The sequence below is a fragment of the Asaia sp. A2 genome (assembly GCF_057319415.1).
On record NZ_JBXWTO010000003.1, the window covers coordinates 57,672 to 173,014 of the forward strand.

A 115,343-nucleotide genomic window follows, 5' to 3' on the forward strand; every position below is an offset into this window, starting at 1 on the left:
CACAGACGTTTAAGACCGCAGAGCAGACAGGAGAAAGCGAAGAATATCGTTGGAGCTAACAAATCCGTAATGACAGTTGAACGCTTTTTAAAAACGAAAGTCACACATAAAATGTGACACATCAATCACTCCTGTGTGATGCCTGACAAGAAAGCCACTGTCTTTCGACATCTGCAACTCAGGCACTCTCACGCAGCATCAGCTGTGGGGCGATCACCTGTTTCTCCTGGCGGCGACTGGTGCGTAACATACGCTTTTGAAGCAGCCGAGCAGCAGCGGCTCCCACCAGGTGTGGCATGGTGGCAATCGTTGTCAGGGCAGGGTAGGCAGCCGCAGCTGCCGCCAGGTCATCCATGCCGATTACGGCAAAGCCGCTTCCTGTGTGGCCACCAACAGAGATCCCACGCCGCCGCAGCTGATTCATGAGCGCCAGCGCTATGATGTCGTTGTAACAGATCGCCGCATCTGGCGGGTTCGGCGCGTCAAACAGGGCGTCCATGCCGCCCTCGTCGTAGCGACTGTCCCGCGTCCCATCGATGACGGCCACGTCACCCAAGCCCAGGCGCAATGCCGCGTTACGAAAGGCTTTCACGCGCGCCAAGGCGGCTGAGTGTGTCTCCATATGACCAACATAGACAATACGCCTTCGTCCGCTATGGACCAGATATGAAAGGGCATCATCGATCCCGGCAGCATAGTCCACCGTCACGTAGTCACGCTGTGCGCCCGGAACCTCACGGAGGACCTGCACAAAGGGAAGGCCAAGCCGGTCGAGTTCGGAAATCAGTCCCTCATCGCTACCGATCGCCGGACAGATGATAAGCCCATCGATGTTATGCTCGCGCAGACGTTGCACCTGACGCGCCTGGCGTTCCGGCGATTCACCGCTATTTGCGATGAATGACACAATCCCCTGCGCATCATTCACCTCCTCCACCCCTGCTGTCAGCGTACTGAAAAAAGGGTTTGCGATGTTGGATAGCACAAGACCGATCGTTCCGGTGCGGTTTTGCCTCAGATTGGCCGCGCCACGATTATAGATGTAGCCAAGGCTCTGCATGGCAGCCTGGACTTTTTCACGCGTTGCTGCTGCGACAAGTGGGCTATTGCGGAGGACCAGGGAGGCTGTTGCGCGCGACACGCCCGCCTCGCGCGCAACGTCGAGGAGACTTACAGTGCTTCCTCCGTTTTCAGCCTTCATGATCTGCAGCCCTCCGTCATTCAGGTATATAATAACGATTAAGACATGCGGCCGTGATAAAACATCAATCTAGCGCTAATACGGTCGAATGGCCGTGCGTGAACTGGACGGATTTAGGCACCATCACCGGTTAAAAGATCACGGGATCATTACACAATCTTTCACTAGGTCATATCAAGCTTATATGAGATACTTTGAAAAGTAACTGGTTTCATGCAGTTTGTCACTGGACCCCCCCGCTTGTGTATCATAGAACGCACTCGACGCTTATCTCGGCTCGGAGCGACATCGTTAACTATAGTTCATGCCTGTTCCAAGTCGTAACACAACTATTAACGATTACTGCGTTCGTCACTGATTTTCAGGCAGACGAGCATCAATGTAACGACCGAGTGACGGGAAATGCGCCTCCTGTCCTTCGGGGGTTATCAGAGCGCGTAGAATGATTTGGGGGATTCTCTCTTGGCAAAAGCAGCCCGGTCCCGGACGACCACAGCACGTAGAAAGCGCCAGCCAGACATGACGGCTCCAGCCCCGGCACCAGACACGGCAGCAATCCCCGTAGCTGTGGAGGCAGAGGGCTGGGACCCTGACCTCACAAAAGGTGTTGAGACTGCCGAGCCACCATCCGCGCCGGAGCCAGCGGTTGACACTGCGCCCATCCCCTCTGCCCCGACAGAGCAAGAGCCCCATTATCCAGTTGAGGCCCTTTATTTTGACGCCAACTGGTACCTCGCTGCGTATCCTGATGTCAGTGCATGCGGTATAGATGCGGTCGAGCATTTCATGACGCATGGTTATCTTGAAGGGCGCGACCCCAATGGCCATTTCAGCGTCGCCGAATATATTGCTGCGAACCCGGACATTCCCTTGACGATCAATCCATTCCTGCACTTCATCATGCATGGTGCTGCCGAGGGTCGAAAGCTTCATCCCTGAGCTGAACCGGGGGCGGCACCCTCTGGCAACAAACAGGCAAGGATGACACTGGTGCTTACCCGACGCTCTATACTGGCCGCGACAGCGGCCGCCCCCTGCCTGTACGGGACCAGCCTCGCCGGAACGCTTGGGCACAAAGGGAGTGCCCATGTTCATAAGCAGGCTACTTCCGGTGCATCGGGCGGTAGTTATGCCGCCTTTCTCGACACCCTGCGCAGCGAGGCCATCAGCAAGGGAATCGCCGCTTCGACTCTGTCGCGTGCCTTTGCCCTGACACGCGAACCCAATGCGCGCGTCATCAAGCTTGACCGGCATCAACCGGAATTTACCCTGACCTGGGCCCAGTATCGCGAACGTGTGATCAGCACGACACGCATCAGCCAGGGGCAGGCCGCTTATCAGCAGCGCGCGCAGATGCTTGAAGCCACAGGCAAGATGTACGGGGTCGATCCACGGGTCATCGTTGGCATCTGGGGGCTGGAATCAGGTTTCGGTCGCAAGATCGGCACATTCTCGGTTATCGATGCACTCGCGACTCTCGCTTATGACGGCAGGCGCGCCAGCTTCTTCCGTGGCGAGCTGTTCAAGGCGCTTCAGATTCTCGATCATGGCGACATTCAGCCAGAAGCGATGCTCGGCTCTTACGCAGGGGCAATGGGGCAGCCGCAATTCATGCCCAGCGCCTATCTGCACTACGCCGTTGATGCCGACCATGATGGCAGACGCAATATCTGGACCAGCGAGCAGGATGTATTCGCCTCTGTTGCCAATTATCTGCATGGCAGTGGCTGGGAACCCGACGCCCCCTGGGGACAGGCCGTGACGCTAACAAAGGACATCCCGCAGGGGCAGCTCGGACGAGGCAACAAGCAGACGCTTGCCTCATGGATGGCGCTTGGTGTGCGCCGCGAGGATGGGTCCGCCTTCTCGCGCAGTGATGTAACGGGCGCTGTCATTCGCCCCGATGGTCCTGGCACGGACGCCTTCATGGTCTATCGCAATTTCGATGTGATCCGGCGCTACAACCCGTCCGATTTCTATGCTCTCGGCGTTGGATTGCTCGGCTATGCGGTCGCTTAAGGGCCGCGCGGCGCTTCTGGGCGCAACAATCGGGCTCGCGGGATGCCACCATCATGAAACGCCAAGACAGGCGGCTCCGCATTACATGGTGGGCAGTGCCTGGCAGGGAAGTGACAGCTGGTTTTATCCTGCCGAGCATTTCGATCTGAACGAGACAGGCCTTGCGGTAATTGCCACTGCGCCCAAGGGGGGCGTTACGGCAGATGGCGAAATCTGGTCGCCCAATGCCATGACGGGCGCGCATCAGACGCTTCAGCTTCCGTCTGTGGTCACGGTGCGCAATCTTGCCAATGGCCGCATGGTCAGGATCAGGCTTAATGATCGCGGGCCATCAAGCGCGGCACGAGTACTCGCCGTCACGCCGCGCGTGGCGACCCTTCTTGGCATGGATACAACCCCGACACCGGTCGAGATTGTGCAGGATGAGGCCATGAGCCGCCAGATTGCCGAGTCCAATCCGAATGCGCCCAAACTTGAAATCAGCGCAGCCCCACGCGAGGCCATCACGGCGCAGTCGCTCGATGATGGCACAACGCAGACGCTTGGCATGAAACAGAACGACCGTGAGGCCGGACGCCAGACGCTATATGTGCCCGACATGCCGCAAACGGTCACGCAGGGTCAGGCCCAGATGCCCTATTACCGTGTGATTCTGGGTAGTTTCTCGGGACATGCAGCGGCTGCACGTGTGGCTGCACAATGTGGCGCTGACATCAGCCAGACGGCGGGTGTGGCGGGATCATTGCCGTGGACGGTTGCGCTCGGCCCCTTCACCGCTGTATCCGAGGCGGACAGGGCATTAGCCCAGGCGCGCCAATGCGGTGGCACGGGCGCGCATATTGTGGCCAGGTAAGGTGTTGACGTGCGGACAAGACGTTTTCTGCTCTCGGGTGCGGCTGGGTTAGCCGTTTCAAGTCAGTTTGCTTTCGCGCGCCCGCGACGTGGCAAGGGAGCGTCCAGCGCTGCGGCGGCAGCCACCCCCAATGCTGCCTCAGCCAGCACGGCCACACCGGCATCCACGCCGATCGGCCCGCTCGACACCGTAGCGCGCTGGGCCTGCATCATCGATTTCGATACGGGCGCAACCCTGCTGGAAAAAGCAGCGGACGAGCACATGCCGCCATCCTCTCTCACCAAGATGATGACCGCCTATATCACGTTCGGCATGATCCGGGCGGGCCATCTGAGCCTGACCCAGTCTCTGCCGGTCAGTGAGAAGGCATGGCGCACACAGGGCTCGAAGATGTTCGTTCCTCTGGGTCAGAGCGTGACCGTTTCGGATCTGATTGAAGGCATGGTCATTCAGTCCGGCAATGATGCCTGTATCGTATTGGCTGAAGGCATTGCCGGGTCGGAAGAGCAGTTCGTCAATCTGATGAATCAGACGGCCGCCAAGCTTGGCATGACTAACACTCACTTCATGAACTGCACCGGCCTGCCGGATGAGTCGCAGTATATGAGCGCACGTGATGTCAGCCGCGTCGCGATGCACCTGATCCGTGACTACCCCGAATATTACCATCTCTTCTCGGCCACGGAATTCACATACAACAATATCAAGCAGGGCAATCGTAACGTCCTGGTGGACAAGGGTCTGGCAGACGGTCTCAAGACCGGCCACACCGATGCTGGCGGCTATGGTCTGTGCGCCAGTTCCAAGCGTGATGGGCGCCGCATCATCATGACCATCAACGGCACGTCTTCCATGAATGAGCGCGCTCATGAGGGCGAGCGCCTTCTTGGCTGGGCCTTCGCCAATTTCGAGAACGTCACCCTGTTCCATCATGGTCAGGTGGTCGATCATATGCCGGTCTATATGGGCGAGGCCGCCGAGGTCGCGCTTGTCGGCACCCGTGATATCGTGCTGACCCTGCCGCATGGCTGGCAGCAGCGCAGCAGGATCAGCGTGGAATATCCGTCACCCGCCATTGCCCCTGTCATGGCCGGACAGACGATCGGTGCGCTTGTGCTCCAGAATCAGGGGATGCCGGATATCCGCCTCGATCTCGTCGCCGCCAATGCTGTGCCGCGCCTCGGGCTGGTGGGCCGGGCCCTTGCACGACTGGGCCATGGCCCCAAAGCCGCGCCCCATAGCTAAGGCGTGAGCGGGCTGTTCATCACCTTTGAGGGCGGCGAAGGGGCGGGAAAATCCACCCAGACCCGCCTCTTGCACGCGGCCCTGATCGCCGCAGGGCATAAAGTACTTCTCACCCGCGAGCCGGGTGGCTCGCCGGGGGCCGAGGCCCTGCGTGAACTGATCCTGTTCAACGAGGCGCCACTCTCACTGCGGGCGCAGGCTCTGGCGCATATGGCGGCGCGTGCCGATCATCTCGACAGCGTCATCCTTCCTGCCTTGTCGCGGGGTGAGATCGTGATCTGCGATCGCTTTCATGACTCAACCCTCGTCTATCAGGGCTATGGTCTCGCCAAGGGCGATAGCACCACGCTTGCGTTCATCCAGTCCCTGCGGGCCTTGCTGGCCTGCGAGCCTGATCTGACCCTGATGCTCGAAATTCCCCCGGCAATCGGGGCGGCTCGTGTGGCTGCAAGGGGCGGGCGGCTGGACCGCTACGAGCAGGAGCAGAAAGCCTTCCACACCCGTATTGCCGAGGGCTTTGCGCTGGTCGCCCAGCAGGATCCGGACCGGGTCAAACGGGTCGATGCCTCGCGAACCCCGGAAGAAGTCGCTGCCGAGATTATGGCCATTGTCACGTCTCGTTTGATCGGCTCACACATCGACACGCCACCCTGCGGTTCATGAGCGGCCCTGAGAACCCGGCTGCGACTGCCCTGATCGGGCATGAGGCGGAGAAAGCCCTTTTTCGACAAGCGCTGGAATCCGGTCGCCTGCATCATGGATGGATGATTCATGGCGATTCAGGCATCGGCAAGACAAGCTTTGCCTTCGACTGCGCCAGAGTGCTGCTGAATGGTACGGATCGGCAGAGCCGTGCCGGACGACAGATTACAGCAGGCACCCATCCCAATCTTCTGCTGATCACCCGACGCATGGATGAAAAGCGCAAGCGCATGCGTCAGGAAATTGTGGTGGATGACGTCCGCCCCGTGCAGGATTTTCTGCATCATACGGCTGCGGACGGTTCGTGGCGCGTCGTCATTGTCGATGCTGCCGAAACCCTCAACCGCAACGCGGCCAATGCGCTGCTCAAGCTGCTTGAAGAACCGCCCACCGATACGGTGTTTTTCCTGACCTGTCCGGCACCCTCGGCTTTGTTGCCCACCATCAGAAGCCGCTGCCGCCTGCTGGGGCTGGCCCCGCTAGCCACCGAGCAGACGGCCGCCGTGCTCAGGGCGCAGGGCAGGAGCGTTGCCGAACTCCAGACCCTTGTCGCGCAGGCGCATGGTGCGCCTGGCCGCATCCTTTCTGCCGATCAGGGCACAGACAGAGCGGCCCGCGATCTTGCCACGGCGCTGCTGGCAACCGGCGAAACACCCGACGCAGACAGTCTAGCTGCTTTTCTGCGTCACGATGACGGTTTTGCCGTGCTCTGTTCTTTGCTAGGAGAGGGGCTTGCAGACCGCGCCAGAACACTGGCGGGGCAGGGGAAGCTTGCCGAGGCCAGCCAGGCCGCCGAGGCTTTCTCCGCCCTTCAGGCGCTACAGCGCGAGACCGAGCGGTTCAATCTGGACAAGAATCAGGCTGTCAGACAGGCAGCCGCCATAGCGAGTGCTCCATGACCTCACGTTACTACGTCACCACCCCCATCTATTACGTGAATGGCGCACCCCATATCGGCCACGCCTACACCTCCATCGCTGCCGACGTGCTCGCGCGGTTCAACCGTCTGGATGGCAAGGACGTGTTTTTCCTGACCGGTACGGACGAGCACGGACAGAAGGTGGAACAGGCGGCCCAGACTGCCGGTATCGATACCCAGAGCTTTACGGATGGCATCGCAGCCGATTTCCGCAGCATGGCGGATGCAATGGGCATTTCCTATGACGATTTCATCCGCACCACCGAGCCGCGCCACAAGCAGGCCGCTCAGGCATTGTGGGAAAAAGTCGCCGCAAATGGTCATATCTATCTCGACGCCTATGAGGGCTGGTACGCGCTGCGCGACGAGTGCTTCTATTCTGAAGACGAGCTGACAACGCATGCGGATGGCCGCAAGACAGCCCCGACGGGTGCACCCGTCGAGTGGGTGCGCGAACCTTCCTATTTCTTCCGTCTCTCCGCGTTCGAAGATAAGCTGCTGGCGCTCTACGAACAGCACCCCGAATTTCTTGGCCCGATGGGACGACGCAACGAGATCGTCAGTTTCGTCCGTCAGGGGCTGAAAGATCTCTCCATCAGCCGCACCAGCTTCAAATGGGGTATCCCGGTCCCTGGTGATGCGGATCATGTCATGTATGTCTGGTTCGACGCCCTGACCAACTACCTCTCGGCGCTCGGCTATCCCGATTTCAGCGCTGAGCGCATGAAGTACTGGCCGGCCTCGGCACATATCGTTGGCAAGGATATCATCCGCTTCCACGCCGTGTTCTGGCCTGCCTTTCTCATGGCCGCCGAGATCGACCTACCGCATTCGGTTTTCGCCAATGGCTGGTGGACGATCGAGGGCGAGAAAATGAGCAAGTCGATTGGCAATGTCATCGACCCGCGTGATCTGGTGGCCAGCTATGGCCTCGACCCTGTGCGCTTCTTCCTGCTGCGCGAAGTCCCGTTTGGTGGTGACTCCGATCTCAGCAAGCGCTCCTTGGTCAATCGCCTTAATGTGGAGCTCGCCAATGATCTCGGCAATCTGGCCCAGCGCACTCTGAGCCTGATCGCGCGGAATTGCGACGCCTCATTGCCTGCCTTTGACGCGCTTAGCGAAGATGACAACGCGCTTCTGGCCAGTGCATCGCTGCTGCCCGAACTCCTGCGTGGCCAGATGGGGCGGTTTGCCCTGACTGACGGGCTGGAGGAGGTCTGGAAGGTTATCCGTGCCTGCAACAGCTATATCGACCGTCAGGCCCCCTGGGCGCTGAAGAAGACCGATCTCGTGCGCATGGCCACGGTTCTGCGTGTGCTGCATGAAGCCATGCGCCATATTGCCATCCTTCTGCAGCCCTATATGCCGGGGACCATGGACAAGCTGCTCACACAGCTTGGTGTTGCTGAGACCGCGCGCGATTTCGCCTCCCTTGCCACGCCGCTCGATGCCGGTATTGCGCTGCCCGCTCCACAGGGCCTGTTCCCCCGCTATGTCGAGCCAGAGACCGTAGCGTGACGGGCCAATCCATGACAGGCCTGATCGACTCTCATTGCCATCTGGACCGTCTGGATGACGTGCCTGCTGCGTTGGCTCTGGCCCGCGAGCACGGGCTCGCAGGCATGGTGACGATTGGCACGCGCCTTTCACGCGCGCAGACGCAAATCGACCTGACCCGTTTTGACACGCCCGAATTGCGGGTCTGGTGCGCGATCGGCACCCATCCAGACCATGTGGGTGAAGAAGCAACGCCAGAGGTCGGGACGATCATCCATCTCGCCGCGCCAGATCATGTCATCGGCATTGGAGAGTCAGGGCTGGATTACCTGCATGGCGCGCCGTCGGTGCGCGACGCGCAGGCCCATAGCTTCCGGGTTCATATCGATGCCGCCCGCCAGACCGGACTGCCGCTGGTGATCCATGCCCGCGAGGCCGATGATGACGTCGCGGCCATTCTGCGTGACGAGCATGAGAAAGGGGCTTTCCCTTTTCTGCTTCATTGCTTTGCCTCAGGAATGGAACTGGCCCGGACGGCCATTGATCTGGGGGGCTATATCAGCTTTTCAGGGCTGTTGACCTTTCCCAAATGCGAGACCATTCGCGAGGTCGCACGCGCCATACCCGAGGAGCGACTGCTGGTGGAGACCGACAGTCCGTTCCTTGCGCCTGTGCCAAAACGCGGCAAGCCCAACACACCGGGCTACGTGGCCCACACTGCTGCGCGTCTGGCGATGGAACGCGGCATGGAGAATACCGCTCTGGCCGAACTCACCACACGTAACTTTCACGCCTTGTTCAAGCGCGCCGCATGAAAATCACGATCCTCGGTTGTGGTGGTTCCGGCGGCGTCCCCATGGTTGGCGGCGCACAGGGTGAGGGGATCTGGGGCGCCTGCGACCCCACCAATCCCCGCAACGAGCGAACGCGCTCCTCCATCGTCATCGAGGCCGAGAGCGGCAAGCGTTTGCTGGTGGATTCAGGACCCGATCTGCGCGCCCAGCTCCTGCGCCAGAAAATCGGCGTGGTCCATTCCGTTCTCTACACCCACGAACATGCCGATCATGTGGCCGGGCTGGATGAACTCCGCGCCATCAATCGCATGCTCGATGCACCGCTTCCGCTCTATGCTACCGATACGGTCATGCACGAGCTTGAGGCGCGCTACAGCTATGCCTTCCGGCCCTGGAGCGGTACCGGGTTCTTCCGCCCTGTGCCGGAGCCGCATCTGATCACCCCCACCGACAGGCTGGCAATCTGCGATCTCGATTTGCAGCTCTTCGAGCAGCGCCATTACCGTATTCCGACGATCGGCCTGCGCTGCGGCGATTTCGCCTATTCGACCGATGTCGAATATCTCAGTGAGGAATCACTCGGGGTCCTTTCAGGTGTAAAGACCTGGATTGTCGGGTGTTTCCAGTATGAGCCCCACGTGGCTCATGCCTGGGTCGATCTGGTTATCGAATGGTGCGCACGCATAAAACCTGAGCGTACAATCCTGACCCATATGGGACCTGCGCTCGATTACGAGACACTCCGCCAGCGTCTGCCTGACGGCATAGAGCCCGGCTATGACGGCATGGTTCTCACGGTTTAAATATTTCTTCGATTAACTGTTTTTTTGTTGAAGCGCGGCTCTACATCGCGATAGCGTCAGGATATCGGGTGAGTCCGGTACCAATTTTCATAGCGAGAATTCCCCTCAAATCCGGATCATTCCGGCCAGTTCCTGACCATGTTGGAGCATTCCATGCTTCCGCACCCTTTGTCGTCTCTCACAGCCTGACTTCCCGACTTATCGCCTGATTTCCTACCGGTGGGTGTGACCGTTTCGCCCCCGGCTTAGTTACAGGCCTCATCGGAGCATACGAGTCATGAGTGCATTCTCGGACGTCTTTACGCTGGCCTCTTCTTATCGTGAGGAACGCCGGGAAACAGAGATGTCACTGGCTTCCTACCTGTCTCTCTGCCGTGAAGACCCCAGCTGCTATGCCAGCGCCGCCGAACGCATGCTGAAGGCGATTGGCGCACCGGTCATGCTCGACTCAGCACGCGACCCGCGTCTCAGCCGTATTTTCATGAACCGCACCGTGCGCACCTATCCGGCCTTCGCCGATTTCTATGGCATGGAGGACGCAGTCGAGCAGATTGTCGGGTTCTTCCGTCATGCCGCGCAGGGGCTGGAAGAGCGCAAACAGATTCTCTACCTCCTTGGCCCGGTAGGTGGCGGCAAATCTTCGCTTGGCGAACGCCTCAAGACTCTCATGGAACGTGAGCCCATTTATGTGCTCAAGGCAGGCAAGCAGATCAGCCCTGTGTTCGAAAGCCCGCTTGGTCTGTTCGACCCGGAGCGCTACGCGGACTCGCTCCAGGCACAGTACAATATTCCCCGCCGTGTCCTGACCGGCATCGCAAGCCCCTGGGCGCTGAAGCGACTGGAGGATTTCGACGGCGATATCTCACGCTTTACCGTGGTGCGCCTCAACCCATCGAAGCTGCGCCAGATCGCTGTTGCCAAGACCGAGCCCGGTGACGACAACAACCAGGATGTCTCGGCTCTGGTCGGCAAGGTGGATATCCGCCAGCTTGAAAATTTCAGCCAGAACGATCCCGACGCCTATAGTTTCTCCGGCGGGCTCAACCGCGCCAATCAGGGTATTCTCGAATTTGTCGAGATGTTCAAGGCACCTATCAAGATGCTGCATCCGTTGCTTACAGCAACGCAGGAGGGGAATTACGTCGGCACGGAGAATATCGGTTCGATACCCTTCACTGGCGTCATCCTTGCCCATTCCAACGAGGCTGAGTGGCAGTCCTTTCGCAATAACCGCACTAACGAGGCCTTTCTCGACCGCGTATGCGTCATCAAGGTGCCTTACTGCCTGCGGGTGACCGAAGAGTCGAAAATCTACGAAAAGCTGATCCAGTCTTCGGCTCTGGGCGACGCCCCCTGTGCGCCGCACACACTCGAAATGCTGGCACAGTTTGCGGTGCTTTCGCGGCTGAAATCCCATCCCAACTCGACGCAGTTCGCAAAGATGCGCGTCTATGACGGTGAGAACATCCGCGAGACCGATCCCAAAGCCCGCGCCATGCAGGAATACAAGGATAGTGCCGGCGTGGATGAAGGCATGGAGGGGATCTCCACGCGTTTCGCCTATAAGGTGCTGTCCGCCACATTCAACCACGACCCATCCGAGATTTCGGCTGATCCGGTGCATCTGATGTATGTGCTCGAACAGGCCGTGCGACGCGAGCAGTTCCCGGCGGAGGTCGAGGCGGCCTATCTGGCCTCGCTTAAATCCGATCTGTCACGGCGCTACGCAGAATTCCTCGGCAATGAAATCCAGAAAGCCTATCTGGAGAGCTACAATGATTACGGCCAGAACCTTTTTGACCGCTATCTCGACTACGCCGACGCCTGGATCGAGGATCAGGACTTCAAGGACCCTGACACAGGCCAGTTGATGAACCGCGATCTGCTCAATGCGGAGCTCAGCAAGACTGAAAAGGCAGCTGGCATCGCGAACCCGAAGGATTTCCGCAATGAGGTGGTCAAGTTCTCCCTGCGGTCGAGGGCGAGCAATGGCGGCCGCAATCCGTCCTGGACCAGCTACGAGAAAATTCGTGATGTGATCGAAAAACGCATGTTCAGTCAGGTCGAGGATCTGCTGCCGGTCATCAGCTTCGGCTCGAAGAAGGACAGCACGAGCGAGCGCAAACATGACGAGTTTGTCAGCCGCATGGTCGCACGCGGCTACACCGAACGTCAGGTGCGGCGACTGGTCGAGTGGTACATGCGCGTCAAGCAGTCTGCCTGATCTCTCTTCCACGGAGCGTTTCATGGAAATCATAGACAGGCGCCCGAACCCGCACGGCAAGAACAACGAAAACCGCCAGCGCGTCCTGACAAGGGCGCGCCAGGCGATACAGAGCGCCGTGCGCGATGCTGCGGCACAGGGCCGCATACGAGAAATAGGCCAGGACAGTGCGGTGTCGATCCCGGCCGATGTCCTGCACGAGCCAAGCTTTCACCGGCATTTCAGCGCTGGAGCCCGCCATATCGTGCTTTCAGGCAATAAGGAGTTCGTAAAGGGAGACAGGCTGCGCCGGCCACCGGGGGGTGAAGGCGAAGGCGCAGGTGAGGGAAGTGGTGCGGGCGACCAGGGTGGCGGCGAGGATTCCTATCGCTTCGTTCTCTCACGAGAGGAGTTTCTCGATCTGTTTTTCGATGATCTGGAACTCCCTGATCTCGTCAAGCGCGAGATTGCCTCGACAACAACGCTCGCAACCAGCCGGTCTGGCCTGACGAGCGACGGCTCGCCCTCACAGATCGATCTCGGTCGCACCATGCGCCGATCAATGGGGCGACGTATCGGCCTCAAACGTCCCAAGCCGCAGGAATTGCTCGACCTCGAGGCCGAAATCGCTGCCCTCGAGGAGGCGCGTCCTCTTTCCGACGATCAGTTCGTGCGGCTGCAAGGCCTGCGTGAAGAGCGCGACCTTTTGCGTCAACGTCTCGCACGTATTCCCTGGGTTGATCCGGTCGATCTGCGCTACCGGCGTTTTACCCCTGTTCCGAAACCCACCACGCAGGCCGTCATCTTCTGCGTCATGGATGTCTCCGGCTCCATGACCGAGAAGATGAAGGAGCTAGGCAAGCAGTTTTTCCTCCTGCTGCATGTCTTCCTCGAAAAGCGATACGAGAAGCTCGAGATCGTCTTCGTCCGTCACGCCGAGACTGCCGAAGAAGTGGATGAGGACGTGTTCTTTACCGATCCTCGGACAGGCGGCACGGTTGTCTCTACCGCGCTGGAATTGATGCATCAGATTCAGGCTGAGCGGTACCCGACCGATAAATGGAATGTCTATGTCGCCCAGGTTTCGGACGGCGATAACATTTCATCTGACATGAACAAGGTCAACCGCCTGATGACCGAGGCGATCCTGCCGGTCGTGCAGTACTTTGCCTATGTCGAAGTCAGTATGGGCGGTGCGTTACTGCGCAGCGAAACCGATTTGTGGCGTGGTTACAAGCATATCGCTGACAGCACGCCGCAACTCGCCATGCGTCAGGTCCAGGACAGGCGCGATATCTTTCCGGTTTTCAGAGATCTGTTCGCCCGTCGTGCGGCCGAACGGGCAGGGGGGTGATTATGCTCTATACCGGCACCGACTGGACATTTTCGACGCTCAGGGATTGCTACGGCGAGATTGACCGTATTGCGAGCGAGGAATTACGGCTCGACACGTATCCCAATCGTATCGAGATCATCACCTCGGAACAGATGCTCGATGTCTATACCTCGCATGGTATGCCAATCAGCTACCCGCACTGGTCGGCGGGTAAACGCTTCGTATCGCATGAAAACGCCTACAAGCGCGGCCTGATGGGTCTCGCCTACGAGGTCGTCATCAATTCGAGCCCATGCATCAGCTATCTGATGGAAGAGAATACGGCCACCATGCAAGCGCTCGTAATCGCCCATGCAGCATTCGGCCATAACCATTTCTTCAAGAACAACCGGCTTTTTCGCGAGTGGACCGACTCAACCCAGATCCTGGATTATCTGGAATTCGCGCGTGGCTATGTGGCGCGCTGCGAGGAGAAATACGGCATCAAGGCTGTCGAACGCATTCTGGATGCGGCCCATGCCCTGCAGGGGCAAGGGGTTGACCGTCATACAGGCAGCAAGCGCCTCGATTTGCGGCAGGAACAGGAGCGCGCTCGCGAAAGGCGCGCCTATGAAGATGAGCAGTTCAACGATCTGTGGCGCACGCTGCCGGAGACACAGGGCCAGAACACGGGGAGCGGTGCCACAGATGATCAGATGGCGAGCCTTGGCCTTCCCGAAGAAAACATTCTCTATTTTCTCGAAAAGCACGCACCGCGCCTGGCGAACTGGGAACGCGAGATTATCCGCATCGTGCGTCTGATCGCCCAGTACTTTTATCCGCAACCTCAGGCGAAGCTCATGAACGAAGGGTGCGCGACCTGGGTGCACAATTTCATCATGCATCGCCTGCATGACAAGAAACTGATCGATGACGCGGCAATATTGGAAGTCATCCATTCGACAAGCAATGTGATCACTCAACGTGGTTTCGATGAGGGGGGAGGGCCGAACTTCAACCCTTACGCTCTTGGCTTTGCCATGATGAGCGATATCGCACGCGTCTGCACTGAACCGACAGAAGAGGATCGACGCTGGTTTCCCGATCATGCAGGAAACAAGGACCCGGTGGGCACGCTTCATCACGCCTGGGCCGAGTATCGGGATGAAAGCTTCGTACAGCAATTTCTGTCGCCTAAGGTCATCCGTGACTTCCGGCTGTTCCGACTGGAGGACGATCTGAGCCAGCCTTATCTGCTGGTCGACGCGATTCATGATGATGGCGGATATCGAGACATACGTCGCTCAGTGGCCGCGTCCTACGATCCCGGTCTGCTTGCTGAGGAGATCGAGATCGTAGGGGCCGATCTCACTGGAGATCGTATCCTGCGGCTTGAGCATCGCACGCGACCGGGAAAGCTGTTGCAACCTACGGATGCAAGGCTGACGCTGGAGCATCTGGGCCAGCTCTGGGGTTATGGCGTGATCCTCAAGGAAGTTGATAGCCAGACCGGCGCTGAACTGGGCAGCTATGCCTTGGCATGAGAACACCCAGGCATCGCGTCGGCGGATGGAACGCCGGCGCGATGGGCTGTCGCACAAATGCTTTATGGATGAAATGCACGTGTGCGGCGTTGCGCCATCAGGCGTTTATCCACTGTGTTCATATACTAGTTGGCATAATATATCTTATCGAACTTTTGTATATCCGGAAAAAGGGCTCATCGGACAGGCTCATGAGCGCCGCCGTGTGTGGCCACTGATTGAGCCCACGAAATCCCACCCGATCTATCGTCAACCTTCCAGCCCGACTTTAGCGGGCTGCGCGGCGCCGTCTCTGAACCGGGATTGCAGATCATAGGCGAAGCCCATTCAGGAGCTCTTGGATGTATCCCTCTCCGCCTTGATGAGCTCTCTTGCCGGGATGAATGGCTCCTTGTCCGCGCCGAGGACGAGCGACAGGCGATGACCATCCGCTAGTCTGGCCTCAGCACGCTCGTCGATCGTCCGGCGTACGATTGGATAATCCTCGACCAGACGACGGAACAACGATGCCGGTATGGCGAGCAGATGACAGAACTGCAGAGTACGCACCGTACCCCTCGAGAACGTCTCGTTAATCAGTGGCGCAGCCCCGATCAGGTCCCCTGCCCCAAACTGCACATCCTGTTCGGCAATATGAACTTCTGCCAGTCCCGCCACCACGGCGTAAACCATTCTGATCTTGCCATTGCGTTTGAGCAGCACCTCACCCGGCGAGGCGAAACGCAGTGAAATGTTCATCGCAAGATCATGCAGAACGCCGTCTGGCACGCCACGAAAAGCCGGAAATGACCGCAATCTCTGCTCGATACCGCTCTTGAGATTGAAGCGCAGCGGCTTTTCGAGGCGTTCCTGCCGCTTCTCGACATCCTTCAGCAGTTCGCGATGGAGTTCCTCGCTGACAAGGTTGTCGGAAAGAAGCTCATCATACTCTTCTTCCTCAAGACGCAAGGCAATCTGGTGGAGGATGCGACTTTCAAGCGCTTCTGAATAACCCTGATAATGCAGACGCATCATCTCTAGCGCATCATCGAGCATGCGGCGCTGTCGGCCGAGCACTTCAGAGACGATCTCACTGATACGGGTCCCCAAGGTCGGCTCCAGGCGCTGATGCATGAAGCGCATGAGCGAAAGCGACACGAGATGCGCGATCACCAGCATCTCGAAGCGCTCGGACATGCAATGCATGAGCGGCTGGTCGAAATGGAAACGCCTGTGCAGCATCTGGGCGATCCGGAATCGCATGGTCGGGCGCAGACGACGACGCAAGGCCCTCACATAACCGTAGCGCCCCTCCAGACGCGCGCCATCGACCATCGCTTCCGATGAGCGCAGAAGGGTTTCCATGACCCGACGCGACAGACCTCTGATACGAAACAGGTCGAGCAGCAGCGATCTCTCACGATTGGCAATCGTGATCAGTGCCAGCGTCACGCGCTGACGGTCGCCCAGCGCTGTGTCAAAGGTGTTTGCCTCGCTTTCCTCCTGGGCCCGGCGCTCGATCTGCCCGATAATGGTCTTCTGGGTCCCTGCCCCGAAACCCAGTTCGTCGGCAAGACTATGCGTGCGCTCGGCGACTTGAGCGAGACCACTGCTGAGCACCTGATGGCGCATCGCCTGATCAATAGCTGGCAACTGGTCAAGTTTGAGGAATACCACCAGATATCGAAGCGTCGTGCCATTCACCAGAAGGGTAATCAGCACGAACCCTGTCGCGATGATACCGATAAAATGAGCGGTCGAGGTGGATACACGCTGGTTTTCAGTTACCGCCAGCGCCAGAGCGAGCGTGATGGCGCCCCTCAACCCGCCCCAGACCATCGTTGTCTTGAACGGTGCAGGTACGGGAGGCGACAGCTTGAAGGCTGCGAGGATTGGCAGCAGGCCAAACACGACAGCGCCACGCGCCAGCAACCCGGCAACGGTCGCGATAAGGATGAGCACGCAGTCCCAACGCGTCATCCCAATCAGCAGACGAGGCACGAGCATGGACGCCAGAACGAACACCAGAGAGCCCGCCCAGAATACAAGCTGGACCCACAATTCATTCAAGAAGCGCCAGACTTGAGGCCTGAAAGTCGAGGGCCCGTATACCGACATTGTGAGGCCGGAAGCCGCCGTGGCTACAACGCCCGAGAAACCGAGAAACTCATCGCAGAGGATATAGACGATATATGGCAAGGCCAGGGTCAGCGTGATCTCGGCCGCCACCGAACCACCGAGGCCCGCGATCATCAGTAGGGTCAGGCGCCCAACCGCCACACCCACAATTATGGCCCCACCGAACGAGGCGAGGAAGTCGATAACTGTCTCGCCAAGCTCGATATGGCGATGTGATGTAACCGAGGCGAGCAGGATCGAGAAGATCGCGATTGCCGCAGCATCATTGAGCAACGCCTCACCTTCGACCAATCTGGTCAGTCGCGAGGCCGCCCCGATTTCCCGAAATATTCCCGCCACAGCCGAAGGATCAGTCGTAGCGACGATCGACCCCAGCAACAGACAAACTACCATCGTCTGTCCGGCGAACGGATAGAGCGCCATGCCGATCGTCAGGGTTGAAACCAACACCGCGACAACAGCCAGAAGCAGGACGGTTGCCGTCTCATGCGCCAGGCGTCGTACGTCAATGGCAAGAGCTCCCTGAAAGACCAGGATTGGCAGGAAGATCAACAGGAATGCCTCACTGTTGACCGGGAAATAAAGCAGCGTTTCCGCTGCACCGTCGAAGATTTCGGTAAGTGACGAGCGCAGAAGCAGATCGGCAGCAGCACCGATGCCGATACCTGCCAGCGCCAGCAGGACTGTCTCCGATACTTCCCATCGACGGGCGAGAGGCTGCACAGCGCTGATGAGAACCATCAGAAGCGCCAGCGCCAGTATAATGGCAGCCAGTCCCGTCACCATCATGGGTGGGTATTCTCCCTCATTTTTGCAAAGACAGTCATCCTATACGCGAAACTTCACGACTCCGCGAGTGCACCCCCCGGATCATAAAGGAAAAATTAGCGCTCAACCGTCATGTACTGACGCTCGCACCGTTATCGATGACACGCCTTGAGCCAATCCCTCACCTGCGCTTCCGGATCGGCAGAGGCGATGAAATCCGATACAGCGGCGACGCTATCTGCACCGGCAGCGATGCAGGATGGTGCACGCTCACGTGTAATGCCACCAATCGCGACCAGCGGCATTTCAGGGCCAATGATGCCACGCCACTCGCGCAGTTTCTCGACACCCTGGGGGCCCCAGATCATTTTCTTGAGTTTCGTCTCCCATATTGGCCCCAAGGCGACATAATCGGGTGAGATCGACAGCGCACGATCCAGTTCCTCAAGCGAGTGCGTCGAGATACCGATGGCAATGCGCGCTGCTCTGATCTGATCGAGATCAGCTGTGTCGAGATCTTCCTGACCAATATGGATATAGTCGATGCCAAGCTCGATCGCGAGTTGCCAGTAGTCGTTGAGTACAAGCCGCACATTATGGCGCGTCGCGGCCTCCTGCCCTTCAATGACCTGCGCACGCAGCGTCTCGGAAGGCAGATTTTTAAGACGCAGCTGTATAAATCGCGCTCCGGCTGCACCGAGGCGTTCGACCCAGCGTGGATGATCCACAACCGGATAAATCGGGGATGGAAGTCGTGACGTCATGATCAGAAACTCGCCTTGCCCAGAGTCGGTGTCGAGGGAACAGCCATGTCGCGCTCCTCCATAGGATCCGCCATACTCGACAGGCTTCCGACTTCACAGGCCAGACGAAACGCTGTTGCCATGGCAACAGGGTCACCAGCCTTTGCAACCGCCGTATTGATCAGGATCGCATCATAGCCAAGTTCAAAAGCCATCACGGCATGAGAGGGCCGTCCAATGCCAGCATCGATGACCATAGGCGTATCCGGAAAATGTGAACGCAGAGCGCGGAGCCCGAAGGGATTGTTCAGCCCCTTGCCTGATCCAATCGGCGCACCCCAGGGCATGAGCAATTCGCAACCCGCGCGCAACAAACGCTCAGCTACCACCAGATCTTCGGTGGTGTAGGGAAAGACTTTGAAACCATCCTCGGCAAGAATGCGTGCGGCCTCAACCAGCGAAAACACGTCCGGCTGCAACAAGTCGCCCTGCCCGATCACTTCGAGCTTGATCCAGTCGGTATCGAACACCTCACGCGCCATATGGGCAGTCGTCACGGCTTCACGCACGGTATGACAACCTGCGGTGTTGGGCAGAACCGGCACGTCGAGACTACGAACGAGCTCCCAGAAGGCCTGCCCAGCCTGCAGCCCAGCGGCCTCACGACGCAGGGAAACCGTTATTGCTCCTGGGCGGGCGGCACGCACGGAGTCCGCCAGAACGGCAGGACTATCATAAAGGGCGGTCCCCAGCATAAGCGGTGACCTCAATTCGGTTCCGTAGGCAAGCATGACTCAGCCCCCCTGCATCGGTGCGAGGATCTCCAGCCGGCATCCTTCATCGAGTGCCCGGGATGCACGTGCGGAACGCGGCACAAACTCACCATCTATGGCCGTTGCAACCTTTGTCTCACCGTAGCCAAGTTCGATAAGTACATCCGCAAGGAGATGGCTTTTGATGGTTTTCGTCTCGTCATTCACCAGAATCATCATGGTGACTCTCCTGCACTGTCAGGCTGTCTGGTCCAGTCCGGTTCGCACAGCGGTTTCTCCGCGAACATCTCGGCTTTCATTGGCCCTCACAGGCCTCGAATACGCAGTTTAGTCCGCGCGGGTACGGGGCTCAACCCGGCGTCGGGAATACAATCCCCGCGACTTCGGCTGCTCGCGCCGGTGAAAGCAGAAATCCATGGCGATACATGCCGTTCACGGAAATACGGTTGCCGTCGTGGTGCACCCTCGGCACGTTATCAGCGTAAGACGGCCGTATCCCGGCATTGGCCTCAATGATCTCAGCCTCGGCAAAAGCCGGATGAAGCGTGTAAAGAGCATTGAGCAGCTCGCTCATGGCGCGCACCGTGATTTCACGCGGGTCGTCGCTCTCGACCATGGTTGCGCCCACCATGAAGACCTTGTTGTCACGCGGGACGATGTAGATGGGTATCCGTGGATGAAGCATGCGGACCGGGCGATGCAGGGTTACCTCGGGGCAGCGCACGAGAATCATCTCGCCCCGCACGCCGCGTAACGCCGTATCTGTCTCGCGCGCAGCCATGCCGGTGCAATCGATGACCCAGTCAAACGTCTCTTCCATGGGGTCGGCGTCGAACCGAAAATGCCCGCCCAGCGCAACAAGACGCGCTTCCAGCGCCTTGAGGGCAATCCGGGGATCGACATGCCCTTCACCCGCAAAATAGAGCGCCCGATCAAAGCGGCCCGCCAGATCGGGTTCAAGTGTCGCGAGACGCTCGCTGTTGATGGTCTCGAAATGACTGGTCCGCCGTCCGAACCGCGTCAGCTCTGCCTGATCACGCGGAGGAGCAACGACCAGACTGCCCTGATGAATGACGGACGGTACATGATCGGACCACCAGGAAAGGGAGGCCAACGAGTCCTGGGTGACCTCTTCCGGAGCAGATTCAGCCTCACACCAGGGTGCGAGCATGCCGCCAGCAAACCAGGATGCGCCTGAGCCGATGCGGGAGCCGGCTTCATGCAAGGTCACATGCGCCCCTCGCTCGGCCAGTGTGACGCCGGTGACCAGGCCCGCAACCCCAGCCCCCTTGATCAGTACCCTTGGCTCCGATCCCATCATAGCAAATGCTCCTCGCTGCTGCTCAGGCTCTTTTGCGGCCAAATTACTCCACAGTTACAGACTTGGCGAGGTTGCGCGGCTGATCAACATCTGTCCCGCGACGCAGGGCCACTTCGTAAGCCAACATCTGCACCGGGATAGTGTACAGAATTGGCGCCACAAAAGGATCAACCTCAGGCAGAATCACCATATGCTCCGCAATACCACTCAGACGCTGCGCTCCCTTTTCATCCGTAAAGGCCATGATGCGACCGCCGCGCGCTCTGGCTTCCTGAATGTTGGAGAGTGTCTTGTCAAAAAGGATCGTCGAGGGCGCAATCACGACAATCGGCACATCCTTGTCAATCAGGGAGATCGGCCCATGCTTCATCTCGCCTGCCGCGTAGGCTTCAGCGTGAATATATGAGATTTCCTTGAGCTTGAGGGCCCCTTCCAGTGCCACAGGGAAGCAGATGCCCCGCCCGAGATAAAGCACGTCACGCGCTTCGGCCACCGAGGCTGCCATAGCCTGAATGTCGCTGGTCCGGGAGAACACTTCCGACGCTCTGGAGGGAAGGTCGAGCAGATGGGCCAGCAGATCGCCCGCACGTTTTTCGGAGATGGTTTTGCGTGCGCGCGCAATAGCAATCGTGAGCACAGCCAGCACTGCGAGCTGCGCGGTAAAAGCCTTGGTGCTCGCAACCGAGATTTCCGGTCCCGCCACCATACCCAGTACAACATCACTCTCGCGGCCCATTGTGCTACCCTCGACGTTGAGGATCGAGACAATGTGCTGCTCGCGTTCACGAAGGCTGCGCAGAGCGGCAAGCGTATCGGCTGTCTCACCAGACTGGGAGATCATCAACGCCATGCCGCGCGGCGTCAGGGGTGGATTGCGGTAGCGCAGTTCTGAAGCGACATCGATATCAACCGGCAGCCGCGCTTCGGCCTCGAGCCAGTAGCGCGCCACCAGACCTGCATAGAAGGCCGAGCCGCATGCGGTAATGATGGCACGCGGCAACTCTGCCAGCTCAAACGGAAAAGCAGGCAGGTTGATCTCGCGCGTGACGGGATCAATGATGCGCTGGAGCGTCTGGCCGATCACGACCGGATGCTCGTGCAGCTCCTTCTCCATGTAATGGCGATAGCCATCCTTGCCGACCGTTCCTGCAATAAGCGCAATCGTCTGGACCGGACGCTGAACGCGCTGGTTTGCCGCGTCAAAAAACTCGACCTGATCAGGTCGAAGGACGCACCAGTCGCCATCATCCAGATAGGCGATCTTGCGCGCGAGAGGAGCCAGAGCAAGGCTGTCAGAGCCAAGAAACATCTCCCCCTCACCGAAACCCACTGCCAGTGGCGCCCCGTGGCGCGCCCCGATCATGAGTCCTTCATACCCGGCGAAGATCATCGCAAGCGCATAGGCCCCCTGAAGGCGCCCCAGGGTCTTGCTAGCTGCTTCACGAGGAGGAAGCCCCTGATCGAGATAGAAATCGACGAGCTGGGCAACGCACTCCGTATCTGTCTCCGAAGTGAAGTGGCGACCTACCGCCAGCATCTCGGCCTTCAGCTCCTCGTAATTCTCGATGATCCCGTTATGCACGATCGCGACGCGATCCGTGGCATGCGGATGGGCATTGGCCTCATTCGGCAGGCCGTGCGTGGCCCAGCGCGTATGACCAATCGCCGTTATTCCTTCGAGCGGCTGCGTATCGAGCACGGCTTGAAGATTATCAAGCTTGCCTGCCGCACGACGGCGCGAGATGCGCCCCTCTACCAGACTGGCAATGCCAGCCGAGTCATAACCGCGATATTCGAGGCGACGCAGTGCCTCTACAACGAGGGGTGTCGCGTTTTGATGACCGACTACGCCACAAATGCCGCACATCAGCCATTCTCCTTCTTTGCACGTAGAGCAAAGGCTATGGCCTGCCCGCGTGATGCTTTGTTGATCTGCCTCGACCGCCCGAGCGCCAAGGCGCCAGGCTCCACATTTTCAGTCAGCACACTGCCAGCCGCCAGCAACGCGCCATCGCCTACCGTGATCGGCGCCACGAGAATGGAGTCAGACCCCACGAACACATCGCTGCCGATCGTGGTTCGATGTTTGAATACGCCATCATAATTGCAGGTGATCGTCCCCGCACCGACATTGGTGCGCGCGCCGACGCTCGCATCACCGAGATAGGTGAGATGATTGGCCTTCGCGCCCTCTCCCAAATCCGTCGCCTTGAGCTCAACGAAGTTGCCCACATGGGAGGCCCTGCCACAGCTCGTGCCGGGACGGAGTCTGGCATAAGGACCGATCAGCGCTTCCTCGCCAACCACGCACCCTTCAAGATGACTGAATGCCCTTATCCTGGCGCCGCGATGTACCCTCACACCGGGTCCGAACACGACATTGGGCTCGATCACGACATCGGGCTCGATGATCGTATCTGCGCTCAGGAACACCGTATCAGGAGCAATCAGCGTTACACCGTGGTCAAGCGCAGCGCGACGCAGACGCTTTTGCAAAGTCGCTTCAGCCTCCGCTAGCTCGGCGCGGGAATTGATTCCGGCCAGCTCTTCAGCAGCGGCCTCGACATGGCGGACACGCCCTTCCTTTGCTGCGAGCGCAACAACGTCGGTAAGGTAATACTCCCCTTGCGCATTATCATTGCGCAAGCCGCCGAGCCAACGGCGCAGATCTGCGGCCGGAGCACTCAGAACGCCGGCATTGCACAGCGTGATCGCACGCTGTTCCTCGGTCGCATCCTTGAATTCAACAATCTGCCTGACCGCCCCATTCTCGACAACGACACGGCCATACCTGGCCGGATCCGCTGGCCGCATGGCCAGCAACGCGAGCGCAGTGCCCGTCTCGCCACGCGACGCCAGCAGCGCACGCATCGTCTCGCCCGTGATAAGAGGGTTATCAGCGTAGAGAATTGCCACATCGCCATCGCCGAACAGAGCCTCGGCCATGCGCGCTGCGTGCCCGGTTCCAAGTCGCTCGTCCTGCACGACGCATGGCCACGGTGCCACTGTCTTTTCAAGCGCCGTCATGCCAGGCCCCACAACGACCACAATCCGATCAAAAACTGTCTCAGCCGTCGCGATCAGGTGGGCAATCATTGGCCGGCCGCCCAGAGGGTGCAGAGCTTTAGGCAACTCTGAACGCATACGCGTTCCAAGTCCGGCAGCAAGAATGACGGCAGTCGTCGGTTTGTGATGGCTGACGGACTGGCCGTCAGAAAGGGAAAATGATGTCATATCAGCAGGAGGCGTAGCCAACGTAACGGGGCTCTGTCAAACACCCACCCTGTCACTTCGGATTGCTGTTTATTGCAGCTATTTGCATCACGAGGAAATTCGACCGTGAGTACCGAAATCAAGACCGCTGTTTTCGACCTGGACGGCACGTTGATTGACAGCCTTCCCGACCTCGCAGAGAGCGGTATTGCTCTTGTAAAATCCTATGATCTGCATCCCCCCACCGAGGAGGCCGTACGTGGTATGATCGGTGATGGGGCCCGTCGCCTTGTCGACCGTCTGCTGATCTATGGAGGGGACGAGAAACGTATCGACCGTGATGATGCGACAAAACGCTTTCTCGATATCTATGAGCCACGCGCAACAGAGAAGACGAAACTCTTTCCCGGCACACAGAACATGCTCACGACGTTGCATGAGCGTGGCATTGCATGCGTTATCTGCACAAACAAGCCAGTCAAGGCCGCACGGGCGATCATCGAAAAGCTTGGGATCGCTTCATCAATCGATGCCATTGGAGGTGGCGACAGCTTTGCCACCCGCAAACCTGATCCTGACCACATTCGCAATACAGTCAGGCTGATCCATGCCGAACCTGCCCGCGGGATCATGATTGGCGATCATCAAAACGATATCATGGCAGCGATGGGCGTTCCCATGCCGTCTCTCTTCGCGAGTTGGGGCTATGGTGACAGAAGCATGAGCGCCCATGCTACAGCGATTGCAGGAAGCATCGACGAGCTTCCACGGCTTATCTACGATCTATCCCGGCCCAACCAGGGCTGACGCGCGAGATGGCCCCCTGAAGCATGAGCGAGGTGGGAGACAATCATTGCCGTCTTCCACGCGCTTGGGAGCTTTCTGGACAATCAGGGCTGAATGGTCGGCGCGTGATCAAGCACGGCTGTCATCTCGCCCAGTTTCGGGTGCTCGAATTCAACACGTACGGCGGTCAACCCAACCCCTGGAAGGTCCTGAAACCAGGCGGCTCCGGGATGCGGGGCTTTCATTACAGCAAGATGGGATGAATCCCTGATGAATCCTGCCTCTTGCTGACCGACGAAATCGCAACGCAGGGCGGCCCCTCTGAAGCGCTGGCCAAAACTGTTGGGCACATCGGCCTTGTACGGCCCGTGCGATGTCATGGCGCTCAGCCGCAAGCCGTCAAACACCCGTGCATTGCCGTCGCATTTCCCGGTCTGACGGATGTTTTGCAGCAGAAGCGCCATGGCACTCAAAGTGTCCATGGCATGATTCAGCGCGGTGTCCGGCACAGCCTCGCGATCAGTTTCCCTGGGGTCCAGGGTCACCACACGAGGGGTGTCGTCAACATAGTGCAGAACTACGCTGCGGTGCTTGCCTCGGGAGAAACCACTACTTTCGTAATCGACCGGCTGAACCCAGTTGTGATCAAAATGTCCCTGTGCCTCGCTCTGTATATCCATGCGCAGGAACAGGCTCATGAATCCGCCAGCATGCAGCGTGGTCCGGATACCGTAGCCGAGCTGGGTCAATGTATAGTCAGCGGTGGCATCAACCACATGTAGTCCGTGATTGTAGACACGATAGACAGCTGTGATTTGACCGCTGTTGCTGGCGACTGCCTGATGGACTGCATCACCCGTGTCAGCGGCCTGGACATGACCAGCCAGGCCAAGGAACAGCCCGGCAAGTAAGAGGGTTTTACCGCATGCCTCAAATGTCAAGGTTGGCAACCTTCTGGGCATTGCCAACAATGAAGTCGCGTCGTGGCTCCACCACGTCGCCCATAAGCGTTGAGAACACCTGACCTGCATCTTCCACGTCTCCTACCCTGACCTGGAGGAGAATACGCGTGGCCGGGTCGAGCGTTGTATCCCAGAGCTGCTCATTGTTCATCTCGCCCAACCCCTTGAAACGGTTGATGGCAAGCCCCTTGCGCCCCTGTTGGAGAATGCGGTCAAACACCATCGCAGGCCCAGAGAGTTCGGTACCCTGACTGTCCAGCGACAGCCTGACCGGGCCTTCGAAATAAGCGGCCACGCGGCTGCCCTCACCGGCCAGCCAGCGCGCTTCTGCCGATTTCAGCAGAGCGGCATCAAGCGCATAGACCTCGCCTACACCACGTACGCTGCGGGCCAGACGCAATCCACCTTCCTCGGTCGGGCCAACCATCCAGCCGCGCTCATTGACCGGCGATGCCGCATCAAGGCGAGCCTGCAATACCGGCGCACACTCCTGGGCATGATCATGACCCAGAGACAGAGCCTTGGCTACATAGGCCTGTTCAAGCACCCAGACGGGAATCTTGCCGGCAAGGGCTGTCAGTGTCTTGGCCACCTGACCCATGGCCTTGACGCGTTCCATAAGCGCATCGCCGGCAACCACCTCGCCGCCGGCAAGGGTAAGCGTGGCGTTGCTCAGCGCCTTGTCAAGCAGATACTGCTCCAGTGCGGCGTCGTCCTTGAGGTAACGCTCTTCATTGCCGCGCTTGGCACGGTAAAGCGGCGGCTGGGCGATATAAAGATACCCCTTCTCGATCAGCTCCGGCATCTGGCGGAAGAAGAAGGTCAGCAGCAGCGTGCGAATATGCGAACCGTCCACGTCAGCGTCGGTCATGATGACGATCTTGTGGTAGCGCAGCTTGTCAATCGAGAAGCCACCCTGCTCCACATCGCCACGGCCAATGCCCGTCCCGAGCGCCGTGATCAGCGTGCCGACTTCGGCAGAGCCAAGCATACGGTCGAAACGCGCGCGCTCGACATTGAGGATCTTGCCCTTGAGCGGCAGGATCGCCTGGAAACGACGATCACGCCCCTGCTTGGCCGTTCCTCCTGCCGAGTCACCCTCGACGATGAATAATTCGGCCTTGCTGGCATCGCGCTCCTGACAGTCCGCCAGCTTGCCCGGCAGTGATGAGACATCCAGCACGCCTTTGCGTCGCGTCAGTTCACGGGCACGACGGGCGGCATCGCGCGCAGCGGCGGCCTCGTTCACCTTGGCAATGACCGCCTTGGCTTCGCGCGGGTGGGTCTCGAACCAGTGCCCGATGGAATCAGCGGCCGTGACGTGCACAACCGGCTGCACCTCGGAAGAGACCAGCTTGTCCTTGGTCTGGGACGAGAATTTTGGATCAGGCACCTTGACCGACAGCACAGCCGTCATGCCCTCGCGCATATCCTCACCCGTAAGCGATGCCGAATTCTTGGATGATCCCGTGTCAGCGTACTTGCCGACAACACGCGTCAGCGCCTGACGGAACCCTGCAAGATGGGTGCCCCCATCGCGCTGGGGGATGTTGTTGGTGAAACACAGCATGGTCTCATGGAAGCTGTCATTCCACGTCAGCGCGAACTCAACCTTGATGCCGCTCTCGACGTGATCGATCGACCCGACGATTGGCGGGGTGACAATCGAGGTCTTGCTGGCATCGAGATATTCGACGAACGCGCTCAGACCGCCTTCATAGCAAAAAACAACTTCCTTGTTTTCGGCATGCCGCTCGTCGCGCAGGACGATTTCAAGACCGGAATTGAGGAAAGCCAGCTCGCGCATACGACGCTCAAGAATGGCAAATTCGAATTCCACCTTCGTGAAAGTCTGCTTGCTCGGCTTGAATGTGACAAGCGTGCCACGCGGTTCGTCACTGGCGCCAATCACCGCCAGAGCGTCGTCACGCTCGCCATGCTGGAAGCGGATGAAATGCTCGGTGCCATTGCGCCAGATACGGACTTCCATCCACTCCGACAGCGCATTGACAACGGCCGCGCCAACGCCGTGCAGACCACCGGAAACCTTGTAGGAATTCTGATTGAACTTGCCGCCCGCATGAAGCTTTGTCAGCACGACTTCTGCCGCGCTGACGCCTTCTTCCTCATGCAGATCGGTCGGGATTCCACGCCCGTTGTCACGGACGCTGACTGAACCATCGCCGTTGAGCGTAAGGATACACCGCGTCGCGTGGCCAGCCTGAGCCTCATCCACGGCGTTATCGATGATCTCGAACACCATGTGGTGCAGGCCGGACCCGTCATCCGTATCGCCGATATACATACCGGGGCGCTTACGTACCGCATCGAGCCCCTTGAGAACCGAGATCGAGGAGGCGCCATAATCGGCTTCGTCATCGAGGTTTTCGGGCAACTCGGTCGGACGGATCTGTTCGGACATGCTGGCGTGACGCTCCTACTCGCAACAAGCCGCCAATATAGCCCCTATCCGGGATTACGGCTAGGGCGTTGGAACCGGACAAACGGACAGGTGGCCATGAACAATCCCGGGGCCGGCAATCCCCCAGCCACTCCCCCCGCATGACAAGCAGGTCAGGGCCTCCAGACAGCTTTGCATAGCAACCCAAACCCGTCTCGCGGCTTCTCATCCCGTGTCGGCTACCCGGCACAGTTCCCCCGACGCAAGCGAGACAAGCCGCCATGACCGATCCGACCGACAAGAAAACCCTCAAAACCACCATGCCTGAAGGGGCCAGCCCCGCCACAAACCGACGCAGCATGATGCAAGGGGCAACGCTTGGGCTTGCAGGCCTGGTTGCCGGGTCGAGCCGTGCGCAGGCTGCGCCAGATGCGCCCGCCGCCTCAGCACCGTTGGCCGACCCGCAGAAACTCTATTCCCACGCCCCGTTTGCGTCCCAGCCCCAGGAATGGCCGGGCCTGCAATCGCGCATGCATCCCAAACCGGATTGCGGAGAGACAAGCTACAAAGGCAGCGGCCGCATGGCTGGCCGCCGGGCCCTGATCACAGGCGGCGATTCAGGCCTTGGGCGCGCCATCGCCATTGCCTATGCACGGGAAGGCGCTGATATCGCGATCAGCTATCTCCCGCAGGAAGAAGAAGACGCGCGCGAGGTTTTGGCCCTCATCCGCAAGGCGGGACGCAAGGCCATTGCCCTGCCGGGCGATATTCGCGACGAAGCGTTCTGCCAGAAACTCGTGTCAGACGCTGCGTCACAACTTGGCGGGCTTGATACGCTGGTGAACTGCGCCGGTCGGCAGCACTACCATGAGAGTATCCTAGAACTCTCCACCGAGGAATTCGACTGGACACTCAAGACCAATCTCTATGCACTGTTCTGGATCATCAAGGCAGCTATTCCCCATATGCCTCCGGGCAGCGCCATCGTGAACACGGCTTCTTCCAACGCCTATAACCCGTCGGAAATCATCATCGATTACAGCCTGACAAAAGCTGGCATCGCCAACCTGACCAAATCTCTGGCCAAGCAGCTTCTACCAAAGGGCATACGCATCAATGCCGTGGCGCCCGGTCCTTTCTGGACGCCACTTCAGGTCTGCGGCGGCCAGCCCATGTCCGCCGTCGAGAAATACGGAACCACGGTGCCGATGGGACGTCCGGGCCAGCCAGTGGAGATCGCACCGGTCTATGTCACGCTGGCCTCCACGGAGGGCAGTTACATCACCGGGCAGATCTATGGCATCACCGGTGGCACAGGTATGCCCGGATAATGGTGGCGACCCTCTGAGGCGGCGTTCGTCGAACAAAAAGGGGGCGCACCAGGCAATAGGTGCGCCCCCTTTACTTGAGCTGCCTTTCTTCGCCATGCCGCTCGCCGGATCAACCAGCCTACGGCATGGCAATGGCCCTGCGGCCAATCAGTACAGCTCGGCCTCCTGACCATTGATCACCAGCCCCTTGTCGTTGGCCGAGACATGCACAGTCTGCCCATCGAAGATCGTCCCATCCAGCAGCAGCCCTGCCAGCGTGTTCTGCAGGCTGCGCTGTATGACACGCTTGAGCGGGCGCGCGCCGTAAACCGGATCATAACCGGACTCTGCCAGCCAGTTATCTGCTGCCTGATCCAGGTCGAGCGTGATCTTGCGATCAGCCAGCAACTCACGCAGGCGCTTGAGCTGAATAGCAACGATACGGTTCATATCCGCCCTCTGGAGACGAGAGAATAGAACGATCTCGTCCAGACGGTTCAGGAATTCCGGGCGGAAATGATTACGCACCACCGCCATCACCTGGGCCTGTACGAGGTCCGTGCTTTCGCCATCGGGCTGCTGCGCCAGTATGTCCGACCCGAGATTGGAGGTCAGAATGATAATCGTGTTGCGGAAATCCACCACACGTCCCTGCCCGTCCGTAAGACGGCCATCATCAAGCACTTGCAACAGGATGTTGAAAACATCCTCATGCGCCTTTTCGACCTCGTCGAACAGGATGACCTGATACGGCCTGCGACGCACTGCCTCGGTCAGCACGCCACCTTCTTCGTAGCCGACATAGCCAGGAGGCGCGCCCACAAGACGGGATACGGCGTGCTTCTCCATGAACTCGCTCATATCCACACGCAACATGGCGCGATCGTCGTCAAACAGGAACTGCGCCAGCGCCTTAGCCAATTCAGTCTTGCCAACGCCGGTCGGACCCAGGAAGAGGAACGAACCGATAGGCCGATTGGGATCCTGCAAGCCTGCACGGGCGCGACGCACGGCGTTGGATACCGCCTTGAGCGCAGGCTCCTGACCGACCACGCGCTCACGAAGCTCGTCCTCCATACGCACCAGCTTGGCGCGCTCGCCCTCCAGCATCCGATCTACCGGCACACCGGTCCAGCGTGACACCACAGAGGCAATCCCCTGATCGGTCACAGCCTCGCTGAACAATCCTGCCTGAGCGGCATCCTGCTGCTCGACCTGCTGTGCTTCTTCGATCTGACGCTCAAGGCCTGGGATCGTCGCGTACATGAGCTCGGACGCCTTGCCGAGATCGCCCTTGCGCTGGGCAATATCGACATCCGAACGCGCCTGATCAAGCTGTTCCTTGAGCTTTTGTACAGCGTTCACCCGGTCCTTTTCGGCATGCCATGCTGCGCTCATGGTGTCCGACTGTTCCTGCAGATCGGCCAGTTCGGCTTCGAGCTTCACCAGACGCTCGCGGCTTGCGCTGTCCTCTTCCTTGCGGATCGCCTCGCGCTCGATCTTGAGCTGGATGATACGGCGGTCGAGTTCATCAAGCGCCTCGGGCTTGCTGTCGATCTGCATGCGCAGACGGCTTGCCGCCTCATCCACGAGGTCGATGGCCTTGTCCGGCAGGAACCGATCCGTGATGTAGCGATTGGACAGCGTCGCGGCAGCCACGAGTGCGCCATCGGTGATACGCACACCGTGATGCAGCTCGTATTTTTCCTTGATGCCACGCAGGATCGAGATGGTATCGGCCACTGAGGGCTCACCCACAAAGACCGGCTGGAAACGACGAGCCAGCGCCGCGTCTTTCTCTATGTATTTGCGATACTCGTCGAGCGTGGTGGCACCGATGCAATGCAGCACGCCGCGTGCAAGCTCCGGCTTGATCAGGTTCGACGCATCCATCGCACCGTCAGAGCGTCCCGCGCCCACGAGCGTGTGCATCTCGTCGATGAACAGGATCACCTGCCCCTCGGCGCTTTCGATTTCCTTGAGAACGGCTTTCAGGCGCTCCTCGAATTCACCGCGATATTTCGCGCCGGCCACCAGGGCACCCATATCGAGCGAGAGCAGTTTCTTGTTGCGCAGCGCTTCCGGCACGTCGCCATTGACGATACGCAGCGCCAGACCTTCCACGATGGCGGTCTTGCCCACGCCGGGCTCACCAATCAGCACAGGGTTGTTCTTGGTGCGGCGTGCCAGAACCTGGATAGCGCGACGGATCTCCTCGTCACGTCCAATCACCGGATCGAGCTTGCCCGATTGGGCCACAGCCGTCACATCGCGTGCATATTTCTTGAGGGCGTCGAAGCCCGCCTCGGCATTGGCACTATCGACCACACGCCCCTTGCGCAATTCAGCCACTGCGCGCTCAAGGGCCTTCGCATCGGCCTTGCCTTCGCTCAGCGCCTGTCCAGCGCCAGTCTTGCTGGCAGCAAGCGCCACGAGCAGGCGATCCTGCGCAACAAAGCTGTCACCGGCACGCTGGGCATCCTGCTCAGCACTATCGAGTACGCGCACAAGGTCAGGCGTTGCCTGAGGCTGACCAGCCCCGCCGCCCTGCACCTTGGGGATTCGAGCCAGTGCGGCATCATTGGCTTTGCGGACTGATTCTGGTGTACCCCCGGCTGCCCGGATCAGGCCCGAGGCAGCGCCCTCAGGATCATCGAGCAGCGCTTTCAGAAGATGCTCGGGGGTCAGTTGCTGATGGAAGTCGCGTAGCGCAATCGTCGAAGCGGCCTGAAGAAAACCGCGGCTGCGCTCGGTAAATTTCTCAATATTCATGTTTTCGCAATGCTCCTATGCCCCATAAAGGCGGCTGGTTACGATAACGAGAACCCCTGTCAGGCAGTTCTCGGCTCGTCATAACTTGAAGATGGGAGCATAAACGAAAATTCCAAGGCCGTTTCGGCATGATTTATGCCCTCGGCCTTGGCTGTGGAGATACAGCAAACTACGTGTCGCTCAGCGATACCGGCTTATTACGCGAACTGCGCATCTTCCCCGGCAGGAAGTCTCGACGCCTCGAACTCATCCAGTGAGAACAGACGGCCATATATCTCGATCTGATCTGTTTGCAGATAGACCTGCACGCCAGGTATCGTGACACGAACAAAGCGCCCGATAACGCCATCCCGGTCTTCCCAGCTGAATGGCTTACCATCTAGACCGCCAAAAACAGGCCCATTTTTCCTGTCGACAATTTTGGTCCAGAAGAAGCGATCATGGGAAACTTCTATCGTGAAACTGGCCAGCCGCTCCATCACGCCGTCAAGACGGTTGAAAATCATGATCTGATGGATGTGACAAAGTGCTCCGAGGTCAACCATCCACCAGGGGTTGTCCTCCAGGGCTGTGTGATGCTGCGGATGCCCCGTCAGATGGCCAGAAACGGCGCGGCAGGCATCCTCATCGCGCGATCCCTCATGCAGTGTAGAACTTTGTGTCGCCCGCCGGCCCTGCGAGAGGAGTTCCCATCTTGAGCCGGGGATGACACTTGATTGCCACGCCTTATCGAGCAAGGACGACCAGTAATCGGCGAGATACGGATCGAACACGGCATTCGTATCTGCATGATACGCTGCGCGTTCCTGCCGGCTCTTATGCATCCAGTGTGTCTGGGCCGTGAAGTCCCCCTGACACCCGCGCATCACGCGCCGCGCAAAATCCTGCTCTGATCGTATATTAAAATGGGCGATATAGCCCGCCTCAACAAGGCGCTCACGGCGGTTTTCTGTGTTGAGAAAAGACCATGCATGCTCAGGAAAATTATCGTAATAGCCCGCCATTGATTCGCCGAGCATATTACATGCGCGCAAAGGCGCTCCCAAGGCATAGAGGTCATGGTGGATCGCCACATGCGGGTTCTCTGAAGACAGGCGATAGGACACTGCCCCTGTTTTTGCGAGGATTTTGGTGAAAGGCGATGCTCCACTTTCACGATAACGATAGTTTCGCAGGACGCTGCCCGCCGGTCGCTCGGCGTGACCGGCATGACCATAACCGCACCAGTTGAGGTAGATGGCGTCGTAGTCTCCCCCGAAACGCGCGCTGACACTGCGTATGTCGTTACTGCCAGGCAGGCAGACAAACTCATCGATATCCAGAAACATCAGCCACCGTGTCTCATGCACATAGTGACGCAGGAAATGGCGATACATCTGAAACTGCTCGCCGACATAACGAAAATGATGGAATGTGACGAATGGCTCGTCCGTCATGATGAATGGCAGGACGGCTTCGTAAAGCGCGGTGGGTTCATCGTCATTGCAGTAAAGATAGACGTGATCGAACCCGATGGAGCGGTGATAGGTCAGCCACTCGACCACACTCTCCACCTCCCATCGGGCGCAGGCCACCAGCACATGCTGATGGCGCGGCACAGGCCAGATTCCCTTGTTTCTGGCAACCGCCAATGGGAGCTTGCCAAATCCCGCAAAGTCATGGGAGGAGGAATTTGGTGACCGTGACGGCGCCATATGTTTACTCATCGTCCTGTTGCTGAAAGAATATAATGATAACGTGCTGATAAGGCACAATAAGACGCGATCTGCCGCATCCCTAGTGAATTCTTGTGACAGAGAAGGGTCAGAGGCGAACACCGTGCGGCTTTATTTGGCGCACGCTTGTTCACATTCAGATGACCTGTCGATCGGCTCTTGTCGGGGCGCGCAATCTTCTGTCGCGAAACTCATTCCCTCGCCGTGCGTGATCATTACTGTTCGTGCAATGCAAGGCCCTTGACGGCCAATTACGGGACAGTTTCGATGACCGACCTCCTCTCCCCCATGCTTCTCCCCGAAACCAGCTGGGTGCGCCGTTCCGCCCATCGCCTCTGGTTGGCAGCAGAGGGCCGCCGTCTGCTGCGTTTTGCAATGGCATCCCGCATGGAAGGCGGTTTTGGCGCCTTGGGGCGCGATGGCACCTTACCGAAAGATGCCCTGCCCGACGGTATTCTGACGGCCCGGATGGTTCACGCGTTTTCGATGGCAGCCCTGCAGGGCATTCCAGGCTGCCTCCCGTTGGTGCGCCATGGTGTCAAGGCATTGCTGGGTCCGCTTCACGACAAGGCACATGGGGGCTGGTATGAGTCCCCTGCGGCAAAAGACAGTCGCAAACAAGCCTACCTGCACGCCTTCGTTGCCTTGGCCGGGTCATCGGCTACCCTGCTGGGCGTGGAAGGTGGCGAAAGACTTCTGAGTCTTGCGACCGACATTCTCGAAACGCATTACTGGTCCGAAGACGAAAGCGTCATGCGTGAGAGTTTCGCCTTCGACTGGAGTGACGAGGAAAACTATCGCGGCGCGAATGCGAACATGCATTCTACGGAATCGTGTCTCGCCCTGGCCGATATTACAGGGGATGAGAAGTGGCTCGATCGTGCCCATCGTATCGTACACCGCTTTGTGCACGAGATCGCGGGAAACCACGATTACTGCATGCCCGAGCATTTCAACCGGGAATGGACACTCCTCAAGGAGTACAACCACGACAAGAAGACAGACCCCCTGCGTCCTTATGGCATGACACCGGGGCACTTTGCGGAATGGGCCCATCTGACGCTTAAAGTAGAGGCCGCCTTACTTCGACGCGAGGGCGTTGCTCCCGGCTGGATGCTGCATGACGCACGCGCCCTGCTGGATTCAGCCCTGCGTTACGGCTGGGCGCCTGATGGTGAGCCTGGCATGATCTACACGATTGATTGGGATCACAAGCCAGTCGTGACCGCACGGGCGCACTGGGTGCAGGCCGAAACCGTGACAGCCGCAGTGAACCTGCTCAAGCGCACGGGCAGCCCCGCCTATGAAACATGGTATCGCAAGGTCTGGGACTATATCGCCAGCACATTGATCGACCATGAATATGGTGGATGGCGTAATGAGGTGGACGCACAGGGCCGCTATTCAGACGCGGTCTACCCGGACAAGGCTGATCTGTATCACGCCTTCCAGGCAACGGTTGCCCCCATACTCCCCCTGTCGCCCTGCCTCACACTCGCGTTGCGTGAGTCAGACATCGTTTGAGGACGTCGCGCGATCGATAGCGCCTCGGCGGGTCGTACTAAAAATTCCGGATGGTACCGCCACCCGGCATTTCGCTTATCGAGACATAAGCTGAACCGCTGAGGGACCTTATTCAGTGCCTCCCGGCGCCTCGATCTGATCGTAACCTGCCGATCCCGGCGGCGCGCCGCGCGGGACGAGCGGTTCATCTGAAACATGAATGGCCTGCAGTCTGTCGGGCCCAAGACTCCTTGCCACGACCAGCTTGCCATAGGCGGTCTGATAGCCGTAACCCTCGGCATAGATCGGTGCCCCAAGACGCAGGAAAGACGTGCGGGCACCAGAGGCAGGCACACGCAGCACGGTACCATTATCGAGCAATGCCCCGTTCAGCGCCCCGTCACCATCATGCAGCAGCCGCGTGATCCGGCCCTGTGTGCTGGCGGGAGGCGCTGCTGTCACGAGTTCCGGCATGGGCGAGGCACAAAGTTCCTGCCCATTACTCAGCGCGAAGGCTCGAACAAGACGCAGCGATGGTGCGGCAAGCCCACGAACGGTGATGGTCGCCCCAGCACGCATGTGGTGATCCTGCGCGGCCAGACCGGGGGGCATTTCGATTTCGGTGCCATCCTTGAGCAAGGCACCTACAACATCACCCTGCGTCCCGGGCAGAAGGCGATCTATCTTGCCAGAGAAACGAGGGAGACTTGTCAGATCGAAAACACATCCCGCCGGGAGTGAGCCGGGCGCAGGCTGCGATATAGTCCCCTGAGGCTTCGTATCCCCTGAGATGGCAGGCTGAGCAGCGGCACGTTCGGCAGGCGCGACCACCAACGCAGCAACGAATCCTACCAGCAAACCGGTTCTGATCTTCATGTTCCCCCCTCGAGAGAGCTATCTCAGCCCTGTCCTTCACTACCGACTGATTGACGCCCCGTTACCCGGTGCGACTTAAGTCCAAGGCACCGGGCAATCGGAAAAGCGACAACGCAGACCAGTTTCAATGACGGAAATGGCGCATACCGGTGAATACCATGGCAATGCCAGCTGCATCGGCAGCGTCGATCACTTCCTGGTCGCGGATGGAACCGCCCGGCTGGATAACAGCAATGGCACCGGCCGCAATCACGCTCTCAAGGCCGTCAGCGAAGGGGAAGAACGCGTCAGACGCCGCGACTGATCCTTCTGTCAGTGCCACCGTCTCACCTGCGGCCTCGGCTGCGTCGAGGCTCTTGCGGGCCGCGATACGGGCTGAGTCGACGCGTGACATCTGCCCGGCCCCGATGCCGACCGTGGCGCGATCCTTGGCGTAGATCACGGCATTGGATTTCACGTGCTTGGCAACGCGGAAAGCAAAAAGCAGATCAGCCATTTCAGCGTCGGTCGGTGATCGCTTGGTCACGACACGCAGATCGGCTTCGGTCACCTGACCGGCATCACGGCTCTGCGCCAGGAAGCCGCCAGCAACTGATTTGAAGGTCATGCCCTCAGCCGTGGCAGAAGGCACGCCCCCCGTCAGGAGCAGGCGCAGGTTCTTCTTGCGGCTCAGCGCCGCGCGTGCGCCTTCGGTGGCGTCGGGGGCCACGATCACCTCGGTAAAGATCGTGGCAATCTGCTCGGCTGTCGCCTCATCAAGTGTGCGGTTCAGCGCGACAATGCCGCCAAACGCTGACACAGGGTCACATTTGAGCGCGGCTTTCCACGCCGCCTCGAGCGTCTCGGCGCTGGCTACACCGCAGGGATTGGCATGCTTGACGATCACCACGCTCGGCTTGTCGAACTCGGCAACAGCCTCAAAAGCCGCATCCGTGTCGTTCAGGTTGTTGTAGCTGAGCGCCTTGCCCTGAATCTGCGTTGCCGTGGCGATACCGAAACGCTTCTCACCGGTCACATAAAAAGCGGCCTGCTGATGAGGGTTCTCACCATAGCGCAGGGATTCACGACGCGTGCCACTCAGCGTCATGGTTTCTGGCAGGGCGTCGCCGCGCTGGCCGGCAAACCAGGTGGCAATCATCGCATCATAGGCACCCGTATGGGCATAGGCGGCACCTGCCCAGGCCTTGCGCTCAACCAGCGTGGAACCACCCGCCTCAAGCGATGCCTTGAGCGCATCATATTGTGCGGGCTCTGTCAGGATCACGACATGATCGTGATTCTTGGCTGCCGCGCGGATCATGGCGGGCCCACCGATATCGATATTCTCGATACAGTCTTCAGGGCCTGCTCCCGACGCGACGGTCGCGGCGAAGGGGTAGAGGTTGACGCAGACGAGATCGATAGGCGCAATATTGTGTTCAGCCATCTGGGCCTTGTGCGAGTCCAGATCACGACGGCCAAGAATACCGCCGTGGATCTGCGGCACCAGCGTCTTCACGCGACCATCGAGAATTTCGGGAAAGCCCGTGTGATCGGAAACATCCGTCACAGGCAGTCCGGCATCACGCAAGGCTTTGGCCGATCCACCCGTCGAGAGAAGTTGTGCGCCGTGCGCGACCAGCGCCTTGCCCAGATCGATCAGACCGGTCTTGTCTGAAACGGAGAGAAGCGCCCGGCGGACGGGCAGGCGATCGGGAGAGGTCATGACGGGCTCCGGAATGGCTGAATTTCAAGAGGTGCTCATAGGCGTCCAAGCCATTTTAAGCAATAAAAGCCATGCAACGGGCTTTACCGATGTGAGGCGCAACCGGTGTATGGTGGCCGGGCCGGCGCGCCTCATGGGTTAGAAGATGATACGTCACGCTGCCCAACAACCCGAGGCTGACAAGCAGGATCATATATTCGCGCAGGCTGCCCACCTTGGCATATGGCCAAAGAGAGATTCTGTTGCGCGATAGTGGATAAAGTGCCCAGCATCCGCCGGTAACGAGGTCGCCCGCGATATGGCTGGCATACCCGATCAGGAAACTGCCCAGCGCCGAATGGAGGACGCCTTCGCCGAAAAAATGGACTGCCGTCATTGCAAGCAATAATGGAACCGCCAGGGAATGGGTGACTGTTCTGTGGCCCACCCATCGGGAAAGCCGCCGTGACAGCCACGGCAGGCGACAACCGAGCATGGATCGTTCGGTGTCAGCATCAGGTGTCAGGCTCCCCAGGGCAGCCATTCCCAGGGAGGCGAATGTGAACGGCACATAGCCCGCCGCCGCGGCCGTTATTCCACAGGCCAAACCAAGAACGATATGGGAACGTCCATTCATGCCGCCTTATGGCATCACTTGATCATTTCCGTCTAGGTCGATGATTCTAAACAAGACTCCGAGTAGGATTTTTTCTTCAGATTGGCACCATGATCGCGCAAAGATCGCGATCTGTTGTCTCACACCTAAACGGAAAAAACTTTAACCTCTAAATAATGTAATATCAGGAAGTTGGTTGATATTGATAAACTGATATCTAAAGATACAACTTTTCGCATATCGGATAAACCGACGACCCTAACCTGCTGACTTTGATGCTTTATCGTCGGAAAACGCCGAGTACTCCCAACCTCCACCTAGTGCTCGGTAGAGCGCGACGAAAGCGGTCGCAATTTGAATCCTGTTGGCCGAGAAAGTCGCCTCCGCGGCCAATGCCACAGCTTCCGCCGTGTCGACCTGAAGGAAGTCCACAGCCCCTTCGCGGTAGCGTTGTTGCGCCACTTCGACGGCCTTGCGGCTCTCCTGCCACGCAATCCTCGTTTGCACGAGACGCTTCTGCGACTGGGCATAAGCCGTCAAGGCATTGTCGACCTCGTTCCAGGCCGTCGTCACGGTCTGATGATAGGCAAGCGCCGCGTCCTTCTGCTCAGCCCGTCTCAAGGCCAGCGTCCCGCGCAGGCGTCCGCCCTCGAAAAGTGGGACAGACAGGGTCGGCCCCGTCGCAAACTGACGAGATGGCAGTGAGAAGAAATTTGCCGCAGACAGCGTCTGCGTGCCCATCTGCCCCGTCAGGGTAATATCCGGGTAAAAGGCAGCGATGGCGACCCCGACGCCAGCCGTCGCCATATGCAGCCTGGCTTCCGCTTCACGAATATCAGGACGCCTGCGTGCCAGGGCTGAGGGCACGCCGATCGGTGCAGCCGCCACGATGATCGGCATCGTGCCCTCACGGCGTGCCAGTTCCTGCGCGAGGCTTCTCGGCGGTTCGTCCAGAAGCAGGCCGATGGCGTTGATCAGCGCACTTTCCGAATTGCGCAGGGTGGGAAGCGCCGAGGCCGTATTGGCCTGCTCCGTACGGGCCTGCGCCAGATCGAGCGTGGTTGCCGCGCCGTTGCCAAAACGTGACTGCACAAGGGCCAGATCATGATCGGAAATCGCCATGTGCCGCTCAGTAATTGCAATCTGGTCCTGAACACCGCGAAGCTGCATGTAGCTGTCAACCAGTGTCGCGACCGTACTCAGGGCAAGGCCGTGGCGTGCTTCGGCTGCAGCCTCCTGTGCTGCGTGCTGGGCTTCGACGGCGCGGCGTATCTGCCCGAAAAGGTCAAGATCCCATGATGCGCCAAGCGTATTCTGAAAGAAGTCATATTCGTTCGGCGCACCATTGCGTGGCTGCACAAGCGAAATGAACCCTGTCTCACTCTGATGGGTGCGGGTATAGGAGCCGGCCCAGTTCAGGCTAGGGAGTCCCTGCGCGGCGGCGATGCGCGTTTGCGACCGGGCCTCGGCAATACGTTGCATCCCGCGTTGCAGGTCAATGTTCTGCACCGCAAGGCGATCGATCAAATGATTGAGTTCAGGGTCGTTGAACTGCTTCCACCAGGCCACGTCGACCGGGCCGCCATAGGTTGCACCTGCCACATCCCGTGGCTCCGCCCCGAACTGCGCCGGCGAGATCACGTCCGGACGTTTGAAATCGGGGCCCATCGTACAGGCTGCAACCATGCTACCGAGGCAGCACAGCGCTATTCCGTCGCGCAGAATAGCCACCCGCCTGATCGTTCTCATCGTGCGGTAATCCCGTTCGTACTGTGCCGTTGCTTATTCACGATGTCTTCGAGACGGGTATCGACCGTTGCCTCGACCGAAAAGCCCATGCGCAGCAGCTTGGCGAGAGGCTGGTTCGGGGCCACGACGATCTTCACGGGAAGGCGCTGGACAATCTTGGTGAAATTCCCCGTGGCATTTTCCGGGGCGATCGGTGCGAAGGCAGCACCGGAAGCCGGGGGGATGCTGTCAACAATGCCGTCGAGATCCATATCATACGCATCGACATGGATACGGGCATGCTGTCCGGGGCGCATATGGCGCAGCGCAAGCTCACGATAATTCGCCATGACCCAGAGCTGATCCATCGGCACAAGCGCCATGAGGGCGGCACCCGGCGATACATAATTGCCCGATTGAACGGTCTTCTCGCCCACCATACCGTCAAACGGCGCGCGTATCTCGGTATAGGACAGGTTGAGCTCGTCCTGCCGCACCACGGCGTGGTCAATCTTGAGCGTTCTGAGAGCCGCCTCATGGCGTGCCCGCAGGATCGGAATTTCATCCTGTGCTGCCGTGATTCGCGCTTTCATGCTCCTCAGATTGGCCTCCATTTCTCGCATGGAGGCATCGGTAAGCTGACGCTCCTGCGCGGACCCTGCGCCGGTCTGAGCCAGGTTGTGATAACGCTCGGCATTCTGCCTGGCATAGACGAGTTGCGCCTCGATCCGCGCGGCCTCTGCCTTGCTTTCCTCGATCATGCTCGGCTGACGATCCACCGCCGCCTCGGCATCGAGCACAAGCGCCTCATCGTGCGCGAGCTGGGCACGACTGCGCGTAAGCGCCGTTTCGTAGTCGCGTGGATCAAGCCGTGCCATCACCTGCCCCGCCTTGACGCTCTGGTTGTCATCCACCAGCACCTCGACCACCTGCCCCGGTACACGCGGCGCAATGGTGGCGTAATGGGCTGTCACATAGGCATCATTGGTCCAGACCTTGCGGTTTGGTACGAAAATGATCGCAAGAATGATCCCGCAGAACACCACGAGGATGAAGCCTGTCACAAGGAAAGGCCATTTGGCGGGGCTGCTTTTCTGATCGTCTGAGGCCATGATTCAGGATTTTTTCTTCACGAACATGAGGCGGGGGGGATAGGTCCGCTGAGGCAGGAGAATGACCCATGCCATGAGGAAAACCGTGATCCCGGCGATGATGAGATAGGCGTCAGACAATTCCAGAACGGTTGTCTGATGGGCAACCTGATATTTGAAGGTAGGCAACGCATCCGGACTGCGCGGGGTACCGTCAGGCAGTAAAGGCGCCGGGCGCTGCAGGGGAATGGCATTCGCCTGAAAGGTGCGGTAGCGATCCAGCCCGATGCGGTCCGTAATGCGGTTGGAATGTAGCCCACCGCGCCAGCGATGGATGAGCTGAAGCATCCAGACGCCAATAGCCTGTGACACGGCACGCGGGGTGTTGACCATTGCGGAGGCAAACGGCCCCTCGGCGGGGACGAGCGAGTTGGTGGACATCATGAGCAAAGGCATGACAATCATCGCCTCACCTGCCCCCATAAAAATCTGCCACAGATAGAATTCGTTGCGGTTCCATCCGACCGTCAGAAAGCTGTCGCCAATACACGCCATGCAGATCAGGCACATGCCCAGCAGGCTGACCACGCGGCTATCAACCGCCTTGCTGTTCAGCACGACAGCCATAAGCGGCAGCATGACGAGCTGGATACAGGCAATCTCCAGCGTGACAGGATAGATCTGTTCCGGCCGGTAGCCAGCCACCTCCTGCAGGAATGTCGCGGGCAGGGTCGATGAGGCCAGAGACACCACAAGGAAGATAAGCAGCGTCGTTGCCCCGTAGGCAAAATTGCGTCGACCGAGCAACTGGATACGAAACAGCGGCGTATGCTGCTCCCATTCATTGATCACCAGAAGGGGAATACAGACGGCAGCCACCAGGGCCATGACGCAGATGGCCGGTGAATTGAACCAGTCCAGCCGGTCTCCCTGTTGCAGCATCGTGGAGAGCGCCCCGAAGCCGAATAGAATGAGGAGCGCACCCTTCCAGTCGAAATTGCGGAAGCGTTTGTAATTCGGCTCCTCCGGCGCGATGCCATACCAGATAAGCGAGATTGCCAGACTGCCAAAAGGCACGGCCTGCCAGAAGACAAAGCGCCAGTCGACCAGATCGGTCCACAATCCTGCCAGCGCCGTGCTGAGATTGGGAAAAAACGTGGCTGTCAGGGAGTAAGCCGCAAGGCCATAAAGCCGCACGGGCGGCGCGAGTACACGCAGGGCCACCAGCAGCAGCAGCGGTACGGCAAACCCACCAGCCAGCCCCTCGATGAGACGCAATCCATAGAGCAGGGTCAGATTGTGGTTGAACGGGATGCAGGCGGCGGAAAGGCTGGCAATCATCGCCACCACCACGGCAAAGCGACGAACACCGAAGGTCAGCGCCATCCAGGGCGCGAGTGACATTCCCATGACTTCAGCCGACAGATAGAGACTGTTGAACCAGGTCCCGGGATCGTGGCTGATGCCCAGCCCACCCAGGATGTCAGGGAGCGATTGTGACGAGACCTGCTCGTTGAGTTCGGTTGTCATCGCAAGCACGATGACACCAGCCAATCCGAAATAGGATCGCCCCTGCTTCGTCATGAAAGCGGCTGAAAGCCGAGCGGGTCCGGGTGACATTCTATGGAGGGCATGTCTGTGTCTATCCGTCGAAAGACTTCGACTTGGCAATGATCCCGATCATAAATTCTAAGTTATAATATCTGACCGACCGATCAAATCCATGAACAGCCAGAACCGCCAGATCTGGGGGATAATCTCTCATAATCCATGACGCGCAGGAAACATTCCGCGAGATAGGCAATGAGACAGTGCGCCAATTACATGCGTGCCCCTTACTTCCACCCCCTGCCTGACGCCTCAGCAGGCACCAGACGAAGGATACGAGACTGAGGGCCGCGCAAAACCAGTCCCCCTGCATGAAACCGGCATAGGGTTACTCGCCTGCGCGCCTTGCCTCAGCCTGCCATTTTTGCGGCGTTACGGGCACGGGCCTCGATCGCCGCCGCGTCGAACGGACCGGACGTCAGCCAGGAGCCACCAACACATGTGACAGCGGGTTCAGCAAGCCAGGCGCTGGCATTGTCTTCCGTGATCCCGCCCGTGGGGCAGAAACGGGCCTTGCCGAACACGGCGGCAAGTGCCTTGAGCGCGGGCAGACCCCCGTTAGCCATGGCGGGGAAAAATTTGAACCGGCTTAGTCCAAGGTCGAGCCCACGCATGATATCACCCGCATTGGCCACACCCGGCAGAAGCGGCACGTCATGACGCTGGGCTGCGGCGGCCACTTCTGGCGTCAGACCGGGGCTTACGATGAACTGTGAGCCCGCATCGACAGCGCGTGCCAGATCATCACCGTTCAGCACAGTGCCCGCACCGACATGAGCGCCCTCAACCTTGGACATTTCCCTGATGGCATCGAGTGCGCACTCGGTGCGCAGCGTCACCTCAAGCGTGGTCAACCCGCCCGCGACCAGCGCCTGCGCGATCGGCCGGGCCAGAGACAGGTCCGGTATGACCAGCACCGGAATGACCGGGCAACGCGTCATGACCGAGTCGAGCAGAGTCGTGTCGAGCATCAAAGAATTCCTTGTCGAGTTCTGTGGCATGCAGGTCCATCGTGTCTTCGAGAGCGGCAAGCATGGCTGAGCCCCCTTTCTCTGCCGTATCGGACCGGCTGCGCATCAGTGTGAAAAGCTCGCGTCCCGTACCCAGTCCGGGCAAGGGCGGCAAGGCCGGTTGACGCGCCTGCCAGGTGGCGGGCTCGACCAGCGCCTCGATCTGCCCACGGCGGGCACAGATGCGCAGCATGTCGCCATCCTCGATCCGGGCAATCGGGCCGCCGGATTGTGCCTCAGGGCAGATATGGATGGCAGCTGGCACCTTCCCGCTTGCGCCCGACATGCGACCATCCGTGAGCAACGCAACCCGATAGCCCTTGTCCTGAAGGACTGCCAGAGTGGGCGTCAGGCGATGCAGCTCGGGCATGCCGTTTGCATCCGGCCCCTGAAAACGGACCACCACAATGACATCACGGTTCAGCTTGCCTGCCTTGAAAGCGGCGATGACATCTTCCTGACGATGAAACACTGCAGCCGGTGCCTCAATGGTCTGGCGGTCATCATCGACGGCACTCGTCTTGTAAATGCCACGGCCGAGACTGCCCTGAACCAGACGCATTCCGCCATCCTGACGGAAGGGCTCGCGTGTATCGCGCAGCACGCTGCGATCAGATGACGCGCGCGCTGCACTGTAAAGCAGGGCCTCTCCCTCCAGTCGGGCACGACAGGCGTAATCCGCATAGCCCCCCTTCGAGACGGTCAGAATATCCTGGTGCAGCATCCCGGCCTCGCTCAGCGCAGCAATCAGCGTTGGCAGCCCACCGGCTTCCTGCATCGCGTTCACATCGGCCGAACCGTTAGGATAAGCCCGTGTCAGCAGTGGCACGGCCCCGGAAAGCGCATCGAGATCGCTCCAGTCGATACAGATCCCTGCCGCACGCGCAATGGCCGGCAGATGGATGGCATGATTAGTGGAACCACCCGTGGCCAAAAGCCCGACCGCCGCATTCACGATGGCCTTTTCATCCACCATTTGGGCAAGTGGGCGATGATCCACGCCGGGCCGTGAAATTTCAATAAGGCGATGCACAGCCTTGCGATTAAGCGCCTGACGGATGCGGGTACTCGGGTTCCAGAAGGCAGAATCGGGCAACATCAGGCCCATCATCTCCACCATCATCTGGTTGGTATTGGCCGTGCCATAAAAAGTGCAGGTTCCCGCACCGTGATATGACGCGGCCTCAGCCTCCATAAGGGCGCTCGAATCCACCTTTCCCTCGGCATAAAGCTGCCGTACGCGCTGCTTTTCCTTGTTCGGCAGCCCCGATGTCATGGGGCCGGCCGGAACGAGCAGCGCGGGCAGATGGCCAAAGCGCAACGCGCCCATGAGCAGCCCGGGCACGATCTTGTCGCATATGCCCAGCAGCGCCACGCCCTCGAACATCCCGTGGCTCAGGCCAATGGCCGTTCCCATGGCTATATTGTCTCGCGACAGCAAGGAGAGCTCCATACCTTCCTGCCCCTGCGTGACGCCGTCGCACATGGCCGGCACGCCGCCAGCCACCTGCAATGTGGCACCCATTTCGCGGGCGAAAAGACGCATCTGGTCGGGATAGCGTGCGTAAGGCTGATGCGCCGAGAGCATGTCGTTGTAGCTGGTGACCACACCCAGATTCACCCCGCCCCCACGCATGAGACGCGCCTTGTCTTCCCCTGATGCCGCAAGCGCGTGAGCCAGATTGCCGCAGGCAAGACGCGGGCGTGAGATGCCCTTCTGACGGTTTCTCTCCATAAGAGCGAGGTAACGACGCCGCGACACGGCGGAACGCTCGATGATGCGCTCGGTGACGGAAGCAACGACGGGATGAACGGTCATGGCGGCTCGCTGGAAGCTGTTTGGCGCTCGCGTTTTCGCGAGCAGCGCCGTTGTAAAGTTTCCGTGAACATCCCGTCAAGAGCGAGAGGGTAATAAGATTTCCTTTCTGCTCCAGGATTAGCAATTTCCTAACGCAACCCATGCAACAAGCTGTTGCATGGGGAACACATTGCAATGGGAATGTCACAATTGCACGGCGTGACACTATATTACGATATTGAAACTCTTGATCAGCATGTGCCATTTCCAACGTCAATTCGGAGTTCTTTCCGCCCTCAATTCCTTTCGCGAAAGTGACCAATGGCCATTTCCCGCACACGCATCTGCCGCGCCTCAATGCTGCTTGGCGCGACATTCCTGGCCAGCGCCAGCGCATCTGCCCATGCTGAAACCACCGTACCTGCCCATCACGCCGCGGCGCATAAAAACACGGCAAAGCACGCGGCCCAGTCACGCACTGTAACCAAAGATGCAGCGGTCGCCCCTGCGGCAACCACGCCCACCACAGGCGCGCGTCGCAAGACGCTGCGCAGCCTGTCGGGCGCAGCACCTGCAGGAAACGAGAGCATTACGGTCGTCGGCTCGGCGCTGAGCACGTCGAACAACACCAACGCGAACCCGGTGCAGATCATCACCGCCAAGCAGATCGCACAGACGGGCGTCAACAACCTGTCCGACTTCTTCTCGCGTCTGCCTTCCGTCGGCTCCAGCGCGACTACGAATGCTGTTACCAATGGCGGCGGCGGTGTGTCCTGTACCGATCTGCGCAACCTCGGAACGAACCGCGTTCTGGTGCTGATCGATGGCAAGCGTACGACCATCAACGGCAACTCGAACTGCGTCGACCTCAACTCGATCCCGCTTCAGCAGGTTGCAGGCGTTGAAATCCTGAAGGATGGCGGCTCCGAGCTGTACGGTGCCGATGCCGTGTCCGGTGTCATCAACATCAAGATGCGTCACGATGTGAACACCGGCAACATCACCATGCGCGGCAGCATCTCGCAGTATGGCGATGCACCCGAAGGCATGCTTTCCGCATTCAAGGGCTGGAATTTCGATCATGGCAGGGGCAACATCACCCTGTTCGGTCAGTACCTGACCTCAACCGGCGTGATGCAGCGTAACCGCGCCTGGGCAAACCCCGTGGCATTGACAAACCCGGTTTCAGGCCAGCCGACCTACGGCTCGTCGTACAGCACAAACGGTGTGTTCTACCCAAATAGCGGTGGCACCTACACCACGCATGATGGCGGCCAGACTGTTGTGCCGTTCACAAAGTCCGATCGCTATCCCTTCAACCGCGATTCCAGCCTGACCAACAACTATCAGGATTCCTCACTCTCGGGTGATGCACATTACGATGTGAACAAGCACCTGACAGTCTATGCAAACGTGCTTTACAGCCACCGCACGACAAACAGCTTCATGGCGCCCGAGCCCATGGCCGGCTCGATCCCGCCCAGCTCCCTGCCCAATGCGGTCATCGTGCCTGGCGACTATCCCGGCAACCCTTTTGGTGAGGACACGACCGTCTATCGCCGCATGGGCGAATGGGGTTCCCGCCGTTACGAGCGCGCCTCAGATACGGTGACCGGCATGTTCGGTGCAAAGGGCGAGATCACCCATGGATGGATGTATGATGCATCCTACACCTATGGTGTGAACCGTGAGAACGTTCGCAGCCTGAACATTGGCAACTACGCCAATCTGCTCAACACCTGGGGTCTGCGCGCTGAAGATCCGGGCAATCCGGATACCGCCCTCGTTTACGACCCCAGTGTCTGTCAGGCTTCCGCGGGCTGCGAACTCTCCTCGCCGTTCGGCAAGCTGACGCCGCAGGGCGCTGCCTATACCAACTACACCACGGCCGAAAACATCCAGTACCAGTTCCGCGACACTAACTTCCGTGTGCACAACAACCATGTTGTCAACATGCCCTGGAAGAATGGTGGCGATCTTGGCATCGCCCTTGGTATGGAACATCGCAGTGAGCAGATGAGCGACAGCCCTGACCCGCTGGTAGCTCAGGGTATCACGCTGACCAACACGCAGGCCTATACCGGTGGCGGCTTCAACGTTTCCGAAGGGTACCTTGAAGGCAAGCTGAACCTGCTGAAGAATGCCTTTTTGGCCAAGGATCTGACGATCGACGCCCAGGGTCGCTACTCGTCCTATAATACCTTCGGCGCGGCAAAGAACTGGAAGGTTGCCATCAACTGGGCACCGAACCGCGATATCCGCTTCCGTGGCACACTCGGCACGTCCTATCGTCAGCCGAATATCTTCGAGCTCTTCGGCGGCCAGCAGCTGAGCTACGAAACCGCTTATGACCCCTGCTCGCAGGTCGGCACCTACGGGGCCGCTTCTGCAACAGTTGCAGCAACCTGCGCACGTCAGGGGATTGGTCCGGGCTTCGAGATGCGTAACTCGGCTCAGGTCCCCACGCTTCAGGGTGGTAACTCTCAGGTCAAGCCAGAAACGGGTCGTACCTACACATTCGGTACGGTTCTGACCCCGCACTGGGTACCGGGTCTCTCGCTGTCGGTTGAATACTGGCATTACACGCTCAAGAACATGATCAGCGCGATCGGCACGCAGTATCTGCTCGACCAGTGCTATACGGGCGCGAACACCAGCTATTGCGGCAATATCGTGCGTAATGCGCAGACGCAGCAGATCCAGACGGCCTCTGCCCTTTACGAAAACCTCGGTGGCCTCCGCACGAGCGGTCTCGACTTCGACCTGGATTACAGCCTCCGCCTTACGCGTCATGACCGCCTGAATCTGAGCAACAACTTCCAGCAGCTGATCAGCTATCAGCAGCAGTATGTGCCCGGCGGACAGTGGTACAATTATGACGGCCGCCTGCTGTACAACAACAGCACGGGCCAGCCGCGCGTGCGCGACTATGCAACCGCAACATGGCGCCATGACGATTTCAGCTTCACTTATATGATGAGCTACACAGGTGGCATGGTCTGGAACGACCAGTCGGTCGATCTCGTCAAGGGAACTGTCGGTCGTTACAAGACGCCCGGTATCTTCAGCCACGACATCACGCTCGGCTATCAGCTGAACCGCTGGCAGTTCCAGGCAGGCGTACGCAACCTGTTCGACAAGAAGCCGCCTTACGTTGTCGATGGCGCCACAAACACCAACGTGTTTCAGTACGGCAATCTGATCATGGGGCGTAATGTCTTCGTTCAGGCTGGCGTGAACTTCTGATCGCTCTGTCCTTCGTAACACCATCAAAGCCCGGCATCTCAGGATGTCGGGTTTTTTTGTGCGATATCTCAAACATGTTGAGACAGATCACACGCATTGGTGAGTTGCATCCCAGAAGCTGAGTGGGAATATGACGAATTCGTAAGAGTTTGGATGGGTCACCATGGAAGTTGTTATTGGCGTTGATGTCGGCACGGGCAGTGCACGCGCCGGCGTGTTTTCCCTCACCGGAGAGAAGCTGGCTTCCTGTGTGACCGCGACCCGCACCTGGCGCCCTGAGACCGATTTCATCCAGCAATCCTCCACCGATATATGGGCTGCTGTTTGCAAGAGCGTCCGTACGGCGATGAGCGGGCTTGAGGGGAAAAACCCTGTGGTGCGCGGCATCGGGTTTGACGCCACGTGCTCGCTTGTCGTTCTCGATCGCGAGGGTAAACCCCTCTCTATCGACCCCAAGGGCGCTTCTGAGCAGGACATCATCCTCTGGGCCGATCACCGCGCGATGAAAGAAGCTGAGGAAATCAACGCCGGCCAGTATGAGGTGCTGCGTTACGTCGGGGGCACCATTTCTCCCGAGATGGAAACTCCGAAGCTGCTCTGGCTCAAACGTCACATGCCGGAGACCTTCGCCAAAGCCGGCTATTTCTTCGATCTTCCCGATTATCTGACATGGCGCGCAACCGGCGCAGATTCTCGCAGCTGCTGCTCGACGGTTTGCAAATGGACGTATCTTGCCCATTCCAGCGGCTGGGATGGCGCCTACTTCAAGGCAATCGGCTTGAGTGAACTGGTTGAAGAAAGCTACCAGCGCATCGGCAAGGATGTGCTTTCGCTGGGCGAGACCGTCGGGAACGGTTTGAGTGCCGATGCCGCGCAGGAACTCGGGCTCGAAGCCGGTATTCCGGTCGGTGTATCCGCAATTGACGCCCATGCCGGCGGTATCGGAGTGATCGGCTCCGCATCGGGTGAGACGGTTGATGATGCCGCACTCGACCGCAGTCTTGCGCTGATAGGCGGAACGTCAAGCTGCCACATGGCCGTGTCGAAAGAGGCACGTTATGTGGATGGGATCTGGGGCCCTTATTCTGAAGCCATGATCCCCGGCACGTGGCTGAACGAAGCCGGTCAGTCTGCCGTAGGCTCACTCGTGGATTTCGTCATTTCCAGCCATGCCTATGGGCCTGAGCTGGCCGAAAAGGCCAAATCAGAAGGTCGCACTGTTTACGAGCTGCTCAACGAGCGCCTGGCCGAGCTCGAAAAGGACACTCTGCCCGGCTCGCTGACGGCCGAATTTCATGTGCTGCCAGACTATCATGGCAACCGGTCGCCCTACGCCGACCCGACACTGCGCGGCATGGTGAGCGGGCTCAGTCTCTCGGCCGGGTTCGATGACCTTGTGATGCTCTATCTCGCGACCATTCAGGGCCTGGCCTATGGCACGCGCGATATCATCCGTGCGCTCAACGCCAAGGGCTACGCAATCGACACCATTTTTGCGACAGGGGGCGGCACCAAGAATCCCGTGTTCTTGCGTGAACATGCCAATGCAACGGGATGCCGTATCATGCTGCCCAAGGAGCCCGATGCTGTTCTCCTCGGCTCGGCCATTCTCGGCGCTGTTGCAGGCGGTGTTTACAGCGACATGCGCGTGGCCATGTCGCAGATGACCCGTGTTGGCGCGGAAGTCGCGCCTGATGCCCGCACGTCACGTTATCATAACGCCAAATTCGCCGTGTTTCAGGCGATGCATGACGAGCAGCTTCACCATCGTGCCCTGATGGCCGAAGCCCTCGCCCACTAGACCTCAAAGCCCCCACCCCACGTGGGGGATATTATCCGGACTGCCCACAAGACACGTTGAACTTTTCCCTTACAGCCAGGACGAGCGGCCTTACGCTCGTGGAGCTTGCCTATGGAAGCTGTCATCGCCACACCGGAGCGGGTGAAGCGCAAAGCGGGAGCAGGTGTATTCCTCTCCCCTGCGGTCATCATCCTGCTGATCTGGTCTCTGATCCCCCTCGTCCTGACTCTCTGGTATTCGTTCCAGAACTATAATCTGGTCGACCCGACCCTCAAGGGTTTCGCCGGGTTCAGCAATTACGTCTATCTGCTGACTGACCCGGATTTCCTCTATGCGCTGCTGAATACCGTTCTGCTCGTGCTCGGGGTTCTTGTCATAAGCGTTGGCGGCGGCGTGCTACTGGCCGTGCTGTATGACCAGGATTTCTTCGGGCGCGGCATCGCGCGTGTGCTGGTCATCTCGCCGTTCTTCGTCATGCCCACAGTGTCAGCCCTGTTGTGGAAAAACCTGATGCTGCATCCGATTTATGGCGTTTACAGCGCCATGATGCGGGCAGTCGGGCTGCAACCCATCGACTGGCTTGCCCATTATCCCATGCAGACGGTCATGATGATTGTTGCCTGGGAGTGGCTGCCTTTTGCCGTGCTTATCCTGCTTACGGCGGTCCAGTCGCTCGATCATGAGCAGAAAGAAGCGGCACGTATGGATGGTGCGGGGCCGATCGCCCGGTTTCGCTACATCATCCTGCCGCATCTGAGCCGCGCCATCACGGTCGTGATCATGATCGAGACCATCTATCTGCTGACCGTGTTCGCCGAGATTTCGGTCACGACCTCAGGTGGACCGGGCGTTGCCTCCACCAATCTGGCCTTCCTGATCTATTCACGCGCCCTGCTGCAATTCGATATCGGGGGTGCCTCGGCCGGTGGCGTGGTTGCAATCATCATCGCCAATATCATCGCCGCATTCCTCGTTCGTGCGGTCGCCCGCAATCTGGAGGCATGAGACCATGGCCCGGAAAACGCAACTCCTCCCCAAAATCGCGCTCGGTGTCGTCGGCTGGGCCGTCGCGCTGTGGATCTTCTTCCCGATCCTCTGGATGGTCCTTACCGGCTTCAAGAGCGAGATGGATGCAATCTCGACACCGCCCCATCTGATCTTCAAGCCGACACTGCAAAGCTATCACGACGTCTTTGCCCAGGAGAATTACTGGCACTTCACCTTCAACACTGTGTTCATGTCGGTGCTTGCTACGGGCGGCGCGCTGCTTCTGGGCGTTCCCGCAGCCTATTCGATGGCGTTTTTTCCCACCAGACGCACACGTGGCACCCTGCTCTGGATGCTCTCCACGCGCATGTTGCCACCTGTCGGCGTGCTGGTGCCGGTCTATCTCATCGCCCGCTCGACGCACATGCTCGACACGGTGATCGGTCTCGCGATCATCAATCTGCTGACCAACCTGCCGATCATCGTCTGGATGCTTTACACCTTCTTCAAGGAAGTGCCTGTGCCAATCCTTGAGGCCGGGCGTATGGACGGGGCCAATCGCTGGCAGGAGATCAGCGTCGTGCTGCTTCCGCTCGCCCTGCCCGGCATTGCCTCTACCGCGCTGCTCTCCCTCATCCTGTGCTGGAACGAGGCCTTCTGGTCGCTCAACCTCACCTCGTCGCGCGCTGCCCCTCTGGCGAGCTTCATTGCCTCGTTCTCATCGCCCGAGGGACTGTTTTTCGCCAAGCTTTCTGCCGCCTCCACGCTTGCCGTCGCACCGATCCTTGTCTTTGGCTGGTTCAGCCAGAAGCAGCTCGTACGTGGCCTTACGTTTGGCGCCGTGAAATGACCCTCTCTGAAATGACCTTCCCTTTCGGCTTCTCACGCTCTTTCGGAGTGAACAATGGCTAAAGTTGAACTGCACGATATCCGCAAGACCTATCACGCCGAAGAAATCATCAAGGGTGTTTCCCTTGAGATCAACGATGAGGAATTCGTGGTTTTCGTTGGCCCCTCAGGCTGCGGAAAATCCACCCTGCTACGTATGATCGCTGGACTGGAAGAGATCTCGGGCGGTGACCTGCTGATTGACGGCAAGCGCGTCAATGATGTCGAGCCCGCCAAGCGGGGCCTCGCGATGGTCTTTCAGTCCTATGCGCTCTACCCGCATATGAACGTCTACCAGAACATGGAATTCGGCCTGAAGCTGGCCGGCATGCCGGAAGCCGAGCGTCGCCAGAAAATCACCGACGTGGCCAGAACCCTGCAGCTCGATACCTATCTAAAGCACAAGCCAGGCCAGCTCTCGGGCGGCCAGAGGCAGCGTGTCGCAATCGGCCGGGCGATCGTCCGCAACCCCAAGGTGTTCCTGTTCGACGAACCCCTTTCCAACCTCGATGCGGCCCTGCGTGGCCAGATGCGTGTCGAGCTTGCCACCTTGCACCGTCGCCTCAAGGCAACGACGATCTACGTCACCCATGATCAGGTTGAAGCCATGACAATGGCTGACAAGATCGTTGTCCTGCAAAAGGGTGTCGTGGAGCAGGTTGGCTCACCGCTCGAACTTTACCATCATCCCCGCAACCTGTTCGTGGCGCGCTTCATCGGCTCACCGCCAATGAATTTCCTACCCGTGACCGTGCGCAGCATCAGTGAAGAGGGCATGACCGTTGCCCTCGATCACGGAACGCCCATCACAGTGCCCGTGCTGCCGGGTGAGTCCGCTTCTGCGGAAGCCATGACGCTGGGTGTTCGACCGGAGCATATCGTGCTCGACCCGAATGGCGAGATCTCAGGTGTGATCCGCATGGTCGAGCGGCTTGGCGCGCTCACGCTCTTGCACGTCGCGCTTCCGGATGGCGCGCTGATTATCGTGCAGACAGATGGCGATCACGGTGGCGAAGTGGATGCCACGGTCGGTCTGCGCCTGCTCTCGGAAAATTGTCACCTCTTCGACGCAAGAGGGATGGCGCTGACAAAGCTCGTGCGCCACCGTCTCGCCGGTTAACAAGAAAGTCACTCCCCATGTATATGGAAAAACTTCGCCTTGATGGTCGTGTAGCAGTTGTCACCGGTGGCGCGCAGAACATTGGGCTGTGCTGTGCCACCGCGCTGGCCGAGGCTGGCGCCCATGTGGTCATCGCCGATCTCGACGCGGCCAAGGCGGCTGAATCAGCCAAGAGCCTGACCGATCAGGGCATGAAAGCCTGCAGCGTCGCGATGGATGTCACTTCCGAAAGCAGCGTCAACAAGGCCGTGGATACCATCGTCCAGCGTCATGGCCGCCTAGACATCCTGGTCGCCAATGCCGGGCTGTGCATCTCCGAGGTGAAGGCCGAGGACATGACGGAAGATCAGTGGCTCAAGCAGATCAATGTCAATCTCAACGGCGTGTTCCGGTGCTGCCAGGCCGTTGGACGTGTGATGATCAAGCAGAAATCAGGCGCGATTGTCGCAATCGGGTCGATGTCTGGCCTCATCGTCAACCGTCCGCAGGAGCAGGCTGCCTATAATGCCTCGAAGGCAGGCGTGCATCAGTACATCCGCTCGCTGGCCGCCGAATGGGCCCCGCATGGCATCCGCGCCAATGCCGTTGCCCCCACCTATATCGAAACCACCCTCACCCGCTTTGGTATGCAGAAGCCCGCGCTGTACGACCGCTGGGTCGATGGTACCCCGATGGGCCGCGTTGGACAGCCTGAGGAAGTGGCCTCGGTCGTCCAGTTCCTGGCGTCGGATGCTGCAAGCCTGATGACCGGCTCGATCGTCAGTGTCGATGGTGGCTTTACCGTCTGGTGATCTGAGGGAAAACGGGCCGCAACTCGCTCTTGGCAGCCTTGAGCATAAAAAACACCCGGCACCATAGTGGTACCGGGTGTTTTTGTTTGAAACAGGAGTAGCGGCAGACTTGCTGATTCTGCCATACCAGCTGAGCTTTCAGGACTTCACTTCATCAGCCCGAGCAAGGGCACGCTGCGTGGCCGGTCGCGCCTCGATGATTTCACGCCATGCTTTCACCGCGGGAAAAGCCTCGATATCGATCCCCTGTTCTTTCCAGGTGCGTGTCCACGGATAGGTCGCCATATCAGCAATGCCGTAATGCTCTCCGCTCACGAAGGTGCTTTCTTTCAGGCGTGTCTCCAGCACGGAATAGAGACGCTTCGTCTCATCCTGATAGCGCTTGATCGCATAAGCGATCTTTTCTGGGGCATAAAGCGTGAAATGGTGGTTCTGCCCCAGCATGGGCCCGAATCCCCCCATCTGCCAAAACAGCCACTCAAGGGTCTTGATCTTCTCACGCGGGGCGGAAGAGAGGAATAATCCGGTTTTTTCGGCCAGATAAAGCAGGATCTCGCCAGATTCAAACACGCTGATCGGCTCACCGCCGTCAGCAGGCGCGTGGTCGACAATCGCAGGCATCTTGTTGTTGGGCGAAATCTCGAGGAAAGCGGGCGCGAATTGATCGCCGTTGCTGATATTGACCGGAATGATCCGGTAATCCAGCTTCGCTTCCTCAAGAAACAGGGTAACCTTATGACCGTTCGGTGTCGGCCAGTAATAGAGATCGATCACGCGTCATATTCCTGATCACTGATGATGATCAGGCGTCAACGCTCCCCAACACATAACGTTCGAGCCCCACCGCAAACCCCTCCTCCTCGCAGGAAGTGGAAACGTGGGTTGCAGCTCCTTTGACTGTGGCATTGGCCTGCCCCATCGCAATAGACATACCAGTTTTGGCAAACATCAGCATGTCGTTAGGCTGGTCACCCAGCGTCACCATCGCCGATGCCGGAATATCGAACAGCGTCTCTAGTGTCGTTACCACCCCGCCCTTGTTGGCTTCACTATTAGTTACATCCACATAATAGGGTTGCGAACAGGCCGCCGATGCTGTCTGGCCAAGAGCTTCCTGCAAGTCTCGCTCAAGTTTTTGCATGAGCGTCGTATCATCACTCACGCCTGTAATCTTGACCACGTCATCGAGATGCCGTGATACGTCATCGATCTTCGGCGCGAATTTGACTGTCCATTGCTCACGCGCAACATGAGGGGCATCCTGATCCTTCACAAACCAGTCCTGGCTTGTATAGACCCAGGGATCCGCCCCGTGATCGGTGATGATCCTTAGCACTTGATCGGCCTGAGCATGGGTCAGGCGTTTGGTCTCGATGACACTCCAGTCCGGATGGACCAGAACGCCACCATTGAAACCGGCAATCGGCATATCGATTGCCAGCGGTTCAACCAGCATTGCCATACCGCGAGGCGGTCGCCCGCTCGTTACGGCAAACCGTATACCCCTCTCACGAAGAGCATGAACGGCGCGGATGGCCCTTGGTGTCAGGATCTTGTCCCTCGTCACCAATGTTCCATCCACATCGGCGAGTACGAGTTGAACCGCTTTTGTCATCAGCCCCGGCTTCCCTGCCATTTCCAGTTGAGGATCTCGGGCATATCCTGACCGTACTGAGCGATATAACGCTTATGCTCGACGAGCTTGTCGTTGATCATCTGGGTTACATAGGCGGCATGTCCCGACAGGGCCGGAACACGACGCACGGCGTTCAGTACGATGTGATAGCGATCGAGGTTGTTGCGCACGGTCATATCGAACGGCGTGGTGGTCGTGCCTTCTTCGCGAAAGCCATGCACATGGAAATTGGCACGGTTACTGCGACGATAGATCAGACGATGCACCAGCTGGGGATAGCCGTGGAATGCGAACAGGACAGGCTTGTCCTTGGTGAAAAGATTATCGAAGGTCACGTCATCCAGGCCGTGAGGATGCTCGCTCGGCGACTGAAGCGTCATGAGATCCACAACGTTCACGAAGCGCACCTTCAGATCAGGGGTATGCTCGCGCATCAGTTGCACAGCAGCAAGCGCCTCGACCGTGGGCACGTCACCCGCTGAGGCAATCACGAGATCGGGCTCAAAGCCCTTATCATTACTTGCCCACTGCCAGATCCCGATACCCTGGCTGCAATGTGCAATGGCAGCGTCGATATCAAGCCACTGATGCTCGGGCTGCTTCCCTGCCACGATCACATTGATACGGTCCCAGCTTTCAAGGCAGTGCTTGGCAACATAAAGCAGGGTGTTCGCATCAGGCGGCAGATAGACGCGGGCAATATCTGCCTTCTTGTTCACCACATGATCCATGAATCCCGGATCCTGATGACTGAAGCCGTTATGGTCCTGACGCCAGACATGCGAAGTCAGCAGATAATTCAACGACGAAATCGGGCGACGCCATTGAACTTCCTTCGCCGACTTGATCCATTTGGCATGCTGGTTGACCATCGAATCTACCAGATGGACAAAGGCCTCATAGCACGAGAAGAAGCCGTGACGCCCGGTCAGCAGATAGCCTTCAAGCCAACCCTGAATGGTATGCTCGCTCAGGATTTCCATGACGAGGCCATCAGGGGCCAGGTGGTCATCATAGGAATACGTCTCGGCCGTCCATGCGCGATTGGTCACCTCGAGCACGTCATTCAGGCGGTTCGAGTTGTTCTCGTCCGGCGAAAGGACACGGAAGTTGCGATGTTCGAGATTCATACGCATCACGTCGCGGAGCCATGAGCCTAGGATGCGCGTGCTCTCGGCCAGAACGGCGCCGGGCGACGACACCGCAAGGGCATGTGTCTCGATATCAGGCATACGAAGCGGGCGACGGAGCTGGCCACCATTGGCATGGGGGTTATCGCTCATGCGCAGGGCGCCTTCGGGCGCGAGCGCAGCAATCTCGGGGTGCAGGCGACCGTTCTCGTCGAACAACGTCTCAGGCTTGTAGCTGCGCATCCAGTCTTCGAGGATCTTCAGGTGACCCGGCTTTTCCAGATCCGTTAGCGGAACCTGATGGGAACGCCAGTAGCCCTCGCAACGCTGACCATCAACTTCCTTGGGACCGGTCCAGCCCTTCGGTGTGCGCATGATGATCATGGGCCAGGTCGGGCGATCCGCATTGTTTTCGCTGCGCGCGCGCTTCTGGATCTCGGCAATCTTGTCAAAACAGGTGTCCATGGCCTTTGCCATGAGCTGCTGCACGGTGTCAGGATCATCACCAGCGACGATCACCGGATCGTAACCATAGCCACGGAACAGCGCGAGAAGTTCATCTTCAGGAATACGAGCCAGAACGGTCGGGTTGGCAATCTTGTAGCCATTAAGGTGCAGGATCGGGAGCACCGCACCGTCATTGCGCGGGTCGAGGAACTTGTTGCTGTGCCACGAGGTCGCAAGCGGACCAGTCTCGGCCTCACCATCACCGACGACGCAGGCTACAACCAGATCAGGATTGTCCAGCACGGCACCATAGGCATGAGAGAGCGAATAGCCTAATTCGCCGCCTTCATGGATCGAACCGGGGGTGGTCGCTGCGACATGGCTCGGAATACCACCGGGGAACGAGAACTGCTTGACCAAACGGCCAACGCCCTCGACATCCTGTGAGACTTCCGGAAAATATTCGCTATATGTGCCTTCAAGATAAGTCGCAGCAACGACGCCCGGCGCTCCATGACCCGGGCCCGCGATGAACAGAATGCTCTTCTGGCGCTCCTTGATGATGCGGTTGAGGTGCAGATAGAGCAGCGTCAGGCCAGGTGTAGTTCCGAAATGCCCCAGCAAACGAGGCTTCACGTGCTCAAGCTTGAGCGGATCCCGCAGCAGTGGATTATCAAGCAGATAGATCTGTGCGACGGAGAGGTAATTGGCAGCTTGCCACCACTGATCAAACAGGGCGATCTGCTTTGCAGAGAGCGGACCTTGAACGGTCATGATCACTGTTTTCCTTTCATTATTCTTCTTGTTTGGCGGAAGATCGTTGTCTCTTCATCAGCAGGGATGACGAGGACCGTCACCCTGCCCGATCTCTGACTGATTGTGGGGCGTCCGGCGAGATTGGCGTCTTCGCAAAGCTGCACATCAAGCCATTTCAGCCTTTGACAGACAGCACGCCTGAACGTCGAGTCATGCTGTCCAATACCCCCGGTAAAGACAATGGCATCCACACCACCCATCTGGGCAATGAGTCCCCCAGCCTGCTGTACGAAGCGCTCGACGAACATCTCGAGCGCAAGCTGAACGTTTTCGTCGGCTTCGTGCTCGCGCAGCACCCGCATGTCACTGGAGAGTCCGGAAACCCCCTTCAGACCTGACTGGTAGTAGAGCGTATCCTGCACTTCAGCGGGCGTCAGGTGCTTTTGTTGCAGCAGATACAGGATCGCACCGGGATCGATCGTCCCGCAACGCGTGCCCATCATGAGGCCATCAAGAACAGTCAGCCCCATGGTCGTGGCGATACTGCGACCATGCATCAGGGCACACAGGCTTGCACCATTACCAATATGGGCGACAAGAACGCGCTTGGAGGCTATGGTCGGGAAACGCGCTTCGAGTTCACTGGCGATATGGTCATAGGAAAGCCCGTGAAATCCGTAGACACGCGCGCCATGATCCAGCAGTGCCTCCGGCAACGGCAGACGCGTGCGCACGGCTGGAATTGTATGATGGAACGACGTGTCAAAGCACGCCACCTGAAGCAGTCCGGGTTTTTCCGCAAGCAGCAGACGCATTGGAGCAATGCTTGGCGGCTGATGAAGCGGTGCCAGCGAGATCAGGTCCTCAAGTTGACTGAGGACTTCAGCATTAATCGCAGTCGGTCCGTCGAAATAACGGCCACCATGGACAACGCGGTGGCCAACAGCACCGATCTTGCTTCCACTTTCATGGGCCTCAACGAAGTTCAGGACGTGGCGGATCATCTCCCCATGAGCTGTCTCCTTCCCTCCGACCGCCTCCAGCACCATGCGCTTGCTTACACCATCGGGGGTACGCGTGGTCAAAACCGCCCCTCCCGCCTGATACTCGACCAACCCGGAAAGCAGACGTTCTGTCGTGCTTTCCTCATCGAACAAGGCAAACTTGATGCTGGATGAACCAGAGTTGAGGGTGAGGATTGTTCTGCTTTGTAACACGTGAGAACCTCGGGTTGCCTGGCCTTATTGCCAGCATCCGAATGTTAAACCGTGTGATCGGCTTATGGTTCTAACATAACGTGGCGGTAATCAGGGATAAAAATAGCCCTGTTTAGTCGATATCCAAGTATATCCGCGACTTATGAAGCTTTCCCGTTCCGGGGATACACGAATATGTGAAAATAATGCAAAAAATCATACCGATAGTCTGGTGTGTCTTTACCCAGGATTTAGGTTCAGCGCCGCCAGATCGGTAAGATCGTGTCGAAAAACACCAGGATACGTCTTGAAGCGAGGCAGGCCGAGTGTAAATGCCCAATCAGGGAATACCGGACAGAGCGGCTCTCTGCCGCAAATCAGTATTCAGTCATTCATGAGAAAAAAGCTGAGCAAGGCGCCACATGGCGGGAGGCTGCACTCCCTGCCTGCGTCAGTGTAGCACCTCGAAAATCCAGGCAGTAGCGACCGGAGAATACCCTTTTGCGTCAGGTATGGGCGCTCTGGAACGAGGTGCCTTGTTCGTCAGAATGACAAGACAGCCTTGCCAGCGCCAGCGCCTGTACCACCGGCCAGGCTGCTGTGCTCTCGCAGTTCAGCGGGCGCGGGGTGGCCGATTACCAGAGGGCTTGCCGTTGCCGCCATTACGGGGTGCACCACCGGGTCGAGCACCACTGGAACGCTGACCGCCACCCGGACGGCCAGTGCCGCCCGGACGCTGGCCGCCACCACGCGGCTGGTTTCTGCCGCGACCACCACCACCACCCAGTACAGGGGGACGCATGGTGGAGTTCTGCGCCTCTTCAGAATGATATGGATGGTCGCTTACCACCGGAATAGACTTGCCAATCAGCTTCTCGATGTCACGAAGCCATGCACGCTGCTCCGCGTCACACAGGGAAACCGCCCAGCCGTCGCGTCCTGCACGAGCGGTACGGCCAATGCGATGGACGTAGCTTTCAGCAACGTTAGGCAGATCGTAATTAAAGACGTGGCTCACATCATCCACATCGATCCCGCGCGCTGCAATATCGGTGGCAACGAGCACCTTGACCGAACCATCACGGAAACCAGCCATTGCACGTTCACGCGCCCCCTGCGATTTGTTGCCATGAATAGCCTCAGCGCGGATACCCTCGGCGTTCAGGAAGTCAGCCACCTTGTTCGCTTCGTGTTTCATAAGCGTGAAAACAACCGCGCGCTGAACCTTGTCATTCTTGACCAGCAACAATGTGGCAGCGCGCTTGTCCTCGGCCTTCACAAACATTACTGCCTGGCGGATGCGGTCAACCGTCGAGGATGGCGGGGTGACCTCAACCTTGGCCGGGTCACGCAAAAGAGAATGGGCCAGCTCTTCAATTGCCTTGGGCATGGTGGCCGAGAACAGGACCGTCTGACGCTCCTTGGGCAGCAGGGCAACAATGCGGCGAATATCGCGCACGAAACCCATGTCGAGCATACGGTCTGCCTCATCGAGCACGAGCACCTCGAGATCATGCAGATCGATGTGGCCCTGACCGATCAGATCGAGCAGCCGACCCGGCGCCGCAGTCAGTACATCCACGCCGCGACGCATGGCTTCGACCTGGCGTCCCTGGCCAACACCGCCGAAAATGACAGCATGACGGAGCTTCATGTGGCGCGCATAGGCCTTGAAGCTGTCGTCGATCTGGGCAGCAAGTTCACGCGTCGGCGCAAGAACCAGAACACGGGCGCCCTTGGGCGTGAGCGGACGATGATGCGTCGCCAGACGATGAAGCGCAGGAAGGGCAAAGGCTGCCGTCTTGCCAGTGCCTGTCTGCGCGAGACCCAGCAGATCACGCCCCTGGAGCAGATGCGGTATGGAGCCCGCCTGGATGGGCGTCGGGTTGGTGTAACCTTCTTCGCTCAGGGCACGCTGGATGGGCATGGCAAGCTGGAGATCGGCAAAACTGGTCATGAGTGCAAAACGCCTCCTTGGGCACGAGCGCTGGCCGGAGCTGCAGGCTCAAAGGATGACGTCTCTTGGCCCGGACGTCGTCAGGATAGGAAAGAGATCCAGAGACGACGACGCAGGCTGCACAGCGTCTGCCATGAACATGACAGACGGGCCACCAGGATCAAACTGGACCGGGAAGAGCCCATATAGGCACCGGCTTGGAATGATGCAAGCCGTTGTGCTTACCAAACCGTGATCGACTTGACCTGAACAACGGTTTGCTCTTCCCGACCGGATTTGTCAGGCAAACCGGTTATGGATGATCGTTTCCTCAAGTGGCAGATGCCCGCCATGCGGGGGATAATCACCAGCCTTCTTGCCGATAGCGACGAACATGACGACCTCATGGTCCTCGGGAAGATTGATCAGCTCGCCCACAGCCTGGAAGTCGAATCCATCCATCGGGCACGTCTGATAGCCATGCGCAGCCGCGGCCAACATCAGGGCATAGGCGGCCATGCCACACGAACGAATGCCTTCGTCACGTTGCACTTGCTCGTTGCCGCTATAGAATTTCTGAATCATGCCCTCGTAGGTCGTCTGCATCTTTTCAGGCGCATCAGCCCAATAGCGCGCAGGGTTCTTCTCCCACGCCTTGAAATCAGCGCATAGAATGATGAGCGCACTGGCTTCCTCGACCTGAGGCTGGTTCCATGAGACTGCACGAATTTCCTTGCGTAGCGCAGGATCCGATACGACGACAAAGCGCCAGTGCTGGATATTGAACGCTGTCGGAGCATGCCGCCCGGCGTCGAGAATGGCACGCAGCTCATGCTCGGGGATCGTCACGTCCGGTTCGAAGCGCTTCGTGGCACGGCGTTCGGCAATGGCTGTCAGAATATCTGTCATGATTAACTCCGCTATCCCGAGAACCCCGGCAGGGTTGTGAAACTCAGGGAACGCCCGAGGCAAACACAGGGTTCGATATCCCGTAAAGTCCTATTTCGAAAAAAGTCGTAATATGTGTTGCCGGGTGCTATGGCCGCTCAACGTTTTCTCAGGAGAAAGAGCGCCTGCTCACCAAAGAGATTAGCCAGCCGGATTGATCGACGCCACGGCGCGCGTTCCCCAGCCTCATCGATCGCCAGCCAACGATCAATCACATATCCCTCACTCTCACAGAGTTCGAGAAAATCCTGAATGGTGCATGGGTGAATATTGGGCGTCTCGTACCACGGCGTATGCCACACCTTGTTCATGGGCATACGCCCGCTCAGCAGAATCTGCAGGCGCAAGCGCCAGTGGCCGAAATTGGGGAAGGAGACGATGGCGTGACGCCCGATGCGCAGCATCTGGCGCAGAACCTCACGCGGCTTTTCGACTGCCTGAAGCGTGCGCTGGAGCACAACATAATCGAAGGCGTCATCGGAGTAGTGGATCAGATCCTGATCGGCATCCCCGTGCATGACAGGCAGGCCATGCGCAACCGAACGCGTCACCTCGCGCATATCGATCTCAATGCCACGCGCATCGCACTGGCGAGTGCGGAACAGGTGATCAATCAGGGCGCCATCGCCGCTCCCGACATCGAGAACGCGCGTACCAGGCTTGATCATCCCGGCGATAAGTTGCTGATCAAGACGCATGATCGCCCTCCCCGGCCTGTGCGATCAGCCCTGCCTGCTCGGCTGCACCATTGATGAATCCGCGCATGGTGCGATCCAGATCGGGCTCCTCCAGCAGAAACGCATCATGCCCTCTGTCGCTCTCGATCTCGACAAAGGACACATTTACCCCTGCCCGGTTCAGCGCGCGTGCCAAAAGCCGCGACTGCGAAGTCGGGAAGAGCCAGTCCGACGTGAAAGAGATGATACAAAAGCGTGTCGTGCAATTGCGGAACGGTGCCGACAGGTCGCCATCGTAATCCGCACTCAGATCGAAATAATCGAGAGCACGCGTGATCGTCAGGTAGGAGTTGGCATCGAAGCGTCGCACAAAGCTTGATCCCTGATGACGCAGATAACTCTCAACCTCGAAAATTTCGCCGAAGAGCGAATTTCCCGATGCCGCAGGCTCCTGTGAAGGTACGGCATCGCGCCGTGTCCGCCGACCAAACTTTTGAGTCAACGCCTCTTCGGAAAGATAGGTGATGTGCGCCATCATGCGCGCGACTGCCAGGCCTTTGGCAGGGATCGTGCCATGTGCCCAGTAGCGGCCCCCGTACCAATCCGGATCGCCACAGATTGCCTGCCGACTCACCTCGTTGAAGGCAATATTCTGCGCCGAGTGGAATGGGGCCGTGGCAATGGGCATGGCCGCGCCTACCCTCTCGGGAAAACTCGCTACCCACTGGAGCACCTGCATACCACCCATAGAGCCGCCAATGGCCGCAAACAGACGATCTATACCCAGATGGTCCAGCAGCTTTGCCTGGGCAAACACCATATCCCGTATGGTGATCGGCGGGAAATCGGTGCCCCAGGGCTCACCGTCATCGCGCAGACTCCGCGGGCCGGACGATCCCATACAGCCACCCAGCACATTGATGCACAGAACATAGAAACGATCCGTATCGATGGCGCAGCCAGCACCAACGGCTCGATGCCACCAACCGGGCTTTCCCGTCACAGGATGAGTCTCGGCCACATACTGGTCACCTGTCAGGGCGTGACAGACGAGAATGACATTATCCCGTTGCGGCGAAAGCGTACCATAGGCGCAATAGGCAATTTCGAGCGGCGCTATATGCACGCCACACTCGAGCGTCAGCCCATGATCAAGGCGCACCCTGAAAGCGCTGCTGGACCGGTTATCCTCCTGGTTCACCTTGATCGCATGATCGGCCACTGGGCGCGCGCTGGCTGGCACCGCCTCCTCCATATGCGTGGTGGTCTTGGCCAGTTCATGGTCGTCTGTCGGGCGTATGGCCGGATCGGGATGATACTGCATGGCCTCATTTTTCGTCCCGGTTTCGTCAGATCGCAGCGGATCACAACGTTACCTCCGACGGCTGGTCGTAACGGATGCTCCACGCCAGAACCGCAGGCCTCGCACGCCCCGACATGAAATGTAGAAGGAGATATGACATCTGAAGCGTCAGGCCGCAATTCCGCATCCGCCAAAGGCAAGCCGATCTTTGCGCACATCACGTCGCCACCTCCCCTAATCAGGGAAATTCTGGCACGAGCCGAGGAAACAGTTTAATGTTTTTTTAACGAATCGCCGGAGAATTGAAAATGCCAACGACACTGAAGATGATCGGCCATTCCGGGCTTTTCGATACGGCATTTTACCTATCCCGCAATCCGGATCTGCGTGACCTCGGCAGCGGTGCACTGCTTCACTATCACTCCAAAGGCTGGCGTGAAGGGCGCAAGCCGAACGCCTTTTTTGATCCTGCCTGGTATCTGGCGACAAACAGGGATGTTACCGATGACCCCCTGATCCATTACCTGACGAAAGGCGAGTATGAAGGCAGACGCCCGGTCGCCTGGTTTGACCCTGTCTGGTACCGTCACTCCAATCTTGTGCCGGCCAATACCAATGCCTTGGCACATTATCTGGCGAACCGTCAGTCGTCCCATGTCCGACCCATGCCGGAATTCGATACCGCCTTCTATCTACGCACCTATCCGGATGTCGCGGCCTCGGGCATGGATCCGGTTGAACATTATATGGTGCAGGGTTATCGCGAGGTAAGGCGCCCGTTCGAGAGCTTCGATCCGGCATTTTACCGTACGCGTTATCTGCGCCATCAGCCTGATACGAACCCGTTCATGCACTGGCTGGCACACCGCCATGAAAGCGGGGTCTTTCCATGCCTGCCGGAACACGAGACGACAATTGCACGCGAAGTCAGACGTCGCACTCGACCGGGCCCGTTATTCGAGACGCATCACCCTTTGCCAGATGCGGCGATACGCCGCGCGCGGTTGCTTGCCTATTACCTTCCGCAGTTTCATCCGACAGCCGAAAACGATGACTGGTGGGGCAAGGGCTTTACAGAGTGGACGAATCTATCACGGGCACTCCCCCGTTTTGCCGATCACTATCAGCCTCGTATTCCGCGTGATCTTGGGCATTACCGCCTCGACAACGAGACGTCTCTACGTGACCAGGCCAGGATGGCGCGACAGAGTGGCATCGAGGGCTTCGTTTTCTACCATTACCGATTCAGCGGCAAGAGGCTGCTTGATACGCCGATGGAGACGCTTCTTCGTTGCACAGAGATCGACATAGCGTTCTGTCTGATGTGGGCCAATGAGAGCTGGAGCCGACGATGGGACGGCGGCGAAAAGGACATACTGATAGCTCAGGAGTACCCTGAAGAAGATGATGAGGCCCTGATTGCCGACCTGGCACGCCACATGGACGATCCCCGTTATATCAGGATCGGTAATCGCCCCCTGTTCATGCTTTACCGGCCAGGCACCATACCCGAGGCGTCAAAGCGTATCGCCAGGTGGCGCAGGCTGTTTTCGGAGAAACATGACCTTGAACCGATCATCATCATGGCACAGGCTTTTGATGATCATGATCCTGGGCTGTTCGGCCTGGACGGGGCCATTGAGTTTCCCCCTCACAAGCTGACACTCAACTGCACGCCAATAGAGAACAGGCTGCAGATCCTCGACGAAGACATGACAGCGCGCGTCTATGACTACGCGGAACTCGTCACGAAAGCGCTGACCGATCCCCAGCCTGATTTCCCGCGCATCCGGACAGTCAGCCCATCATGGGACAATGACCCAAGAAGGCAGGGCGCCGGCCTTGTCCTGCATGGATCGAGCCCGCGCCTTTACGAAGGCTGGTTGAGCGAGACCATTCGCCAGGCGAGCAACAATCCGTTTTTTGGCGAGGCCATCGTATGCGTGAATGCCTGGAACGAATGGGCAGAAGGCGCGTATCTCGAACCCGACATTCACTTTGGCGCTGCCTATCTTAATGCCACGGCGCGTGCGGTGACGGGCTTTCACAGCTGCTTTTCGTCTCACCGCGTCCTGCTTGTCGGCCATGATGCGTTCCCTGCCGGTGCGCAGATGCTGCTGCTTGCAATCGGAGAGACCCTGCGCCGGAATCACGGGATCGAGATCACGTTCGTCCTGCTTGGTGGAGGCGATCTTCTGGATCGTTATAGGCAGGTCGGCACCGTAGAGATACTCAAGCCCAACACCCAGTCTGGTCGCGAGCGCCTGCAATCGCTTCATGATGAAGGGTTCACAGCAGCCATCGTCAACAGTGCGGCCTCGGCCTGGCTTGCACCCGACCTCGCTGGCGCCGGAATTGACTTCATCCTGCTCGTGCATGAACTCCCCGGCATGATCCGGCATCATAACCTTGATGCGCCCCTCACGACGGCACGGCTTCTGGCCAGGTCAGTCGTCGTGCCGGGCGCCCAGCTAACCCGACTTTGCCCCGACGCCGTCATCCTGCCGCAAGGTCTTTACCATCCGGTAGCCTTCTCGGAGTCCGACAGACGCCGCGTTCGGCTTGCCTATGGCATAGGCGCGGACGCTCTCGTCGTGATCGGTGTCGGATTCGGTGATATACGCAAGGGGTTCGATCTGTTCCTGCAACTGTGGCAGATGATGCAAAGCCCCGTTTTCAGGTCGAAATCGACCTCGTCGGCCAATTCTCCCTACACGCACGACATATCTGCAGGGAGGCCAGACAGGACGCGGCCCATCCATTTCATCTGGGTAGGTGCCATAGACGAGACATTATCCCGCGCCCTTGCCGCAGACCTCGAAGCTGCCCAGGCCACTCACAGCTTTCATCTGCCTGGCCGGGTAGAGAATGTCGGCCCATTTCTGTCGGCCGCGGATCTTTTTACTCTCACATCACGTGAGGATCCCTACCCTTCCGTCGTACTCGAAGCTCTCGCCTCCGGCCTGGCCTGCATGGCATTCGCCCGTAATGGCATGATTCCAAATTTGCTTGATGATCTTGCGCGGGAGGGCGACCACGCACACGCCGTGATCGCCGCGGGAGATCTGCCTGCAACGGTAAACTGGATTCTATCGACGCCAGCCTCGAAGAAGGCGACAACAGCGATGCGTCAGCAACGCGGGAATGATCTCAGCGAACGCTTTTCTTTCGCCCGTTATGCGAGACAACTGGTGGGGCTCGCCATGCCGGAACTGCCATCGATTTCGGTGGTCGTCCTCTCCTACAATTACGCCCAGTACCTTGCAGCGCGCCTTGCAACGATCTTCGCCCAGAACTGCCCCGTCACAGAGATTATCGTCATCGACGATGCCTCATCGGACGGCAGTGCTGAACTGGCCGAGAAGACTGCACGCGCCTTTGACCGCGAGATCAGACTGGTACGGCAGACACGGCAAAGCGGTTCGGTTTTTGCGCAATGGCAGGCCGCCGCGGAGATGGCCGAAAGCGAATGGCTCTGGATCGCTGAGGCTGACGACCTGTCCGAGCCGGAATTCCTGTCCGAGCTTGCTGCCATCGTCGCGCAGACACCGCAACTGAGTATGGCGTTCTGTGATAGTCGGCCTATCGATCGTGACGGCGTAACGACATCGGCCGATTACAAGGGCTATTACCAGCAGCATGCAGGCCAGATCCTGAGTCGTGACATGCTGATGGACGGAAAAAGCTTTGTCAGTAACTGTCTCTCAAGCTGTAATCTCATTCTCAATGTCAGCGCGGTTCTATTCAGACGCTCGGCATTTCTCGCAGCCATGACACGTTGCAGAACCGATCTCGACCGCTTCCGTCTTGCTGGGGACTGGCGCCTCTACATGGAGCTGCTTCTGCATCCCGGAGCGCAGGTTGCCTATCTTGCCAGACCGCTCAACATCCATCGCCGCCATGACCTTTCAGTAACAGGGGCGCTCGATCTGGCCGAGCATCTGGCGGAAATCGAAACCATGCAGGATCTCATCGTGCAGAGAATTGGCCCGAGCGCATCGCTGAGAGCAAGGCAGGCGCAGTATCGCACAGTGCTGAGAGCACAGTTTGGTTTGCGTACTGCCTCAAGGAAGAAGCGCTTGCGCCTCTCCTGAAATCCTGTTTACCGAGCGTCTACCGTTCACGCAGGCGCGGCATCAGTTCGACGAAGTTGCATGGCTTGTGCCGACTATCGAGCTGGTGAACGAGAATATCATCCCACCCGTCCCGAACAGCCCCGGCTGAGCCCGGCAATGCAAAGAGAAACGTACCTTGCGCCAGGCCAGCCATAGCGCGCGACTGGATGGTCGACGTGCCAATCTTTGCATAGGAAAGCATACGGAAAAGCTCACCAAAACCCGGTATATCCTTCTCGATCACCTGGGCAAAAGCCTCGGGCGTGACATCCCTCCCCGTAACGCCAGTCCCCCCCGTGGTGATCACGACATCCACATCGTCGCGCGCAATCCAGGCGCGCAGACAGGATACGATCAGGTCCTGCTCATCTGGTACGATGTCACGTACGGCAAGATCATGACCCGCCGCCTCTATGCGCTCGGCGAGGATAGCCCCTGATCGATCTGACCTCAGATCACGACTATCCGAGATTGTCAGGACGGCGATGCGACAGGGAACGAAACTTGCCTGATTTTCTGCGTGGCTCATGGCCGGTCCTATGCTGCTGTCAACGAATGGGTGTTGCGATACTATAATACCGCATAGCGGGGCACGACCCGAACCGCCAAGAGAAACGCTCGTAGGGGCACGGGATGCCAAGCGTAACGCCCTGTTGCGGTGTCGTATCAGGCTCGTTAGTGTCGCATGCGCCCTTTGCGTTGTCCCACTGGAATGGATGGATCGTTGCGTATCGCCAGACTTCCTGAACCGACTTTCCGTCAACGGTACGCGGGGCCCGCATGACCCTTGCGCCCCCGCCGCAACGGTGGTTCAGACACCCCCCCAAGCGTATCGCTTTTCTGGCCTCGCCGACCGACATCGCACAGCGAACCCGTCAGAGGCTTACCGAGGCGTATGGCGATTCCCCTCTCGACGATGCCGAAGTCGTGGTTTGCCTCGGTGGTGATGGTTTCCTGCTCGAAGTCCTGCATCAGGTTGCGGAGCGCGGAATCCCGGCCTATGGCCTCAACTGCGGCTCGGTCGGCTTTCTGCTCAACACGATTTCGGATGAGGACCTGGTCAGTCGCCTCACCCGGGCGCAATCCTCGGAGTTGCATCCGCTGCGCATGAAAGCGACGGGACGCGACGGGACATTGCATGAAGGCATTGCCTTCAACGACGTGTTTCTTTTTCGTCAGACAAGACAGGCCGTCAAGATCAGGATCGAGGTCGATCAGCGTGTCCGTCTGCCAGAGCTGATCTGCGATGGCGTCATTGTGGCCACGCCGGCAGGATCGACTGCCTATAACCTGTCGGCGCACGGGCCAATCGTTCCCCTTACGGCCAATCTCCTTCCCCTCACCCCCATATCGGCGTTCCGACCGCGGCGCTGGCGTGGCGCTCTGCTTCCGTCATCGGCAGTCGTACGCTTCACACTTCTTGAACAGGATAAGCGCCCCTGTGCCGCAGTCGCCGACTTTCTGGAGGTGCGCGATGTGGCCGAGGCTGTGGTCTGTGAGGATCGCTCGATCACCGCAACGATCCTTTTCGACCCTGACCACGGTCTTTCCGAACGGATCATTGCGGAGCAATTTGCAGAATAGATCTAATAAGCAAGAAGGCACAGCCCATGAGCAAATCCGTCATGAGACCAAGTTTCGCCCCGCATACCGATACGTTGATCAAGGCAGCGCAAGGTCTGGAGAGAGGCGAGGTTACCAGTCGGGTGCTTGTGGAACGCTGCCTGGAAAAGATCGCCGGATGTGAAAATGCTCGCGCCGCCTATACCGGTGACTTTTCCCCGGAGCGGGCGCGACAATATGCCGATGCAGCAGACAGGGTCCGAGCCAAAGGCTATCAAGCTTCCCCCTGGGCAGGCCTGCCAATTTCGATCAAGGATCTCTTCGACGTCAAGGGGCAGGTTACCCGAGCCGGGTCGATCATTCTTGCAGACCGACCACCAGCGCCCGCCGATGCAGAGGCCATCGCCCCGTTGCGTGCAGCCGGATTGATTTTTATCGGTCGAACCCAGATGACCGAATTCGCCTATTCCGGCCTGGGTATCAATCCACACGGTCCCCAACCCTGGAATACCCTGGTTGATGACACCAGAGCCATACCGGGTGGCTCCAGTTCCGGCGGCGCCGTTTCAGTGGCCACAGGCGGGGCCTTCGCCGCGATCGGGTCCGACACGGGTGGATCGTGCCGCATCCCGGCGGCCATGAATGCCTTGACCGGCTTCAAACCGACCGCCGGGCGCATCAGCCGCACCGGGATGATCCCTCTCTCTCCCAGCTTCGATAGCGTTGGCAGCATTGCGCAGGATGTAGCCGACTGTGCCTTGCTCGATCATCTCATGTCTGGCGGGGCGACTTCGGAATGGCACGCACCAGGCGCGGCTGACGGCGGCGTGCGTCTGCTCTTACCGACTTCCTTCGTTCGCAACGATGCCGATGCGCAGATTCTAGCTGTTTTCGAGACTGTACTGCGTCATCTGGAAAACGATGCGATCGAAATTGTCCGCCGGCCCCTCCTGCTTCTGCAGGATATCACAGATCTGAATATTCAAGCTCAGATCGTCGCTGCCGAGGCGTACCATTACTTCCATGACGATCTGATTCATCACCGGGGGCAGTTTGACCCCCGTGTGAGCGAACGGATGATGATGGGCGAGCATGTCAGCGTGCAGACCCTACGTCAGCTTTACATCGAGAGACAGAAGCTCATCGCACGGTTCAATGCCGAGATGGCTGGGTTTGATGCGCTGATCTGCCCCACCAGCCCGATACTTCCACCGAGCCTGGAATCCTGTGCAGAACCAGAAACCTATGCCCGGTACAACCGTCTTGTGCTGCGCAATCCCTCACTGGCCAATCTGCTCGACGGCTGTTCGTTCAGCTTGCCAATCAACTGGAAGGGCCTGCCAGCTGGAATCATGCTCACGGCATGTAATGGACAGGACATCAAGCTGCGCGCCATCGCCCGTCGCTGCGAGGCCCGTCTGCATATCTGATGGTCGTCGGTGACAACCTTGGCCATGTGATCAGACCGCCCGACCTGGTGACAACCCGTACAATGGACTGAGCCAAAGGCTCATGGCGTATCAGTCTCACCAGGGCTGGTGGAATGTCACCACAGCGTTATTTGAGCAAAGCGTGCGCAAGCGGTAGCGTTACCCCCTTTCAAAGGTAACGCCGTAAGGCTGATGTGGCGCGGTCGAGGTGATACCGCCTTCTCCTGCCTGTGGGAAATAGACCATGCAGCATCCAGGGGGGCACACCATGCGCAGCCAGGGCGAGACAGATCGGGCCAACACGATGCGAGGCCTGCGGAGCGATGGGACCAATACCCGCTTCCTGCCGTTCCTGACGATTGCCCTTCTCTTGTCCTACATGGCCGTCGCCATGCCCTTGGCCGTTATCCCCCCCTTTGTCACCTCTTGGCCAGGCTATGGCAATGCGCTGGCAGGCATTGCGGTGGGATGCGCCTTCGTCTCGACCATCCTGACACGCACGATCGCAGGGAGTTTTGCCGATCGGTGCGGCGGGCGCGCATCCATGCGCCTCGGGCTTGGCCTGTATGTTGGCGCCAGCGCGATCTGCCTTGTTTCGGGTCTGGATTTCCTGCCGCACTCGCTTGGCTTCGCGTTGCTGATCCTTGGCAGACTGCTTCTCGGGGTCGGTGAGAGCTATACGCTTGTCGGCATGCACGGCTGGGGGATCGGGCTGACGGGCGCCAAAGGTGCGGGCAAGGTCCTGACCTGGACCGGCGCTGCGATGTATGGGGCTTTCGCCTTTGGCGGTCCGATGGGACTGGAATTGTATCACCTTGCAGGCTTCACCTCGCTGATGCTGACCTCAATTATCCTGCCATGCATCGGCCTTGCGATCGTTCAGAATGTTCCTACCACTCCCATACTCGCCGGTGAGCGTGATTCGTTTTGGCCTATCTTGGGCGTCATACGACCTTATGGAACTGTCGTTGCCCTACAGGGCGTCGGGTTTGCGGTACTGGGTGCGTTCCTGTCTGTTTACTTCATTCATCAGCACTGGCATTTCGGAAGTCTCGGCCTGACATGCTTCGGTCTCGCCTTTGTGGCCGGGCGCCTCTTCTGTGGACATATGCCGGACCGTATGGGTGGTCTGACCGTGGCCATGATCTCCCTTGCTGTCGAGGCACTGGGACAGGGGTGTATCGCCCTGGCAACTACTCCCTACCTGGCACTCGTCGGCGCAGCGCTGACGGGTGCAGGTTGCTCACTTATCTACCCGTCAATGGGCGTCGAGGTGGTCAAGAGAGTCTCCGGTACCATGCGGGCGACGGCTCTGGGAGGGTTCGCTGCCTTCCAGGACCTTTCATATGCCGTGAGCGGCCCCGCTGCGGGAGTGATCTCGGATTGCTTTGGCTACGAGGCCATCTTTCTCATGGGCATGGCCTGCGCATTGCTGGGACTGGGGCTGGTGCTCAGATTATGGCGAAACCATCCGGGGAGCAGACGCGATCAAACCCCGTATTCAACATGAAATCTCGAAAATTCGAGGGACCCGAACAAGTCATGTGCTGGCATCTCTCTCGGTAAGCGACGCGTCGGAGTCCGTGTTTCGCGGAGTTCGGTCGTCCCCACCGCCAGCCCAGTTTCTTCCCGGCCGACACCATGCGCACTGTCATTCACCTCATGAAGCGCAACGGATGCGGAGGATGAAGTCGCTCTTACGTCGCCATCGCCGAGACCAACAGACTCTGACGCTGGCAACGCATCGACAGTCTCCGTCTCGGAGAACGCGTTTTCTGCAGGAAGAAACGCAAGAAAAGTCTCGAAATCGCCCATGTTGAAGCCGGATGGCCGCTCACCACGCGCACGCTGCATGAGCCAGCCCTCAAGCGTTTCACGCATGGTCCTGAGGGCATCATCGGCCGGAATCCCGGCCTGGGCTGCCACGACACGGCACAGGAAATCAACATCGTCATCGGCAATACGACGCGGCGAGACGTCAGTATCTCGCTTGACGATCCAGCCCTTGGTATAAGCCGAGATATGCTCTGCAAGCATTCAGATGATCTCCCTTTTTGCCGGGTCCCTTAACAGGATTTATGCCAGACGCACAGACAGATCGACGCAAATCGCCTGCCTTCAGCATGATCGTTACGTTGTCAGAGCAAAGTAACCAGACCAGAGCTGCCCGCCGCATTTCCCCAAGCCAAAAGAGTCACGGGGCGAGGTAAATCCATTCGTGACACGACGAAAACGATTGTTTCCAATCTTCCGATATGAGACCTGCTTTCACTCACATCGCCATTACCTCGCCCCTTCATGACTGGACCACGCTTGTGCCGCCTGCCACCCGTAAGCCGCTCTTTTCGCTGCAACGCAGTTTCCTGCTCTGCGGCGTTTGCAGCCTCGGGCTCTGTCTGACACCTGGCTCTCTTCTGGCCTCGGATACAGCGACCCACGGCAGTAGCGACAAGACCACGCTTAAAAACAAGCCGCACAAGACCGAGCAGATCACGGTGAGGGCGACCGAACCCGAGAAGCGCGATGCCGCACGCGGCGGTGGCCTCATCCACCCGGAGCACGGCATCAAGGCAGTCAGCACGGTCGATAGCACGTTCATTACCAGACAGGCCCCGATATCCAGTGCCTATCAGCTTGTCTCCATGCTGCCAGGGGCCAATGTGGCTTCGTCCGATGCAATGGGGCTTTCCCCCCAAACCACCATCTCGGTGCGTGGGCTGAACACGGACTCCATCGGCTATGTACTCGAAGGCATGCCCCTCAATGATCTCGCCTTCTATTCCGGCTATCCGAGCCAGTTTGCCGACAGTGAGAATTATCGGCAGATCGCCCTCGCCCAGGGTGAGGCGGATCTGGACAGTCCTGTGCTCAACGCCGCGGGCGGATTGATGAGCCTCGATTTTCGCGATCCGGCGCGCAAGGCCGGGGGGACGATCTCGGCCTCCTATGGCTCCTACAACACCAACCGCGAATTCATCCGGCTGGATACGGGGATGATCGGCCACACAGGGTTGCGGGGCTTTGTTTCCTATTCCCATACCAGCGCCGAGAACTGGCGTGGCCCCGGCCATGACATGCGCCACCATATCGATTTCAAGCTCGTGCGTGACATGGGAGAGCGTTCCCACGCGGGACTTGTCGGCAGCTTCAATAGCACGATCACCAGTTATTACCCGCAGGTGTCAAAAGACCAGTTCAGGGAATATGGGGTCTCGTCGGGCAATGCGTTGGCATCGCGCTACGACCCGCAGGACCAGGAAGCTGGCCCCTATTATCAACGCCTGTGGCGTGCGCCTGAACGGACGCTCTACATGGGAGCGCCGGTCTCGCTAGCGCTCACCGATCACCTTACACTGAAGGCCACACCCTATGCGCAGGGCGCCTATGGCAATGTGCCGGGCGGTTCGACCCTGCCGCTAAGCGGTCTCTATACCGGTACGCAGGCTCTTACGGACACGCTTGCCCTCCCCAGCTCTGACGATGGTTCGGCCATCGTACGTGCCAATTATACCCAGCGCAGCTATCGCTCAGGATTCACATCGGAGCTTGCCTGGAAGCAGGGATGGAACGAGCTTTATGCCGGCTACTGGTTCGATTACGGCGATGATCATGAGGTCCAGTCCTTCTCACCCGTGAGCGAGAACGGCGCCTCGGCGAATATCTGGGGCAGCGGTACCGGCAATTTCGTGCGGCTGAGCAACGGGCGGATCTATCTTGCGGGCGACACACACACCATCAGCATGGCGAATGCGCTTTATGTGGGTGACAGGATGCATTTCCTGTCTGACCGCCTGCTTGTCGAGGCCGGGTTCAAGGAGGTTATGGTCAGCCGCGTTGGTACCAATGCCGTCCCCGGGCCACAGTATCGTGTCGAGAGCAATAGCGCAGTGCCGCTCCCCCGTCTGGGTTTGCGCTTCCAGATCACGCCCCAGCATCAGATCTTCCTGAACGCCACGACCAACTTCCGCGCTCCGGCTTTCACTGCGCTGTATAACGTTTATGACACCAGCTCCGGCGACATCAGTACGACTGGCACGCATAACCTGCGCAACGAATATTCGATCTCTGAAGAAATCGGTTATCGCTATACCGGGCCGCTCGTGACTGGGAGCCTGACTTTCTTCAACTACAACTTCACGAACAGGCAGATCCAGACGCAGGTGCTGGTCAACAACACGCCCATTCAGTCCACCATGAATGCCGGTGGTCAGACATCGCGTGGTGTGGATATCGAACTCGGCCTGAAACCCTGGCATCATTTTGCACCCTATCTCTCAGGCGAGTACCTCCATGCAACGATCGACAACGATATCGCGAGCGGCGGTGACCTGCTGCCCACTTCCGGCAAGACAGCCGTGCGCAGCCCGAAACTCCAGGCTTCAGCCGGTCTGACCTATGATGACGGGCACGTTTTCGGTTTTGCAGCCATTCAGTACACGGGACGCCAATACGCGACGTTCATGAATGACGAGCGTATAAGCGATCATACGACGGGCAATCTCACGGTCGGATATCGTTTCTCGGATCTCTCCCGACTGAAGGCACCGTCTCTGCGGCTCAACTTCATCAACATCACCAATGAGCATTACCTTTCAGGAATTGCCGACCCCACACTCAATGCTCGTGACACGACAGGGCGGTATGGATCGACCATCGCAGGATCATCGCCGGATTATTATATCGGCGGCGGTTTTTCGGCCCTGGCCACTGCGACCGCCGGGTTCTGATGACAGAACCGGGCGCGTCAGAGCAAATCGGGCAATTCGGCCTCTGGGGCAAGGAGGCACAGCGCGACTGGCCACTCATCACTTCTGACGAGGCAAAGCACGTCCTCGCAGCTTTCGGACTTGAAAGCACCGCGCCGATCTCGTGGCATAGCGCACGGCCCTTTTCTGCGGTCGCGCGTGTCCGCGATCCGGGCGGTCAGATATGGTTTCTCAAGCGCCACCATCATCGGCTTCGCGACAGGGGGACGCTGGCAGAAGAGCACCGTCTGATCTCTCACCTCTCGCAGAATGGCTTGCCGGTCGCCTGCCCCCGCGAATGCACGAGCGAAAGCGCAGGATCACGCAGCACAATCCTTGTGAGCGGCGAATGGTGCTACGAGTGTTTCCCTGCCCTTGACGGGTTGGACCTCTACCGTGACACTATGTCATGGGAGCCCTATCGCAGCCTTGATGAGGCTTTTGAGGCAGGAAGCGCCCTCGCCCGGTTTCATCGGGCTGCGCGCAGTTTTGAGGCACCCTCGCGAGCCACACGTCCGCTGGTTTCTGCCCTCACCCCGTTTCTAGGTAATGCTGATCCCGAGACCGCCTTTCGCAGCTGGGTTCAGGCTCAACCTGCGCTGGGCAAAGCGCTCGACCGGCAAGGCGGGTTGTCCCTACTCATGGCAGCGCTCACGCCCGCCATCAGGCAGGCCCGACCGTTTCTCAAAACGACGGCCCTGCATTGGGGGCACGGCGACTGGCACGGGTCCAACCTCATCTGGGATCGCAAAAAAGCAGGGCAAAGCCTGCCTGACCGCACGGTCGTCAGGGCGCCGTTCGATTTCGGGATGGCCGATCTTACGACCCGCGCTTTTGATATCGCTGTGGCCCTTGAACGCAGCATGGTCGACTGGATGAACCCGCACGCCGTGTTGCTGACCAGCGATTATGACCCTGTGCAGACAGATCAGTCGATGGACTATGCTACTAGACCTGATCACTCGGCCGCTTTTCTCGCCGGTTACGATCAGGAGGAAGCGCTAAGCCTGCGTGACCGGGAGGAGATTGCCGCCATGCTGCCTCTCGCCCATGTGGCCTTCGCCTGCTCGGAAGTCTGGTATTACGACACGCTGCTGCGCGCGCCTGACACTGCGAGAGTGACGTGGGAGACCTATCTGATCGGCCATCTCATCTGGTTTAATTCGCCACCCGGTCGGAATTTTTGCCAGATTGTCACCGCGGCCCCGGCCAACGCCTGATGTCTCCTCTCGAAGCCATTGCAGCGCTGTTTACCGTGGCGGGGATCTGGCTGACCGGCCAGCGCCGGGTGTCAGGGTGGCCAGTCTCGCTGATTGCGGCTCTGCTCTATCTGGTTGTCTTTGCCCAGGCACGACTCTGGGCAGACTCGGCCTTGCAGCTAGTATTTTGCGCATTCCTGCTTCGTGGCTGGTACGCATGGTCTCATGCCTCCCGCGAGCAGACTGGCGTGCGAGTGGAAACACACCGGCACACGGCGTTGGTACGAGATATTCTTGTTGGCCTGATCGCCAGTGGGGCACTTGGCTATGGTCTGGCTCACTGGACGGGTGACCCTGCCCCATTCACTGATGCCGCGCTGAGCGCGTTGAGCCTCGTCGCGCAGATCTGGACCGCCCGGCGAATCATGCTGTGCTGGCCGCTCTGGGTTGCCATCGATACCGCCTACGTGGCGCTGTTCCTCACACGCAGCCTATGGGTCAGTGCCGGGCTTTACGCCATACTGGTCGGGCTGGCGGCCAATGCCTGGTATCATTGGCAGCGTACGAGCAGAGGGCAACGACAGGATACGACCTGAGCCCCGGTTGAGGGACGGCACCACCCCGGTCTTCCTGCCTGCATCTCAAACCGGCACCTGCCGAGGGATCCGGGGTACCGCGTGGAGCACAGGCCTTGACGTGTTTTCAGAAATGAAAAGCGTGGGCGATCCTCCCGCCGTCGCTTGCATCTGGCACTTAATAGCCCTACCAGCTTGACCCCGATTTCATGATGGGAAAGGCACACGCGACGTGCTCAAGAAACGGATCTTCTATCCGCGCGCGCCGAGACAGCTCATCGCACAGTTCATGCGGTTCGGTATCATCGGTGCAATGGGGCTTGTCTGGGACATCCTGATTGTTACCCTGCTTCGCCCCGAACTCGGCCTGACAGCCGCCACACTGCTGTCCTATTTTCTAGTGGCCAGTCTCAACTGGCTGCTCAACCAGCTCTGGACATTTCGCAGCGTCGCCCATCGCGACCACCCCATACTGCAATGGCTGCGTTTTCTGGCAGCCAACAGCTTTGGGTTCCTGCTCAATCGCGGGACGGTCTACGCGCTGTGCTTCACCATTCCGTTCTGTGCGCAGCACGTCGCCCTGCCTCTGGCGGCGGGGTCCCTCATGGGGCTGATGGCCAATTTCAACCTGTCACGCAAGCTTGTCTTTCGGGCCAAGGTTCCTGAAACGCCCATGGAACTGGCGCAGATGGCGGTCGATCTGAATGTCGACCCTGCCGATCACGATCTGGAATCCTGAGCCGACACGCGCAAAACATTTCCTTTGCGGTCTCTTTGCTCTAGTGGAGATGCCATCTTCACGCCGCAATCGGGATTTTCTGCTCGCGCCATGACCACACCGATCCATAACACCACCACAAATGAGCTGCGCAGCGCGTTTCTGAAGTATTTCGGAGACCAGGGCCACAAGATCGTTCCCTCGGCCTCGCTGGTGCCGCAGAACGATCCCACGCTGCTCTTCACCAATGCTGGCATGGTGCCGTTCAAGAACGTGTTCACCGGGCAGGAAACACGCCCCTATACGCGTGCAACAACAGCGCAGAAGGTCGTGCGCGCAGGCGGCAAGCATAACGATCTGGACAATGTGGGCTACACGGCTCGCCATCTGACCTTTTTCGAAATGCTCGGCAATTTCTCCTTCGGTGACTATTTCAAGGCCGAAGCGATCGAATTTGCCTGGAACCTCCTGACCAAGGGCTACGGTCTGCCCAAGGAAAAGCTGCTCGCGACGGTCTATGCCGAGGATGAAGAAGCGGCTGGCCTGTGGCGCAAGATCGCGGGCCTTCCTGAAGAGAAGATCATCCGTATCCCGACGGCCGATAATTTCTGGCGCATGGGCGATACGGGTCCCTGCGGTCCGTGCTCGGAAATCTTCTTCGATCATGGCCCAGATGTCTGGGGCGGCCCTCCGGGCTCGCCCGAGGAAGACGGCGATCGGTTTGTCGAGATCTGGAATCTCGTTTTCATGCAGTATCTCGAAGGTCCTCCGGGAACGCGCGCGCCGCTGCCCCGCCCTTCGATCGATACCGGCATGGGGCTTGAGCGCTTTGCAGCCGTGATGCAGGGCAAGCGCGACGTGTACGACACCGATGTGCTGCGCAGCCTGGTCGAAGCCACGGCAAACGCGCTCAGCACCGATCCTGATGGGTCGCTGCGGGCCAGCCATCGTGTCGTGGCCGACCATCTGCGATCGACAGCCTTCCTGATTGCAGACGGCGTGATGCCGTCCAAGGATGGTCGTGGCTATGTGCTGCGTCGCATCATGCGTCGCGCCATGCGCCATCTCCAGCGTCTGGGCGCGACCGAGCCAGTTTTCTATCGTCTGCTCCCTGCGCTGATCCGGCAGATGGGAGCGGCGTATCCGGAACTCGTGCAGCATCAATCCCTGATTGCTGAGACCATGAAGGGCGAGGAAAAGCGCTTCACCGCCCTGCTGGAACGCGGCATGTCGCTGCTTGAGGATGAAACCGCTCGGGTGGCCGAGGGCGGCGCCCTCCCCGGTGACGTAGCCTTCAAGCTTTACGACACATTCGGCTTCCCGCTCGACCTTACGCAGGATGCGCTGCGCGAACAGGGTCGGACTGTCGATGTGGCCGGTTTCGAGGCCGCCATGGCAGAGCAGCGCGCCCGTGCCCGTGCGGCGTGGGTGGGCTCAGGCGATGCCGCTGCGGAGACCATCTGGTTCGATGCCCGCGAGCGCTTTGGCGCCTCGGAATTCCTTGGCTATTCGTCGGAAAAGGCTGATGCCGAGGTCGTACTGGTTGCCAAGGCCGGAATCGAGAGCGAAAGCGCCTCGGCCGGTGATGAGATCGCCATCCTGCTGAACCAGACCCCCTTCTACGGCGAGAGTGGCGGCCAGGTGGGCGATCACGGCGTGCTGGTTGGCGAGAATTTGCGCATCGAGATAACCGACACCCAGAAGCGCAACGGCGATCTGCTCGTGCATTATGGCCGTGTGATCGAGGGCGTCGTGCGCCCGGGAACATCGGTCACAGCAGAGATCGATCATACGCGCCGACAGGCTGTGCGTGGTCATCACTCCGCCACTCACCTGCTTCACGAGGCGCTGCGCCGCCAGCTTGGCGACCATGTGGCCCAGAAAGGCAGTCTGAATGCGCCGGAGCGCCTACGCTTCGACGTCTCGCAGCCTCGCCCCATCACGGCAGAAGAACTGGCGCTCGTCGAGCGTGAGGTAAATGCTCGCATTCGTGAAAACAGTGCTGTCGAAACGCGCATCATGACCCCCGAAACCGCGGTCGCTGAAGGCGCCATGGCATTGTTCGGCGAGAAATACGGTGATGAGGTCCGTGTGGTCTCAATGGGGCTAGGCGATGAGACGCGCGGCGCCTATTCCATCGAGCTCTGTGGTGGCACCCATGTGGGTCGCACGGGCGAAATCGGGCCGTTCCGCATTGTCTCGGAAAGCGGTGTTTCGGCTGGCGTGCGCCGCATCGAGGCCGTTTGCGGTGTTGCTGCCGACCGTCTGGCCATCGAGGCGGATGAGCGTCTGCGCCGTATGGCCGATCTTCTTAAGGCCACAATTGCCGAGGCCCCGGATCGCCTCGCCACGCTGGTCGAAGAGCGTCGGGCCCTGGAACGTCAGGTTTCGGAGCTCCAGAAGCGTCTGGCAACGGGTCAGGCCGATTCGGCCAGCGAGTCCATCAATGGCGTGACCTTCGTGCCGCGTGATCTGGGTGACGTGGCGCCACGTGAGCTCAAGAACATGGCCGAGGCCATCACCAAGCAGATCGGAAGCGGTGTTGTCGCCCTCATCTCCACGGCTGAAGGCAAAGGCAGCGTTGTCGTCGCCGTCACGAAAGACCTGAATGACCGTTTCAATGCGGTCGATCTGGTCCGTCTGGCGTCAGCCGAGATGGGCGGCAAGGGCGGCGGCGGTCGACCGGATATGGCGCAGGCTGGTGGTCCGCAGCCCAACAGCGACGCCGTGTTCGACTCACTCAGAAAGACGCTTTCAGCCTGAGCGTTCATGACAAAGGGTGAACCATGCCGTTCAGGCATGGACACCTAATCAAAACCACGGCATCCGAGTCATCTGAGTTCCAGGTGTGGCGCAAAACTCACAGCAAGCCACACCCCTTTTTCAGATGAGGTCACGATGAAAAGTGAAATCGAAAAAAGCCTGATTGCCCTTCTCAAGGGCGTACAGCATTTCGACGACGAGGTGTACGAAGAGCATCGCGAGCTCTTTGAAAGCCTCGCCGAGGGCCAGTCGCCTTCCACCCTGTTCATCACCTGCTCCGACAGCCGCATCAATCCGAGCATGATCACCCAGACATCGCCGGGCGATCTCTTCATTGTGCGCAATGTCGGCAATATCGTTCCTCCGCATGGCGAAATGCTCGGTGCCGTCTCGTCGGCTATCGAGTACGCCGTGCTCGTCCTCAAGGTGAAGCACATCGTTGTGTGCGGTCACTCCAATTGCGGTGCGATGGGCGCCCTGTGCGATCTCAACAATCCCAAATTCGACACTATGCCGACGGTACAGCGCTGGTTGCGCAATGCCGAGGCGGCCCGCGCCGCACTGGGGCCTTTCAAGGCGGAGGATGCCGGTCCGGAGACCGTCAAGGAACTGGCTCAGCAGAACGTGCTGCTGCAACTTGCCCATCTGCGCACTCATCCTGCCGTGGTCGGTGCTCTTGCAGCGGGCGAGATCGCGCTTCAGGGCTGGTTCTACGATATCGGAACGGGACAGGTTGTCGTCATTGATGAACAGAGCCGCAAGGAACGCACGGTGCGCGATGTTCTCGGTGATCTTGGCATCTCGGTCTGACTTTACCCGACTCGCGGTTCTGGCGATCTGGATGTGTTTGCAGTCCGCCAGCGCCGCACCGGTCGCACCAGTCAAGATCGCCACATGGAATCTTGACTGGCTGACCCTTTTACCGCAAGCCAGCGCGCTTCTGCCCGATGATGCGCCCCACCGCACCAACGAGGACTGGCAAGCCCTTCGTCATTATGCCTTACGTCTGAATGCCGATATCCTGGCTGTTCAGGAGGTCAGCGACGAAGCCACGCTGAGACGAATTTTTCCCTCCCCTGACTACGTAATCACCCTCAGCAAAGCGCCAATTGCACAAAATCTTGGTCTTGTCCTGCGCAAGCCATGGCATGTTGATAGAGCGGTAAGCATTCAGGAGTTTGATCGATCTTCCAGCCATGGAGGGCATGCCTTGCGTCCAGCCCTGGACGCGATCATTTCCAATGGAACGGCGACGCTGCGTCTTCTGGTCGTGCACCTGAAATCGGGCTGCTGGGACAGAAGCTGGATGGAAAAAGCTCATTCCTGCCCGATCCTTCGCGAACAGATCATGCTCGTAGCCAACTGGCTGGAAGAACGTGAAGACGAGGGTGAGGCGTATGCCGTGCTGGGCGACTTCAATCGCCGCCTTACGATGACAGACCCGTATCTCAGGCATATGATTGGCGCCTACAGCCCCATTCTCTCGACCGCTGGACTGGCAAGCCCTTGCGAGGGTGGCACCTATTTTATTGATCACATTCTACTTGGTGGCCCAACCCGGTCATGGCTCGTTCCAGAAAGTCTGCGTGTCATGACCTTCCAGACCGACAACCACCAAGTGATCTCGGACCATTGCCCTGTCTCGTTACAGATCACCCCGCCCGATCAAGCGAAGTACCAACCCTGAACCAGTTATTCAGCAAACCGGAAGGTTGCGGGAAGCAAGGCGTGGACCTCGCATTGCGCAGTCGCGAAACAACCTGTGCCCGAGAGCGTGAACGGCCGGCTGGGATTACCATAGGCTCTGGCATTGAGCGTGGTTCCAGTTGAGGTGATGATTTCGATAACGCTACCATCAACGTAGATATCGAGAGCTGCCGCAGATGTTGCTGGCAAGGGGGCGCGGTCCTCATTGCAGGAGAATTCGCCCTGTGTGGCCGCAGGATCAAAATCAAGATGCAGATAGCGATCAGTGTGGGCAAACACGATGCTACCGGTACTCGTGGCGGAAAACCGGATCCGTATTCTTACCTGCGGACCATCAACAGTGATCGCTTTTCCAAGGGCGCCACTGACAATTTCTTCACCAGTCAACGCAGCTATGGCGGGATGCAGCTTGGAGAGGACTTTCCCCTCATCATCTGCCGTCAAGACGCGGGGATAGGACATTACACCGCTCCACCCACGGGCGGCGGCCTCACCAGCCTGCCACGGTTTCTCCGGGAGCCACCCGAACACTGTGCGGCGACCTTGAGCATCGAGGAAGCTTCTGGCCGCGTAAAATCCTCCATACCCGAGCACATCGTGCCGGACAGGACTGAACTGGCCGTCCCTGTACTGCCCTGTGATGACATGCACCACAGAATTGATGGAAAACAGCAGAGCGTGGCATGTTCCGAGACTGAAGAAGTCCGGGCATTCCAGAACGTCATCGCCACCATGCAGATCGGATGGTCCGTAGAAGATCCGTATGAAGGACCAGGCCTTCAGATCCCTGCTCTCATATCTGAAGATCACGCCGCCCAGGCCGTCAATCTTGCTGCCAACAAGCATGACCCAGGTCAGCCCCTCCCGCCAGAGTTTCGGATCCCTGAAGCCGCCGATCCGGAGATGATCCGGTCCTGCCGCGAGAAGGGGTTCAGCATCCTGCTGCCAGTGCGTCATTTCGCGGTCAGAATATGCTACACACTGGATCTGGGGTAAGGTCCTGTTGAAACGAAAGCCTGTGTAGATGGCGACAGCGCGATTCCCATCAATCACTACATCGCCTGTGAAAACGCCGTCCCGATCAGGACCATCCCGCCGGGGTGAAAGTGCGACTGTCTGATAGACCCAATTGACCAGATCGGTGCTCGTTGCATGCCCCCAGTGCATATTGTCCCAGATCGCTGCCTCTGGGTTCCACTGATAGAACAGATGGTAAACACCCTCGACGCATATCGGACCACAAGGGTCATTCATCCAGCCGCGCGGCGCTACAAAATGGCTGATGGGGCGAAAAGGATCAGAGGCAATCATATGATCGGGCGGGAAACGCTGGGCCGCTTCAGCCCGTCCCATTCCCCCTCCCGCGAGAAGAGAACCCAGGCCAATCATGAAAGACCGCCGCCCCGACAAAAGAGCATCGTCAAGTCTTGGGCATTGCCTGGTATTGTCGCATTCATGCGCCGCGGATTGTTCTCTCTTCTTGCTCAACCTGCTATTCTCCAACCAAACAAGACTGTAAACGTCAGTGAATTATAATAACATCAGTGGATGGAAACGCCGTGACGCCTGCATACAAGCGTGAGACCCCACCTGCGCGCGCGCACGACCTTGTAAGGAAGAAAGGTCTAGTCGCCCTGCTCGTCGCGGCCAGCGTCTTGTGTGCGGTCGCTCAGGCCGCCCCCATAGACTCGTTAAACGATGCGCAGCTGCTCAAGCTCCCGATAAAAGTGGAGCTCACAAAAAAGACGACCTCGTTCCAGGTCAAGAATCTCTATGCGTTCAGACTACCAGACAATATCCCTCCTGATGTTAACTTCCGGGGGCTGGTCGGCACGATTTCGACTACCAGCGTGGCAAACCCGGCCCTGCATGGTGCAGTCAACTCCGAGACCCTGTTCGGTATCGCCTATACCACGCAAGGCAATTGTCCGGTTTCGGGCCAGACGATCGGCAGCTATGCCGAGATTTATGCCCGGTTCCCAAGCCAGGGTCTTGCAGGACTTATCGTCAAGCAGGCCCGTCCCGGCATCAAGACCTTCCCTGTCGCTCTCGTACTCCCGGAACGGCTTCCCATGCGTATCCGGCCAGGCGGGTGCATTTTCGTCAGCCTGGATGGTACCGATTTTGCAAACCTGCCTTACACCATGAGGACTGACCTGCAGCTTCTATACGACACAGGAACCCCTCACTGGACTACGCAAACCTATACGGGTCTGGACTCCGAATTCATCGTTTCACCCAGCACGGCACATGGCCCTGTGCTCAATGCCTATACGGTTCTACCCGTCTCGCCGGACGGGCCGATTCATCCTGGGAAGCTGATCAGCCTTTATGGCAATGTATCAGCGACTGCCCCCGCAGATTTCGCCAACATACCGCATGGAAGGGGCGCGTGGAGCGTGCGTGATATCGTGGCGATTTACAGGCACGGAAGCTGCCAGCGCGCGTTTCCCGGTCACGGGGCCAACAAGTTCATGTGGAATGATCGTAGCGCTTCCGGTGCCGCGCCCAACCCAAGCATGATACTGGGTAAGGACACTACCAAACTTCTCGATCTGACGCTTGTGGGAGATGGTCTCGACTCTGTCATGCAACAGGCCAACGCCATCGACACTGTCCCCGCCGACGTCGTGAGTGGTGATTGCGTGGCCGTGGGTATCCTTCCAAACTCAGTCAATCCGGCAATCAACGGTGCCGTCAACGTGGAAATACAGATCAAGGTCGTATCAACACCCTGAATAAAACCAAATGACAGTTTGCTTTGCACTACGCATTATTGAATGATATAGTATCATCGAGGGCATTTACTCATAAACACTCAAAGATCATTGCCGACGGCGTCGTTGAATTGCTCGTAATTTTCCTGAGCCGAATATTCCCTCATAGTTACCACATTCTGCTCATCGTGGAGGAAGTCAAAGCAGAACAAGAAACGTCCTGACCAGTTCATCATAAGTAATTTTCGTGTACTTGCACGCCATCCGCGCCAAGTGCTTTAATCACGCCGATAGAGAAGCGCCCTCCTACCGCAAAGGAATGGAGACCTTCAAGATGTGCACGTGATTATCAGGGAAAGAGGGTTCTGCTTTATGGAGGGAATTACCGATGTCGTCACCACAACAGCGAGCTCACATGGCTCTCCTTACGTGGCGGGCGGCTTCAGGTCGGACCGTGAGTGGTTTCCATGGTGGCAGATCGATCTTGCAAAACAGTTACGCGTCGATGGATTTTCCCTAAGAGGCTTGCAGGGTGTTGAACGCCAGCCACCTTTGTTCACCATCCTGATCTCCGATGATAACGCAGAATGGCTGCCTCTTTGGACGCAGGCCCTACACGAGCCTGACGATATCCACAATTTTCATATCAGGTTCGATCGAGCCTTCTCCGCACGCTATGTGCGTGTTCGGGCAGATACTTTTGGGGAACTCGCATTCGAAGCCCTCAGTTTCGCAACGAGCCCGTCGGATGGAAGTGAGCGGACAGTTGGATCAGCGCTGAGCCTGTATCGGTCTCAGGCTGCCAACTCACAAGTTGTATTCTCGACGCTTTTCAATGAATCAGACGCCTTTCTGAAGCAATATATCGACAATTTCCTAGCCTACACCCCCGAGAATACCTGTCTCGCTCTGAATTTTCCTTGCGATCGCAAAATCCCTGAGGTGGCGCATTCGGGCAACCCGCGAATACATATCTTCAATGGTCAGACAAAAAGAGAAAAATGGGGTCACACCCTACTTCTCGGACATATAGAATCCTTTGAAGAGGCTCGGGTCGTATTTCCTGATTTTCGTTATTTTGCGACCATGGCGTCGAATAGCCTCCTGGTGAGACCGTTCGACGTCGCGTCTGCTATCACGCAATTGCCATTGGCCGCCCCGGTTCCGGTTGCTTGCGAACGCGCCTACGAACTCGACCAGGACGTCGATCCACTCGATCCGACCTATCACGGAACGTGGATGTGGCACCATCTCAGGAACTGCGACGGGCTCGGACATCATCTCAAGAACAAGATGGGCCTCGATCGTGTCTCCGTTACGCAAATCGAAGGCCTTTTTGCCCGACGCGAAGATTGGGAGTTGATTCAGGAACGACGAAATCTGATTACCGAACTGGAAAAATATACATCCTTTGAAAATTTCATGGCGCTTGAGGAACTGCTCCCCACCTCTGTTTTCAACAAGTTCGGTAGTGGTGAGTACACTCATATATGCAGAGTTCTCTGGTCGGGAACACGGCAGGTAACGGTAGAGGACCTCATCAACGTAGTTCCTCGCCTTCCATCGTATTTCTGCGCAATGAAATGGTTCGATCGTGCCCCGACGGCGCAGTCAACGGTCGCCATGACGACCGACTGGGGACGCGCCTTGGTCTCCAGAGCGCATGAGGAACGCACCAGCCTGGCTTGTTTCCAGGAAACAACGCTTATCACCACCCTCCTGAATCGTATCGCCAGGTCGGAGCGGTTCGGCGCCTTGACCGACAAGTGGTGGGCTTCGCACGCTCAGGGTAAGCGCGGTTTTCATTGGTCAATGCGCGATATCCCCTGTGAACGCCAGCAGTTATTTCCCGAAATTCCGGGTCTGCGAGACTTGCGTATTTCACCCATGTTTCTGTTCATGGAAGCGACGGGGCAACTCGTTTCGATCTCTGTATCGGTGCATGAAAACGGCGATGGTGAGACGATGCTGCGTCTATCGTGCAGCGCTGTGTCTAAGGATGGCGGGCCGGTCTCGGGCGTCCACTTGCAAGGTTATCTCTACCTGTCCGGCATGCAGGGCGATTCAGTCTTTCGCATGACGGTGCGCAAGGATCGTTGCATACCCCACGATGTCTTGTCGCGCACGGTGTTTTACGACGAGTTCGGTTACACAGTTGACTATGCGGACAGACTGGAACGCGGCCACGAGATCGAACGGCATTACTTCGTTCGGCCGGCGCGCGGGAACGACCTGCAGGTCTGGCTCGGGCTACCTGTATTCTGCAACGCCACAGCAGAGGTGTCCCTTGCCGTGGGACCTGATTTCAATACTGGTCGCGAGACGATGAGCTAAGAGACAAAATAATGGTCCAGATAATTGATCTCGCACTTGGCAAGCCTGCTACCCAAAGCTCCAAACACCCTGACTTTGTGCTTCCCTTGGAGCAGATTGCCCGGGAAGGTGTCTCACCTCACGACGAGCATTCGAGTTTTCAAACCGCAGCCGAGTGGTTTCCATGGTGGCAGGTCGACCTTGAACATGCCTGCGCGATTGACAGCATTCTCCTGGTTAATACCGATTTCTGGCCCATACGCAGCCGCATGTTCACCATTCTCGTCTCCACGGACGGAGTCGTATGGGACGAGGTATTTTCCAAAATCGATCATGAGATCTTTGGCAGTACGGTTCAGGACGGGTACAGGGCCTTGTTTCCCGATACTGTATGCGCCCGATTTGTGAGAGTGCGGCTCGATAACTGGGACCACCTCCATCTCAAGGCGGTGCACGTTTACGGACGTGAGCTGGAGGAAACACAACCGGTTATTCCTCCGAGGAAAGCTGACGCAGATCAAGAACACAGGGTGGTCTTCGCGACCAACTACAACGAGGAAGATGAATTTCTCCCCGTCTACCTGGAGAATTTCCTGAATTACACGAACGAGATCTGTTTTCTCGTCGTAAATTTCCCGTACGGACGACGCATACCGTCGCATCCTCTACTCTCACATCCTCGCATCCACGTTTTCAATGGCCGGACAGAACGAAAAAAATGGGGGGGAACCCTCCTTCTGGGACATATGGAGTCCTACGGCGAAGCGCTTCATATCTTCCGTGATTTCACTTTTTTTTGTACCTGCGCATCAAATGGATTGTTCATTCGTCCATTCGATGTCGCCAAGGCTGTCCACCACGCCAGGTCAGGCAGTCTTGCCCCCGTGGGTATGACGCGGCACTATCTTATCGATGTACCGCTTGAGAATGTTCCCCGTGGAGAGGCGTGGGTCTGGGATAATCTGCAGGACGCCGAGCCCTTCCGTCGCTATCTGATCGACGAGGCCGATATCTCCCTCATCTCGATCAACCAGATCGAAGGGCTGTTTGCTGATCGCGAAGAGTGGGATGCTCTTTACCAGCGCATATCGGTCTTGAGGCGTTGCGACGGATATTTCGCCAACCCAACACAGAAAACGTTGGCGCTCGAAGAATTCCTGCCCGTCACATTCTTTCGGCGCTTTGCCAAAGGGCAATTTACAAATATCTGCCATATGCTGTGGGAGCCGATCCGAGAAGTGACCTTTCCGGATCTTCTGGAATTCACACAGAAACTTCCGTCCCATATGTGCCAGGTCAAGTGGTTCAGCAGAAACCCCGACACGATGTCTACTGCAGCACTGTCACGTGCGTGGAGCCGCGATCTGCTTGCCGAACTCGCGGCCGCCAGGATATCGGGATGTCAGCATCGACGCATCCTCAACCGCGCTCTTACAGCTCAATACAACACTGCGCTTCGTGCGCTCGAGACATACACACCCCTCACACGCGCCTGGCGCATCGATGCCCGTTGGGGAAGAGTGCAGTGGACAGGATCGCAAACGATCGCTGCTGCGACTTCCGGTGTGGTGGAGGGCAATAATCTCTTTTCGGGGCTCCCGGATACAGACCACGATAACAGCGCGGCATGGTTGCGGTTCGCACGCGCCGTCGAATGCGAAACCCAAATCCACGCGATACTGGCTGAGGATGGTGGAAATACAACCCTGCGCCTCGATACGATCCAGGCGCACGCCAACCCAGGAGAACACGCGTGGAGCGAGGTTTGGGGCGTCCTGTTCCTCTCTCCCCTCCATGGTGAAAAAGCAGAGGTTTTCCGTCTGACGCTGACAGGGCCTTACGAGTACGCTCATGAGCAACTGCTCATGAATGTCAGACGCTCGGACGGCATGAGCGATGAGGCCTGGCTTCCGGTTTTGCAGGAAGATGAGGGTAGCAAGCGCCACTACTATTACCTCCGCCCGGAGAGTCACATGGGTGAGATATGGATTGGCATTCCGATGTTCCATAGTACTTCTATTGAACTCGAACTCAGCTTTGGTGTCGTGCCGGTCTAGCCTGCGTGTTCGCCCGTTCATGCGGAATGCGAGGCGTATTCATGGGATCGAATTTCTTGCACAAGAACGAGCGATCCAACGCCACCGCATGCAAGTACGTAGACTTATCGATGCCTGACGCACCGTGAAAACCGCTCTCATTGCGATGACCTCAACGAGCAAACGGATTAAGCTTACGCAAAGTCAGATTGCAGGAATCTTGCATGCGCTATCGTTGTCTCGGCCATTCGGGCCTTGTGGTTTCGACTCTTGGTCTTGGGTGTAACAACCTTGGCGGACGCATAGGTCAGGGGCAGTCAAGCACGCTGGTTCATGCGGCGCTCGATCAGGGTGTGACGCTATTTGATGTGGCCGATGTCTATGGCCGTCGCGATGCCTATGCAGGGGCATCCGAAGAGGCTCTGGGCAAGGCCCTGACCGGCAAGCGATCCCAGGCCGTCATTGCCACAAAATTCGGTATGAAAATGTGTACGGGCGATGATCCGTCGGCCCGTCACTCCGGGGCATCGCGGCGCTATATTCTAGAGGCTGTGGAAGCCAGCCTGAAACGCCTTGGAACCGACTGGATCGACCTCTACCAACTTCATTGTCCAGATCCGCGCACCCCGCTCGAAGAGACGCTTCATACACTCGACGGCCTCGTGACGGCGGGCAAGATCCGCTATGCTGGCGTCTCCAACCTTCCCGCGTGGCAGGTGGCCGATGCCTGTCATATTGCAAGGCGGGATAATCTGGCCGGTATCATCAGTTGTCAGGACGAGCTGTCGCTTCTGGCCCGATCGGCCGGAAAAGAGCTCCTCCCTGCCCTGACGCATTTCGGGCTGGGCCTGCTCCCCTACTTCCCCTTGGCTTCGGGCATGCTGACCGGAAAATATCGCCGGGACGCACCACCGCCCGAAGGGTCCCGTCTGGCGGCATGGACCTATCTCCAGGAGCGCTATCGTGATCCTGCTACATGGTCACTTATCGAGGCGCTGGCAGAACTGGCAGCAGGTCAAGAACGTCCCCTGGCCGACCTCGCCTTCGGCTGGCTGCTGCATAAGCCACAGGTCGGCAGCGTGATTGCGGGTGCCACATCCGCAGCGCAACTTACGGCTAACATAGCGTCCTGCGCAGCCCCTCTGGACGGACCGTTGCTTGAAGCCCTCGAACATCTGCTCGAAGAACACGGAACACCCTCATGACCAGCGCCAGACACCCGACAGACGCGCCCTGGACCGTCACCGCGCTCTCACCGGACATTCAGGTAACCTGCCACGAGGCCCCGACGCTGGTCGATCCCGCGCTTGAGATGGGCATTGAGGCCGTGTGGCAAGAAGCGTTGAGGAAACACCCCAGGCTCTACAATGGCCGCGTATTTTGCCTCTCGCAGCTGCAGCACGACCGGTTGGACGGGTTCTGGTGCGAATATCGCTGGGTGCTGGCCCAGATGCGCGCGCCCGAGCTGGCCATCAGGCTTCAGCTGAGATCGCTGGCCGTCACTGGGCTCCTTGTCTGCCGCGACGGCATCGTTCTGGGACGACGCAACCCGAACTCACTCTATCTTCCCGGTTTCTGGCAGGGTGTGCCCGCAGGCAGTGTCGAGGCCCGCAGCGAAAAGGATCCGATCGACCTTCGCGCCCAACTCCTCGCCGAACTTGAAGAAGAAATCGGCCTGACCGACGCGGTCACTCTGACCGGTCCGTTACTGGCCTGCGAACATGACACCACCCATATTGTCGATCTCGGCTTTCGCATCGATACCGATCTCCCCTTCGAGGCCATTCGCGATGCCTGGCAGAAAAAGGCCAATGACGAATATGACCAGCTTGAATGTCATTCCCCGGTTCTCATCAATCTGATCAGCCCGCAGGTATTGCCAACAACCCGCGCCATGCTGGAGCGTCTTGCCCAATGAGCACCTATCGCCCCCTCACAGCGTCAAGCCTTATCGACTATCTCGCGGCACACCCAGCCCTTGCCGCCCGCCTTGGTGGTGAGGCCACAAGCTGGACCGCCCGCGAGGTCAGTGACGGCAATCTCAACACGGTGTTCATCGTATCAGGACCGGCTGGCAGCATGTGCTGCAAGCAGTCCCTGCCCTATGTGCGCGTCGATCCCGCCTGGGCCATGCCACTTGAGCGAAATCTCTTCGAGGCGCGCTGGATGCAGAGCGTCACGGATGCGGTGGGTCATCAGATACCGGCGCTCTATCATCTCGATGAAGGGCTCTTCCTGATCGTGATGGAAAACCTCGCGACGCATCACGTCCTGCGTACCGCCCTGATTGCCGGTACGGCACCGGCCGGTTTTGCCGCCCGTATTGGCGAATTTGTCGGCCGTACCGGCTTTGCCACGTCATGGCGTGCCCTGCCCTTCGAGGACGTGCATGCCTTGCGCGACGTGTTCTCCCGCAATCTGGCCCTGACGCGCATCACGGTCGATCTGGTGCTGACAGACCCCTACCAGAATGACTGCACACGCAATCGCTGGCTCAGCCCGGAGCTCGACGACGCTGTCGCCTCGATTCAAAGCGACGCCAGCCTGCATGCAGCGGTCGAACGCCTGCAGGAGCGCTTCCTCTCGACGGGGCAGGCCTTGCTTCATGGTGATCTGCATACCGGGTCAGTCATGATCAACGGCGACGATGTCCGTGTGATTGATGGCGAGTTTTCACTCTATGGCCCGATTGGCTTCGATATCGGGATGTTCATCGCGAATCTCGTGATGAATGCCTACGCGCAACCCGAGCATGATGAGTGGATGCGCGACGAGATCGCTCTGCTGTGGTCCGGATTCAAACGCGCCTATCTGGAGGCATGGAAGGCACCGGGAGCGAAAGGTGATCTTGGCGCATTGACAGGTAACCAGCCTGCAAGTGCGGAATATGCGCGGTTCTTCCAGCAGGTCATGCACGATGCGGCCGGGTTTGCCGGTCTCGAGATGATCCGGCGCACCATAGGCTTCGCCCAGATCGATGATTATGACTCAGCGCCGGACCGTCAGAGCCAGGTCGAGGCCAGGCGACGCGCCCTGACGACTGGCCGAGGTCTAATCCAGCGCGCAGGCCAGATCGGAACAACCGAGACGTTCCTCGATCATATCTGACCACCAAGTCGTTCAGTGGGCCAGTCTAGGGCCCACAGACGAACTAAAGGGTCTGGATCAGGCCTTGCGATAGGCGCGATCGAACCAGACAAGACCCGAGACCTCTTCGCGTGCAAATTCGGCGCAGAGGGGCTCGACGAAGAAGACGCTATGCGTACCGATTTCCTGTGTCAGGCTGATGCGACATTCCAGTGTGACCAGCGCCCCTTCAAGAAGCGGCATGCCGAGCTCGCCTTGGCGCCACGCGCCACTGGCGAAGCGGGTCTCCATGTCATAGCGCGAGCTACCAAACAGGGTTGAGAGCGCTTCCTGCTCGTGAGCCAGGATATTGATGGCCAGCATGTTGTGACGCACCAGATGCGCATGAGTCGACGCCAATCGATTGACGCATACGAGCAGCGTCGCCGGGTCATCGGACACGCTGCATACCGCAGAGGCCGTAAAGCCGTGACGACCATTCTCGCCATCCGTGGTGATGATGGTCACGGCACTGGCCAGTCGCGCCATCGCGTCGCGGAAGATTTCTTTGGACAGAGGGGCACGATCCGGCATCGTTCTGGCTCCTGGAATGTTTGTGTGAACCCGTATGCGGCAATTTCACGTGGCTGCAAGGGGGCAGAGCAGATTTCCACGGCCGGGTCACGGTTTGATGCCTTGCCCCCGAAGTGGTTCTCTGAGATATAATTACACGATCAGCGTGGATAGTTTATAAACCACGCCAGTCTCAGTTCAAGCAAGGCGGAATGGTGGATGAAACGGGCGATACGCATAGGCGCCGGAGAAGCTCTGGTGCTAACAGCCAACAGATTGCTGGATGGCCACATCGTATGGCGTGATGCCAGCGGCGTCTGGCAGCGTTCCATCGCCCACGCCGCCATTCTTGCCCCCGAGAACTACGAATCGGCGCTCCAAAACGCCATACAATCGGCACAGAACGATGGTGTCGTCGGTGTCTACGAAGTCGTCGTGCGCCCGGCGAAGATCGCCGAGCCAGTGAGCGTGCGCGAGCGTATCCGGGCCTTTGGCCCCACGGTTCACCCCCAGTTTGCCACGGAGTTGGACGCATGAACGCGCCTGTCGGTCTCTACCAGTATCAAACGGCTGATCGTGAGTTTCTCGCCTCCCGCATCGCGGAATTCGAAGGGCAGGTGCAACGGCGCCTGAGCGGTGAGCTGAGCGAGGACGAGTTCAAGCCGCTTCGTCTCATGAACGGGCTCTATCTTCAGCTTCATGCCTATATGCTGCGTGTCGCCATCCCCTATGGCGTGCTGGATTCCCGCCAGATGCGCAAGCTGGCCCATATCGGCCGTCATTACGACCGCGATTATGGCCACTTCACCACGCGACAGAACATTCAGTTCAACTGGATCAAGCTGGAGAACACGCCGGAGATCCTGCGTCAGCTTGCCGATGTCGACATGCATGCCATCCAGACCAGCGGCAACTGCATACGCAACGTCACCTGTGACCAGTTTGCCGGCGCTGCCGCCGACGAACTGATGGATCCTCGTGTCCATGCAGAGATCCTGCGCCAATGGTCCACGCTGCATCCCGAATTCACGTTCCTTCCGCGCAAGTTCAAGATCGCCATTTCCGGAAGCCCTCAGGACCGGGTCGCGGCACGCTTCCACGATATCGGCATACTGGCACGCCCCGGCGAGAATGGCTCCCTCTTTCGCATTTTCGTCGGTGGTGGTCTGGGGCGTACTCCGCTGGTTGGACATGAACTGTTCGATGCCGTGCCCGAAGCGGATCTGTTGATGACCCTCGAAGCCATATTGCGCGTCTATAACGCCTATGGCCGGCGCGATAATATCTACAAGGCCCGCATCAAGATACTCGTGCAGGCCCTGGGGGTGGATGGCTATCGCGATGCTGTCAGGCAGGAACTGGGCCGGATGGACCCCACCCATTATCGCCTTGCCCCGGAAATTGTGGCGGCCATACGGGCGCGCTTTGCCGCCCCCGATCTGACGGTCGCGCCAGGTGGAGAGGAAACACTCAGGCAGGATCGTGCCAACCACCCGGACTTCGATCGCTGGGTGCGCAGCAATACCATGCCCCATTTCGCCCCCGGGCGGATTGCCGTGACGGTTTCCATCAAGCCGGCTGGCGGTATTCCGGGCGACGCCACCTCGGACCAGATGGACCGTCTTGCCGACCTTGCAGACCAGTTCTCTTTCGGTGAACTCCGCATCACCCACCTGCAGAATGTCGTGCTGGCCCATGTGGCGCAGGATCGGCTGCTCTCCCTGTGGCAGGCGCTCTGCGAGATCGGTCTGGGCGATGCCAATAACGAACTGATTGGCGATATCGTGGCCTGCCCCGGCCTCGATTACTGCGCATTGGCCAACGCGCGCTCGATACCAATCGCACAGAAACTCAGTGCCCGTTTCGCCGATAACGCCCTGCAGGAAGAAATCGGCAAGCTGCGCATCAACATCTCGGGCTGTATCAATGCCTGCGGCCATCACCATGTCGGGCATATCGGCCTGCTTGGGGTAGATAAACGCGGTGAGGAATTCTTCCAGATCACCCTTGGCGGGCGCGATGACGACAAGTCGCGCACGGGCGACATTCTTGGCGCGGCCCTGCCGGAAGACGACATGGTGGATGCCATCGCACGTATCGTCGATCGCTATCTCAGCGTTCGGGAAAAGGGCGAGCAGTTCCTCGACACTCTGACCCGTCTTGGTGACGCCCCCTTCAAGGAAGCGGCTTATGAAACTGTTTGAACTGGCCCCTGCGCGCCACCCGGCCCCCAAGACGCTCGATATCATCCCGGTGGCGGAGATGACCGAAGCCACGCGGGCCATCCGCCTCTCACCGGAATTCGACGTCGAGACGCTTGGGACCGCCATCGATCATCTCGATCTGATTGTCATTACTTTTCCCATTTTCAGGGACGGACGCGGTTTCACGCAGGCGCGTGCCCTGCGCGAGTATTTCGGTTTTGCGGGCGAGATCCGTGCAGAAGGTCATCTGATCCCTGATCAGGCCCAGTTCCTGCGCAGTTGCGGTGTCGACAATGTGCAGCTTGCCGATGACGCCGACACGACACCGTGGCTGCGGGCGCTCTCGCTCTTTCCCGTGACCTATCAGGCCCGCCTCGGCCTGCGCTGAACACAATGCTGCGCCGAGAGATGATCGCTCCCCGGCGCGCTTTGAGAGACTCGTCCCGAAGGCGCGTGGCTGTCAGAAGCGGTAATTCGCCCAGCCAGCCACGAAATCCGAGCTGGTATAACCAGCCCGTGTCAGGGCTGGCCCTGCCTGAAGATGCTCATAGCGCCCCGTGAAGCTCAAACGGGGTGTCCATGTCCAGACGGCCTGAGCACGGGTGGATTGGGCCACGCGATAGGCCTTTGTGTTCTGCGTTCCTGCGAAGGCCGAGCCATTGGCCCGATAGACGGCATCGTTCAGGCTCGCTTTCCAAGCAAACTGATGCTCAAGCGTGAGACGCAGGCTCTCAATGGGTGAGACCGTGACGTTCGGCGCGAGCGCCACCAGATTGGTGGGCGTCAGGAAGAGCTGGTAGCTGTAATAGATGTTGTTGCCAAACGGTGCGAGCGCACTGCGCAATGTGCCTTTGCCATAGGCCCCTCCGCCGCTGGCATAATCGACATGAAAGCCGATTCTTGGCGCGGTAGGCTTCGCCCCGAGGCGCCATGTCTGCGCCAGAAAGAACTGCCAGGCTGCAATTGTACGGCCATCATAATGGCCACCCTGATAATTCCCTACCCAGTCGATGGTCAGACGCTGGACATCTCCCCAGAGCCTCATACCGTAATACATCCGGTCCTCACGCGCGGGAGCGCCGCCCCATACAGCGCGCCGGTTGCGCAGACGCCAGACAAACGGATCGAGATAGAGCTTTGATTTCCCCAGAAAATGATGGGGGATGACAAGCCCTCCCGTCCCCCCTGAGAAGCGTATGCCGCGATCGATTACATCGTCTCGCGCACCGCCCCGGCCGAGACTTGTGTAGCGGAAATCAAAAAAGTCGCCGCGTATGATCTTGCCACGCACCCAGAACCGCGTACCGTTGAGGACGAAACGCAGCGTGTTGTTATCGCGCTGCGAGGTCATCAAATTGGCGCCATCGGTAAATTCCTGTCGGCCATAGCGTGCCCCGAGATGAACACGGGACAGCGGCACATTCGCCTCGGCGAAATACTGTTGAAGCAGGAGCTTGTTACGCATACTGGCAGCTGGCGCACCGATATTGGGCCCGGATATCCCGCCATGCGCCAGTTCGCCAAACGCACGGAAATAACGCGTGACATGCAGATCGGCGCCCCCCACGAGGCGCATGATATCCTGTCTCTGCAGAGGCCCCTTCTTCAGATTGGGGTTGCTGGTCTGGTTGAGCCGAAGGCGCATTTCCCCCGACAGGGTCAGGTAGATTGTCTGGGCAGGGTTAAGGGGCAGGAATTTCAGACGGTCCAGCCAGTCACGCCGGTTTTTCGCATAGCGCATCCGGCTCCAGTCCTCAGCCCAGCGCGACAGGTTGTAGCCCGAGGTCGTCAGCCCATCGCCCGCTGCGGGAGCAGGATAGGTGGTCACCGCAGGCTCGGCCGGTGCGCGGGTCTGGAATGGGTCAGGTGCCGGGTTATTCCCGAGCGATGATACCTGCAGGGGCACTTTGGGCGAGGACGTACGGCCCCGCTTTACAGCCTGTGCGCCAGCTGGCGCCTTTGCCTCCGGACTTACCGGCAGATCGGGCCCCGAACGGCCCGCACTGGCGCTATCAGCGTGCGACACCTTAACGCGGGACATCGAGGGCTCTTGCGCCTGCGGCTGAGACTGCGCCAAGGCAGGCTGCGCGCAAAGCACCGACGAGAGACAAAGCAGGGCCGACAGACAGCGTCTGTTTAAGCGAACGCCTAGCATCACGAGGACTGCCACAGTCAGTCGGTCAGCGCGGGGGGAGCGTTGGCCGAGCCTCCACCGGGTTTGAGCGCCTCCGCCAGTTTGGCATCGTCCACCACGCCCTCCCATCGCGCCACGACAACTGTCGCAACAGCGTTCCCGATGAAGTTGGTGAGGCTGCGACACTCGCTCATGAAACGGTCGACACCGAGAATCAGCCCGATCCCGGCAACGGGAATGGAAGGCACGATCGAAAGCGTTGCCGCAAGTGTGATGAACCCCGCACCCGTGACCCCTGCCGCCCCCTTGGATGAAAGCATGGCCATGCCGAGCAGCAGAACCTGCTGGCCGAGACCCAGATGGATGTCATAGGCCTGCGCGATGAAAAGCGCTGCCAGCGTCATATAGATGTTCGTGCCATCGAGATTGAACGAATACCCCATTGGCACCACGAGACCGACAATGGCCTTTGGGCACCCTGCCCGCTCCATCTTGGCCATGAGGCTTGGCAAGGCGCTCTCGGAAGATGATGTGCCCAGCACGAGCAGAAGCTCTGCACGCAGATAGGCGATCAGCCGCAGGATCGAGAACCCGGCAAGACGGGCCACGACACCCAGAACCACGACGATAAAGACGATAGCCGTAAGGTAGAATGTGAGAACAAGCGTAGCGAGATCTGCCAGGCTCGATGCGCCGTATTTGCCCACCGTATAGGCAATGGCACCGAACGCACCGATCGGCGCGGCTTTCATCAGGATACCGACGATCCGGAATGCCACGGCCGAGATTTCATCGAGCACATCGAACATGCGCGCCCCGCGTTCACCCATCAGGGCCAGGCCGATGCCAGTAAGAATGGCAACGAAAAGCGCCTGCAGGATGTTGCCTGTTGTCAGGGCCGAAACGAAGGTGTCAGGGATGATGTTGAGCACAAAATCGACAAGGCTGGTCTCGTGAGACTTGCCAATATAGCGCGCCACGCTGGCCGTTCCGGCAGGTGACGTATCAATCGTGGCATGAAGCCCAGCCCCCGGGCGGATGACGTTGGCTGTTACCAGCCCGACCACGAGGGCAAGCGTGGAGAAGAACAGGAAGTAGGCGAAAGTCTTCGCCGCCACGCGCGCCACCGCCCTCAGGTCACGCATCCCCGCAATACCCGTCACGATGGTCAGAAAGATGACAGGAGGGATGATCATCTTGACGAGACGGATGAACCCGTCTCCCAGAGGTTGCAGGGCTTGCCCCGTCTGGGGGGCAAAATGACCGATCAGCGAACCGATGATGATCGCCACAAGAACCTGCATATAGGTATGCCGCCAGAGCGGAACACGCCTGGCATGCTCATGGCTGACCTCGTGACCCCCTTGCCCGCGTTGAACCGTACCTGGGGTACCTGCTATGGAATTGGGCTTCATCATGTCTGGTGTCCGTGGCAAGGCGGCAGCGCGACTTAATATTACACCAATGTAATCAAGACAGCACTACGCTATCTCGTTTCGCACGCAATGCACAATTTCTTGACATAGGGTGACAACGCTCTGCCGGAAGGGACGATCTCTTCTGGCGAACGCACTCCACGCGATGAATACTGCCGGAGCTGAGCCGAAGACCCATATCAGCACTTGAGCAATGCTACGCCTTGATTGCCGGTTCGTATGCCCCTGATCGACAGGCAGCCTGGGACCGCGGATCCGGGGAATAAGCGGCGAAGTAATGGCACCAGAAATGTTGTAGCGGGAAAAGTGATGATGCGCCCGGACTGGCAGGGCGCACCGTCAAACTCAGAGTGCCGGATGTTCCGAAGCAAAGGCCGCTGCGGCGCCAAACAGGCCGGGCTGGGGATGGGTGATGACCTTGACCGGCATGTCACCCATCATGCTTTCAAAACGCCCCTTGGCCACAAAGCGCTCGGCAAAGCCGGAATGGGGCAGTCGGTCAGCCACACGCAAGCCAAGCCCACCTGCGATGACAACGCCCTGAGCACGGTGGGCCAGGGCCAGATCACCCGCCACGGCGCCAAGAGAGAGGAAGAAACGCTCTAGTGCGGCTGCCGCCATCGAATCACGGCCTTCCATGGCCATCTCCCAAAGCGCCTTGTTGTCGCGCATGGTGATGGGCAGCCCCTGCATCTCGGCGATGATTTCGTAGAGATTGGTCAGGCCGGGGCCCGATACGATGCGCTCGGCCGACACACGGCGAAAGCGCCGGCGCAGCGCACGCAGGATCTTGTCCTCGAACTCGTCAAGCGGCGCGAAATCGATATGGCCGCCCTCGGTCTCGATCACGAAATACTGGCCCTTGCGGCGCAGCAGACACGCGGCACCAAGCCCGGTGCCCGGACCAACGATCGTCGTCGTGCCTTCGCTCGGCAATGGACGGTCAGGACCACAAAGATGCTCGAGATACTGCTCGTCGATCTGGGCCACGGCATGGCCGACAGCACCGAAATCATTGACGAGCGTGAAATCCTCAAGATGCAACCGCTCTGCCAGCATGGACGGCTGGATGATCCAGGGGTTATTGGTCATCTTGAGCGTCTCACCCTGAATCGGGCAGGCAATGGCAATGCCAGCGTAGCGGGGCAATTCGCGACCCAGGGTGCGGCCGAAAGCTTCCCATGCCAGGGCAAGGCTCGCATGATCTGCCGTGCGCAGGGTTGTGGCCTCACCCAGTTCGACCACACGCCCCTGATCGACCTTGGCGATCGCAAATCGTGCGTTCGTGCCTCCAATATCGACGGTGACAATATCCTGCATTGCTTGCTCCAGTTTCCAGGGGCGATGTCCGATCTGACACGGATCCGGCTGATCCCGGTTCCATCCTCGAACATTTCGTGGGGAAGCAGTCGCAGGCTATCACCTATGCGTCAACACCCCCAAACCTGTTCATTCAGTTACCGCATGCCCTCAAGCAGCGTTCTGTTTAACTTTTGCAAGACGAAGCAGACGATGTGCCACACGGCGCGGCACGATTGCTGATACAAACTTCAACAGCAGGAAGACGCGCGGGAAGACCAGCACGGCGGTGTTGCGGCTGATGGCTCTGGCGATAAGCGCCGCAGCTTTCTCGGCTGTCACCAGAAAGGGCCTCGCCCCGTCGAGCCTGCGGCTCATGGCCGTGTCAATATAGCCCGGCTCGACCAGAGTCACGCCCACATCGTGAGGGCTCATGGCGGCGTGAAGGCAGGTGGCGAAGCGCCCAAGACCCGCTTTTGAGCTACTGTAGGCAGACGCGAAGGGCAGGTCATGATGGGCTGCAACGGAGCCGATCATGGCAATACGCCCGCGGCGACGCGGTGCCATCCGTGCCGCAGCCTCTGTCGCCAGAACGGTCGGGACAACATAATTGACAAGAGCCGCCTCACGAACGGCCTCGACCTGCTCCGTCAGGGCCCCGGCAGGACGTATGTCCGACACACCGGCATTGAGCACCAGCAGATCAACCGATTTTTTCTCATCGCACTGGCGAAACAGCGCGAGAGCATCATCGATTTCGGTCAAACCAAGCCTATGGCACTCGACCGTGCTTCCACGCTCCCTGCAGGCCTGCGCAACAGCCTGCAACCGCAACTCGTTACGCCCCCACAATGTGAGCATGACACCCGGCCCGGCGTACTGGAGGGCCAATGCCTTGCCCAACCCTCCCGAGGCTCCGGTGATGAGAACATGGCCGGGTGCAAAGTTCAGCTTTGCAAACCGCTCTGGACGTGACATTCAACGCGCTTTCGTAAATGAAACGGAAGCCCGGCCGCGCCATGGGGGCGAGCTGGACAAACCGCGATTGAGAGTGAGCCTTGTCGGAAGCAGAAGATCTCCGCCAGTTTGTTGCCAATCAGGCTGATGCCGGACAACCCGGTTCCGAACAGGGCAATTCAGAACATGGTGCCGTTGCGCGCGGCGCAACGACCGCTTCACCTTCGTATCTCCGCAACAAGCCGGACACGCAAACTTCCTCCTCTGGATCAACCCTTGGTGACGTCCACTCATCGGACGCAGGTCTGACGGTGCGCCCCGTTCTCTCCCGCAAGGACCTGAAACGCTTCATCAGACTTCCGCGGATACTCTACAAGGGGCGAGAAGGCTACGTTCCCCCGCTCGACATGGAGCAGAGCGATCTGCTCGATCCTGCGAAAAACGGCATTTACCGACACGCGTCGGTGCGCTGTTTCATGGCTTGGCGCGGTAACAAACCTGTCGGACGCATCTCTGCTGTCGTGGACGCCAAGGCACTCGAGGTCTGGGATCAAAAGATCGGCTGGTTCGGCGCCCTGGATGCGGTGTCGGACGCAGATGTCGTCAAGGCCCTGCTCGACAGCGCCGAGCTCTGGCTGCGCGATCAGGGCATGGTTCGCATGCGTGGTCCGGTCACGCTTGGCTATCATGGTGAGTCGGGCCTGATGATCACGGGACAGAATGAGTCCCCGATGATCGGCACTCCCTGGCACCCGCCAGAACTCAACGGGTTGATCGAAGCGCTCGGCTTCGAGCCCACCCGTGATCTGCTCACCTTCAAGCTCGACCTGACGGAAGATCTGGACGAGCGCCATATCGTACCAGGCGCGCTCAAGCCAGGCGAAGGTAAGCTGGGCGACGTCACGGTCTCCCATCTCTCCAAAAAGCAGATTGCCGCACAGGGCGAGGTTCTGCGCTCGCTCTATAATGACGCATGGGCCAACACCTATAACTTCGTCCCGCTGCAATCCTACGAGATGGAAGGCCTGATCCAGCAACTCAAGCTGGTGCTGCGGCCCGAGCACTATGTCCAGATCGATCATGCAGGCGAGCCCGCAGCAATGGCGCTGATAGTGCCCAATGTGTACGATATCGCGCGAGGTATCGATGGTGCACCCTCCCTTCTGGGCTGGGCTCGGTTGGGCGCGCGACTGCTTGGCCACCGCTTTGAATCTGCGCGCGTCATCCTGCTCGGCGTATCGCACAAGGTGCGCGGTACGCTTCTTGGCGCTCTCATGCCGTCACTCGCTATCGACGAACTTATTCGACGCCGTACGTCCCTGCCCTACAAATCGGTCGAGCTGGGCTGGATTCTTGATACGAACACACCAATGCTGAACCTCGTGCGCCGCCTCGTGCCTGAACCGAACAAGGTGCATCGCGTGTACGAGAAAGATATCATCAGGTGATCCGGTACCAGCGGACATCCCGAAAGGGAGACACCCGCCAGGCACTCAGGATCTAACGCGCTTGCGTCTATCTCAGAAGTGCTGCCAGCCTTTACGGGATAGACGTATCTCAGCGCCCTGGTTATCCAGCACACTCACGCCCGCCCCTTCCGTCACCCGTCCTATGCGGGTTACCTGAAGCGATGCGGCTTTCGCAGCCTGAAGAATTGTCGCTTCCTGGGCATCAGGCGCTGCAAAGAGAAGCTCGTAATCATCACCACCAGTCAGGCAGGTCTCGAACCACACCACGCCAGCGGACCGCGCCTGTGTCGAGAGCGGAATAGCGGCTGCCTCTATCTCCAGACGCACACCACTTTCCCGGGCGAGATGACCTGCATCCTGTACGAGCCCATCCGAAATATCCATACCGGCATGGGCGAAGTCGCCCAGTGGGAAGCCTACACGCGGCTGCGGAACCCTGTAGCGCCCAGCGAGATACCCATCCGGATCGGCAAGCTCCCCCAGCAGTGCCTGCAGGCCGAGTGCCGCATCGCCGATGGTCCCGGTGACCCACAGGCTGTCACCAGGACGAGCCCCCCGCCGCCTGACGGCCTTGCCTCGAGGCACCTCGCCCAGAATAGTCAGGCTCAGCACCAGAGGCCCGCGTGTGCTGGTGGTATCCCCCCCTAGAAGGTGCACATCAAACCGCGCCTGATCCTGCGCGAGCCCGGCGCTGAAACTTGCAAACCACAGATCATCAAATGCCGCAGGGCGGCTGATATTCATCAGATAGCCACGCGGTATCGCGCCCATTGCGGCACAATCGGACAGGCTGACACGCAAGAGTTTGCGACTGATCGTCTCGGCAGGATCACCTGGCAGAAAGTGAACGGCTTCGACCAGTGTATCGGTCGACAATATCAGCTCCCTGTCTTCAGCCAGGCCGATCAGCGCAGCATCATCACCGAGAGCCAAAGCCCCGTCACCCGCCAGAGGGCGAAAGAACCTGTCAATGAAGTCGAACTCGCCGCCGCTCATTTCAGCCCGGTTCTGACTCGTCATGCGTAGCGCCATCGCTCTCGCTGCTGTCCTGCACAGGGGCAGCCGGACGGGTCAGCGCATCGAGCACACCATTGACGAGGCGCGCCTCATCACCCGAGAAAAAACCATGCGCCACATCGAGATATTCGTTGATGACAACACGCGCCGGAACGTCCTCACCCAGTTCCCATGCGCCAGCGCGCAGCAGGGCGCGCAGCACAGGGTCAAGACGGTTGAGGGGCCAGTTAGCGGGCAAAGCCCCCGACAGCGCCGTGTCGATACGGTCCTGAGCCAGCGTGACGCCTTTCACTATCAGCCCGAAAAGCCGAAAATCAGCATCAGGCACGTAGCCATCCTCGAAACCGCTGCCACGCTCATCGGCCAGACGATGACGCTGAAACTGGCTGATAACCGTTTCGGCATTCTCACCACCCTGCTCGCACTGGAAGAGCGCCTGCACGGCGGCAACACGAGCGACGGTGCGCGAGCGCTTCGGCTGGTTCTTGGTACTGGTCTCGTCGGTCATCGTTATTATCCCTTGTCTTTTCCGCGCTTGACCGGCGGGAGCGGCAACTCTGCCTCCTCACCGGGACGCATATCCGTCAGCAGCTTCGAAAAAGCCTCTACTTCTCGAAAATCGCGATATACGCTTGCAAAGCGCACATAAGCGACACCATCGATGCTGTGCAATGCATCCATTGCCAATTCACCAATACGCGCCGAAGAAATTTCCGCTTCACCAGAGGCCTCAAGCTGGCGCACCAAGCCGTTAACGATCCGCTCCTGGCGTTCTTCTTCCACCGGACGCTTGCGCAGGGCAATACGAATGGAGCGTGCCAGCTTGTCGCGATCAAAGGGAACGCGCCTGCCATCCATCTTCGTCACCACCAGTTCACGTAGTTGGACTCGTTCGATGGTGGTGAAACGCTGGGCGCAGGCAGCGCAAACGCGCCTGCGACGTATGGCCGCACCATCGTCAGTCGAACGACTATCCTTGACCTGCGTATCTTCATGGCCACAGAACGGGCAGTTCATGAGAGTTTCCCCCTGATGGGCATATGATGGCACTGACCGGCCAAGCGAGCCGGGGGCAGAAAGGAGCGTATCAGTGAAAAGAGTGCAAGCTATTCCAGCACTGCTCATGACAGTTTGCGTGACAGGTGCCTTGCTTCTTCCCACCAGAGCACAGGCCCAGACCGATGACACGAACATCCCCGGGCAAAAGAACGCCAATCGCGATATCACTATCGAGGGGTGGGTCAGGCGCGCCAAGCATTATCCCGGGCTGGCTGCCGCCTATTTCACCATCGTCAACAAGGGGCACGAAGCCCATCTTGTTTCGGGCGTCAGTTCACCCGATTGCGCCGCGATCGAGGCATTTCACAGTGAGCAGGAGGTGACAAGTCATACGGCGAATCTGTTTTCGCATTTTACCATCCCGGCGGATATGACGATGGTATTTCCCGAGGGCGGATATCACCTGATCTGCCGCAATTTCCCCGATACGGTCAAACCCGGCGAAAACGTACCTCTGACCTTCAGATTTCTCGGGGGAACATCGAGCACGGTCAACTTCCCGTTGAAGGACTGAGAACACCCCTTGGTGGCGGCATGAGAGCGAGGCGCGGACAGGCGGCGCTGATCATGTGATCTCCGTGCGTCTCAACGGGGTACCATGGCTGTTGAGGTACCCTCCGTCCGCCTCGACGCCCTGTGTGGGCTGAATAGCGCTACGAAGCGAGAGCCTGTGAATGCGGCGCTAATCCCCTTCCAGCGCCGCAATAACCGCATCGCCGTAACGCTTGAGCTTTGATGCCCCTACGCCCTTGATCTCCGAGAGAGCTTCGACAGAATCGGGGTTTTCACGGGCGATCTCGGTCAGGACCGCGTCATGGAAGATAACATAAGGCGGAATTTCCTGCTCACGGGCCTCCTCGCGTCGCCACCGGCGCAGAGCCTCGAACCGTGCGCGTTCTTCATCGTCCAGCGCATCCACAATCGACGCAGCGGGGGCATTACGCGCAGTGAAGCCTTGGGCCTTCATGGGATCGCTGCGCAGACGCAGCTTTTCCTCGCCACGCAGGATTGGGCGGGCCGCGTCGACATCAAGCCCTAATGTGCCGTGCTCGCCACTCATCCTGATGGCCCCGCGCGCAATGAGCTGACGGATCACACCGCGCCACCACTGCTCCGAATGGTCCTTGCCGACACCGAACACGGTGAGATGCTGATGGGCATGACGCTCAATCGCCTCGGTCAGCTTGCCGCGCAGAACCGTGGTGAGATGAACGGCGCCAAAGCGCTGGCCGGTGCGGTAGATGGTGGAAAGCACTTTCTGCGCGGCCTCAGTGCCATCAAATGTCTCGGCGGGCGTCCTGCAATTGTCGCAATGCCCGCAGGGTGTCGGCAAGGCTTCACCAAAGCAGGCAAGCAAGGCCTGCGTACGACAGCCGACGGTTTCCGTCAGCGCGATCATGCTCTCCAGACGCGCCTGCATGACGCGCTTTTCTGTCTCTGGTGCGTTCGATTGCTCCAGCCAGTAACGCGCCCGCGCCATATCCTCACCGCCATAGAGCAGGAGAGTATCGGCAGGTGCCCCATCGCGCCCTGCCCGACCGATCTGCTGATAATAGGCCTCGGGCGAAGCGGGCATGTCCAGATGAACCACGCAGCGGACATCCGGGCGGTCGATACCCATACCGAAGGCCACTGTCGCGACGATCACCATCGGCTCGCCGCTGCGAAACCGCAAAAGCGTTGCGTGTTTTTCCTGTGGTGACAGCCCGGCGTGATACGGCAGGGCGTTGAAGCCTTTCTCGCGCAGGCTTTTCGCCATGCGCTCCGTGCGATTGCGGCTGCCACAATAGACAATTGAAGCGTCGTCGCGATGCCGGGTGAGTGCGTCCTGTACCTGCCTTGTTTCCGAGCCCTTGGGAGAGGCTGCGAGGAACAGATTGGGACGATGGAAACTCGATGTGAGGCGACGCGCCTGGGGCATGCCCAGCGCCAGAAGGATATCGTCCTGCGTTCGTGAATCGGCTGTGGCCGTCAGGGCGATACGGGGAACGCCGGGGAAGATCTCTGGCAGATCGGCCAAAGCCCGATATTCCGGGCGAAATTCATGGCCCCATGCCGAGACGCAATGGGCCTCGTCAATGGCAAGCACCGATACCGGGTTGCGTGCGAGCCAGCGCGCCGTACCGGGTGATACCAGCCTCTCAGGCGAGATATAGAGGATATCGAGGCGACCATCACGCAAATCGCTGCGTATGCGCTCAAGCCGGTCAGGATCGAGCTCTGAGTGCAGGGCTGCCGCATTGACACCAAGCTGTCGCAATGCCGCCACCTGATCGTCCATCAACGCAATCAGGGGTGAGATCACGATCCCCATGCCAGGCCGACACAGGGCGGGAACCTGATAGCAAAGGCTCTTGCCCCCGCCTGTGGGCATGATGACGAGCACATCCTCGCCATTCATGACCGCTTCGATGACCTCTGCCTGCTGCCCCCGGAAACTCGAGAAACCGAAAACGCGGTTCAGTACCGCGTCGGGCGTTTCGCGCTCGTCGGAGACGATTGATGAGAGGTCAGTTAAATCCAAGGTTCAGATGGAGCTTCTCAATGCGTGGAAGGATCGACTTCAATCGTCACCACGCGTGAGGCCACGGCTGCGTCCTCGTTGTTCTTGGGCGGACGCGCCATCTGGGTGATCCGGGCTGCGCCAACACCGGCCTTTGTCAGGGCTGCTGCGACAACCTTCGCACGCTCGACCGACAGCATTTCATCAGCAGAGAGGTTGCCACGGGCACCGGCGTGACCAATGACCTCAATTGTCTTGGCCTGCGTGTCGCGCGCATCGGCAGCAGCCTGATCGATGATATTCTGGGCGCTTGCCGAAACAGTGGTCGAGGCCGGCTCGAAGAAAACAGGGTAACGGTCGCGATCTGCACCGCCATTACAGGCTGAGAGACCCGTCAGAGCGAACACCGACAACATCACAGGCAGACGACGCATCTTTATTTCCTTCTCGAATCGCCGTGACATCCACGGAGCCGTGACGATGTCACTGCCTTGTGGCTTACCGCCCGTCAAGCAGACGCCCCAACTTGCTTCCTAGAGCGGTAATGGCGTGAGGTTCCCAGCCTCGATACGCCAGGCTCGGTCTAGGTTTTCAAGCCCGGTCAGACGATGCGCGATAAGGATGACGGTGCGCCCCTGCATCGTGCGACCCAGCGTTCTCAGGAAGGCACGCTCGGTCACGCTGTCGAGCCCCGTCGCTGGCTCATCAAGAATGATAATCGGCGTGTCGCGCAGGAGTGTTCGAGCCAGAGCGATACGACGCCCCTGCCCGCCTGACAGACGCGTGCCACCCTCACCTACCCAGGAATCAAGCCCATCAGGCAAGGCCTGCACGGTCTCGGCCATTTCGGCGCGCTCCAGGGCTGCCCACAGGGCCTCATCGCTCACACCCTCACGCCCAAGCAACAGGTTGTTCCGTATGGTATCGGCAAACAGATGGGTTGATTGCGAAAGCCATCCGATTTGCCCGCGCAGGCTCGTCGTATCGAGGCTTGCAAGATCATGGCCGCCAAACAGGATCTGTCCGGATTGCGGGCGTGTCACCTTGAGCAGCAGCGCCGCGAGACTGGATTTTCCTGCCCCTGACGGCCCTACCAGAGCGATATGCTCGCCTGCCCTTATGGTGAGATCGATACCTTTCAAGACAGGCGCACGTGCCGGATCCCACCCGAAGGTCACATCGCGCAGCACAAGATCGCCAGCCTCAGGCGCCGGACAATGACTGCTCATTACATCCGGTTTCACCTCAGCGACTTCGACAACACGCCGCGCGGCCTGCCCAACCTGTGTCGCCAGCACACTGGTACGCGCCAACGTGCCGATGTTCTCGAAAATCATCCCGGTGAGGAATATGAGCGCGATGCCGGACACGTCATCGAGCGTCAGCTTTCCGAACCCGGCAAGCCCTGCAAGGATGAGCACGAGCGCGCCCTGACCGCACAGATAGGAAACAGCCCCTGCACCAGCCATGGCGCGCGCCTGATCCAGCTGGGCACCATGAAGCCGCGCCTCCTCCGTCATCAGGCGCTCTGCAAGACGGCTCTCACCGCCAAAGGCACGGGCCTCGCGCAGGCCTGTTGCAAGATCGACTGCAGCGACGCGCAAGGACGACTCAGCATGAAGGATGACTGCACTGCGTGACGCGGCGCGCCGGGCTGACACGAGCGGTACAACACAGGCTGCGACAAGAAAAAGACCGGACAGCGCGAGGCCGAAACGCCAGTTTGCATAGCCCGCAACGAGTGCGATGACAGGCAGGGACAGCGCGATACCCAGCATGGGCATGGCAATACGCAGATAAAGATTATCCAGCAACTCGACATCGCCGACGAGACGGTTGAGCAGATCGCCTGCGCGCCGAAAGCCAAGACCTGCCGCAGCGCCGGAGGCGAGATTGCGGAAGAACCACACCCGGAGCGCCGCAAGGGCGCGGAACATGGCATCATGGGCAAACAGACGCTCGGCATAGCGCAGCACGATACGTGCGCCACCGAACGCCCTGAGCAAACCGAGCCCAGCGCCCATTCCCAGCGCAAGCGACGTCACTCTGGCCCCAGCATTCCACATTAGCGCCATACCGCTCAACAGGGCGAGTGCGGAGAGGGCCAGCCCAAGGAGCAGACGGCCGCCATAGGGCCGCCAAACCCGGAGAATGATCCCTAGAGCCTGCTCGACACTTGGCTTAGCCGAGGGCGAAGAATGAGACGCTCTTGTGATCATGCGGGAATCTCCGATCCCACACGGACCGTGGAAGCACTCGGTTTCATGACTGAAGGTGATGGACCAAGGTGCAGCTTCTTTGTCGCGAAAGCCTGCATGACAGCAGAATGACTGCTCAGAATGACCGTCCGGCCTTTTGCCAGATCATGCAGGGCCGCGATGATACTGCGTTCTGTATCCGGATCAAGATGCGCCGTTGGCTCGTCCAGCAACAGGAGCGGCGCATCCTTCAGATAGGCTCGCGCAATGGCCACACGCTGGGCCTGCCCCCCGGAAAGGCCAAAACCTCCTTCGCCAATCTCGGTATCCAGCCCCATTGGCAAATCCTGCAGAAAAGCGCCGACTGCCGAGGCTCTGATGGCCTCATCCAGCGCTGCCTGATTTGCGTCTGGTCGGGCGAAAAGCAGATTGTCGCGCAGTGTACCGGCAAAGATGACGGGCTTCTGCCCAACCCAGGCAAGATGGCGGGCAATATCTGCCCCCCGCATCGTCGCGATATCCTCCCCGTTGAACAGGATCGCTCCATGATCGGGCCGGATGAAACCAAGGATCAGTTCGATGAGCGTTGATTTACCTGTGCCTGAAGGCCCGTCGAGTAGCAGTGTCTCTCCCGGCTGCACCGTGAAGGAAATATCGTCAAATACCGCGGGCCGATCGTCGGCCCAGCGATAGCCCAGATGCTGCGCCTCTACCGTAAGAGGCCCCGTCACAACGGCGCTCGCAGCGTCCTGAGCTGCTTCAGGGCTGTCCCCATCCAGCCCATGCATCGCCTCAGCCGCGCCAGCTGCCTGAGCCCGATCCTGATAGGCCAGGGCTAACCCACGGAAAGGCGCAAAGAATTCCGGGACAAGAAAAAGCGCAAAAAGGGTCTGGGCAAAATGCGGTGAAGGCCTGACATGACCCGTCGAAGGCTGATCCTGAACGCCGGAAACGAGATGGATGAAATGACCCTGTGTCAAAACGATCAGAATGATCGCCACGACCATCGCCACATCTATGGCGGCCGACGAGAAGAAAGCCACGCGCAGAATCCTGACCGTGCGCCGGCGCAACTCATCGGCTGAGCGTGCCAGAGACGCGGCTTCGGCGTCCGTTGCGTTTGAGAGAACGATGGTCGCGATACCGCGAACCCGATCGAGAAACCGTGCCTGGAGACGCACCATCGCCAGAAACTGGTTGCGTGACGCGAGTGCGGCACCGATGCCGAACACAGCCTGCGCTACCGGAACAAGCGCCCCGCATATCGCGAGGATCAAGGCTGCACGGGCGTCGACCGCCAGCACCGCCACAAGAACAATGGCCGGAAAGACCATCCATGTCATCGAGGCGGGCAGCCAGCGGGCGAAATAGCCCTCCAGCGCCTCGATACGATCAACCAGCAAGGCCGCAATCTCGGCGGAGTGCTGACGGCGCAGCAGGGCTGGTCCAACATTGAAAACCGAACTCAGGGCCGATCGGCGCAATCGCTCGCGCGACTTCACGCCTGCACGGGCCGCATAATGCTCCTGCGCAAACAGACAGATTGCCCGCAGCAGGGAAAGCACGGCGAAGGCCCCGATAAGACCAGGAACCGACGGGTCGTATCCGACCAGAAGATGACCGATCGTCGAGGCAAGAAACCAGGCCTGACCGATGCCGACCAATGTCGAGAGGCAACCGATTGCCACAACCGGCAGGGCTGCACGTTTGGCTGGTCCTGCGTATTGTCGCACCCAGGCCCGCACCAGTTTTTTATCAACACCGCTCATGATGGGGGCATATAGGCAATGCAAACGGCGAAACATAGGGTTTCGAGGGGCAGATTGCAGAACATTTAGGCATCGACCTTCCCTGCTACAGAGAGACCCCAATCATCAGGACGGCTCGCAAGGCGCGTAGACGCGGCAATAAAAAACCCTGCCTCGATGAGACAGGGTACCTGAGCCCTCTCGCGGGGACAGACGAGGTGTGTCGGGAGACCTGCATCAGATCCTGACGAGAGGGAAGCCACGATCCCTCCCCCGTAGCGCCTAAGTCTCGCGGCGGAATGAGGGGAAGGGACGCAGGGCCGATTACTGGCCCGAGGAAGCCGGCATCGTCGAGGCAGGCATCTTCATGTTGTTGTCCATCGGCATGGGGGCCGGGGCCGGGGCTGTGGCATTGGCCATCGGCGCTGCTGCAGGCGTCGTCACGGGAACGGGAGTCTGGGCCTGCTGCAAGCTGCGTGCATTCAGGTCCTCGGTGGATGCCGAGCCCTTGTCCGCCTTCTGGTGCTGCATGGCGGTCTTGCTGGCATGAGCCTTGTGGCCCGTGTGCTTGGCGAATGCCGGCGTTGCGACAGCGAAGGTAGCGGCCATCAGCGTGGCACCCAGAGCAGAAATCTTCATTGTTCGTCCTTCCTTGATAGGCAGATATCGGGGCCGGGTTTGTGTATCGCGACACAAACCATACCCGTCTGTAAGCAGGAAACGTAACGAAGGCGTTGCAGTTGCGGCGTGCTTTAAAAACGTCCGCGTGATTACCGGCGGATCACCGCACCGGGTTGCGATGATACCCCGTAGGTGTCGCGCGCCCGCTTGATGAAGGCAGATACCATGAGTCGGACGCCTTCGTTGAACACCACCCCGATCGCGTTCTGCAAAAGGCGCGAGCGGAACTCGAAGTCGACGAAGAAATCCACAAGACAGCCCCGCGGCTCAGGGGTGAAGGTCCAGACATTGTTGAGATATCTGAACGGGCCTTTCTCGTACCGCACGCGTATGCGGTGTGGTCTCTCCAACGAGACGCGGCTCGTGAAGGTCTCGCGAAACGGCCCAAAGCCGACAGTGAGGTCAGCGACAAGCTCCTGTTCAGTGCGCGATTTGATGACAGCCTTGACGCACCAGGGCAGGAATTGAGGATAGGCACCCACATCGGCCACGAGATCGAAAAGCTGTTCAGGACTGTAAGCGATCAATCGTTGCTCGGCATGGGTAGGCATTATTCTCTCTCCAGCTGGAGCGCTTCTTGCTTCAGCCTGTTCTGTCGCGCCTCTCGAAGCGCTGCGAAATCGGAATCGGCATGATAGGACGAGCGTGTCAGCGGACTCGAGCTGACCTGCAGGAAGCCCTTGGCGCGGGCCATGCGGGCAAATTCCTCGAACTCGTCGGGCGGCACGAATTTTGCCACGGCAGCGTGTTTGGGCGTTGGCTGCAGATACTGACCCATCGTGATGAAATCGACGTCGGCAATACGGAAATCGTCCATGACCTGACCTACCTCCATCTTTTCCTCACCCAGACCGAGCATCAGCCCGGATTTGGTAAAGATCGAAGCATCGAGCGCCTTCACGTCATCGAGCAGACGCACGGACTGGAAATACCGTGCCCCTGGGCGGATAGACGGATAGAGCCGGGGGACAGTTTCAATATTGTGATTGAAAACATCCGGACGGGCCTTGACGACCACCTCAAGCGCGCCAGGCTTGCGCAGGAAGTCAGGCGTCAGGATCTCGATCGTCGTTTCCGGTGAGGCTTCGCGCACCCGTGCGATCGTCTGGGCAAAATGCAGCGCCCCACCATCGGCCAGATCGTCGCGATCGACTGAGGTGATGACCACATGGCGCAGCCCGAGCTTGGCCACCGCTTCTGCCACGCGCTGTGGCTCATCGGCATCCAGCATTTTGGGCATACCTGTCGTAACGTTGCAGAACGAACAGGCGCGCGTACAGATCTCCCCCATGATCATCATGGTGGCGTGGCGCTGTGACCAGCATTCACCGATATTCGGACAGGCGGCTTCCTCACAGACTGTCACCAGCCTGTTATCGCGCATGAGCTTGCGCGTTTCCTGATAGACGGGGCTGTTGGGCGCCCTTACCCGTATCCAGTCCGGCTTGCGCTGGATCGGGTTGTCCGGCCGGTTGGCCTTTTCAGGATGGCGAAGCGAACCTGACTTGCGATGATCGATAGTAATGCGCTGCATGGTCATGACTAGAAGTGGAGTGCTCCACCCCAGGCTGCAAGGACCGACTCATGCATCGTTTCCGAGATTGTCGGGTGCGGGAAAACCGTCTCCTTCAGCTCGGCCTCGGTGAGTTCGGACGTCCGTGCGATCACATAGCCCTGAATCATCTCCGTCACTTCAGCACCGATCATATGCGCGCCCAGCAATTCGCCGGTCTCGGCATCGAAGATGGTCTTGGTCAGGCCATCCGGCTCGCCCATGGCCAGCGCCTTGCCATTGGCGAGGAACGGGAACCGGCCGATCTTGAGCTTGCGTCCGGTTGCCTTGGCTTTTTCCTCGGTCAGACCCACCGACGCCACCTGGGGGCGGCTATAGGTGCAACCCGGAATATTGAGCGGATGGAGCGGTTCGGGATCGTGGCCTGCAATCTTCTCGACGCAGATCACGCCCTCATGGCTGGCCTTGTGCGCCAGCCATGGCGCACCCGCCACGTCACCAATGGCCCACAGGCCCGGCTCGCCGGTGCGGCAGAACTCATCAACAATGATATGGGTCTTGTCGACCTTGACCTTGGTCTGCTCGAGGCCGAGGTCTTCCACATTTCCGACGATACCAACCGCAAGAATGACCTTGTCGACAACGAGATCGGTCGTGCCCGATGCTGTCGTGATCCGGGTCGAGACGGTGCCATCCTTCTTGTCGAGCGGGCCAACCTTGGCGCCAGTCAGCACCTTGATACCCTGCTTCTCGAAGGCCTTCTGCGCCATGGCGCTGATTTCCGCGTCTTCGGCAATCATGATACGGTCGGCCACTTCGGCAATGGTCACTTCAGCGCCCATATTGCGATAG

Annotated in this window: 90 protein-coding genes (1 of these 90 only partly in view); 43 read left to right on the forward strand and 47 right to left on the reverse strand. The window is 58.9% G+C overall.

Features of this window, described 5'->3' with window-relative positions; translation table 11 throughout:
- Nucleotides 1-178 precede the first annotated feature (178 nt).
- Nucleotides 179-1,201 (reverse strand): LacI family DNA-binding transcriptional regulator, encoded by a 1,023-nt coding sequence (locus ACWNRM_RS03740; RefSeq protein WP_485169632.1) that lies wholly within the window; start codon nucleotides 1,199-1,201, stop codon nucleotides 179-181.
- Nucleotides 1,202-1,720: 519 nt separating this feature from the next.
- On the opposite strand from ACWNRM_RS03740, the gene ACWNRM_RS03745 reads away from it, so the two are divergent.
- The 12 genes from ACWNRM_RS03745 (at nucleotide 1,721) to ACWNRM_RS03800 (ending at nucleotide 15,095) form a co-directional block, all read left to right on the forward strand.
- The gene (locus ACWNRM_RS03745; protein WP_485169631.1) at nucleotides 1,721-2,140 is read left to right on the forward strand and encodes a hypothetical protein; all 420 of its coding nucleotides are present in this window, start codon (nucleotides 1,721-1,723) and stop codon (nucleotides 2,138-2,140) included.
- 42 nt (nucleotides 2,141-2,182) lie between these two features.
- Nucleotides 2,183-3,220 (forward strand): lytic murein transglycosylase, encoded by a 1,038-nt coding sequence (locus tag ACWNRM_RS03750; RefSeq protein ID WP_083510749.1) that lies wholly within the window; start codon nucleotides 2,183-2,185, stop codon nucleotides 3,218-3,220.
- On the forward strand, nucleotides 3,207-4,073 hold the full coding sequence (locus ACWNRM_RS03755) for a septal ring lytic transglycosylase RlpA family protein (RefSeq protein WP_485169630.1): 867 nt from the start codon (nucleotides 3,207-3,209) through the stop codon (nucleotides 4,071-4,073). The genes ACWNRM_RS03750 and ACWNRM_RS03755 overlap by 14 nt, the downstream gene beginning before the upstream one ends.
- Before the next feature lie 9 nt (nucleotides 4,074-4,082).
- Nucleotides 4,083-5,318, forward strand: a complete 1,236-nt coding sequence (locus ACWNRM_RS03760) for a D-alanyl-D-alanine carboxypeptidase family protein (RefSeq protein ID WP_485169629.1) — start codon at nucleotides 4,083-4,085, stop codon at nucleotides 5,316-5,318.
- A gap of 3 nt (nucleotides 5,319-5,321) precedes the next feature.
- A complete protein-coding gene (gene tmk / locus ACWNRM_RS03765) occupies nucleotides 5,322-5,981 on the forward strand; it encodes a dTMP kinase (RefSeq protein ID WP_485169628.1) in 660 nt (219 codons plus the stop codon).
- Nucleotides 5,978-6,919: an AAA family ATPase gene (locus tag ACWNRM_RS03770; RefSeq protein WP_485169627.1), complete on the forward strand. Its 942-nt coding sequence runs from the start codon at nucleotides 5,978-5,980 to the stop codon at nucleotides 6,917-6,919. The genes tmk and ACWNRM_RS03770 overlap by 4 nt, the downstream gene beginning before the upstream one ends.
- Nucleotides 6,916-8,457, forward strand: a complete 1,542-nt coding sequence (gene metG / locus ACWNRM_RS03775) for a methionine--tRNA ligase (protein ID WP_485169626.1) — start codon at nucleotides 6,916-6,918, stop codon at nucleotides 8,455-8,457. The genes ACWNRM_RS03770 and metG overlap by 4 nt, the downstream gene beginning before the upstream one ends.
- A gap of 11 nt (nucleotides 8,458-8,468) precedes the next feature.
- Nucleotides 8,469-9,251, forward strand: coding sequence for a TatD family hydrolase (locus ACWNRM_RS03780; RefSeq protein ID WP_485169625.1), 783 nt, complete (start codon nucleotides 8,469-8,471; stop codon nucleotides 9,249-9,251).
- Entirely contained in the window at nucleotides 9,248-10,033 is a 786-nt protein-coding gene (locus ACWNRM_RS03785; protein ID WP_485169624.1) for an MBL fold metallo-hydrolase, read from the forward strand. The genes ACWNRM_RS03780 and ACWNRM_RS03785 overlap by 4 nt, the downstream gene beginning before the upstream one ends.
- 277 nt (nucleotides 10,034-10,310) lie before the next feature.
- A complete protein-coding gene (locus ACWNRM_RS03790) occupies nucleotides 10,311-12,257 on the forward strand; it encodes a PrkA family serine protein kinase (protein ID WP_122039435.1) in 1,947 nt (648 codons plus the stop codon).
- A gap of 22 nt (nucleotides 12,258-12,279) precedes the next feature.
- Complete coding sequence (locus ACWNRM_RS03795) at nucleotides 12,280-13,590, forward strand: YeaH/YhbH family protein (RefSeq protein WP_485169623.1); 1,311 nt, start codon at nucleotides 12,280-12,282, stop codon at nucleotides 13,588-13,590.
- Nucleotides 13,591-13,592: 2 nt separating this feature from the next.
- The gene (locus ACWNRM_RS03800) at nucleotides 13,593-15,095 is read left to right on the forward strand and encodes a SpoVR family protein (protein WP_485169622.1); all 1,503 of its coding nucleotides are present in this window, start codon (nucleotides 13,593-13,595) and stop codon (nucleotides 15,093-15,095) included.
- 327 nt (nucleotides 15,096-15,422) lie between these two features.
- On the opposite strand, the gene ACWNRM_RS03805 is transcribed toward ACWNRM_RS03800, so the two are convergent.
- The 7 genes from ACWNRM_RS03805 to glmU all read right to left on the reverse strand — a co-directional run bounded on the left by ACWNRM_RS03805 (nucleotide 15,423) and on the right by glmU (nucleotide 24,052).
- Nucleotides 15,423-18,002, reverse strand: coding sequence for a cation:proton antiporter (locus ACWNRM_RS03805; RefSeq protein WP_485169621.1), 2,580 nt, complete (start codon nucleotides 18,000-18,002; stop codon nucleotides 15,423-15,425).
- Nucleotides 18,003-18,133: 131 nt separating this feature from the next.
- A complete protein-coding gene (gene thiE, locus ACWNRM_RS03810; protein ID WP_485169620.1) occupies nucleotides 18,134-18,745 on the reverse strand; it encodes a thiamine phosphate synthase in 612 nt (203 codons plus the stop codon).
- A gap of 2 nt (nucleotides 18,746-18,747) precedes the next feature.
- A complete protein-coding gene (locus tag ACWNRM_RS03815; protein WP_485169619.1) occupies nucleotides 18,748-19,515 on the reverse strand; it encodes a thiazole synthase in 768 nt (255 codons plus the stop codon).
- A gap of 3 nt (nucleotides 19,516-19,518) precedes the next feature.
- Nucleotides 19,519-19,716: a sulfur carrier protein ThiS gene (thiS, locus tag ACWNRM_RS03820; protein WP_485169618.1), complete on the reverse strand. Its 198-nt coding sequence runs from the start codon at nucleotides 19,714-19,716 to the stop codon at nucleotides 19,519-19,521.
- 130 nt (nucleotides 19,717-19,846) lie between these two features.
- Entirely contained in the window at nucleotides 19,847-20,815 is a 969-nt protein-coding gene (thiO, locus tag ACWNRM_RS03825) for a glycine oxidase ThiO (RefSeq protein ID WP_485169688.1), read from the reverse strand.
- A 46-nt stretch (nucleotides 20,816-20,861) separates the two neighbouring features.
- Nucleotides 20,862-22,685, reverse strand: a complete 1,824-nt coding sequence (glmS, locus tag ACWNRM_RS03830) for a glutamine--fructose-6-phosphate transaminase (isomerizing) (protein WP_485169617.1) — start codon at nucleotides 22,683-22,685, stop codon at nucleotides 20,862-20,864.
- Nucleotides 22,685-24,052 carry a bifunctional UDP-N-acetylglucosamine diphosphorylase/glucosamine-1-phosphate N-acetyltransferase GlmU gene (glmU, locus tag ACWNRM_RS03835; protein ID WP_485169616.1) on the reverse strand — a complete coding sequence of 456 codons (1,368 nt, stop codon included), beginning with the start codon at nucleotides 24,050-24,052 and terminating at the stop codon, nucleotides 22,685-22,687. Before glmU ends, glmS begins: the two co-directional genes overlap by 1 nt.
- A gap of 105 nt (nucleotides 24,053-24,157) precedes the next feature.
- Here glmU and ACWNRM_RS03840 point away from each other — a divergent pair, with 105 nt between their 5' ends.
- On the forward strand, nucleotides 24,158-24,838 hold the full coding sequence (locus ACWNRM_RS03840; protein WP_485169615.1) for an HAD family hydrolase: 681 nt from the start codon (nucleotides 24,158-24,160) through the stop codon (nucleotides 24,836-24,838).
- An 83-nt stretch (nucleotides 24,839-24,921) separates the two neighbouring features.
- Here the strand turns inward: ACWNRM_RS03840 and ACWNRM_RS03845 are convergent, their stop codons facing one another.
- Complete coding sequence (locus tag ACWNRM_RS03845; protein WP_485172151.1) at nucleotides 24,922-25,758, reverse strand: DUF3108 domain-containing protein; 837 nt, start codon at nucleotides 25,756-25,758, stop codon at nucleotides 24,922-24,924.
- Nucleotides 25,748-28,201, reverse strand: a complete 2,454-nt coding sequence (gene gyrB, locus ACWNRM_RS03850) for a DNA topoisomerase (ATP-hydrolyzing) subunit B (RefSeq protein ID WP_485169614.1) — start codon at nucleotides 28,199-28,201, stop codon at nucleotides 25,748-25,750. Before gyrB ends, ACWNRM_RS03845 begins: the two co-directional genes overlap by 11 nt.
- 299 nt (nucleotides 28,202-28,500) lie before the next feature.
- On the opposite strand from gyrB, the gene ACWNRM_RS03855 reads away from it, so the two are divergent.
- Nucleotides 28,501-29,511 (forward strand): SDR family oxidoreductase, encoded by a 1,011-nt coding sequence (locus ACWNRM_RS03855; protein WP_485169686.1) that lies wholly within the window; start codon nucleotides 28,501-28,503, stop codon nucleotides 29,509-29,511.
- Between the two features lie 147 nt (nucleotides 29,512-29,658).
- On the opposite strand, the gene clpB is transcribed toward ACWNRM_RS03855, so the two are convergent.
- The gene (clpB, locus tag ACWNRM_RS03860; RefSeq protein WP_485169613.1) at nucleotides 29,659-32,262 is read right to left on the reverse strand and encodes an ATP-dependent chaperone ClpB; all 2,604 of its coding nucleotides are present in this window, start codon (nucleotides 32,260-32,262) and stop codon (nucleotides 29,659-29,661) included.
- Between the two features lie 197 nt (nucleotides 32,263-32,459).
- Complete coding sequence (locus ACWNRM_RS03865; protein ID WP_485169612.1) at nucleotides 32,460-33,968, reverse strand: glycosyltransferase family 2 protein; 1,509 nt, start codon at nucleotides 33,966-33,968, stop codon at nucleotides 32,460-32,462.
- Nucleotides 33,969-34,244: 276 nt separating this feature from the next.
- On the opposite strand from ACWNRM_RS03865, the gene ACWNRM_RS03870 reads away from it, so the two are divergent.
- Nucleotides 34,245-35,501 carry an AGE family epimerase/isomerase gene (locus tag ACWNRM_RS03870; RefSeq protein WP_485169611.1) on the forward strand — a complete coding sequence of 419 codons (1,257 nt, stop codon included), beginning with the start codon at nucleotides 34,245-34,247 and terminating at the stop codon, nucleotides 35,499-35,501.
- 108 nt (nucleotides 35,502-35,609) lie between these two features.
- Here the strand turns inward: ACWNRM_RS03870 and ACWNRM_RS03875 are convergent, their stop codons facing one another.
- From ACWNRM_RS03875 to edd, 8 genes are all read right to left on the reverse strand, one after another.
- Nucleotides 35,610-36,356: a hypothetical protein gene (locus ACWNRM_RS03875; protein ID WP_485169610.1), complete on the reverse strand. Its 747-nt coding sequence runs from the start codon at nucleotides 36,354-36,356 to the stop codon at nucleotides 35,610-35,612.
- Nucleotides 36,357-36,480: 124 nt separating this feature from the next.
- Nucleotides 36,481-38,061 (reverse strand): bifunctional phosphoribosylaminoimidazolecarboxamide formyltransferase/IMP cyclohydrolase, encoded by a 1,581-nt coding sequence (gene purH / locus ACWNRM_RS03880; protein WP_485169609.1) that lies wholly within the window; start codon nucleotides 38,059-38,061, stop codon nucleotides 36,481-36,483.
- A gap of 55 nt (nucleotides 38,062-38,116) precedes the next feature.
- Nucleotides 38,117-38,677 carry a metal-dependent hydrolase gene (locus ACWNRM_RS03885; protein ID WP_485169608.1) on the reverse strand — a complete coding sequence of 187 codons (561 nt, stop codon included), beginning with the start codon at nucleotides 38,675-38,677 and terminating at the stop codon, nucleotides 38,117-38,119.
- 237 nt (nucleotides 38,678-38,914) lie between these two features.
- Nucleotides 38,915-40,405, reverse strand: a complete 1,491-nt coding sequence (locus tag ACWNRM_RS03890) for an efflux transporter outer membrane subunit (RefSeq protein ID WP_485169607.1) — start codon at nucleotides 40,403-40,405, stop codon at nucleotides 38,915-38,917.
- Nucleotides 40,402-41,496, reverse strand: a complete 1,095-nt coding sequence (locus tag ACWNRM_RS03895; protein ID WP_485169606.1) for an HlyD family secretion protein — start codon at nucleotides 41,494-41,496, stop codon at nucleotides 40,402-40,404. Before ACWNRM_RS03895 ends, ACWNRM_RS03890 begins: the two co-directional genes overlap by 4 nt.
- 3 nt (nucleotides 41,497-41,499) lie before the next feature.
- On the reverse strand, nucleotides 41,500-43,095 hold the full coding sequence (locus ACWNRM_RS03900) for an MFS transporter (RefSeq protein ID WP_485169605.1): 1,596 nt from the start codon (nucleotides 43,093-43,095) through the stop codon (nucleotides 41,500-41,502).
- Between the two features lie 338 nt (nucleotides 43,096-43,433).
- Entirely contained in the window at nucleotides 43,434-44,024 is a 591-nt protein-coding gene (gene eda, locus ACWNRM_RS03905; RefSeq protein ID WP_485169685.1) for a bifunctional 4-hydroxy-2-oxoglutarate aldolase/2-dehydro-3-deoxy-phosphogluconate aldolase, read from the reverse strand.
- Nucleotides 43,924-45,912 (reverse strand): phosphogluconate dehydratase, encoded by a 1,989-nt coding sequence (gene edd / locus ACWNRM_RS03910; protein ID WP_485169604.1) that lies wholly within the window; start codon nucleotides 45,910-45,912, stop codon nucleotides 43,924-43,926. The genes eda and edd overlap by 101 nt, the downstream gene beginning before the upstream one ends.
- 300 nt (nucleotides 45,913-46,212) lie before the next feature.
- Between edd and ACWNRM_RS03915 the strand changes: the two genes are divergently transcribed.
- The 6 genes from ACWNRM_RS03915 (at nucleotide 46,213) to ACWNRM_RS03940 (ending at nucleotide 54,724) form a co-directional block, all read left to right on the forward strand.
- Nucleotides 46,213-49,137: a TonB-dependent receptor domain-containing protein gene (locus ACWNRM_RS03915; RefSeq protein WP_485169603.1), complete on the forward strand. Its 2,925-nt coding sequence runs from the start codon at nucleotides 46,213-46,215 to the stop codon at nucleotides 49,135-49,137.
- A gap of 163 nt (nucleotides 49,138-49,300) precedes the next feature.
- Complete coding sequence (locus tag ACWNRM_RS03920; protein WP_485169602.1) at nucleotides 49,301-50,938, forward strand: FGGY-family carbohydrate kinase; 1,638 nt, start codon at nucleotides 49,301-49,303, stop codon at nucleotides 50,936-50,938.
- A 111-nt stretch (nucleotides 50,939-51,049) separates the two neighbouring features.
- Nucleotides 51,050-51,943 carry a carbohydrate ABC transporter permease gene (locus tag ACWNRM_RS03925; RefSeq protein ID WP_485169601.1) on the forward strand — a complete coding sequence of 298 codons (894 nt, stop codon included), beginning with the start codon at nucleotides 51,050-51,052 and terminating at the stop codon, nucleotides 51,941-51,943.
- A gap of 4 nt (nucleotides 51,944-51,947) precedes the next feature.
- The gene (locus tag ACWNRM_RS03930) at nucleotides 51,948-52,775 is read left to right on the forward strand and encodes a carbohydrate ABC transporter permease (protein WP_485169600.1); all 828 of its coding nucleotides are present in this window, start codon (nucleotides 51,948-51,950) and stop codon (nucleotides 52,773-52,775) included.
- Nucleotides 52,776-52,829: 54 nt separating this feature from the next.
- A complete protein-coding gene (locus ACWNRM_RS03935; protein ID WP_485169599.1) occupies nucleotides 52,830-53,933 on the forward strand; it encodes an ABC transporter ATP-binding protein in 1,104 nt (367 codons plus the stop codon).
- A gap of 17 nt (nucleotides 53,934-53,950) precedes the next feature.
- Entirely contained in the window at nucleotides 53,951-54,724 is a 774-nt protein-coding gene (locus ACWNRM_RS03940) for an SDR family NAD(P)-dependent oxidoreductase (protein WP_485169598.1), read from the forward strand.
- A gap of 138 nt (nucleotides 54,725-54,862) precedes the next feature.
- On the opposite strand, the gene ACWNRM_RS03945 is transcribed toward ACWNRM_RS03940, so the two are convergent.
- The 8 genes from ACWNRM_RS03945 to metX all read right to left on the reverse strand — a co-directional run bounded on the left by ACWNRM_RS03945 (nucleotide 54,863) and on the right by metX (nucleotide 64,774).
- Nucleotides 54,863-55,498 carry a glutathione binding-like protein gene (locus tag ACWNRM_RS03945; RefSeq protein ID WP_485169597.1) on the reverse strand — a complete coding sequence of 212 codons (636 nt, stop codon included), beginning with the start codon at nucleotides 55,496-55,498 and terminating at the stop codon, nucleotides 54,863-54,865.
- A 28-nt stretch (nucleotides 55,499-55,526) separates the two neighbouring features.
- Nucleotides 55,527-56,339, reverse strand: a complete 813-nt coding sequence (locus tag ACWNRM_RS03950) for a Cof-type HAD-IIB family hydrolase (protein ID WP_485169596.1) — start codon at nucleotides 56,337-56,339, stop codon at nucleotides 55,527-55,529.
- Nucleotides 56,339-58,711 carry a phosphoketolase family protein gene (locus ACWNRM_RS03955; protein WP_485169595.1) on the reverse strand — a complete coding sequence of 791 codons (2,373 nt, stop codon included), beginning with the start codon at nucleotides 58,709-58,711 and terminating at the stop codon, nucleotides 56,339-56,341. Before ACWNRM_RS03955 ends, ACWNRM_RS03950 begins: the two co-directional genes overlap by 1 nt.
- Nucleotides 58,712-58,713: 2 nt before the next feature.
- Nucleotides 58,714-59,910 carry an acetate/propionate family kinase gene (locus ACWNRM_RS03960; protein WP_485169594.1) on the reverse strand — a complete coding sequence of 399 codons (1,197 nt, stop codon included), beginning with the start codon at nucleotides 59,908-59,910 and terminating at the stop codon, nucleotides 58,714-58,716.
- Between the two features lie 592 nt (nucleotides 59,911-60,502).
- Entirely contained in the window at nucleotides 60,503-61,846 is a 1,344-nt protein-coding gene (locus ACWNRM_RS03965) for a DEAD/DEAH box helicase (RefSeq protein WP_485169593.1), read from the reverse strand.
- Nucleotides 61,847-62,125: 279 nt separating this feature from the next.
- A complete protein-coding gene (locus ACWNRM_RS03970; protein WP_485169592.1) occupies nucleotides 62,126-62,734 on the reverse strand; it encodes a nitroreductase family protein in 609 nt (202 codons plus the stop codon).
- Between the two features lie 137 nt (nucleotides 62,735-62,871).
- Complete coding sequence (metW, locus tag ACWNRM_RS03975; protein ID WP_485169591.1) at nucleotides 62,872-63,471, reverse strand: methionine biosynthesis protein MetW; 600 nt, start codon at nucleotides 63,469-63,471, stop codon at nucleotides 62,872-62,874.
- Entirely contained in the window at nucleotides 63,461-64,774 is a 1,314-nt protein-coding gene (gene metX / locus ACWNRM_RS03980; RefSeq protein ID WP_485169590.1) for a homoserine O-acetyltransferase MetX, read from the reverse strand. The genes metW and metX overlap by 11 nt, the downstream gene beginning before the upstream one ends.
- A gap of 287 nt (nucleotides 64,775-65,061) precedes the next feature.
- On the opposite strand from metX, the gene ACWNRM_RS03985 reads away from it, so the two are divergent.
- A complete protein-coding gene (locus ACWNRM_RS03985) occupies nucleotides 65,062-68,847 on the forward strand; it encodes a glycoside hydrolase family 99-like domain-containing protein (protein WP_485169589.1) in 3,786 nt (1,261 codons plus the stop codon).
- Between the two features lie 19 nt (nucleotides 68,848-68,866).
- On the opposite strand, the gene moaB is transcribed toward ACWNRM_RS03985, so the two are convergent.
- The gene (gene moaB, locus ACWNRM_RS03990) at nucleotides 68,867-69,397 is read right to left on the reverse strand and encodes a molybdenum cofactor biosynthesis protein B (protein WP_485169588.1); all 531 of its coding nucleotides are present in this window, start codon (nucleotides 69,395-69,397) and stop codon (nucleotides 68,867-68,869) included.
- A gap of 251 nt (nucleotides 69,398-69,648) precedes the next feature.
- Between moaB and ACWNRM_RS03995 the strand changes: the two genes are divergently transcribed.
- From ACWNRM_RS03995 to ACWNRM_RS04005, 3 genes are all read left to right on the forward strand, one after another.
- The gene (locus tag ACWNRM_RS03995) at nucleotides 69,649-70,452 is read left to right on the forward strand and encodes an NAD kinase (protein ID WP_485169587.1); all 804 of its coding nucleotides are present in this window, start codon (nucleotides 69,649-69,651) and stop codon (nucleotides 70,450-70,452) included.
- Nucleotides 70,453-70,478: 26 nt separating this feature from the next.
- Complete coding sequence (locus tag ACWNRM_RS04000) at nucleotides 70,479-71,861, forward strand: amidase (RefSeq protein WP_485169586.1); 1,383 nt, start codon at nucleotides 70,479-70,481, stop codon at nucleotides 71,859-71,861.
- 244 nt (nucleotides 71,862-72,105) lie between these two features.
- Nucleotides 72,106-73,371, forward strand: a complete 1,266-nt coding sequence (locus tag ACWNRM_RS04005; protein ID WP_485172152.1) for an arabinose transporter — start codon at nucleotides 72,106-72,108, stop codon at nucleotides 73,369-73,371.
- Here the strand turns inward: ACWNRM_RS04005 and ACWNRM_RS04010 are convergent.
- Nucleotides 73,350-73,898 carry a hypothetical protein gene (locus tag ACWNRM_RS04010; RefSeq protein ID WP_485169584.1) on the reverse strand — a complete coding sequence of 183 codons (549 nt, stop codon included), beginning with the start codon at nucleotides 73,896-73,898 and terminating at the stop codon, nucleotides 73,350-73,352. The genes ACWNRM_RS04005 and ACWNRM_RS04010 overlap by 22 nt on opposite strands.
- A gap of 218 nt (nucleotides 73,899-74,116) precedes the next feature.
- On the opposite strand from ACWNRM_RS04010, the gene ACWNRM_RS04015 reads away from it, so the two are divergent.
- The 7 genes from ACWNRM_RS04015 to ACWNRM_RS04045 all read left to right on the forward strand — a co-directional run bounded on the left by ACWNRM_RS04015 (nucleotide 74,117) and on the right by ACWNRM_RS04045 (nucleotide 83,548).
- The gene (locus ACWNRM_RS04015; protein WP_485169583.1) at nucleotides 74,117-76,588 is read left to right on the forward strand and encodes a TonB-dependent receptor; all 2,472 of its coding nucleotides are present in this window, start codon (nucleotides 74,117-74,119) and stop codon (nucleotides 76,586-76,588) included.
- Nucleotides 76,588-77,826, forward strand: coding sequence for a phosphotransferase enzyme family protein (locus ACWNRM_RS04020; protein ID WP_485169582.1), 1,239 nt, complete (start codon nucleotides 76,588-76,590; stop codon nucleotides 77,824-77,826). Before ACWNRM_RS04015 ends, ACWNRM_RS04020 begins: the two co-directional genes overlap by 1 nt.
- Nucleotides 77,826-78,401: a nicotinamide riboside transporter PnuC gene (gene pnuC / locus ACWNRM_RS04025; protein WP_485169581.1), complete on the forward strand. Its 576-nt coding sequence runs from the start codon at nucleotides 77,826-77,828 to the stop codon at nucleotides 78,399-78,401. The genes ACWNRM_RS04020 and pnuC overlap by 1 nt, the downstream gene beginning before the upstream one ends.
- Nucleotides 78,402-78,612: 211 nt before the next feature.
- The gene (locus ACWNRM_RS04030) at nucleotides 78,613-79,119 is read left to right on the forward strand and encodes a GtrA family protein (protein WP_240386499.1); all 507 of its coding nucleotides are present in this window, start codon (nucleotides 78,613-78,615) and stop codon (nucleotides 79,117-79,119) included.
- A gap of 90 nt (nucleotides 79,120-79,209) precedes the next feature.
- The gene (gene alaS, locus ACWNRM_RS04035) at nucleotides 79,210-81,861 is read left to right on the forward strand and encodes an alanine--tRNA ligase (RefSeq protein WP_485169580.1); all 2,652 of its coding nucleotides are present in this window, start codon (nucleotides 79,210-79,212) and stop codon (nucleotides 81,859-81,861) included.
- Between the two features lie 135 nt (nucleotides 81,862-81,996).
- Nucleotides 81,997-82,671: a carbonic anhydrase gene (locus ACWNRM_RS04040; protein WP_485169579.1), complete on the forward strand. Its 675-nt coding sequence runs from the start codon at nucleotides 81,997-81,999 to the stop codon at nucleotides 82,669-82,671.
- On the forward strand, nucleotides 82,607-83,548 hold the full coding sequence (locus tag ACWNRM_RS04045; RefSeq protein ID WP_485172153.1) for an endonuclease/exonuclease/phosphatase family protein: 942 nt from the start codon (nucleotides 82,607-82,609) through the stop codon (nucleotides 83,546-83,548). The genes ACWNRM_RS04040 and ACWNRM_RS04045 overlap by 65 nt, the downstream gene beginning before the upstream one ends.
- Nucleotides 83,549-83,553: 5 nt before the next feature.
- Here ACWNRM_RS04045 and ACWNRM_RS04050 read toward each other — a convergent pair whose 3' ends face one another.
- Complete coding sequence (locus tag ACWNRM_RS04050) at nucleotides 83,554-84,921, reverse strand: glycoside hydrolase family 32 protein (protein ID WP_485169577.1); 1,368 nt, start codon at nucleotides 84,919-84,921, stop codon at nucleotides 83,554-83,556.
- A gap of 374 nt (nucleotides 84,922-85,295) precedes the next feature.
- Here ACWNRM_RS04050 and ACWNRM_RS04055 point away from each other — a divergent pair, with 374 nt between their 5' ends.
- The 6 genes from ACWNRM_RS04055 to mtnK all read left to right on the forward strand — a co-directional run bounded on the left by ACWNRM_RS04055 (nucleotide 85,296) and on the right by mtnK (nucleotide 93,742).
- Complete coding sequence (locus ACWNRM_RS04055; RefSeq protein ID WP_485169576.1) at nucleotides 85,296-86,306, forward strand: hypothetical protein; 1,011 nt, start codon at nucleotides 85,296-85,298, stop codon at nucleotides 86,304-86,306.
- 351 nt (nucleotides 86,307-86,657) lie between these two features.
- Entirely contained in the window at nucleotides 86,658-88,619 is a 1,962-nt protein-coding gene (locus tag ACWNRM_RS04060) for a discoidin domain-containing protein (RefSeq protein WP_485169575.1), read from the forward strand.
- A gap of 11 nt (nucleotides 88,620-88,630) precedes the next feature.
- Nucleotides 88,631-90,655 (forward strand): discoidin domain-containing protein, encoded by a 2,025-nt coding sequence (locus ACWNRM_RS04065; protein WP_485169574.1) that lies wholly within the window; start codon nucleotides 88,631-88,633, stop codon nucleotides 90,653-90,655.
- A 203-nt stretch (nucleotides 90,656-90,858) separates the two neighbouring features.
- Nucleotides 90,859-91,839, forward strand: a complete 981-nt coding sequence (locus tag ACWNRM_RS04070; RefSeq protein ID WP_485169573.1) for an aldo/keto reductase — start codon at nucleotides 90,859-90,861, stop codon at nucleotides 91,837-91,839.
- Complete coding sequence (locus tag ACWNRM_RS04075) at nucleotides 91,836-92,552, forward strand: NUDIX hydrolase (protein WP_485169572.1); 717 nt, start codon at nucleotides 91,836-91,838, stop codon at nucleotides 92,550-92,552. The genes ACWNRM_RS04070 and ACWNRM_RS04075 overlap by 4 nt, the downstream gene beginning before the upstream one ends.
- A complete protein-coding gene (mtnK, locus tag ACWNRM_RS04080) occupies nucleotides 92,549-93,742 on the forward strand; it encodes an S-methyl-5-thioribose kinase (protein ID WP_485169571.1) in 1,194 nt (397 codons plus the stop codon). Before ACWNRM_RS04075 ends, mtnK begins: the two co-directional genes overlap by 4 nt.
- Nucleotides 93,743-93,799: 57 nt before the next feature.
- On the opposite strand, the gene ACWNRM_RS04085 is transcribed toward mtnK, so the two are convergent.
- The gene (locus ACWNRM_RS04085; protein WP_485169570.1) at nucleotides 93,800-94,294 is read right to left on the reverse strand and encodes a flavin reductase family protein; all 495 of its coding nucleotides are present in this window, start codon (nucleotides 94,292-94,294) and stop codon (nucleotides 93,800-93,802) included.
- Nucleotides 94,295-94,492: 198 nt separating this feature from the next.
- Between ACWNRM_RS04085 and ACWNRM_RS04090 the strand changes: the two genes are divergently transcribed.
- From ACWNRM_RS04090 to ACWNRM_RS04100, 3 genes are read left to right on the forward strand one after another with little or no spacing between them, the layout of a single operon-like run.
- Nucleotides 94,493-94,810, forward strand: a complete 318-nt coding sequence (locus tag ACWNRM_RS04090) for a DUF2849 domain-containing protein (RefSeq protein ID WP_485169569.1) — start codon at nucleotides 94,493-94,495, stop codon at nucleotides 94,808-94,810.
- Nucleotides 94,807-96,477: a nitrite/sulfite reductase gene (locus ACWNRM_RS04095; protein ID WP_485169568.1), complete on the forward strand. Its 1,671-nt coding sequence runs from the start codon at nucleotides 94,807-94,809 to the stop codon at nucleotides 96,475-96,477. The genes ACWNRM_RS04090 and ACWNRM_RS04095 overlap by 4 nt, the downstream gene beginning before the upstream one ends.
- Nucleotides 96,464-96,865 carry a DUF934 domain-containing protein gene (locus ACWNRM_RS04100; RefSeq protein ID WP_485169567.1) on the forward strand — a complete coding sequence of 134 codons (402 nt, stop codon included), beginning with the start codon at nucleotides 96,464-96,466 and terminating at the stop codon, nucleotides 96,863-96,865. The genes ACWNRM_RS04095 and ACWNRM_RS04100 overlap by 14 nt, the downstream gene beginning before the upstream one ends.
- 72 nt (nucleotides 96,866-96,937) lie before the next feature.
- On the opposite strand, the gene ACWNRM_RS04105 is transcribed toward ACWNRM_RS04100, so the two are convergent.
- From ACWNRM_RS04105 to ACWNRM_RS04120, 4 genes are all read right to left on the reverse strand, one after another.
- Nucleotides 96,938-98,518, reverse strand: coding sequence for an alginate export family protein (locus ACWNRM_RS04105; protein WP_485169566.1), 1,581 nt, complete (start codon nucleotides 98,516-98,518; stop codon nucleotides 96,938-96,940).
- Nucleotides 98,519-98,649: 131 nt separating this feature from the next.
- A complete protein-coding gene (gene dctA / locus ACWNRM_RS04110; RefSeq protein WP_485169684.1) occupies nucleotides 98,650-100,026 on the reverse strand; it encodes a C4-dicarboxylate transporter DctA in 1,377 nt (458 codons plus the stop codon).
- 366 nt (nucleotides 100,027-100,392) lie between these two features.
- Nucleotides 100,393-101,367 carry a glucokinase gene (gene glk / locus ACWNRM_RS04115; protein ID WP_485169565.1) on the reverse strand — a complete coding sequence of 325 codons (975 nt, stop codon included), beginning with the start codon at nucleotides 101,365-101,367 and terminating at the stop codon, nucleotides 100,393-100,395.
- A 150-nt stretch (nucleotides 101,368-101,517) separates the two neighbouring features.
- Nucleotides 101,518-102,324: an SDR family NAD(P)-dependent oxidoreductase gene (locus tag ACWNRM_RS04120; protein ID WP_485169564.1), complete on the reverse strand. Its 807-nt coding sequence runs from the start codon at nucleotides 102,322-102,324 to the stop codon at nucleotides 101,518-101,520.
- Nucleotides 102,325-102,608: 284 nt separating this feature from the next.
- Here ACWNRM_RS04120 and ACWNRM_RS04125 point away from each other — a divergent pair, with 284 nt between their 5' ends.
- On the forward strand, nucleotides 102,609-103,751 hold the full coding sequence (locus ACWNRM_RS04125; RefSeq protein WP_485169683.1) for a hypothetical protein: 1,143 nt from the start codon (nucleotides 102,609-102,611) through the stop codon (nucleotides 103,749-103,751).
- 72 nt (nucleotides 103,752-103,823) lie between these two features.
- Here the strand turns inward: ACWNRM_RS04125 and thiL are convergent, their stop codons facing one another.
- The 3 genes from thiL to nrdR are packed head-to-tail and all read right to left on the reverse strand — an operon-like array spanning nucleotide 103,824 to nucleotide 105,806.
- Nucleotides 103,824-104,792: a thiamine-phosphate kinase gene (gene thiL / locus ACWNRM_RS04130; RefSeq protein ID WP_485169563.1), complete on the reverse strand. Its 969-nt coding sequence runs from the start codon at nucleotides 104,790-104,792 to the stop codon at nucleotides 103,824-103,826.
- Nucleotides 104,770-105,297 (reverse strand): transcription antitermination factor NusB, encoded by a 528-nt coding sequence (nusB, locus tag ACWNRM_RS04135; protein ID WP_485169562.1) that lies wholly within the window; start codon nucleotides 105,295-105,297, stop codon nucleotides 104,770-104,772. The genes thiL and nusB overlap by 23 nt, the downstream gene beginning before the upstream one ends.
- Before the next feature lie 5 nt (nucleotides 105,298-105,302).
- Nucleotides 105,303-105,806, reverse strand: coding sequence for a transcriptional regulator NrdR (gene nrdR, locus ACWNRM_RS04140; RefSeq protein ID WP_023977360.1), 504 nt, complete (start codon nucleotides 105,804-105,806; stop codon nucleotides 105,303-105,305).
- A gap of 73 nt (nucleotides 105,807-105,879) precedes the next feature.
- Here nrdR and ACWNRM_RS04145 point away from each other — a divergent pair, with 73 nt between their 5' ends.
- Nucleotides 105,880-106,362 (forward strand): copper chaperone PCu(A)C, encoded by a 483-nt coding sequence (locus ACWNRM_RS04145; RefSeq protein WP_485169561.1) that lies wholly within the window; start codon nucleotides 105,880-105,882, stop codon nucleotides 106,360-106,362.
- 168 nt (nucleotides 106,363-106,530) lie between these two features.
- Here the strand turns inward: ACWNRM_RS04145 and recQ are convergent, their stop codons facing one another.
- The 8 genes from recQ to lpdA all read right to left on the reverse strand — a co-directional run.
- Nucleotides 106,531-108,372, reverse strand: coding sequence for a DNA helicase RecQ (recQ, locus tag ACWNRM_RS04150; protein ID WP_485169560.1), 1,842 nt, complete (start codon nucleotides 108,370-108,372; stop codon nucleotides 106,531-106,533).
- A gap of 17 nt (nucleotides 108,373-108,389) precedes the next feature.
- On the reverse strand, nucleotides 108,390-108,785 hold the full coding sequence (locus ACWNRM_RS04155) for an OmpA family protein (RefSeq protein ID WP_485169559.1): 396 nt from the start codon (nucleotides 108,783-108,785) through the stop codon (nucleotides 108,390-108,392).
- Nucleotides 108,786-108,884: 99 nt separating this feature from the next.
- On the reverse strand, nucleotides 108,885-110,570 hold the full coding sequence (cydC, locus tag ACWNRM_RS04160; protein WP_485169558.1) for a thiol reductant ABC exporter subunit CydC: 1,686 nt from the start codon (nucleotides 110,568-110,570) through the stop codon (nucleotides 108,885-108,887).
- A complete protein-coding gene (gene cydD, locus ACWNRM_RS04165) occupies nucleotides 110,567-112,318 on the reverse strand; it encodes a thiol reductant ABC exporter subunit CydD (protein ID WP_485169557.1) in 1,752 nt (583 codons plus the stop codon). The genes cydC and cydD overlap by 4 nt, the downstream gene beginning before the upstream one ends.
- A 303-nt stretch (nucleotides 112,319-112,621) precedes the next feature.
- Nucleotides 112,622-112,936, reverse strand: coding sequence for a hypothetical protein (locus ACWNRM_RS04170; protein WP_485169556.1), 315 nt, complete (start codon nucleotides 112,934-112,936; stop codon nucleotides 112,622-112,624).
- A 131-nt stretch (nucleotides 112,937-113,067) separates the two neighbouring features.
- Nucleotides 113,068-113,529, reverse strand: coding sequence for a type II toxin-antitoxin system RatA family toxin (locus tag ACWNRM_RS04175; RefSeq protein ID WP_485169555.1), 462 nt, complete (start codon nucleotides 113,527-113,529; stop codon nucleotides 113,068-113,070).
- Nucleotides 113,529-114,512 carry a lipoyl synthase gene (lipA, locus tag ACWNRM_RS04180; protein WP_485169682.1) on the reverse strand — a complete coding sequence of 328 codons (984 nt, stop codon included), beginning with the start codon at nucleotides 114,510-114,512 and terminating at the stop codon, nucleotides 113,529-113,531. The genes ACWNRM_RS04175 and lipA overlap by 1 nt, the downstream gene beginning before the upstream one ends.
- Before the next feature lie 8 nt (nucleotides 114,513-114,520).
- Nucleotides 114,521-115,343 carry the 3' portion of a dihydrolipoyl dehydrogenase gene (gene lpdA, locus ACWNRM_RS04185; protein WP_485169554.1) on the reverse strand. 581 nt of this gene lie beyond the right edge of the window, so 823 of the gene's 1,404 nt are visible here — the last part of the coding sequence; its start codon lies beyond the right edge, outside the window — the gene reads right to left on this strand; it ends in the stop codon at nucleotides 114,521-114,523.

What these genes read in the sequence shown, in the direction of transcription:
- eda (WP_485169685.1), bottom strand. Translation starts at nt 44,024, where the DNA reads ATGACGCGTTGCCCGGTCATTCCGGTGCTGGTCATACCGGACCTGTCT.
- ACWNRM_RS03885 (WP_485169608.1), bottom strand. Translation starts at nt 38,677, where the DNA reads ATGAATGGACGTTCCCATATCGTTCTTGGTTTGGCCTGTGGAATAACG.
- ACWNRM_RS04175 (WP_485169555.1), bottom strand. Translation starts at nt 113,529, where the DNA reads ATGCCTACCCATGCCGAGCAACGATTGATCGCTTACAGTCCTGAACAG.
- ACWNRM_RS03790 (WP_122039435.1), top strand. Translation starts at nt 10,311, where the DNA reads ATGAGTGCATTCTCGGACGTCTTTACGCTGGCCTCTTCTTATCGTGAG.
- edd (WP_485169604.1), bottom strand. Translation starts at nt 45,912, where the DNA reads ATGACCGTTCATCCCGTCGTTGCTTCCGTCACCGAGCGCATCATCGAG.
- metX (WP_485169590.1), bottom strand. Translation starts at nt 64,774, where the DNA reads ATGCAGTATCATCCCGATCCGGCCATACGCCCGACAGACGACCATGAA.
- ACWNRM_RS04095 (WP_485169568.1), top strand. Translation starts at nt 94,807, where the DNA reads ATGAACGCGCCTGTCGGTCTCTACCAGTATCAAACGGCTGATCGTGAG.
- ACWNRM_RS04000 (WP_485169586.1), top strand. Translation starts at nt 70,479, where the DNA reads ATGAGCAAATCCGTCATGAGACCAAGTTTCGCCCCGCATACCGATACG.
- ACWNRM_RS04045 (WP_485172153.1), top strand. Translation starts at nt 82,607, where the DNA reads ATGAACAGAGCCGCAAGGAACGCACGGTGCGCGATGTTCTCGGTGATC.
- ACWNRM_RS04100 (WP_485169567.1), top strand. Translation starts at nt 96,464, where the DNA reads ATGAAACTGTTTGAACTGGCCCCTGCGCGCCACCCGGCCCCCAAGACG.
- ACWNRM_RS04090 (WP_485169569.1), top strand. Translation starts at nt 94,493, where the DNA reads ATGAAACGGGCGATACGCATAGGCGCCGGAGAAGCTCTGGTGCTAACA.
- thiL (WP_485169563.1), bottom strand. Translation starts at nt 104,792, where the DNA reads ATGACGAGTCAGAACCGGGCTGAAATGAGCGGCGGCGAGTTCGACTTC.
- ACWNRM_RS03950 (WP_485169596.1), bottom strand. Translation starts at nt 56,339, where the DNA reads ATGACAAAAGCGGTTCAACTCGTACTCGCCGATGTGGATGGAACATTG.
- ACWNRM_RS04085 (WP_485169570.1), bottom strand. Translation starts at nt 94,294, where the DNA reads ATGCCGGATCGTGCCCCTCTGTCCAAAGAAATCTTCCGCGACGCGATG.
- cydC (WP_485169558.1), bottom strand. Translation starts at nt 110,570, where the DNA reads ATGATCACAAGAGCGTCTCATTCTTCGCCCTCGGCTAAGCCAAGTGTC.
- ACWNRM_RS03800 (WP_485169622.1), top strand. Translation starts at nt 13,593, where the DNA reads ATGCTCTATACCGGCACCGACTGGACATTTTCGACGCTCAGGGATTGC.
- ACWNRM_RS03755 (WP_485169630.1), top strand. Translation starts at nt 3,207, where the DNA reads ATGCGGTCGCTTAAGGGCCGCGCGGCGCTTCTGGGCGCAACAATCGGG.
- ACWNRM_RS04040 (WP_485169579.1), top strand. Translation starts at nt 81,997, where the DNA reads ATGAAAAGTGAAATCGAAAAAAGCCTGATTGCCCTTCTCAAGGGCGTA.
- ACWNRM_RS04075 (WP_485169572.1), top strand. Translation starts at nt 91,836, where the DNA reads ATGACCAGCGCCAGACACCCGACAGACGCGCCCTGGACCGTCACCGCG.
- alaS (WP_485169580.1), top strand. Translation starts at nt 79,210, where the DNA reads ATGACCACACCGATCCATAACACCACCACAAATGAGCTGCGCAGCGCG.
- ACWNRM_RS03920 (WP_485169602.1), top strand. Translation starts at nt 49,301, where the DNA reads ATGGAAGTTGTTATTGGCGTTGATGTCGGCACGGGCAGTGCACGCGCC.
- ACWNRM_RS04070 (WP_485169573.1), top strand. Translation starts at nt 90,859, where the DNA reads ATGCGCTATCGTTGTCTCGGCCATTCGGGCCTTGTGGTTTCGACTCTT.
- ACWNRM_RS04010 (WP_485169584.1), bottom strand. Translation starts at nt 73,898, where the DNA reads ATGCTTGCAGAGCATATCTCGGCTTATACCAAGGGCTGGATCGTCAAG.
- ACWNRM_RS04155 (WP_485169559.1), bottom strand. Translation starts at nt 108,785, where the DNA reads ATGCGTCGTCTGCCTGTGATGTTGTCGGTGTTCGCTCTGACGGGTCTC.
- nrdR (WP_023977360.1), bottom strand. Translation starts at nt 105,806, where the DNA reads ATGAACTGCCCGTTCTGTGGCCATGAAGATACGCAGGTCAAGGATAGT.
- clpB (WP_485169613.1), bottom strand. Translation starts at nt 32,262, where the DNA reads ATGAATATTGAGAAATTTACCGAGCGCAGCCGCGGTTTTCTTCAGGCC.
- ACWNRM_RS04105 (WP_485169566.1), bottom strand. Translation starts at nt 98,518, where the DNA reads ATGTCCCGCGTTAAGGTGTCGCACGCTGATAGCGCCAGTGCGGGCCGT.
- ACWNRM_RS03935 (WP_485169599.1), top strand. Translation starts at nt 52,830, where the DNA reads ATGGCTAAAGTTGAACTGCACGATATCCGCAAGACCTATCACGCCGAA.
- ACWNRM_RS04050 (WP_485169577.1), bottom strand. Translation starts at nt 84,921, where the DNA reads ATGGGACGGGCTGAAGCGGCCCAGCGTTTCCCGCCCGATCATATGATT.
- thiE (WP_485169620.1), bottom strand. Translation starts at nt 18,745, where the DNA reads ATGACGTCACGACTTCCATCCCCGATTTATCCGGTTGTGGATCATCCA.
- ACWNRM_RS04015 (WP_485169583.1), top strand. Translation starts at nt 74,117, where the DNA reads ATGAGACCTGCTTTCACTCACATCGCCATTACCTCGCCCCTTCATGAC.
- purH (WP_485169609.1), bottom strand. Translation starts at nt 38,061, where the DNA reads ATGACCTCTCCCGATCGCCTGCCCGTCCGCCGGGCGCTTCTCTCCGTT.
- lipA (WP_485169682.1), bottom strand. Translation starts at nt 114,512, where the DNA reads ATGCAGCGCATTACTATCGATCATCGCAAGTCAGGTTCGCTTCGCCAT.
- ACWNRM_RS03815 (WP_485169619.1), bottom strand. Translation starts at nt 19,515, where the DNA reads ATGCTTGCCTACGGAACCGAATTGAGGTCACCGCTTATGCTGGGGACC.
- dctA (WP_485169684.1), bottom strand. Translation starts at nt 100,026, where the DNA reads ATGAAGCCCAATTCCATAGCAGGTACCCCAGGTACGGTTCAACGCGGG.
- ACWNRM_RS03925 (WP_485169601.1), top strand. Translation starts at nt 51,050, where the DNA reads ATGGAAGCTGTCATCGCCACACCGGAGCGGGTGAAGCGCAAAGCGGGA.
- ACWNRM_RS03745 (WP_485169631.1), top strand. Translation starts at nt 1,721, where the DNA reads ATGACGGCTCCAGCCCCGGCACCAGACACGGCAGCAATCCCCGTAGCT.
- ACWNRM_RS04060 (WP_485169575.1), top strand. Translation starts at nt 86,658, where the DNA reads ATGGAGGGAATTACCGATGTCGTCACCACAACAGCGAGCTCACATGGC.
- ACWNRM_RS03875 (WP_485169610.1), bottom strand. Translation starts at nt 36,356, where the DNA reads ATGAAGATCAGAACCGGTTTGCTGGTAGGATTCGTTGCTGCGTTGGTG.
- ACWNRM_RS03750 (WP_083510749.1), top strand. Translation starts at nt 2,183, where the DNA reads ATGACACTGGTGCTTACCCGACGCTCTATACTGGCCGCGACAGCGGCC.
- ACWNRM_RS03965 (WP_485169593.1), bottom strand. Translation starts at nt 61,846, where the DNA reads ATGACCAGTTTTGCCGATCTCCAGCTTGCCATGCCCATCCAGCGTGCC.
- cydD (WP_485169557.1), bottom strand. Translation starts at nt 112,318, where the DNA reads ATGAGCGGTGTTGATAAAAAACTGGTGCGGGCCTGGGTGCGACAATAC.
- ACWNRM_RS03915 (WP_485169603.1), top strand. Translation starts at nt 46,213, where the DNA reads ATGGCCATTTCCCGCACACGCATCTGCCGCGCCTCAATGCTGCTTGGC.
- ACWNRM_RS03985 (WP_485169589.1), top strand. Translation starts at nt 65,062, where the DNA reads ATGCCAACGACACTGAAGATGATCGGCCATTCCGGGCTTTTCGATACG.
- nusB (WP_485169562.1), bottom strand. Translation starts at nt 105,297, where the DNA reads ATGACCGACGAGACCAGTACCAAGAACCAGCCGAAGCGCTCGCGCACC.
- ACWNRM_RS03930 (WP_485169600.1), top strand. Translation starts at nt 51,948, where the DNA reads ATGGCCCGGAAAACGCAACTCCTCCCCAAAATCGCGCTCGGTGTCGTC.
- ACWNRM_RS03995 (WP_485169587.1), top strand. Translation starts at nt 69,649, where the DNA reads ATGACCCTTGCGCCCCCGCCGCAACGGTGGTTCAGACACCCCCCCAAG.
- ACWNRM_RS04065 (WP_485169574.1), top strand. Translation starts at nt 88,631, where the DNA reads ATGGTCCAGATAATTGATCTCGCACTTGGCAAGCCTGCTACCCAAAGC.
- ACWNRM_RS03940 (WP_485169598.1), top strand. Translation starts at nt 53,951, where the DNA reads ATGTATATGGAAAAACTTCGCCTTGATGGTCGTGTAGCAGTTGTCACC.
- mtnK (WP_485169571.1), top strand. Translation starts at nt 92,549, where the DNA reads ATGAGCACCTATCGCCCCCTCACAGCGTCAAGCCTTATCGACTATCTC.
- glmU (WP_485169616.1), bottom strand. Translation starts at nt 24,052, where the DNA reads ATGACATCATTTTCCCTTTCTGACGGCCAGTCCGTCAGCCATCACAAA.
- ACWNRM_RS04170 (WP_485169556.1), bottom strand. Translation starts at nt 112,936, where the DNA reads ATGAAGATTTCTGCTCTGGGTGCCACGCTGATGGCCGCTACCTTCGCT.
- gyrB (WP_485169614.1), bottom strand. Translation starts at nt 28,201, where the DNA reads ATGTCCGAACAGATCCGTCCGACCGAGTTGCCCGAAAACCTCGATGAC.
- ACWNRM_RS03870 (WP_485169611.1), top strand. Translation starts at nt 34,245, where the DNA reads ATGACCGACCTCCTCTCCCCCATGCTTCTCCCCGAAACCAGCTGGGTG.
- ACWNRM_RS03900 (WP_485169605.1), bottom strand. Translation starts at nt 43,095, where the DNA reads ATGTCACCCGGACCCGCTCGGCTTTCAGCCGCTTTCATGACGAAGCAG.
- ACWNRM_RS03855 (WP_485169686.1), top strand. Translation starts at nt 28,501, where the DNA reads ATGCCTGAAGGGGCCAGCCCCGCCACAAACCGACGCAGCATGATGCAA.
- thiO (WP_485169688.1), bottom strand. Translation starts at nt 20,815, where the DNA reads ATGGGATCGGAGCCAAGGGTACTGATCAAGGGGGCTGGGGTTGCGGGC.
- ACWNRM_RS04020 (WP_485169582.1), top strand. Translation starts at nt 76,588, where the DNA reads ATGACAGAACCGGGCGCGTCAGAGCAAATCGGGCAATTCGGCCTCTGG.
- metG (WP_485169626.1), top strand. Translation starts at nt 6,916, where the DNA reads ATGACCTCACGTTACTACGTCACCACCCCCATCTATTACGTGAATGGC.
- moaB (WP_485169588.1), bottom strand. Translation starts at nt 69,397, where the DNA reads ATGAGCCACGCAGAAAATCAGGCAAGTTTCGTTCCCTGTCGCATCGCC.
- ACWNRM_RS03970 (WP_485169592.1), bottom strand. Translation starts at nt 62,734, where the DNA reads ATGACAGATATTCTGACAGCCATTGCCGAACGCCGTGCCACGAAGCGC.
- ACWNRM_RS03740 (WP_485169632.1), bottom strand. Translation starts at nt 1,201, where the DNA reads ATGAAGGCTGAAAACGGAGGAAGCACTGTAAGTCTCCTCGACGTTGCG.
- ACWNRM_RS03780 (WP_485169625.1), top strand. Translation starts at nt 8,469, where the DNA reads ATGACAGGCCTGATCGACTCTCATTGCCATCTGGACCGTCTGGATGAC.
- ACWNRM_RS04005 (WP_485172152.1), top strand. Translation starts at nt 72,106, where the DNA reads ATGCAGCATCCAGGGGGGCACACCATGCGCAGCCAGGGCGAGACAGAT.
- ACWNRM_RS03865 (WP_485169612.1), bottom strand. Translation starts at nt 33,968, where the DNA reads ATGAGTAAACATATGGCGCCGTCACGGTCACCAAATTCCTCCTCCCAT.
- metW (WP_485169591.1), bottom strand. Translation starts at nt 63,471, where the DNA reads ATGCGTCTTGATCAGCAACTTATCGCCGGGATGATCAAGCCTGGTACG.
- ACWNRM_RS03955 (WP_485169595.1), bottom strand. Translation starts at nt 58,711, where the DNA reads ATGACCGTTCAAGGTCCGCTCTCTGCAAAGCAGATCGCCCTGTTTGAT.
- ACWNRM_RS03795 (WP_485169623.1), top strand. Translation starts at nt 12,280, where the DNA reads ATGGAAATCATAGACAGGCGCCCGAACCCGCACGGCAAGAACAACGAA.
- ACWNRM_RS04120 (WP_485169564.1), bottom strand. Translation starts at nt 102,324, where the DNA reads ATGTCACGTCCAGAGCGGTTTGCAAAGCTGAACTTTGCACCCGGCCAT.
- ACWNRM_RS03805 (WP_485169621.1), bottom strand. Translation starts at nt 18,002, where the DNA reads ATGATGGTGACGGGACTGGCTGCCATTATACTGGCGCTGGCGCTTCTG.
- glmS (WP_485169617.1), bottom strand. Translation starts at nt 22,685, where the DNA reads ATGTGCGGCATTTGTGGCGTAGTCGGTCATCAAAACGCGACACCCCTC.
- pnuC (WP_485169581.1), top strand. Translation starts at nt 77,826, where the DNA reads ATGTCTCCTCTCGAAGCCATTGCAGCGCTGTTTACCGTGGCGGGGATC.
- thiS (WP_485169618.1), bottom strand. Translation starts at nt 19,716, where the DNA reads ATGATGATTCTGGTGAATGACGAGACGAAAACCATCAAAAGCCATCTC.
- glk (WP_485169565.1), bottom strand. Translation starts at nt 101,367, where the DNA reads ATGCAGGATATTGTCACCGTCGATATTGGAGGCACGAACGCACGATTT.
- ACWNRM_RS03770 (WP_485169627.1), top strand. Translation starts at nt 5,978, where the DNA reads ATGAGCGGCCCTGAGAACCCGGCTGCGACTGCCCTGATCGGGCATGAG.
- ACWNRM_RS03890 (WP_485169607.1), bottom strand. Translation starts at nt 40,405, where the DNA reads ATGAGAACGATCAGGCGGGTGGCTATTCTGCGCGACGGAATAGCGCTG.
- ACWNRM_RS03785 (WP_485169624.1), top strand. Translation starts at nt 9,248, where the DNA reads ATGAAAATCACGATCCTCGGTTGTGGTGGTTCCGGCGGCGTCCCCATG.
- ACWNRM_RS03895 (WP_485169606.1), bottom strand. Translation starts at nt 41,496, where the DNA reads ATGGCCTCAGACGATCAGAAAAGCAGCCCCGCCAAATGGCCTTTCCTT.